Annotated in this window: 97 protein-coding genes and 1 tRNA gene (1 of these 98 running past the window's edge); 51 read left to right on the top strand and 47 right to left on the bottom strand. The window is 74.3% G+C overall.

Going from position 1 to position 103426, the window contains the following annotated elements:
• The coding region (locus BM093_RS02600; RefSeq protein WP_093336462.1) for an IS630 family transposase at positions 1-896 on the bottom strand (896 nt) is incomplete at its 3' end.
• 191 nt (positions 897-1087) lie between these two features.
• Between BM093_RS02600 and BM093_RS02595 the strand changes: the two genes are divergently transcribed.
• Entirely contained in the window at positions 1088-1822 is a 735-nt protein-coding gene (locus tag BM093_RS02595) for a GntR family transcriptional regulator (protein ID WP_218162625.1), read from the top strand.
• 36 nt (positions 1823-1858) lie between these two features.
• On the opposite strand, the gene BM093_RS02590 is transcribed toward BM093_RS02595, so the two are convergent.
• The 3 genes from BM093_RS02590 to BM093_RS02580 are packed head-to-tail and all read right to left on the bottom strand — an operon-like array spanning position 1859 to position 3343.
• Positions 1859-2704 (bottom strand): hypothetical protein, encoded by an 846-nt coding sequence (locus BM093_RS02590; protein ID WP_093336456.1) that lies wholly within the window; start codon positions 2702-2704, stop codon positions 1859-1861.
• A 43-nt stretch (positions 2705-2747) separates the two neighbouring features.
• On the bottom strand, positions 2748-2966 hold the full coding sequence (locus BM093_RS02585) for a hypothetical protein (protein WP_093336453.1): 219 nt from the start codon (positions 2964-2966) through the stop codon (positions 2748-2750).
• Between the two features lie 29 nt (positions 2967-2995).
• Positions 2996-3343, bottom strand: a complete 348-nt coding sequence (locus BM093_RS02580) for an ArsR/SmtB family transcription factor (protein ID WP_093336657.1) — start codon at positions 3341-3343, stop codon at positions 2996-2998.
• Between the two features lie 101 nt (positions 3344-3444).
• Here BM093_RS02580 and BM093_RS02575 point away from each other — a divergent pair, with 101 nt between their 5' ends.
• Complete coding sequence (locus BM093_RS02575) at positions 3445-5406, top strand: heavy metal translocating P-type ATPase (protein WP_093336450.1); 1962 nt, start codon at positions 3445-3447, stop codon at positions 5404-5406.
• 15 nt (positions 5407-5421) lie between these two features.
• Here the strand turns inward: BM093_RS02575 and BM093_RS02570 are convergent, their stop codons facing one another.
• Positions 5422-6030, bottom strand: coding sequence for an SACE_7040 family transcriptional regulator (locus BM093_RS02570; protein ID WP_093336447.1), 609 nt, complete (start codon positions 6028-6030; stop codon positions 5422-5424).
• A gap of 94 nt (positions 6031-6124) precedes the next feature.
• Between BM093_RS02570 and BM093_RS02565 the strand changes: the two genes are divergently transcribed.
• Complete coding sequence (locus tag BM093_RS02565) at positions 6125-8572, top strand: ATP-binding protein (protein ID WP_143105229.1); 2448 nt, start codon at positions 6125-6127, stop codon at positions 8570-8572.
• A 369-nt stretch (positions 8573-8941) separates the two neighbouring features.
• Here the strand turns inward: BM093_RS02565 and BM093_RS02560 are convergent, their stop codons facing one another.
• On the bottom strand, positions 8942-9631 hold the full coding sequence (locus tag BM093_RS02560) for a response regulator transcription factor (protein ID WP_093336441.1): 690 nt from the start codon (positions 9629-9631) through the stop codon (positions 8942-8944).
• Between the two features lie 108 nt (positions 9632-9739).
• Between BM093_RS02560 and BM093_RS02555 the strand changes: the two genes are divergently transcribed.
• The 6 genes from BM093_RS02555 (at position 9740) to BM093_RS02530 (ending at position 17878) form a co-directional block, all read left to right on the top strand.
• Positions 9740-11320 carry a carboxyl transferase domain-containing protein gene (locus BM093_RS02555; protein ID WP_093336438.1) on the top strand — a complete coding sequence of 527 codons (1581 nt, stop codon included), beginning with the start codon at positions 9740-9742 and terminating at the stop codon, positions 11318-11320.
• A 35-nt stretch (positions 11321-11355) separates the two neighbouring features.
• Positions 11356-13494, top strand: a complete 2139-nt coding sequence (locus tag BM093_RS02550; protein WP_093336435.1) for an acetyl/propionyl/methylcrotonyl-CoA carboxylase subunit alpha — start codon at positions 11356-11358, stop codon at positions 13492-13494.
• The gene (locus BM093_RS02545) at positions 13491-14651 is read left to right on the top strand and encodes an acyl-CoA dehydrogenase family protein (protein WP_093336433.1); all 1161 of its coding nucleotides are present in this window, start codon (positions 13491-13493) and stop codon (positions 14649-14651) included. Before BM093_RS02550 ends, BM093_RS02545 begins: the two co-directional genes overlap by 4 nt.
• Before the next feature lie 163 nt (positions 14652-14814).
• Positions 14815-15834 (top strand): NADP-dependent oxidoreductase, encoded by a 1020-nt coding sequence (locus tag BM093_RS02540; protein ID WP_093336430.1) that lies wholly within the window; start codon positions 14815-14817, stop codon positions 15832-15834.
• A 61-nt stretch (positions 15835-15895) separates the two neighbouring features.
• Entirely contained in the window at positions 15896-17359 is a 1464-nt protein-coding gene (locus BM093_RS02535; RefSeq protein ID WP_093336427.1) for a fused MFS/spermidine synthase, read from the top strand.
• 78 nt (positions 17360-17437) lie between these two features.
• Positions 17438-17878, top strand: coding sequence for a hypothetical protein (locus tag BM093_RS02530; protein ID WP_093336425.1), 441 nt, complete (start codon positions 17438-17440; stop codon positions 17876-17878).
• Positions 17879-17890: 12 nt separating this feature from the next.
• On the opposite strand, the gene surE is transcribed toward BM093_RS02530, so the two are convergent.
• Complete coding sequence (surE, locus tag BM093_RS02525) at positions 17891-18679, bottom strand: 5'/3'-nucleotidase SurE (RefSeq protein WP_093336422.1); 789 nt, start codon at positions 18677-18679, stop codon at positions 17891-17893.
• 89 nt (positions 18680-18768) lie between these two features.
• Here surE and BM093_RS02520 point away from each other — a divergent pair, with 89 nt between their 5' ends.
• Positions 18769-20145, top strand: coding sequence for an ATP-dependent 6-phosphofructokinase (locus tag BM093_RS02520; protein ID WP_093336419.1), 1377 nt, complete (start codon positions 18769-18771; stop codon positions 20143-20145).
• A 9-nt stretch (positions 20146-20154) separates the two neighbouring features.
• Here the strand turns inward: BM093_RS02520 and BM093_RS34965 are convergent, their stop codons facing one another.
• Entirely contained in the window at positions 20155-20985 is an 831-nt protein-coding gene (locus BM093_RS34965) for a SirB1 family protein (protein ID WP_143105228.1), read from the bottom strand.
• A 13-nt stretch (positions 20986-20998) separates the two neighbouring features.
• A complete protein-coding gene (locus tag BM093_RS02510) occupies positions 20999-21964 on the bottom strand; it encodes an ATP-binding protein (RefSeq protein ID WP_093336416.1) in 966 nt (321 codons plus the stop codon).
• A gap of 265 nt (positions 21965-22229) precedes the next feature.
• On the opposite strand from BM093_RS02510, the gene BM093_RS02505 reads away from it, so the two are divergent.
• Positions 22230-22682, top strand: coding sequence for a MaoC family dehydratase (locus BM093_RS02505; RefSeq protein WP_093336413.1), 453 nt, complete (start codon positions 22230-22232; stop codon positions 22680-22682).
• A 53-nt stretch (positions 22683-22735) separates the two neighbouring features.
• Here the strand turns inward: BM093_RS02505 and BM093_RS02500 are convergent, their stop codons facing one another.
• Positions 22736-23224 (bottom strand): inorganic diphosphatase, encoded by a 489-nt coding sequence (locus BM093_RS02500; RefSeq protein WP_010242619.1) that lies wholly within the window; start codon positions 23222-23224, stop codon positions 22736-22738.
• 240 nt (positions 23225-23464) lie between these two features.
• On the opposite strand from BM093_RS02500, the gene dacB reads away from it, so the two are divergent.
• Genes dacB through hpt form a run of 4 tightly spaced genes read left to right on the top strand, consistent with a single transcriptional unit; the run spans position 23465 to position 27799 of the window.
• Positions 23465-24874 carry a D-alanyl-D-alanine carboxypeptidase/D-alanyl-D-alanine endopeptidase gene (gene dacB / locus BM093_RS02495; protein WP_143105227.1) on the top strand — a complete coding sequence of 470 codons (1410 nt, stop codon included), beginning with the start codon at positions 23465-23467 and terminating at the stop codon, positions 24872-24874.
• A 56-nt stretch (positions 24875-24930) separates the two neighbouring features.
• A complete protein-coding gene (locus BM093_RS02490) occupies positions 24931-26037 on the top strand; it encodes a zinc-dependent metalloprotease (RefSeq protein ID WP_093336653.1) in 1107 nt (368 codons plus the stop codon).
• The gene (tilS, locus tag BM093_RS36950; RefSeq protein WP_245773245.1) at positions 26016-27179 is read left to right on the top strand and encodes a tRNA lysidine(34) synthetase TilS; all 1164 of its coding nucleotides are present in this window, start codon (positions 26016-26018) and stop codon (positions 27177-27179) included. Before BM093_RS02490 ends, tilS begins: the two co-directional genes overlap by 22 nt.
• A 59-nt stretch (positions 27180-27238) precedes the next feature.
• Positions 27239-27799, top strand: coding sequence for a hypoxanthine phosphoribosyltransferase (gene hpt / locus BM093_RS02480; protein WP_093336407.1), 561 nt, complete (start codon positions 27239-27241; stop codon positions 27797-27799).
• An 82-nt stretch (positions 27800-27881) separates the two neighbouring features.
• Here the strand turns inward: hpt and BM093_RS02475 are convergent, their stop codons facing one another.
• Complete coding sequence (locus BM093_RS02475) at positions 27882-28724, bottom strand: trypsin-like peptidase domain-containing protein (protein ID WP_177238222.1); 843 nt, start codon at positions 28722-28724, stop codon at positions 27882-27884.
• A gap of 479 nt (positions 28725-29203) precedes the next feature.
• Here BM093_RS02475 and ftsH point away from each other — a divergent pair, with 479 nt between their 5' ends.
• The 15 genes from ftsH to BM093_RS02400 all read left to right on the top strand — a co-directional run bounded on the left by ftsH (position 29204) and on the right by BM093_RS02400 (position 46965).
• Positions 29204-31747, top strand: coding sequence for an ATP-dependent zinc metalloprotease FtsH (gene ftsH, locus BM093_RS02470; RefSeq protein WP_093336402.1), 2544 nt, complete (start codon positions 29204-29206; stop codon positions 31745-31747).
• 47 nt (positions 31748-31794) lie between these two features.
• On the top strand, positions 31795-32394 hold the full coding sequence (folE, locus tag BM093_RS02465) for a GTP cyclohydrolase I FolE (protein ID WP_093336400.1): 600 nt from the start codon (positions 31795-31797) through the stop codon (positions 32392-32394).
• Between the two features lie 49 nt (positions 32395-32443).
• A complete protein-coding gene (gene folP, locus BM093_RS02460; protein ID WP_093336651.1) occupies positions 32444-33274 on the top strand; it encodes a dihydropteroate synthase in 831 nt (276 codons plus the stop codon).
• Positions 33271-33639: a dihydroneopterin aldolase gene (gene folB, locus BM093_RS02455; protein ID WP_093336397.1), complete on the top strand. Its 369-nt coding sequence runs from the start codon at positions 33271-33273 to the stop codon at positions 33637-33639. Before folP ends, folB begins: the two co-directional genes overlap by 4 nt.
• Positions 33636-34148: a 2-amino-4-hydroxy-6-hydroxymethyldihydropteridine diphosphokinase gene (gene folK, locus BM093_RS02450; protein WP_093336395.1), complete on the top strand. Its 513-nt coding sequence runs from the start codon at positions 33636-33638 to the stop codon at positions 34146-34148. Before folB ends, folK begins: the two co-directional genes overlap by 4 nt.
• Complete coding sequence (locus BM093_RS02445) at positions 34145-34675, top strand: DUF3180 domain-containing protein (protein WP_093336392.1); 531 nt, start codon at positions 34145-34147, stop codon at positions 34673-34675. The genes folK and BM093_RS02445 overlap by 4 nt, the downstream gene beginning before the upstream one ends.
• Positions 34676-35869: 1194 nt before the next feature.
• A complete protein-coding gene (locus BM093_RS36505) occupies positions 35870-37756 on the top strand; it encodes a PrsW family intramembrane metalloprotease (protein WP_245773244.1) in 1887 nt (628 codons plus the stop codon).
• Positions 37757-38028: 272 nt separating this feature from the next.
• The gene (locus tag BM093_RS02435; RefSeq protein WP_093336649.1) at positions 38029-38952 is read left to right on the top strand and encodes a Rossmann-like and DUF2520 domain-containing protein; all 924 of its coding nucleotides are present in this window, start codon (positions 38029-38031) and stop codon (positions 38950-38952) included.
• A complete protein-coding gene (gene panC / locus BM093_RS02430; protein ID WP_245773243.1) occupies positions 38949-39860 on the top strand; it encodes a pantoate--beta-alanine ligase in 912 nt (303 codons plus the stop codon). Before BM093_RS02435 ends, panC begins: the two co-directional genes overlap by 4 nt.
• 12 nt (positions 39861-39872) lie before the next feature.
• Complete coding sequence (gene panD, locus BM093_RS02425; RefSeq protein WP_093336387.1) at positions 39873-40283, top strand: aspartate 1-decarboxylase; 411 nt, start codon at positions 39873-39875, stop codon at positions 40281-40283.
• Positions 40283-41092, top strand: a complete 810-nt coding sequence (locus tag BM093_RS02420) for a type III pantothenate kinase (RefSeq protein ID WP_093336385.1) — start codon at positions 40283-40285, stop codon at positions 41090-41092. The genes panD and BM093_RS02420 overlap by 1 nt, the downstream gene beginning before the upstream one ends.
• 112 nt (positions 41093-41204) lie before the next feature.
• A complete protein-coding gene (gene lysS, locus BM093_RS02415) occupies positions 41205-42662 on the top strand; it encodes a lysine--tRNA ligase (RefSeq protein WP_093336646.1) in 1458 nt (485 codons plus the stop codon).
• 226 nt (positions 42663-42888) lie between these two features.
• Positions 42889-43230, top strand: a complete 342-nt coding sequence (locus tag BM093_RS02410) for a histone-like nucleoid-structuring protein Lsr2 (protein WP_093336383.1) — start codon at positions 42889-42891, stop codon at positions 43228-43230.
• Positions 43231-43310: 80 nt separating this feature from the next.
• On the top strand, positions 43311-44138 hold the full coding sequence (locus BM093_RS02405) for a siderophore-interacting protein (protein WP_093336381.1): 828 nt from the start codon (positions 43311-43313) through the stop codon (positions 44136-44138).
• A 280-nt stretch (positions 44139-44418) separates the two neighbouring features.
• Entirely contained in the window at positions 44419-46965 is a 2547-nt protein-coding gene (locus BM093_RS02400) for an ATP-dependent Clp protease ATP-binding subunit (protein WP_093336379.1), read from the top strand.
• A gap of 101 nt (positions 46966-47066) precedes the next feature.
• On the opposite strand, the gene BM093_RS02395 is transcribed toward BM093_RS02400, so the two are convergent.
• On the bottom strand, positions 47067-47744 hold the full coding sequence (locus BM093_RS02395; protein WP_093336643.1) for a nucleoside/nucleotide kinase family protein: 678 nt from the start codon (positions 47742-47744) through the stop codon (positions 47067-47069).
• 85 nt (positions 47745-47829) lie between these two features.
• Here BM093_RS02395 and BM093_RS02390 point away from each other — a divergent pair, with 85 nt between their 5' ends.
• The 4 genes from BM093_RS02390 to BM093_RS02375 all read left to right on the top strand — a co-directional run bounded on the left by BM093_RS02390 (position 47830) and on the right by BM093_RS02375 (position 51644).
• The gene (locus tag BM093_RS02390) at positions 47830-48843 is read left to right on the top strand and encodes a YihY/virulence factor BrkB family protein (protein ID WP_093336377.1); all 1014 of its coding nucleotides are present in this window, start codon (positions 47830-47832) and stop codon (positions 48841-48843) included.
• Between the two features lie 200 nt (positions 48844-49043).
• The gene (gene exaC / locus BM093_RS02385) at positions 49044-50567 is read left to right on the top strand and encodes an acetaldehyde dehydrogenase ExaC (protein ID WP_093336374.1); all 1524 of its coding nucleotides are present in this window, start codon (positions 49044-49046) and stop codon (positions 50565-50567) included.
• Entirely contained in the window at positions 50567-50983 is a 417-nt protein-coding gene (locus BM093_RS02380) for a DUF779 domain-containing protein (protein WP_093336373.1), read from the top strand. Before exaC ends, BM093_RS02380 begins: the two co-directional genes overlap by 1 nt.
• 67 nt (positions 50984-51050) lie before the next feature.
• Positions 51051-51644 carry a cysteine hydrolase family protein gene (locus BM093_RS02375; RefSeq protein WP_093336371.1) on the top strand — a complete coding sequence of 198 codons (594 nt, stop codon included), beginning with the start codon at positions 51051-51053 and terminating at the stop codon, positions 51642-51644.
• 461 nt (positions 51645-52105) lie between these two features.
• On the opposite strand, the gene BM093_RS02370 is transcribed toward BM093_RS02375, so the two are convergent.
• The 3 genes from BM093_RS02370 to BM093_RS02360 all read right to left on the bottom strand — a co-directional run bounded on the left by BM093_RS02370 (position 52106) and on the right by BM093_RS02360 (position 53638).
• Entirely contained in the window at positions 52106-52855 is a 750-nt protein-coding gene (locus tag BM093_RS02370; protein WP_093336369.1) for an SIR2 family NAD-dependent protein deacylase, read from the bottom strand.
• Between the two features lie 101 nt (positions 52856-52956).
• Entirely contained in the window at positions 52957-53274 is a 318-nt protein-coding gene (locus tag BM093_RS02365) for an antibiotic biosynthesis monooxygenase family protein (protein WP_093336641.1), read from the bottom strand.
• A gap of 10 nt (positions 53275-53284) precedes the next feature.
• A complete protein-coding gene (locus BM093_RS02360; RefSeq protein WP_093336367.1) occupies positions 53285-53638 on the bottom strand; it encodes an MmcQ/YjbR family DNA-binding protein in 354 nt (117 codons plus the stop codon).
• Positions 53639-53660: 22 nt separating this feature from the next.
• Between BM093_RS02360 and BM093_RS02355 the strand changes: the two genes are divergently transcribed.
• Positions 53661-54470 carry an alpha/beta fold hydrolase gene (locus tag BM093_RS02355; protein ID WP_093336364.1) on the top strand — a complete coding sequence of 270 codons (810 nt, stop codon included), beginning with the start codon at positions 53661-53663 and terminating at the stop codon, positions 54468-54470.
• On the opposite strand, the gene BM093_RS02350 is transcribed toward BM093_RS02355, so the two are convergent.
• Together BM093_RS02350 and BM093_RS02345 are read right to left on the bottom strand one after the other, a co-directional pair.
• A complete protein-coding gene (locus tag BM093_RS02350) occupies positions 54467-54967 on the bottom strand; it encodes a DOMON domain-containing protein (protein ID WP_093336362.1) in 501 nt (166 codons plus the stop codon). The genes BM093_RS02355 and BM093_RS02350 overlap by 4 nt on opposite strands.
• Positions 54967-55830: an HhH-GPD family protein gene (locus BM093_RS02345; protein ID WP_093336638.1), complete on the bottom strand. Its 864-nt coding sequence runs from the start codon at positions 55828-55830 to the stop codon at positions 54967-54969. The genes BM093_RS02350 and BM093_RS02345 overlap by 1 nt, the downstream gene beginning before the upstream one ends.
• A gap of 333 nt (positions 55831-56163) precedes the next feature.
• Here BM093_RS02345 and BM093_RS02340 point away from each other — a divergent pair, with 333 nt between their 5' ends.
• A complete protein-coding gene (locus BM093_RS02340; protein WP_143105225.1) occupies positions 56164-56967 on the top strand; it encodes a hypothetical protein in 804 nt (267 codons plus the stop codon).
• An 11-nt stretch (positions 56968-56978) separates the two neighbouring features.
• Here the strand turns inward: BM093_RS02340 and radA are convergent, their stop codons facing one another.
• Positions 56979-58358: a DNA repair protein RadA gene (radA, locus tag BM093_RS02335; protein WP_093336359.1), complete on the bottom strand. Its 1380-nt coding sequence runs from the start codon at positions 58356-58358 to the stop codon at positions 56979-56981.
• Positions 58355-59086 (bottom strand): copper chaperone PCu(A)C domain-containing protein, encoded by a 732-nt coding sequence (locus tag BM093_RS02330; protein WP_143105224.1) that lies wholly within the window; start codon positions 59084-59086, stop codon positions 58355-58357. The genes radA and BM093_RS02330 overlap by 4 nt, the downstream gene beginning before the upstream one ends.
• A gap of 319 nt (positions 59087-59405) precedes the next feature.
• Between BM093_RS02330 and BM093_RS02325 the strand changes: the two genes are divergently transcribed.
• The 3 genes from BM093_RS02325 to ispF are packed head-to-tail and all read left to right on the top strand — an operon-like array spanning position 59406 to position 61086.
• Positions 59406-59897, top strand: coding sequence for a CarD family transcriptional regulator (locus tag BM093_RS02325; protein WP_093336355.1), 492 nt, complete (start codon positions 59406-59408; stop codon positions 59895-59897).
• Positions 59898-59905: 8 nt separating this feature from the next.
• Entirely contained in the window at positions 59906-60616 is a 711-nt protein-coding gene (gene ispD / locus BM093_RS02320; protein ID WP_245773242.1) for a 2-C-methyl-D-erythritol 4-phosphate cytidylyltransferase, read from the top strand.
• Complete coding sequence (gene ispF / locus BM093_RS02315) at positions 60616-61086, top strand: 2-C-methyl-D-erythritol 2,4-cyclodiphosphate synthase (protein WP_093336351.1); 471 nt, start codon at positions 60616-60618, stop codon at positions 61084-61086. Before ispD ends, ispF begins: the two co-directional genes overlap by 1 nt.
• On the opposite strand, the gene BM093_RS02310 is transcribed toward ispF, so the two are convergent.
• Positions 61077-61502, bottom strand: coding sequence for a VOC family protein (locus BM093_RS02310; protein WP_093336348.1), 426 nt, complete (start codon positions 61500-61502; stop codon positions 61077-61079). The two genes, ispF and BM093_RS02310, sit on opposite strands and share 10 nt — an antisense overlap.
• Before the next feature lie 67 nt (positions 61503-61569).
• Between BM093_RS02310 and cysS the strand changes: the two genes are divergently transcribed.
• Together cysS and rlmB are read left to right on the top strand one after the other, a co-directional pair.
• Positions 61570-62961, top strand: coding sequence for a cysteine--tRNA ligase (cysS, locus tag BM093_RS02305; protein WP_093336345.1), 1392 nt, complete (start codon positions 61570-61572; stop codon positions 62959-62961).
• Between the two features lie 14 nt (positions 62962-62975).
• The gene (rlmB, locus tag BM093_RS02300; protein ID WP_093336343.1) at positions 62976-63947 is read left to right on the top strand and encodes a 23S rRNA (guanosine(2251)-2'-O)-methyltransferase RlmB; all 972 of its coding nucleotides are present in this window, start codon (positions 62976-62978) and stop codon (positions 63945-63947) included.
• Between the two features lie 16 nt (positions 63948-63963).
• On the opposite strand, the gene BM093_RS02295 is transcribed toward rlmB, so the two are convergent.
• The 3 genes from BM093_RS02295 to BM093_RS02285 are packed head-to-tail and all read right to left on the bottom strand — an operon-like array spanning position 63964 to position 66714.
• Entirely contained in the window at positions 63964-64809 is an 846-nt protein-coding gene (locus tag BM093_RS02295; RefSeq protein WP_093336341.1) for a metal ABC transporter permease, read from the bottom strand.
• Positions 64809-65651: a metal ABC transporter ATP-binding protein gene (locus BM093_RS02290; protein ID WP_093336338.1), complete on the bottom strand. Its 843-nt coding sequence runs from the start codon at positions 65649-65651 to the stop codon at positions 64809-64811. Before BM093_RS02290 ends, BM093_RS02295 begins: the two co-directional genes overlap by 1 nt.
• A gap of 28 nt (positions 65652-65679) precedes the next feature.
• Positions 65680-66714 (bottom strand): metal ABC transporter solute-binding protein, Zn/Mn family, encoded by a 1035-nt coding sequence (locus BM093_RS02285; protein WP_177238221.1) that lies wholly within the window; start codon positions 66712-66714, stop codon positions 65680-65682.
• A 151-nt stretch (positions 66715-66865) separates the two neighbouring features.
• On the opposite strand from BM093_RS02285, the gene BM093_RS02280 reads away from it, so the two are divergent.
• Positions 66866-67969 (top strand): LacI family DNA-binding transcriptional regulator, encoded by a 1104-nt coding sequence (locus tag BM093_RS02280; RefSeq protein WP_093336331.1) that lies wholly within the window; start codon positions 66866-66868, stop codon positions 67967-67969.
• 18 nt (positions 67970-67987) lie between these two features.
• On the opposite strand, the gene otsB is transcribed toward BM093_RS02280, so the two are convergent.
• Genes otsB through BM093_RS02265 form a run of 3 tightly spaced genes read right to left on the bottom strand, consistent with a single transcriptional unit; the run spans position 67988 to position 71733 of the window.
• Entirely contained in the window at positions 67988-68761 is a 774-nt protein-coding gene (gene otsB / locus BM093_RS02275; protein ID WP_245773241.1) for a trehalose-phosphatase, read from the bottom strand.
• The gene (locus BM093_RS02270) at positions 68758-70176 is read right to left on the bottom strand and encodes an alpha,alpha-trehalose-phosphate synthase (UDP-forming) (protein WP_093336326.1); all 1419 of its coding nucleotides are present in this window, start codon (positions 70174-70176) and stop codon (positions 68758-68760) included. The genes otsB and BM093_RS02270 overlap by 4 nt, the downstream gene beginning before the upstream one ends.
• Positions 70177-70227: 51 nt before the next feature.
• Positions 70228-71733: a threonine/serine exporter family protein gene (locus tag BM093_RS02265; RefSeq protein WP_245773240.1), complete on the bottom strand. Its 1506-nt coding sequence runs from the start codon at positions 71731-71733 to the stop codon at positions 70228-70230.
• 158 nt (positions 71734-71891) lie between these two features.
• Here BM093_RS02265 and BM093_RS02260 point away from each other — a divergent pair.
• Positions 71892-71966: transfer RNA gene (locus BM093_RS02260), tRNA-Thr, on the top strand.
• A 55-nt stretch (positions 71967-72021) separates the two neighbouring features.
• Here BM093_RS02260 and BM093_RS02255 read toward each other — a convergent pair.
• The 4 genes from BM093_RS02255 to BM093_RS02240 are packed head-to-tail and all read right to left on the bottom strand — an operon-like array spanning position 72022 to position 75241.
• Positions 72022-72900 (bottom strand): hypothetical protein, encoded by an 879-nt coding sequence (locus BM093_RS02255; protein WP_093336324.1) that lies wholly within the window; start codon positions 72898-72900, stop codon positions 72022-72024.
• Positions 72897-74291, bottom strand: a complete 1395-nt coding sequence (locus tag BM093_RS02250) for a hypothetical protein (protein ID WP_218162624.1) — start codon at positions 74289-74291, stop codon at positions 72897-72899. The genes BM093_RS02255 and BM093_RS02250 overlap by 4 nt, the downstream gene beginning before the upstream one ends.
• Positions 74284-74595: a DUF6403 family protein gene (locus BM093_RS02245; RefSeq protein WP_093336321.1), complete on the bottom strand. Its 312-nt coding sequence runs from the start codon at positions 74593-74595 to the stop codon at positions 74284-74286. The genes BM093_RS02250 and BM093_RS02245 overlap by 8 nt, the downstream gene beginning before the upstream one ends.
• A gap of 43 nt (positions 74596-74638) precedes the next feature.
• Positions 74639-75241 carry an ABC transporter permease family protein gene (locus BM093_RS02240; RefSeq protein WP_093336318.1) on the bottom strand — a complete coding sequence of 201 codons (603 nt, stop codon included), beginning with the start codon at positions 75239-75241 and terminating at the stop codon, positions 74639-74641.
• A gap of 432 nt (positions 75242-75673) precedes the next feature.
• On the opposite strand from BM093_RS02240, the gene BM093_RS02235 reads away from it, so the two are divergent.
• Entirely contained in the window at positions 75674-76429 is a 756-nt protein-coding gene (locus BM093_RS02235; protein WP_093336630.1) for an SDR family oxidoreductase, read from the top strand.
• Positions 76430-76509: 80 nt separating this feature from the next.
• Positions 76510-77229 carry a TetR/AcrR family transcriptional regulator gene (locus BM093_RS02230; protein WP_093336316.1) on the top strand — a complete coding sequence of 240 codons (720 nt, stop codon included), beginning with the start codon at positions 76510-76512 and terminating at the stop codon, positions 77227-77229.
• 12 nt (positions 77230-77241) lie between these two features.
• On the opposite strand, the gene BM093_RS02225 is transcribed toward BM093_RS02230, so the two are convergent.
• The 12 genes from BM093_RS02225 to BM093_RS02170 form a co-directional block, all read right to left on the bottom strand.
• Positions 77242-78423 carry a low temperature requirement protein A gene (locus tag BM093_RS02225; protein WP_093336313.1) on the bottom strand — a complete coding sequence of 394 codons (1182 nt, stop codon included), beginning with the start codon at positions 78421-78423 and terminating at the stop codon, positions 77242-77244.
• 96 nt (positions 78424-78519) lie between these two features.
• Positions 78520-79269 carry an enoyl-CoA hydratase/isomerase family protein gene (locus tag BM093_RS02220; protein WP_093336311.1) on the bottom strand — a complete coding sequence of 250 codons (750 nt, stop codon included), beginning with the start codon at positions 79267-79269 and terminating at the stop codon, positions 78520-78522.
• Positions 79266-80810 (bottom strand): AMP-binding protein, encoded by a 1545-nt coding sequence (locus tag BM093_RS02215; RefSeq protein WP_093336309.1) that lies wholly within the window; start codon positions 80808-80810, stop codon positions 79266-79268. Before BM093_RS02215 ends, BM093_RS02220 begins: the two co-directional genes overlap by 4 nt.
• Complete coding sequence (locus tag BM093_RS02210) at positions 80807-82546, bottom strand: FAD-dependent oxidoreductase (protein ID WP_093336307.1); 1740 nt, start codon at positions 82544-82546, stop codon at positions 80807-80809. Before BM093_RS02210 ends, BM093_RS02215 begins: the two co-directional genes overlap by 4 nt.
• Before the next feature lie 106 nt (positions 82547-82652).
• Positions 82653-83294 (bottom strand): aspartate/glutamate racemase family protein, encoded by a 642-nt coding sequence (locus BM093_RS02205; RefSeq protein WP_093336305.1) that lies wholly within the window; start codon positions 83292-83294, stop codon positions 82653-82655.
• A gap of 11 nt (positions 83295-83305) precedes the next feature.
• A complete protein-coding gene (locus BM093_RS02200; RefSeq protein ID WP_093336303.1) occupies positions 83306-84724 on the bottom strand; it encodes an MmgE/PrpD family protein in 1419 nt (472 codons plus the stop codon).
• Entirely contained in the window at positions 84721-86007 is a 1287-nt protein-coding gene (locus tag BM093_RS02195; protein WP_093336300.1) for an MFS transporter, read from the bottom strand. Before BM093_RS02195 ends, BM093_RS02200 begins: the two co-directional genes overlap by 4 nt.
• 134 nt (positions 86008-86141) lie before the next feature.
• Positions 86142-87599 (bottom strand): MmgE/PrpD family protein, encoded by a 1458-nt coding sequence (locus BM093_RS02190; protein WP_093336297.1) that lies wholly within the window; start codon positions 87597-87599, stop codon positions 86142-86144.
• Positions 87596-88426 (bottom strand): cyclase family protein, encoded by an 831-nt coding sequence (locus BM093_RS02185; protein WP_093336294.1) that lies wholly within the window; start codon positions 88424-88426, stop codon positions 87596-87598. The genes BM093_RS02190 and BM093_RS02185 overlap by 4 nt, the downstream gene beginning before the upstream one ends.
• On the bottom strand, positions 88423-89298 hold the full coding sequence (locus BM093_RS02180) for an HpcH/HpaI aldolase/citrate lyase family protein (RefSeq protein ID WP_093336289.1): 876 nt from the start codon (positions 89296-89298) through the stop codon (positions 88423-88425). The genes BM093_RS02185 and BM093_RS02180 overlap by 4 nt, the downstream gene beginning before the upstream one ends.
• On the bottom strand, positions 89295-90491 hold the full coding sequence (locus tag BM093_RS02175; protein ID WP_093336286.1) for a CaiB/BaiF CoA transferase family protein: 1197 nt from the start codon (positions 90489-90491) through the stop codon (positions 89295-89297). The genes BM093_RS02180 and BM093_RS02175 overlap by 4 nt, the downstream gene beginning before the upstream one ends.
• Positions 90492-90517: 26 nt before the next feature.
• Positions 90518-91321 carry an IclR family transcriptional regulator gene (locus tag BM093_RS02170; protein ID WP_177238220.1) on the bottom strand — a complete coding sequence of 268 codons (804 nt, stop codon included), beginning with the start codon at positions 91319-91321 and terminating at the stop codon, positions 90518-90520.
• 202 nt (positions 91322-91523) lie between these two features.
• On the opposite strand from BM093_RS02170, the gene BM093_RS02165 reads away from it, so the two are divergent.
• Together BM093_RS02165 and BM093_RS02160 are read left to right on the top strand one after the other, a co-directional pair.
• Positions 91524-92918, top strand: coding sequence for an FAD-dependent oxidoreductase (locus BM093_RS02165; RefSeq protein WP_093336282.1), 1395 nt, complete (start codon positions 91524-91526; stop codon positions 92916-92918).
• Positions 92915-94381 carry a dihydroorotase gene (locus BM093_RS02160; RefSeq protein WP_093336279.1) on the top strand — a complete coding sequence of 489 codons (1467 nt, stop codon included), beginning with the start codon at positions 92915-92917 and terminating at the stop codon, positions 94379-94381. The genes BM093_RS02165 and BM093_RS02160 overlap by 4 nt, the downstream gene beginning before the upstream one ends.
• A gap of 79 nt (positions 94382-94460) precedes the next feature.
• On the opposite strand, the gene BM093_RS02155 is transcribed toward BM093_RS02160, so the two are convergent.
• The 3 genes from BM093_RS02155 to BM093_RS02145 form a co-directional block, all read right to left on the bottom strand.
• Entirely contained in the window at positions 94461-95120 is a 660-nt protein-coding gene (locus tag BM093_RS02155; protein WP_093336277.1) for an HAD family hydrolase, read from the bottom strand.
• Positions 95121-95148: 28 nt separating this feature from the next.
• Complete coding sequence (locus tag BM093_RS02150; protein WP_093336274.1) at positions 95149-96420, bottom strand: hypothetical protein; 1272 nt, start codon at positions 96418-96420, stop codon at positions 95149-95151.
• Positions 96421-96486: 66 nt separating this feature from the next.
• The gene (locus BM093_RS02145) at positions 96487-97842 is read right to left on the bottom strand and encodes an MFS transporter (protein ID WP_093336272.1); all 1356 of its coding nucleotides are present in this window, start codon (positions 97840-97842) and stop codon (positions 96487-96489) included.
• 175 nt (positions 97843-98017) lie between these two features.
• On the opposite strand from BM093_RS02145, the gene BM093_RS02140 reads away from it, so the two are divergent.
• A complete protein-coding gene (locus BM093_RS02140; RefSeq protein WP_093336269.1) occupies positions 98018-99256 on the top strand; it encodes a M20 family metallo-hydrolase in 1239 nt (412 codons plus the stop codon).
• A gap of 23 nt (positions 99257-99279) precedes the next feature.
• Positions 99280-100407 (top strand): helix-turn-helix domain-containing protein, encoded by a 1128-nt coding sequence (locus BM093_RS02135; RefSeq protein WP_143105223.1) that lies wholly within the window; start codon positions 99280-99282, stop codon positions 100405-100407.
• Here the strand turns inward: BM093_RS02135 and BM093_RS02130 are convergent.
• On the bottom strand, positions 100397-100963 hold the full coding sequence (locus BM093_RS02130) for a TetR/AcrR family transcriptional regulator (protein ID WP_093336262.1): 567 nt from the start codon (positions 100961-100963) through the stop codon (positions 100397-100399). The two genes, BM093_RS02135 and BM093_RS02130, sit on opposite strands and share 11 nt — an antisense overlap.
• A 103-nt stretch (positions 100964-101066) precedes the next feature.
• Here BM093_RS02130 and BM093_RS02125 point away from each other — a divergent pair, with 103 nt between their 5' ends.
• Positions 101067-102257 (top strand): acyl-CoA dehydrogenase family protein, encoded by a 1191-nt coding sequence (locus BM093_RS02125; RefSeq protein WP_093336259.1) that lies wholly within the window; start codon positions 101067-101069, stop codon positions 102255-102257.
• Positions 102254-103261: a phosphotransferase family protein gene (locus BM093_RS02120; RefSeq protein ID WP_093336256.1), complete on the top strand. Its 1008-nt coding sequence runs from the start codon at positions 102254-102256 to the stop codon at positions 103259-103261. Before BM093_RS02125 ends, BM093_RS02120 begins: the two co-directional genes overlap by 4 nt.
• 13 nt (positions 103262-103274) lie before the next feature.
• Here BM093_RS02120 and BM093_RS02115 read toward each other — a convergent pair whose 3' ends face one another.
• Positions 103275-103426 carry the end of an aldo/keto reductase gene (locus BM093_RS02115; RefSeq protein WP_093336254.1) on the bottom strand. 793 nt of this gene lie beyond the right edge of the window, so 152 of the gene's 945 nt are visible here — the last part of the coding sequence; its start codon lies beyond the right edge, outside the window; the stop codon is at positions 103275-103277.

Here is a 103426-nt window from a genome sequence, read left to right as displayed (position 1 = left end):
GTCGGAGTGAAGACCAACTCGACGTCGTGGGTCGCGCACCAGGCGGCGACCTCGGTCTTGAGGTGCGGGGAGAAGTTGTCACAGACGACGTATAGCCGCCCGGTGGGGAACCGACGCCGGAGCTGGCGCAGGAAGTCGAGGAACTCCTGCCAGCGTTTGCGGTCGCGGAGTCGATAGAACATCTGCCCAGAAGCCAGATCGAGCCCGGAGAGCATGTGCCGGACTCCGCCATAGCGGTTGTAGGTCGCCCGTAACCTGTTCGGACGACCTGAGGGGAACCAGCCCCGGCCCGGGCGGGGTTGGAGGTTCAGCGGCCCGAACTCGTCGACGCAGATCACGCGGCCACCGTCGGGGATCCGGCCGGCCGCGGAGCGGTCGTAGAGGTCGAGGATCCGATCCATCTTCTCGCGAAAGTGCGGGTCGCGGCTGGCCTTCCAGGTCTTGGTGGCCTGCCAGCGCACCCCCGCCGCGCGCAGGACCCGGCGGACAGTGTCGATGCTGATCGCGACCCGATGCACCGCAGCAAGATGCTCGACCAGCTTGGACAGGCTCCACGTGGTGAACGGAAGCCCAGCCTGCTGGGGCGGGGTCCGGGCGACCCGGCAGATCAACTCGCGGACGTGGGGACCGAACTTATGAGGTCGGCCCCCGCTCCATTTTGGGTCCAGAGCAGCGAACCCTTGCTGGTTGAACGCGTGGATCACCTCCCGCGCGTACTGCGCGGTCGCGGCGAACATCGCCGCGGCCTCGGCCGCGCTGCGGCCCTGGACCGAGGCCAGCACGATCCCCGCCCGGCGCAGCCGGACCCGGTCCCGCGCAGTGCGGGTGATCTTCACCAGACGCTGCGCCTCGGCCGGGTCCAGCTCCCGGACGAACACCTCGGGTTGCCGTGCCATCGCCCACCTCCAGCAACAGCTTCCCAGCCGATCACCACAGCCGGGTTACAACGTCAACGTTCTCGGACGCGGCACTAGCTGGTCTCTGGGGCGCCTGCGGGCGTGTTCGCCGCAGGGTGAACGAGAGTTTGAAGGATTGTTGAACGATCCGGCAATCGGAAACGCAGGATTTCTCCCGTAGGATCTCGACCGTGACCGATGCGAACGCCGCCGTGCAGGACGCCCTGGCGTCCCTCGCCGCGTCCCGCACGGTCGTCGTGCCCGCCGCCGAGCGGGTGGCCGACCGGATCCGGGCGGAGGTCGCGGAGGCCCGGCTGCGGGTCGGGGCCCGGCTGCCCGAGCAGGCGCTCGGCGCGGCGCTGCAGGTCTCCCGGAACACCGTGCGGGAGGCGCTGTCCCAGCTGGTCGCGGAGCGGGTCCTGATCCGGGTCCCGAACCGGGGCGTGTTCGTCGCGCAGCCGGAGGCCGACGACATCCGCGACGTCTACTCGGCCCGCCTGGTGATCGAGCCCGGCGCGATCCGCTACGGCGCGCGGGCCGCGGACCCCGCGGCGCTGAGCGCGGTGCGCGCGGCCTACCGGGAGGGGCGCGGTGCCGCGGAGGTCGGCGACTGGACCGGGGTCGCCGCGGCCAACCAGCACTTCCACCGCGACGTCGTGGCGCTGGCCGGCAGCCCGCGGCTGGAGCGCGAGATGGGCCGGCTGCTGGCCGAGATGCGCCTGGTCTTCCAGCGGATGCCGCAGGTGCGCGAGTTCCACGAGCCCTACCTGGACCGCAACGGCGAGATCGCCGCGATGCTCACCGACGGGCACGTCGAGAAGGCCGCCGACGAGCTCGCCCGCTACCTCGTCGCGGCCCGCGACCAGCTGCTCGACGCCTACGCCCGGCTCCCGGGCGGGACCGGCCCGGCGACGCCCGGCCGGTAGCCGCTCCGGCGGTGCCGCGCGTGATCCGGCGCCGGGTCAGCGCCCGGTCAGCGCGCCGGCCCGGACGAGCACGGCCGCCCGGTGCCCGACCCGCAGCTTCTCCAGCGCCCGCACCCCGGGCGGGAGCGGCACCGACCGGCCCCGGCCGACCGCGACCACGACCGCCTGCGGGGCGAGGACCCCGGCCACGGCGCGCAGGAACGCGATCTCGGGCGGGGGACCGGGCGCCGGGCCGTCGGTGCCGGAACCCCGCCCGCGGGCCGGGCTGCCGTGCGGTCCCGACCCGACGTCACCGCCGGCGTCACCGGGCGCCGCGGGTGTCGCGGGAGCCGCGGTGGCCCCGGCCCAGGACGTCTGTCGGCCGTGCGGCAGGTCGGCGAGCACCACGTCCGGTGCGATGCCGGCCAGCGCGGCCCGCGTCGCGGCGCGGTCGTGCGCGTCGGCCGGCGCGACCATCCACTGCGGACGGCTGCGCGGCACCAGCTCGCGGGCCGCGGCCGCGGCGTCGGCGTAGGACTCCTTGCCGTGCCGGGTGGCCAGATCATCCAGTTCGGACGCGCGGGCGGCGGGACCGCCGGGCGCGAGCAGCGCGAGGTTGCGCCGCGCCAGGTCGAGCGGGGCGGGGTCGGCATCGGTCCCGGCCAGCGTCGCGATCCCGGGGCAGAGCAGGCCGAGCACGGTCAGTGAGACGCCGGCCCCGCAGCACGGGTCCCACACGGTGACCGGCCCCGGGTTCCCGGCTCCCCGGGACGCGAGGTGCTCGCGGGCCCGGCCCAGCAGCTCGACGGTCAGCCGGACCGGCAGCGTCGGGCGTCCGGGCGCGGAGGCCAGGACCGCGTCGAGGGCGGAGCGGTCCGCGGCCGGCGCGTGGCGGTACTGCACCCGTCCAGTCTCCCGTGCGGCCCCCGCGCGCCCCAGCCGGTGATCACGGGCCGGTGCGCCGGTGCAACCAGAACGCCACGCCTCCGACGAGTGCCGCCACGACGACCAGGGCGACGACGATCTGCGAGCCGCCCGAGGTCTGCGCGCTCCCGATCAGGTAGCTGAGCGGGAAGGCCGAGACCAGCGCCAGGATCAGTACCCAGGCGACGATCCGCCGGGTCTCGGGGCGCTGCGGGCCGGGGGTGTTCCGGTCGGGCTCCATGTCCGGTTCGTACCCTTCGCGCTCCGCGGTCAACCGTCGGCCGACGGGCCCGGGGTCGCTCGGCTCCCGGCGGGTTCGCGGTGCAGCGCGCGTTCCAGCAGGGCTCCCACCTGCGGGTCCTCGACCGTGTAGTAGACGAACGTCCCCTCCCGCCGGTTTCCCACGACGCCGGCGAGGCGGAGCTTGGCCAGGTGCTGGCTGACCGCGGTGGGGGCGGCTCCGACCAGCTCGGCCAGGCAGGCCACGGAGGACTCGCCCTGCAGCAGCGCCCAGAGGATCTTGATCCGGGTCGGGTCGGACAGCATGCGCAGCGCGTCCGCCGCGTGGCGGACCTCCTCGTCGGTCGGCATCGCGAAGCCGGGGATCGACTCGTGCACGGCGACGAGGATACCTGCGGGGCTGCGCGGATGGGCGACCATCTCAGTACGTGGATGCGTCGTTGCGTACCTGCGTGACTGCGCAGGTAATGTGTCGCCGCATGCGCACCGCACTCGCCCTCTCCGAGGTCCGCCACGCCGGCGCCGCACTCCTGGCGTTCCTCGCCGCGACGGCGCTCGACCTCGCCGGTGCGCCCGCGCTGCCGGTGGTGGCGGCCTACCTCGCCTGCTACGTCCTCGGCGGGTGGGAGCCGGCGGTGGCCGGGCTGCGGGCGCTGGCGGAGCGACGCCTCGACGTCGATCTGCTGATGGTCGTCGCGGCGGGCGCGGCGGCGTCGATCGGGCACTGGTTCGACGGCGGGTTGCTGATCGTCATCTTCGCGACGTCCGGCGCGCTCGAGTCGGTGATGACGGCCCGGACCCGGGCGAGCATCGACGCGCTGCTCGACCTCGCGCCCGAGACGGCGACCGTCGTCCCGGACGGAGCGGAGGAGTCCCGGGAGCACGACGAGCGCCGGGTCCCGGCCGCCGAGCTGGTCGCCGGGCAGACCGTGCTCGTCCGGCCCGGGGAGCGGATCCCGGGCGACGGCCGCGTCCTCACCGGAGTGTCCGAGGTGGACACCGCAGGCCTGACCGGAGAACCGGTGCCGGTCCGGCGCGGACCCGGGGACGACGTCCTGGCCGGCACCGTGAACGGCACCGGCGTGCTGCGGGTGCGGGTGCTGCGGGACGCGGCGGACAGCGTCGTGGCCGGGGTCGCGGCGCAGGTCGAGCGGGCGGCCGGCACGAAGGCCCGCCGCCAGCTGTTCGTCGAACGGGTGGAGGCCCGCTACTCGGTGCTCGTCGTCGCGGCGACGGTCGGGTTGCTGACGGTGCCGCTGCTGTTCGGTGCGCCGTTCGAGGACACCCTGCTCCGCGCGATCGTGTTCATGATCGTCGCCTCGCCGTGCGCGATCGTGCTGGCGACGATGCCGCCGTTGCTCGCCGCGCTCGCGGTCGCCGGCCGCCGCGGGACGCTGGTCAAGGACGTCACCGTGCTGGAGGCGCTCGCCGAGGTCGACACCGTGGTGCTGGACAAGACCGGCACCCTCACCACCGGGCGACCCCGGGTGGTCGAGGTGCACCCGCTCGGCCGGTGGACCGCCGACGAGGTCCTGGTGACGGCCGCGGCGGCGGAGCAGGGCAGCGAGCACGTCCTCGGCCGCGCGGTGCGCGGGCACGCGCTCGAACGCGGGCTCGGGCTGCCCGCGGCGTCCGGGTTCGCGGCGGTCCCGGGCGAGGGCGTGCGGGCCGACGTCGCCGGCCGCGCCGTGCAGGTCGGGCGCCCCGATCCGGACGCCGCGCCCGGGGAACCGGCCACCGCCCTGGTCCGCGGGGTACAGGAGGGTGGACGGACGGCCGTGGTGGTCGTCGTCGACGGGGAGCCGGCCGGCGTCGTCGGGCTGTCCGACGAACCGCGCCCCGGCGCGGCCGAGGCCCTCGGCGGGCTCCGGCGGCTGCTCGGCGAGCCGGAGATCCTCACCGGGGACGCGCCGCGGCCGGCCCGCGTGCTGGGCGAGCGGCTCGGGCTGTCGACGGTGCGCGCCGGGTTGCTGCCCGCGGACAAGGTCGACGCCGTCCGGGCGCGGCAGGCGTCCGGGCACCGGGTGCTCGCCGCGGGCGACGGCATCAACGACGCCCCGCTGCTGGCCTCGGCGGACGTCGGGCTGGTCGTCGGCGAGGGGGCCGGCGCGCTCGCGCTGGAGGCCGCGGACGGCGTCCTCACCCGGGACCCCCTCGGGTCCATCGCCCCGCTGGTCGAGCTGGCCCGCCGCGCGCGCCGGATCGCCCGGGCGAACCTGGCCCTCGCCGCCGCGGTGATCGTCGTGCTGGTGACCTGGGACCTGGTCGGGACGCTGCCGCTGGTGGTCGGCGTGGCCGGCCACGAGCTGTCGACGGTGCTGGTCTGCCTGAACGGGCTGCGACTGCTGGTCGGCTCGGACCGGCGGGTCGCGGCCGGGCCCGGACGGGGCGCGTCGGCCGGCACCCGGGACGCCGGCCGCCCGGCGCGGGCCGGGGTGTGACGCGCTCGCGGAGACTCAGGCCGGGGCGGCGTCCAGTGCGGCCAGCGCCATCCGGCGCAGCACGGCGGCACGGGCGTCGGCCCCGCGGACCGGCGGCTGCTCGGCCCGCGAGGAGTACGGCGGTGTGTACGGGGTCGAGTTGAGCAGCCCGAACACGCCGTGGGCGACGGTCCGGGCGTCGGCCGGCGGGACGCCGGGGTGCACCCGCCGCAGGGTGTCGACCCACAGCTCGACGTAGGTGCGCTGCAGCCGCCGCACGGTCCGGCGCGGCTCCTCGGGCAGGTTGGCCAGGTCCCGGTCCTGGACGACGATCAGCTCGGGTTCGCGGGTGGTGAACTCGATGTGGAAGTCGACCAGGTCCGCGAGCGACTCGCGGGGGTCGGCGTGGTGCACCCGGGCCCGCCCGCCGCCGAGCAGCCGCTCGCTGATGTCGATCAGCATCTCGGCGAGCAGGGCCTCCTTGCCCGGGAAGTGCCGGTAGAGGGCGGGCCCGCTGACCCCGACGGCCGCGCCCAGGTCGGCGATGCTCACGCCGTGGAACCCGTGCCGGGCGAACAGCCGGGCGGCCTCGGCGAGGATCTGCTCACGCCGGGTGGGTCCGGCGGTGTCCGGGGCGACGGCCATCCGCCGATGGTACCGCCGGAGTTAACAACTGTTAACTCCGGCGGTGCTCGTCTCAGGGTGTGCACAGTTCGTCGGCGATACCCTCGTGGGTGTGATGAGCCTCCTGCGACGGCTGCGCGAGCGGACGGGTGTCCGCGCGGCGTCCGCGCTCGCCGCCGCGGCCGCGGTCGCGGTCGTGCTCGTCGTCGCCGGGATCTCGCTGGTGCTCGTGCTCGAGCAGACGCTGAAGAACAACTCCCGGGCGGCGCTCGAGGAGGCCGCCGGTCAGCTGGGCAACCGGATCGAGGCGAACTTCTCCGGCAGCGGTGACCCCAAGCGCAACGCGATCGACGCGACCGGCAAGCGGACCGACATCGTGCAGGTCGTCACGGCCTACAGCGACGAGACCAACGCCCCGGACTGGATGGTCGGGTCCAACGGCGAGCAGGAGGACGTCCAGGTCATCGGCTCCTCCGACCCGCTCAACGAGCAGGGGCCGGTCGCCGACTGGCTGCTGGCGCCGGGCGAGACCCGCTCCGAGGTCGACGTCCCGATCACCTTCCGCAACGGCGCCGGCGAGGACGGCGCCGACGAGATGGTCACCGAGAACATGATGGTCGTCGGGGTCGGCGACCGGGCCCAGGGCCGGCCGATCACGATCTACGCCGCGCAGGAGCTCAACCCGGTGCACGAGGCCGTCCGGACGGTCGCGTGGCTGGTCACCGGCGGCGTCCCGATCCTGGTGCTGGTCGCCGGGTTCTTCACCTACCTCTTCGCCGGGCGCGCGCTGCGCCCGGTCGAGGAGATGCGGTCCCAGGTCGCGGGCATGGACGAGAAGGACCTGACCCGGCGCGTGCCCGAACCGGTCGCCCGGGACGAGGTCGGCCGGCTGGCCCGCACGATGAACCAGATGCTGGGCCGGATCGAGTCCTCGCAGGCCACCCAGCGACGCTTCGTCGCGGACGCCAGCCACGAGCTGCGCAGCCCGCTCGCGACCGTGTCCACCGGGCTGGAGCTGCTCGGCAACGGGATGAGCGAGGGGTCCGCGGACCGCGCCACCGTCGAGACCCTGCGCGGCGAGACCAGCCGGCTGACCGGCCTGGTCGAGGGCCTGCTGTTCCTGGCCCGCGCCGACGAGCGCGGTCTCGTCCCGCGCCGCGAGGAGGTCGACCTCGACGAGATCGTCGACGCCGAGCGGGCCCGCCCCGCCGGTGGTTCGGACGTGACCGTGCGGGTCGGGACCGAACCGGTGCGGGTGGTCGGCGACCGCGGGCAGCTCGTCCGGGTGGTGCGCAACCTCGTGGACAACGCGAAGCGGCACGCCGCCTCGACGGTCGCGGTGTCGCTGCGGGTCGCGGATGGTTCCGCCGTGCTCGATGTGGACGACGACGGCAACGGCGTCCCCGACGCCGACCGGCAGCGGGTGTTCGAGCGGTTCGTGCGGCTCGACGAGGCCCGTGCGCGCGGGGACGGCGGCTCCGGGCTCGGGCTGTCGATCGTCGCCGAGCTGGTCGCCGCGCACGGCGGCACGGTGGAAGCGCTGGAGTCCCCGGAGCTGGGTGGCGCCCGGTTCCGGGTGACGCTCCCGGCCGACGCCGCGCCGGAGCCGGACGAGGACGACCGGCCCGATGACCCGGCGGCCGATGCGGATCCGGACGCGGGGGCGCCGGGCGGCACTCGCCCCGACGCTGCACCTGCGAACGAACTCGTGCCGAGCGCTGCGGGGCCGGGCGCTGCGGGACCGAGCGCTGCGGGACCGAGCGTTGTGGGACCGAGCGCTGCGGCGTCGGGCGTTGCGGGGCCGGGCGTTGCAGGACCGGGCGCTGCGGGACCGAACGCTGCGGGGTCCGAGGCCGTGCGAACGGACGGCGTGGGCCGGACCGCGGCAGCGCCCGACGGTCCGGCGTCGACTGCTGCGAGGCCGACTGCTGCGAGGCCGGCTGCTGCGGTGCCGGGCGGTGCGACGACGGACGGTGCGGTGCCGAACGGTGCGGCGACGGACGGTGCGGTGCCGAACGGTGCGGCGACGGACGGTGCGGCGACGGACGGTGCGGTGCAGAACGGTGCGGCTCAGCACGCTGCACCGCCGAACGGAGCAGGGTCGGATGGTGCCCGGCCCAGCGACGCAGCGCCGAACGGGGCGAAGCCGGGTTCCGGTGGCGCGTCGCCGGATCCGCGCGCGGACCGGGATGACACGATGCGCGGGCCCGGTGCCCCGGGCGTCACGGGTACGGACGGGTCTGCCCCGGACGGCGCGCCGCTGACGCCGCCCGCCGAGCCCGACCCGGAGGACGACGTGCCCGCACCCCAGCCGTACCGCCGTTTCGACCCGCCCACCGGGCCGGTGCCGATCCGCCCGGGCACGGTCGGCAGCCCGTACGACGAGAACGCCACCCGGCCGATCCCGGTGCACCGGGGGACCCCGGCGCGGCCCGGCGCCGCCGTGACGGCCCCGCAGCGCACCGGGCGGCCGGACGAGCCGCCCGCACGCCCGGCGCCCGGCCGGCAGGCGCCGAACGGGCACCCGCCCCGCCCGCGCCGCTCGGACGGGCGCCGGCGCTGAGCCGGACGGCCGGCATCGCGCCGGCCCCGGCGCTCCGGTGAGCCGCCCGGTGAGCGTTCCGCCCGGTGGCCCGGCGAGCACCCGGCCCGACGGAGCGGCACCGCGCCCGGCCCGGCAGCCGGCCGAGAGCGCCCGGCCCGGCAGTCGACCGAGAGCGCCCGGCCCGGCAGTCGACCGAGAGCGCCCGGCCCGGCAGCCGACCGAGAGCGCCCGGCCCGGCAGCCGGGCGAGTGCCCGGACCGGCAGCCGGTCGAGTAGCCCGGCCCGGCAGCGAGGTGCGCGAGCGCGCTGCGCGTCCGGCGCGGCCCGCTCAGCAGGCAACCGGCCCGCCGGCGTGGCGAGCCCTCGGCCCGGTAGCCCGGCGGGCGTTCAGCGCGGCGGTGCCGAGGCCGGCTCCGACATGCGATAGCCGACCCCGCGCAGGGTCTCGATGCTGTGCGTCCCGAACGGGGTGTCGATCTTGCGGCGCAGGTAGCCGACGTAGACCTCGACGACGTTGACCTCGCCGTCGTAGTGCGCGTCCCACACCGACCGCAGGATGTCGGTCTTGGTCACCACCTGGCCGGTGTGCTGCATGAGGTGTTCCAGCACCCCGAACTCCCGCGGGGTCAGCGAGATCTCGACCTCGCCGCGGTGCACCCGGTGCGTACCGGGGTCGAGCGTCAGGTCCCCGACCCGCATCACGGTCGGCGCGGTCTCCCCGGCCCGGCGCAGCAGCGCACGCAGCCGGGCCTGCAGCACGACGAACGAGAACGGCTTGGTCAGGTAGTCGTCGGCGCCGAGGTCGAACGCGTCGGCCTCGTCGTACTCCCCGTCCTTGGCCGTGAGCATCAGCACCGGCGTCCACACCCCGCGCTCGCGCAGGTGCTGCAGGATCCGGTAGCCGGACAGGCCGGGGAGCATGATGTCCAGCACGATCACGTCGTGCCGGCCGGACAGGGCGTGGCGCAGGCCGGTGTCCCCGTCGTGCGCGACCTCCACCTCGTGTCCCTCGGCGGCCAGGCCACGGCGGACGAGCTCGGCCAGTGGTTTCTCGTCCTCGACCAGTAGGAGACGCACGCTCCCACCGTAGAGAAGAACGCGGCAGGCGGGGCACGGTGGACCGGCACTGGACGGCAGACGTTAATGAGCGCTAACGTGTTAACGGTCGTTAACAGGAGGGGTGGGATGGTGATCTCCGAGGAGGCGCCGCGGCTGGCTACCGCGGTCGATCCGTCCGGTGAGCAGTTCGGCGCGAACGCCGCGGCGCACCGCGATCTGGTGGCGGATCTGAACGCGCAGCTCGCGACGGCGCGGCTGGGCGGCCCGGAGCGGTCGCGGGCCCGGCACGTGGAGCGGGGCAAGCTGCTGCCGCGCGACCGGGTGGACGCGCTGGTCGACCCGTCGTCGCCGTTCCTCGAGCTGTCGCCGATGGCCGCCCACGGCATGTACGACGACCAGGCGCCCGGTGCCGGGATGATCACCGGGGTCGGTCGGGTGGCCGGCCGGGAGTGCGTGATCGTCGCGAACGACGCGACCGTCAAGGGCGGCACCTACTTCCCCGTCACGGTCAAGAAGCACCTCCGTGCGCAGGAGGTGGCGCTGCAGAACCGCCTGCCCTGCGTCTACCTGGTCGACTCCGGCGGTGCCTACCTGCCCGAGCAGGACCAGGTGTTCCCGGACCGCGAGCACTTCGGCCGGATCTTCTACAACCAGGCGCAGATGTCCGGTCAGGGCATCCCGCAGATCGCCGCGGTGCTGGGTTCGTGCACCGCGGGCGGCGCCTACGTGCCGGCGATGAGCGACGAGGCGGTGATCGTCCGCAACCAGGGCACGATCTTCCTCGGCGGCCCGCCGCTGGTGAAGGCGGCGACCGGTGAGGTCGTGACCGCCGAGGAGCTGGGTGGCGGGGACCTGCACTCGAAGACCTCCGGGGTCACCGACCACCTCGCCGCCGACGACGCCGACGCGCTGGCCCGGGTCCGCGCGATCGTCGCCACCCTGGGCCCGCGCGCCGACCGGCCGTGGGACGTCGTGCCCACCGAGGCCCCGGCCGTCGACCCGGGCGAGCTCTACGGGGCGGTGCCCACGGACTCGCGGATCCCCTACGACGTCCGCGAGGTGATCTCCCGGGTCGTCGACGGTTCCCGTTTCCACGAGTTCAAGGCCGAGTACGGCACGACCCTGGTCACCGGCTTCGCCCGGATCCACGGCCACCCGGTCGGCATCGTCGCGAACAACGGGATCCTGTTCTCCGAGTCCGCGGTCAAGGGTGCGCACTTCGTCGAGCTCTGTGACCAGCGCGGGATCCCGCTGGTGTTCCTGCAGAACATCTCCGGGTTCATGGTCGGGCGCGAGTACGAGGCGGGGGGCATCGCCAAGAACGGCGCCAAGATGGTCACCGCCGTCGCCTCCACCCGGGTGCCGAAGCTGACCGTCGTCATCGGCGGCTCGTTCGGCGCGGGCAACTACTCGATGTGCGGGCGGGCGTACTCGCCGCGGTTCCTGTTCATGTGGCCGAACGCCCGGATCTCGGTGATGGGCGGGGAGCAGGCCGCGACCGTGCTGGGCACCGTGGGGTCCGGGGCGGATCCGGACACGATCCGCGCCCAGTACGAGACCCAGGGCCACCCGTACTACTCGACCGCGCGGCTGTGGGACGACGGCGTCATCGACCCCGCCGACACCCGCACCGTGCTGGGCCTGTCCCTGTCCGTCGCCGCCAACGCGCCCCTGGCCGACCCGGCCTTCGGCGTCTTCCGGATGTGAGCGCCCCCATGACCGCATCACGCACCGCAGCACGCATGTTCGACACCGTGCTCGTCGCGAACCGCGGCGAGATCGCCGTCCGGGTGATCCGGACCCTGCGCGCGCTCGGGGTGCGCAGTGTCGCCGTCTACTCCGACGCCGACGCGCACGCCCCGCACGTCCGCGCGGCCGACGAGGCCGTGCGGATCGGCCCGGCCGCGGCCGCCGAGTCCTACCTGTCGATCCCGAACGTGATCGCCGCCGCGCAGCGGACCGGTGCACAGGCGATCCACCCCGGCTACGGCTTCCTGTCCGAGAACACCGCGTTCGCCGCCGCCTGCGAGCAGGCGGGGATCGCGTTCGTCGGGCCGCCCTCGTCGGCGATCGACGCGATGGGCGACAAGATCCGGGCCAAGCAGACCGTCGCCAAGGCCGGAGTGCCGGTCGTGCCCGGCTCCGACGGCGCGGGTCTGTCCGACGACGACCTGGTCGAGGTCGTGTCCGAGGTCGGCTACCCGGTGCTGCTCAAGCCCTCCGCGGGCGGCGGCGGCAAGGGGATGCGGGAGGTGCACCGCCCCGAGGACCTCGCCGACGCCATCGCCGGGGCCCGCCGCGAGGCCCGCGGCTCGTTCGGCGACGACACGCTGCTGGTCGAGCGCCTGGTCACCACCCCGCGGCACATCGAGATCCAGGTGATGGCCGACGCCCACGGCGGCGTCGTGCACCTCGGCGAGCGCGAGTGCTCGCTGCAGCGACGGCACCAGAAGATCATCGAGGAGGCGCCCTCTGCTCTGCTCACGCCGGCACAGCGCGCCGAGATGGGGCGTGCGGCCTGCGAGGCCGCCCGCGCGGTCGGCTACACCGGCGCGGGAACCGTCGAGTTCATCGTGTCCTCCGACCGTCCGGACGAGTTCTTCTTCCTGGAGATGAACACCCGGCTGCAGGTCGAGCACCCGGTGACCGAGGAGGTCACCGGCCTGGACCTGGTCGAGCTGCAGCTGCGGGCCGCGGCCGGGGAGCCGCTGCCGATCACCCAGGACGACGTCGTGCTGCGCGGGCACGCGGTCGAGGCCCGGGTGTACGCCGAGGCCACGTCCGTCACCGGGGACACGCTCACCTTCCTGCCGTCCGGCGGGACGGTGCTCGACTGGACCCCGCCCGCCGGGGTGCGGGTGGACTCCGGCATCGAGACCGGCACGGTCGTCGGCTCCGACTACGACCCGATGCTGGCCAAGGTCATCGCCTCGGGCGCCACCCGGGACGAGGCGCTGCGCCGGCTCGACGCGGCGCTGGGCGGCACCACGCTGCTCGGGCTGGACACCAACATCGGGTTCCTACGTGCCCTGCTGGCCGACGACGACGTCCGCGCCGGCCGGCTCGACACCGGCCTGATCGCGCGACGCGGGACCGCGCTGGTGGAGACCGGGACGCCGGAGGACGTGCTGGGTGCCGTGGCCGGGCAGGCGCTGCTGCGCCTGGAACCGTCCGGGGACGTCGTCGACCCGTTCGACGTCCCCGGCGGCTGGCGGGTCGGCGAACCCGCCTGGACCGTGCGCCGGCTGGTCGCCGGTGGCGGCGAGGCCACCGAGGTCCGGATCCGCGGCCGGGCCGCCGGGTTCGACCTGGCCCTCCCGGACCGTGCGCAGGCGGGGGGCCGGGACGCCGGGGACCAGGGCGCCGGGGAACAGGACGCAGCGCAGCCTGCCGACACGGCCGGTGGGGCCGCAGCCGCGGGGGCCCGGCCCGCCTCGGCCACCGCTGCCGCACCGGCCGTCGGCTGCCGCACCGTCGCCGTCGCACCGGGGCGCATCGAGCACACCCACGACGGCCGCACCCGCCGCTACCGCGTCGCCCACGCCCCCGACGGCGTGGTCTGGATCGGCCGCGACGGCCGCACCTGGGGCGTGCGCGAGCAGGAGCCGCTGGAGGCCTCCCGCACCGCGTCCGACAGCGACGGCGGCCCCGTCCTGTCCCCGATGCCCGGCACCGTGACCGTCGTCGACGTCGCCGAGGGCGACACCGTCACCGCAGGCCAGAAGCTGGTCGTCGTCGAAGCCATGAAGATGGAACACGTGCTCACCGCCCCGGTCGACGGGACGGTGCGCGAGCTGAGGGCCCGTCCCGGAGCCACCGTCGCCAAGGACGCGGTGCTGCTGGTGGTCGCGGCCCCGACCCACCAGGAGGAGCCGGCATGACCGCCGCCACCGAGCAGACGTCCGCCGAGGAGTACGAGGCCCTGCGGGCCTCGGTCGAGGAGTTCGCCCGCAAGGAGGTCGCCCCGGTGATCGGGGACCTCTACATCCGCGAGGAGTTCCCCTACGACATCGTCGCGAAGATGGGGGCGATGGGCCTGTTCGGCCTGCCCGTCTCCGAGAACTACGGCGGGATGGGTGGCGACTACTACGCCCTCTGCCTGGCCCTGGAGGAGCTCGCCCGGGTCGACTCGTCGGTCGCGATCACCGTTGAGGCCGGTGTCGGCCTGGGCACGATGCCGATCTACCGGTTCGGCACCGAGGAGCAGAAGGTCCGCTGGCTGCCCGACCTGGCCGCCGGCCGCGCGCTCGGCGCGTTCGGGCTGACCGAACCGGGCGGGGGCTCCGACGCCGGCGCCACCCGGACCACCGCCCGCCTGGAGAACGGCGAGTGGGTGATCAACGGGTCGAAGTGCTTCATCACCAACTCCGGCACCGACATCACCTCGGTCGTCACCGTCACCGCCGTGACCGGGGAGAAGCCCGGCGGCGGCAAGGAGATCTCGGCGATCCTGGTCCCGGCCGGGACACCCGGGTTCACCGTGTCGGAGAAGTACTCCAAGGTCGGCTGGAACTGCTCGGACACCCGGGAGCTGTTCTTCGACGACGTCCGCGTGCCCGAGTCGAACCTGCTCGGCGAGCGCGGCCGCGGCTACGCCCAGTTCCTGTCCATCCTGGACGAGGGCCGGGTCGCGATCGCCGCGCTGTCGGTCGGGCTGGCCCAGGGCTGCGTCGACGAGTCGCTGCGTTACGCGCACGAGCGCGAGGCCTTCGGCAACACGATCGGCTCCTACCAGGCCATCCAGTTCAAGATCGCGGACATGGAGGTGCGGGCGCACACCGCGCGCCTGGCCTGGCAGCACGCGGCCCGGCTGCTGGTGGCGGGCGAGCCGTTCAAGCACGAGGCGGCGATCGCGAAGCTCGTCGCGTCGAACGCGGCGATGGACAACGCCCGCGACGCCACCCAGATCTTCGGCGGCTACGGCTTCATGAACGAGTACCCGGTCGGGCGCTTCTACCGGGACGCGAAGATCCTGGAGATCGGCGAGGGCACCTCGGAGGTCCAGAAGATGCTGATCGCCCGCCGCCTGGGCCTGTAGGAGGACGCTCACGGGTTCCGGCCGATGCTCACGCGATCCGGTGAGCATCGGCGGAACCCGTGAGCGGATCGCGGTGCTCATTCCCGATCGGGGCGGTGACGATCGTGATGCGGTGACGATCGTGATGCGGTAGCGAAGGGGCCGTGCGGGTAGACCGGTACCCATGGGTGACAACGTGAACCGTCAGGTCCGGCTCGCCGCGCGTCCGACCGGGACACCCGGGCCGGAGGTCTGGGACCACACCTCCGAGCCGGTGCCCGAGCCCGGCGAGGGCCGGCTCGTCGTCCGGATCAGCCACATCTCGCTGGACCCGGCGATGCGCGGCTGGATGAACGCGGGCCGCAGCTACATCCCGCCGGTGGAGATCGGCGCCGTCATGCGCGCGCTCGGCCTGGGCGAGGTCGTGGCCTCCCAGCACCCGGACTTCGCCGTCGGGGACCTGGTCACCGGCACGTTCGGGGTGCAGGAGTACGCCGAGTCCGACGGTGAGGGCCTGCAGAAGGTGCAACCGTCGGACGCCGTGCCGCCGGAGCGCTACCTCGCGCTGCTCGGCATGACCGGGATGACCGCCTACTTCGGGCTGTTCGACGTCGGTGCGTTGCGCGAGGGCGACACGGTGGTCGTCTCGGGTGCGGCCGGTGCCGTCGGCAGCGTCGTCGGGCAGCTCGCGAAGATCGCCGGTGCCCGGGTGGTCGGCATCGCGGGCGGCGCCGAGAAGTGTGCCTGGATCGTCGACGAGCTCGGCTTCGACGCCGCGATCGACTACCGCAGCCAGGACGTCGGGCGCGAGCTGCGCACCGCCGCGCCGGACGGTGTCGACGTCTACTTCGACAACGTCGGCGGGGAGATCCTCGACGCCGTCCTGACCCGGCTCTCGCTCGGCGCCCGGGTCGTCATCTGCGGCGCGATCAGCCAGTACAACGCCGAGTCCGCCCCCGCGGGCCCGGCCAACTACCTGAGCCTGCTGGTCAACCGGGCACGGATGCAGGGCTTCGTGGTCTTCGACTACGCCGATCGCTACGGCGACGCTGCGAAGGAGCTCGCCGGGTGGCTGGCCGAGGGCCGGATCCACAGCCGTGAGGACGTCGTGGAGGGCACGGTGGACGACTTCCCGGACGTGCTGCTGCGGCTGTTCCGCGGCGAGAACACCGGCAAGCTGGTGCTGCGCCTGCAGCAGGCCTGACAGCGGGGCGGCCGGTCGCCCGGTCGGCCGGTCGCCCGGTCGGACGGGCGACAATACGCCCGTGCGCCTCGCCCTCGCCCGGACCGCCGTCGTCGTCTCCGGGGCGGCGATCCTCGTCGTGGAGACCCTCGCGACCCGCCTGGTCGCCCCCTACGTGGGTCTCACCCTGGAGTCCACCACCGCCGTGATCGGGGTGGCGCTGGCCGGGATCGCGGCCGGGGCCGCGCTCGGCGGGAAGTGGGCCGACGAGCGCGACCCGGTGGCCGTCGCCGCGCTGATGCTGGTCGTCGGCGGGCTCGGGACCCTGGCGGTGCGCCCGGTCGTGCGGCTCGTCGGCCCGCTGCTCGGCGCCGGGCCGGTCGCCGCGGTCCTGCTCGTCGCGGCGTCCACACTGGTCTCGGTGACGGCGCTGGCCGCGGTCACGCCGGCCGTCACCCGGGCCCGGCTGACCGGCCTCGAGCACTCCGGCGAGGTCGTCGGCGGGCTCTCCGCGGCCGGGACGCTCGGCTCGCTGGCCGGCACCTTCCTCACCGGGTTCGTGCTGGTCGCGCTGCTCCCGGTGAGCGCGATCCTGCTGGTCACGGCGGCCGCGTGCCTGCTGCTCGGGGTGCTCGTCGCCCCGCGGCGCCGTCGCCGCGACGTGCTGCGGGGCGGGACGGCGGCCGTGCTGCTGGCCGTCGCGCTGGTCGCGGTCCCGGGGCGCTGCGACGCCGACACCACCTACTACTGCGCCTCGGTGCAGCCCGACCCGGAGGACCCGGCCGGGCGCTACCTGGTGCTCGACGACCTGCGCCACTCCTACGTCCGCTCCGGCGACCCCGCCCACCTGGAGTTCGCCTACACGAAGCGGTTCGCCGCCGCGATCGACACGGCGTATCCGCAGGGGGAGCCGCTCGACACCGTGCACGTCGGCGGTGGTGCGCTCACCATGCCGCGATGGCTGGCCGCGACCCGGCCCGGGAGCACGTCCACGGTGCTCGAGCTCGACCGGGGCGTGATCGAGCTGGGTGTGCGCGAGCTGGGGGCGGGCGGGATCCCCGGCACGACGGTGCGGACCGGCGACGCCCGGGTCAACCTGGCCGCACTGCCGGACGACTCGGCCGACGTCGTGCTCGGCGATGCCTTCGGGGCCCGCTCGGTGCCCTGGCACCTGTCGACGGCCGAGTTCCTCGACCAGGTGCAGCGGGTGCTGCGCCCCGGTGGCCTCTACGTGCTGAACGTGATCGACCGGGACCCGCTCGAGCTGGTCCGGGCGGCCACGGCCACCGTGGACTCACGGTTCGGCACCACGATGCTCGTGGCCCGGCCGGAGGAGTTCGCCCCGGGCGGCGGCGGGAACGTCGTGGTCGTCGGCTCCGACCGGCCGCTCGACCCGAGGGCACTGGAGGCGGCCGTGGCGCGCAGCGGCGAGCCCGGTGCGGTGCTCGACCCGGCGCGGACGGCCGCGTTCACCGGCGACGCCGCCGTGCTGACCGACGACCACGCCCCGGTCGACCAGCTGATCACCACCGGGCTGGAGGGCTGAGGTGCCGGACCACGGACCCGATAGGGTCGCCCCGTACGAGCTCGACACCAGATGCGATCCCTGAGGGGCGGAGGCGGCGTGGCGACCTGGGAGGACCTGAAGTCCTACGTGGTGGTGCGGTACGAGATCGTCCGGCAGAACGCGGACGAGCTCCGCTTCCGGCTGCCGACGACCGGGGACCGCACCCAGCTGGTCGTCGTGAAGCGGGTGAGCGAGGACGCCGCGCAGCCGGGGGCCACGGTCACCGACGCGGCCGCCGCCGTCGCGGACCCGGACCAGGACTGGGTGCAGATCGAGTCCCCGGTCGCCCGGCTCGGCGACGTCGACCTGGTGAAGGCGCTCGAGCTGGCCGGGCCGTCGGTGGTCGGCGGGCTCGCCGCCGAGGAGGGGGTGCTCGTCTACCGGCACTCGATCCCGCTGCGCCCGGCCGCGCTCGACGGCTTCGAGTTCCCGTTCCGGCAGGTCGTGCACCTCGCCGACGAGCTGGAGCACGAGTTGACCGGCCGCGACGAGCACTGAGACGCGGCTCGCTCAGCCGCCGTAGCCGGTCGCCCCGGGCCGGGAGCCGAGGGTCGTCAGCTCGGTCACGGTCGGGTACCCCGCGGCGAGCAGCGCGACGTCGGTCCCCGGCACGGCCTCGGAGTGGTCCTCGGAGACGAGCGTGCGCAGTCCGCCCGGGCGCACCCCGTCCGGGCCGCGCTCGGGTGCGCGGTGCACCACCCGGACCCGCACCGCTCCGGTCGCGCACAGCGCGGCCTCCCGGATCGGGGGCAGGTCCGCCGCCGCGACGTCGGGGACGTTCACCGTCCACGGCGTCCCGGCGGGCCGGGAGCGGAGCCGCTCCAGCAACTCCGGGAGCAGCCCGGTCGCCGTCGCCCAGTGCGGGGCGGCCGGTGCCGCCAGCCCGCAGGACAGCGAGAGCGCGATCCCCGACCAGCCGTGCAGGGCACCGGCCAGGACGGCGCCGACCGTGCCCGAGTGCAGCACCTGGCCGCCGGTGTTGGCACCGATGTTGATCCCGGACAGCACGACGTCCGGCTCGCGGGTGAACCAGCCCTGCCCGGCCGCGTGCACGATGTAGGCGGGGTCGGCGGCGACCGCGAAGGCCTCGATCCCGTCCAGCTCGCCGATGTCGTCGCGGGCGTGCACGGCCGTGTGCCCGTCGTCCACGACGGACCGGACCGAGGCCCCCGCGCCGCTGGAGTCGCCGGCCGGGGCGGCGACGACGACGTCGTAGCCGGCGTCGCGGGCTCCCCGCGCCAGGGCGTACAGCCCGGGTGAGTCGATGCCGTCGTCGTTCGTGATCAGGGCGAGGGGCACGGGGTCGAGCCTAGGGGGCCCGATCGACTCCCCGTCCGCGGTAGGCCACCATGAGCCGAGCTACGGGATCGATACACACGAGGAGTGCCGTGACGACGGGGGAGTACAGCAACATCACGCCGGACGACCTCGCGATCGACACCCTCGGGCCGGCCCGGATCACGTCCCCGCTGGCCCCGCTGCTGGACGCGCGCAGCACCACCGAGCACTACGTCGACGCCGGGGACCGGGTGCTGCTCGACGACACCTCCACCCGGATCAAGTCCCGCGGGGTCGACGTCGAGGAGCTGCCCGGTTTCGAGCCCTGCGGGCCGCGCCGGCAGATCTACTTCGACCCGTCGAAGACCCGCGCCGGCATCGTCACCTGCGGCGGGCTGTGCCCGGGCCTCAACGACGTCGTCGCCGGCCTGGTCCGGACGCTGACCTACCACTACGGCGTCCGCCGGGTCGTCGGGTTCCGCAACGGCTACCGCGGTTTCGTCTCCGCCTACGGCCACGACGTCGTCGAGCTCACCCCGGAGTCGGTCCGCGACACCGCCGTCGACGGCGGCACCTTCCTCGGCACCTCGCGCGGCCCGCAGGACCCCGAGGAGATCGTCGACTGCCTCGAGCAGATGCACCTGAACGTGCTGTTCGTGATCGGTGGCGACGGGACGCTGCGCGGCGCGATGGAGATCGCCCGCGTGGTGTCCGAGCGCGGCCTGCGGATCGCCGTGGTCGGCATCCCGAAGACGATCGACAACGACATCCCGCTGATCGACCAGAGCTTCGGGTTCCAGACGGCGTTCTCCGAGGCCAGCGAGGCCATCCGGTCGGTGACGGTGGAGGCGAAGTCCACCCCGGGCGGGGTCGGGCTGGTCAAGCTCATGGGCCGGCACTCCGGCTTCATCGCGTGCTACGCCTCGCTGGTCCGGTCCGACGCCGACGCCGTCCTCATCCCCGAGGTGCCGTTCGAGCTCGACGGCGAGACCGGCCTGCTGAACCACCTGCGCCGCCGGGTGGCGCAGCGGGGGCACGCGGTCGTCGTCGTCGCGGAGGGGGCGGGCCAGGAGATGCTGCCCCCGGTCGGGCGCACCGACGCCTCCGGCAACGCCAAGCTCGCCGACATCGGGCCGTGGCTGCGGGAGCGGATCGGCGAGTCGTTCGCCGGCGCCGGGATGGAGACGACGGTGCGCTACGTCGACCCCAGCTACCTCATCCGCAGCGTCCCGGCCAACCCCTACGACAGCGTCTACACCGTCCGGCTGTCCCAGGCCGCCGTGCACGCCGCGATGTCCGGGCGCACCGCGATGGTGGTCGGCCGGGTGCGGCGCCGGTTCGTGCACATCCCGATGAACCTGGCGGTCAGCCGGCGCAACCAGGTCGACCCGCACGGCGACCTGTGGATGGCGGTGCTGGAGTCGACCGGGCAGCCCTGGCGCTTCGGTGAGGACTCGGGCGCGCCGACCCGGGCCCCGCACACCTGAGCCCGCGCCTCAGTTGAGGTGCGCGCGGTGCCGGCGGGCCTCGATCCGGACCTGGTCGAGCACCTCGGTGCCGGAACGCGACCCGCGCCCCGGGCCCTCCACCCAGGACTCCATGAGCCGGGCGGCCTCGTCCCACCGGGCCTGCGCGGCCAGCACGTCGCCGAGCTCGCGGATCAGCTCCGGGCCCTGGTGGCGCAGCCCGAGCCGCATCCGCAGGACCCACTCCAGGCCGGCGTGGTCCTTCGACCGTCCGTAGCTCGCCCGCAGGTTCTCCAGCATCCGCGCGAGGATCTGGCGGGTCGAGGTCCGCGGCAGCATCCCGGCACCGAACTCGACGTCCGGGCCCGCGCCGGTGGTGGCGCGGAACAGCGCCTCGCAGCCCGCCAGGTCGAGCCGGCGCCCGCGGTCGAAGACGTCGAGGTGGCGCTGCGTGCCGGGGACGCGCACCAGGAAGTGCCCGGGCATCCCGACCCCCTCCAGGTCGACCCCGGCCCGGCGGCCGACCTCGATCGCCACCACCGACAGCGTGATCGGGATACCGGTCCGGCGTTCCAGCACGTCGGGGAGCAACGAGTTCCGGGGGTCGCCGTAGGTGCGGGCGTTGCCGGTGAACCCGGCCTCGGTGAACAGCCGGTGCAGCAGCGACTCCAGGCCGGTCACCCCCTCGGCCAGCTCGTCGAGCGTGGCCCGGGCCCGCCGCGCGGACTCGGCGGCGACCTCCGGGTCCGGCTCGGCGCCCGCTGCGATGGCGAGCGCGCCCTCGTCGAGTGCCGGCTCGGGGCCGGTGACCAGGCGCAGGAAGCGGGTCACCGGGTCGGCGGCACGGTCGGGCCGGCTCACGGCGCCGGTGCGGTCACGGGGACCCCATCGTGACCCGCACGACGGTGCCCTGCACCCGCCCCGGGTCGTCCTCGGCGGTCCAGACCTGCAGCACGTCGGTCAGCTCGGAGGCCAGCCACATGCCGCGTCCGCGGACCCCGGACAGCGGTGGTGCCGCGAGACCGGGGAACGCCAGGTGGCAGGCGGCCGAGTCGGTCATCTCGGCGACCAGCCCGGCGGGGGTGCGCCACAACCGCAGCACCGGGGCGCCGGAGCCGTGCTCGATACCGTTGCTGACCAGCTCGTTCACCGCGAGGACCAGGTCCTCGACCCGCTCCGGCCCCAAACCGCTGAGCACGGCGTGGCGCTGCACGACGCGGCGCATCGCGGCGAGCCCGGACAGCTGGACCGGCAGCGTCACCAGCGGGAACCCCAGCTCCGACGGCGGGGGCTGCGGGTACTCCCGCAGCAGCTCGTGGTCACCGCGGCGGTGCCCGCTCGGGATCGTGCCGCCGTCGACCAGGAACTCGTCGTGCAGCGCACCGACCGCCTCCCGGGCGTCGTCGCCGTCGGGGAAGCAGCACAGCATCTCGACGGGCAGGTCGCCCAGTGCGTGGTCGAGCGCCAGATCCAGCCGCGTCCAGTAGGCCGGGTCGGTGCCCGGCAGATCCACCGGCTGGCTCACCGTGCACACCCCGGTGGCGCCGTCGGCGAGCGCGCCACGGACCGCGCGGCTCCACCGGCCGGCGACGGTGAACGGCGGAGCGGAGTGCATCCGCTCGGGCCGGCAGAACTCGACCCCCGCGTCCGTACCCAGCGAACGCTCCAGTTCGGACCGGCACTCGGGTTCGACGACGACCAGTGCCCGCCGGTTGTCCTCGAGGGCTCCCGCGACCGGGCCGGCCAGGACCTCTGCCTGGTGCTCGGGATCCCGGTAGGGCACCGCGCGGTGGACCAGTTCGCGTCCCGGTTCCGTGCCGGGCGTACTCGGACCGGTCATCGGCGGTCGCGGGCGTTCGGGGTCATCGGTCGTCGGCCTTCCAACGTCGAAGCTTGGTCCGGCCTGCTGCAGACGGCTCCTCGCGATCCGACCATAACCAAGACGAGCGGATCATGGGGGATGGGGCGTGCGCGTGCGCGTGTGTGGGTTTCCCGACGTTGCACCGGCGCGCTCCGGACGGGTGCGGTAAGCAAGGGTCCGGCGTCGGCGCTCCGGCCGCCGGCTGCCGTCGAGCGACGAACCGAGGAACGGGAGTGGATTGCGGATGCGCGTCTTCAACGGGGTCGACGAGCTGCGGGCGGCGAAGGGGACCGAGATCGGGACCTCGGAGTGGTTCGTGGTGGGGCAGGAGCGGATCGACGGGTTCGCCGATGCGACCGAGGACCACCAGTGGATCCACGTGGACGCCGAGAAGGCGAAGTCGGGGCCGTTCGGCACGACGATCGCGCACGGCTTCCTCACCCTGTCGCTGCTGCCGAAGCTGGTGCAGGGCGTCTACCGGGTCGACGGCGTGAAGATGGGCGTGAACTACGGCATGAACAAGGTCCGGTTCACCAACCCGGTGCCGGTCGGCGGCCGGGTCCGCGCGAAGGTCGAGCTCACCGACGTGACCGACGTCAGCGGGGGCGTGCAGCTGGCCCTCGGCGTGACGGTCGAGCTCGAGGGCTCCGACCGGCCCGCGCTGGTCGCCGAGTGGCTGACCCGCCAGTACGTGTAGTGGCTCGTGAGTGGTTATCGCGGCCCCGACCGCGATAACCACTCACGGCCACCTCAGTGCCCCTCGGTCTTCGCCCGCTCGTAGGACGCCTTGATCTCGCGCTCGGCGTCGGCGCGGCCGACCCAGGCGGCGCCCTCGACGCTCTTGCCCGGCTCGAGCGTCTTGTAGATCTCGAAGAAGTGCTGGATCTCCGCCCGGTCGAACTCGGCCAGGTGGTGGATGTCGCGCAGGTGCTCCTGGCGCGGGTCGTCGCTGGGGACGCAGAGGACCTTGTCGTCGCCGCCCTTCTCGTCCTTCATGCGGAACATGCCGATCGCGCGGGAGCGGATGATGCAGCCCGGGAACGTGGGCTCCTGCACCAGGACCAGGGCGTCCAGCGGGTCCCCGTCCTCGCCGAGGGTGTCCTCGATGAACCCGTAGTCGGCGGGGTACTGCGTGGCGGTGAACAGGGTCCGGTCGAGCCGGATCCGGCCGGTCTCGTGATCCACCTCGTACTTGTTCCGGCCGCCCTTGGGGATCTCGATGGTGACGTCGAAGTCCACTGTTCGTTGCTCCTTGAAGAGGGTCCTTGGCGGGTGTTGCCACCCACCGGAGCGCCGGGCCGGCCGGGACGGCCGCCCACTCCGGTGGCGTCGGTGCTGCCCCCTAGTGTGAGGGACCGGGAGTGTGCCGGTGCACGCCGGTGACCCTCTCCGGCCGGGATGTGGCAGGTGTCGCATCACCGTCCGGGCAGGTCGGCCGGTACCGGAGCGCCCGGATGCGGGCAGCGAGCAGGAGGCGGAGTGGGACGCAGGCATCGCCGCACGGACCGCGCCACGCGGCGGTTCGCGGTCGTCGCCGTGGCGGTCGTGGCACTGGCCTCGCTGTTCGGTGCCGTGGCTCTGGCCGGGCCGGACACCCGGGACCGGCTCGGGATGGGGGCCGCGAGCGCGCAGTACCCGCCGGTGCCGATGCCCGCGCTGAAGCCGCTCACCCCGACCGCGCCGGTCCCGACCGCCGCCGGGATCACCGAGGCCCTCGCCGGGCAGCTGGACTCGCCCGCGCTCGGCGAGGTCACCGGCGTCGTGATGGACTCCGCCGCGCCGCGCGGGGTGGCCCCGCTGTGGGAGCGCTCCGGGGAGAGGGCGATGGTCCCGGGCTCGACCATGAAACTGCTCACGGCGGCCTCGGCGCTGCTGTCGATGAACCCCACCGACCGGCTCGCGACCCGGGTGGTGCCCGGCCCGACCGAGGACTCGGTGGTCCTGGTCGGCGGCGGCGACCCCTCGCTCACCGACCTGCCCGCCGGGCAGGACGGTCTCTACCCCGAGCCCGCCCGCATCGACGACCTCGCCGCCGAGGTGAAGCAGGCGCACGGGCGGCCGGTGAACACCGTCTACGTCGACACCAGCCTGTGGAGCGGCCCGGAGCAGGCGCCGGGCTGGGGGCCGACCGACGTCGCCGACGGGTACGTCGCCCCGGTGTCCCCGCTGATGCTCGACGGCGGCCGCACCGACCCGTCCCAGCAGGACGGGCCGCGCTCGGACGATCCCGCGCAGGCCGCAGGCCGGGCGCTGGCGGATGCGCTGGGGGCCTCCGAGGTGCGCGACGGTGCCGCCGCCGCGAACGCCCCGGTGCTCGGCAGCGTCTCCTCCCCGCCGATCGCCAGCCTGGTCGAGTACATGCTCACCGCATCGGACAACGTGGCGGCCGAGGCACTCGCCCGGCAGGTCGCCGTCAGCCGCGACACCGAGGCGTCGTTCGACGGTGCCGCCCGTGCCGTCACCGAGTCCCTGGTGCAGGCCGGGTACGACGTGCGCGGCCTGCAGATCGCCGACGGCAGCGGCCTGTCCCGGGACAACCGGGTCCCGGCCCGGCTGCTCGGGTCGGTGCTGGCCTCGGCCGCGGCCCAGTCCGACAGCCCCAGCGACGTCCAGTTCCTGCGGCCGATCCTGACCGGGCTGCCGGTCGCCGGTGGCGCCGGGACCCTGACCGACCGGTTCGGTGACGGTTCCTCGGTCGCCGGACGGGGCGTGGTCCGCGCGAAGACCGGGACGCTGAGCGGGGCGTCGAGCCTCGCCGGGGTCGTCACCGACGTCGACGGCCGCCTGCTCGTGTTCGCCCTGCTGTCCAACGGCACCTCGCCCGCCGACGCCCGCCCCGCCCTCGACCGGGTCGCCGCCACGCTCAGCCGCTGCGGCTGCCGGGGCTGACCGGCGCGGATCGCGGCGGCCACGAGCGGCCCGGCACCGCGGGTAGCGTGGGCCGCATGCAGCCCGACGCGACCGGTCCGGCCACCGTGACCGACCCCGCCCCCGCGGCCCCGCGGCGGGACGGGGGCGGTCTGCCCGTCAACTGGTCGCTCGCCGCGACCACGGCGACCCGGCTGATGCCCGCGGGGCCGCGCACCTCCCCCGCCGCGGCCCGCGAGCTGGTGGAGCGCCTGCGGGGCGACTCCGCCCGCGCCGAGGGGCACGTCCGCGAGGTCACCGGCCTCGGTGCCGGGCTGCCGCTGCTGCCCGCCGACGTGCTGGACCGGGCCGCGTGGGCCCGGGCCGCGGTCGAGGGGATGGACGCGCTGACCTCCGGAGCCGAGCTGCCCGCGTCGCCGTGGCCGGTGCGCACCGTCACCGCCGCCGGCTCCGGTGCCCAGCTCGGCGCCCTGCTCGCCTACATGGGTGCCCGGGTGCTGGGCCAGTACGACCCGTTCGGTGGGCCGGGCGGCGGCGGGCGGTTGATGGTCGTCGCACCGAACGTGCACGCCGCGACGACCGCGCTCGACGTCGACGGTGAGCAGTTCGGCCTCTGGGTGTGCCTGCACGAGGCGACGCACCGCCTGCAGTTCACGGCGGTGCCGTGGCTGCGCGACCACTTCGCCGGCCTGGTCTCGGACCTGCTGACACTGCAGGAGCCGGATACCGACAAGCTCGCCCGGCTGCCCGACGCGATCCGGGCCCTGCGCGGCGAGGACGGGCGCAAGGGCCGCAAGGGTGATGTCCTCGCGCTGGTCGAGCTGCTGCAGGGCCCCGAGCAACGCGCGGTGCTCGACAAGCTGCTCGCCCTGTCAACGCTGCTGGAGGGGCACGCCGACCACGTGATGGACGCCGTCGGCCCGGAGGTCGTGCCCGACGTCGCCGTGATCCGCCGGCGGTTCACCGAGCGCCGCCGGGGCGGCGGCATCGTCGACCGGCTGCTGCGCGCACTGCTCGGGGTCGAGGCGAAGATGCGCCAGTACGCCGTCGGCGCCGCGTTCTGCCGGGCGGTCGAGCGCGAGGCCGGGATGGACGGGCTCAACCGCGTCTGGGAGTCCCCCGAGACCCTCCCGACCCGCGACGAGCTGACCGACCCGCCGGCGTGGCTGCGCCGCGTCGGCTGAACCGCCCCGGGACCGCCGTGCCGGCCGGGGCGGCGGCGCAGCGCGTCCGGGCCGCGGTGCGCGACGCGCTCGCCGCACTGCCTGCGCCGGTGCGCACGGCCCCGCCGCTCGTGGGATGTTCCGGCGGGGCCGACTCGACCGCGCTCGTGCTCGCCGTGCGCGCCGTCGTCGACGGCCCGGTGCACGCCGCCGTGGTCGACCACGGCCTGCAGGACGGTTCCGCGCAGCGCTCCGCCGCGCTCGCCGACCGGCTCCGCGAGTCCGGTGTGGACGCCGCGGTGCACGCCGTCGAGGTGGGGGTGGCCGGCGGGATGGAGGCCGCCGCCCGCCGGGCCCGCCGGGCCGCGCTGCTGGCGGCCCGGCCGGACCCCCGCTCCCCGGTGCTGCTCGGCCACACCCTCGACGACCAGGCCGAGACCGTGCTGCTCGGCCTCGCCCGCGGCTCCGGGGCACGCTCGCTCGCCGGGATGCGGGAGTGGTCCGACCCGTGGCTGCGCCCGCTGCTGGGCCTGCGCCGGGCCGACACCGCCCGGTTCTGCGCCCGGGCCGGCGTCGAGGTCTGGGACGACCCGCACAACGCCGACCCCCGCTTCACCCGCTCCCGGCTGCGGCACGAGGTGCTGCCGCTGCTGGAGGACGTCCTGGGCGGCGGGGTCGCCGGCGCGCTCGCCCGCAGCGCCGGCCAGCTCCGCGACGACGACGACGCCCTCGCCGAGCGCGCTGGCCTGCTCCGCGCGGCCGCCGAACGGGCCCCGGGTGCGGAACCGGACACGGAACGTGACCGGGCCGGACCGTGGACCACCGGTGCTCCGGGTGATTCCGCTGACAGCTCCCCGGCCGCGCCGCACCCGGGCACCGGCGACGGGTGGTCCCCGGACACCGGTACCGGCGCCGTCGCCGTACCGCTCGACGCCGCGGCGCTCGCCACGGCACCGGCCGCCGTCCGGCGCCGGGTCCTGCGGGAATGGCTCACCGGCGCGGGGGTGCGTGCGCTCACCGAGCCGCAGCTGCGCGCTGCCGACGATCTCGTGGGCCGGTGGCGCGGGCAGGGCGGGCCCACCCTCGGAGGCGGCTTGGAGCTGACCCGCGCGCGTGGCAGGCTCGTCCTGCGCCACCAGCGGTGGGGGCGTGACCGGGCGTGACGACACCGTCCGGTCCCGGAGTCGACCGGGCCGCGGTGCGGCCCGCGCGAGGGGGTCGGGTGTACGGCGAGGACATCTCGTCGGTGCTGGTCACCGAGGAGCAGGTGCGGGAGAAGACCGCGGAGCTGGCCCAGCGGGTCGCCGAGGACTACTCCGATGTCGTACAGGGCGGCCGGGAGACCGATCTGCTGCTGATCGGCGTGCTCAAGGGCGCGGTCATGTTCATGACCGACTTCGCCCGCGCGTTGTCGGTCCCGACCCAGCTCGAGTTCATGGCGGTGAGCTCCTACGGCTCGTCCACGTCGTCGTCCGGGGTGGTGCGCATCCTCAAGGACCTCGACCGCGACATCGCCGGCCGGCACGTCCTGATCGTCGAGGACATCATCGACTCGGGCCTGACCCTGAACTGGCTGCGGGGCAACCTGCAGAGCCGGAACCCGGCGTCGCTGGAGGTCGCCACCCTGCTCCGCAAGCCGGACGCGGTGAAGGTCGACGTCCCGGTCCGCTACGTCGGCTTCGACATCCCGAACGAGTTCGTCGTCGGCTACGGACTGGACTACGGCGAGCGCTACCGGGACCTGCCCTACATCGGCACCCTCGACCCGAAGGTCTACGCCTGATCCGCGAGCTCCGCTCGGGCCTGATGCGGGCTCCGCTCGGTGCTGGATGCTCGCTCCGCAAGCTCCGCTCGGTGCCCGGGGCTCAGCCCGCCACGCCGGGGCCCGCGGGGGTCGTGAGCTCCCGCGGGTCCACCCCGGCCGGGGTCGCGGTGAAGGCCGGGCCCGGGACCGGTGCCAGGCCGGCCGGCCCGTCGGTGCGGGCGGCGTAGTCCAGCGCGCGGCCCAGGTTCGTGTACTCGATGCTCGGGCGGTCCGCCGTCGTCGACAGGCTGGACAGGACGCCGACGGCGCGGCCCTGCTCGTCGAGCAGCGGGCTGCCGGACTCACCGGCGACGCCCGGCTCGAGGGTGTACACCGCGTGCCCCCAGCCGCCGCCGACGTCGCCCGCGACCGCTCCCGCGCGGGCCGCGACGGTCCGTTCCCCGTCGGAGCCGGGCGGGTTGGCCAGCCCGTACACCGGGGACCCGGCCGGCAGCGGGGTGGTGCGGACCTCGGTCGGGCCGCCGAAGAAGGGCACCGCGGCGCCGACCGACGGCTCGGCGCCGGCGGGCAGCTCGACCAGCGCCAGGTCGTTGTACGCGCAGGTGTCCGGGGCGGTCTCGCCGCGGGCCTGCATGGTGTTCCAGGAGCTCCACGCGAGGGTGCCGGTGACCGCACCCCGGTCGCCGCGCACGGTCACCGGGGTGCCGAGCGGGACGGTGGCCGAGGTGCAGCCGTCGGTCTCGGTCTCGTCGCCGGTCCCGCCGCAGTGCGCGGCCTGGGCCAGGAACGTACGGTCCCCGGCGGTGAGGACGAATCCGGCGGTGCACAGGCCCGCGCCCGCGGTCTCGGTCACGGTCCCCGGCCCGATCGACGACGGTCCGGGTGCGACCGCGGGGGCGGTGGGGGAGCCGGTGCCGGGAGCCGCGCTCGCGGTCGTCGTCACGCCCGGGCCGTCCTCCGGCGCCGTGGGTGACGGACCGGCGGGTGCCGCGTACAGGGTCAGGACGGCCGAGGCGGCCAGCCCGACGGCGCACGCCGACACGGTCCGACGAGGCCCGGTTCCCGTGCGCAACGCCATCCGACCCGCCCCTCCCGACATGCAGACCACCGCGACTCGGCCGGACGGAGGAGTAGCGTGTGCGTATCGGTTCCGGCCCGCCACCGAGCGTGCAGCACAGTTGTCCCACACCCGCCCCCGGCGGTGTGCGGCGGGACACCCCTGTGAGGGAACCGGGCAGGTCGGTCGCACGTTGAACCGGAGGACGGTCGCGCACGACCGTCCGGCCACGGTCCGCCCGGCGCGCCCGCTCAGGCGGGAAGCTATCCTGGCGGGTCAGGGCCGTCGGGCGGGGCGGTGTTCCGTCCGCCGCTGCTGCCGCGAACCACTCTCGGGAAGGTGAAGGCCACCCAGGCCGACGTTGCATGGACCGCAAGCGCCTGCTCCGCAACCCGCTGATCTGGATCCTCGTCGCGCTCCTGATCTATCTCGGGTTCAGCTCGCTGTTCGACGACACCCGCGGGTACACCGAGGTGCCGACGTCCGTCGCGCTCTCCCAGATCCAGTCGGGCAACGTCCAGGGCGCCCTGATCGAGGACCGGGAACAGCAGCTCCGGCTGACCCTGAACACCCCGGTCGACGGCGAGACCCAGATCATCACGCAGTACCCGGCCCAGCTCTCGGGGCAGATCTTCGACTCGCTGAGCGAGGTCCGGGGGATCGGCGAGTACGACACGGTCGTCCGGCAGGACTCGTTCCTGTCGTCGCTGCTGATCATGATGATCCCGCTCGCCCTGGTCCTGCTCATCCTGTTCTGGTTCCTGAACAACTCCCAGGGCGGCGGGAACCGGGTGATGAGCTTCGGCAAGTCCAAGGCCAAGCAGCTGAACAAGGACATGCCGCAGAACACGTTCACCGACGTGGCGGGCGCCGACGAGGCGGTCGAGGAACTCCACGAGATCAAGGACTTCCTGCAGAACCCGGGCCGCTACAAGGCGCTGGGCGCGAAGATCCCGAAGGGCGTGCTGCTCTACGGCCCGCCCGGCACCGGTAAGACGCTGCTGGCCCGTGCCGTGGCCGGCGAGGCCGGGGTGCCCTTCTACACGATCTCCGGTTCCGACTTCGTGGAGATGTTCGTCGGTGTCGGCGCCTCCCGGGTGCGGGACCTGTTCGAGCAGGCGAAGCAGAACGCGCCCTGCATCATCTTCGTCGACGAGATCGACGCCGTCGGGCGCCAGCGCGGCGCCGGGCTGGGCGGCGGCCACGACGAGCGCGAGCAGACGCTGAACCAGCTCCTGGTCGAGATGGACGGCTTCGACGCCCGCGGCGGGATCATCCTGATCGCGGCCACCAACCGGCCCGACATCCTGGACCCGGCGCTGCTGCGCCCCGGCCGGTTCGACCGCCAGATCCCGGTGGCGGCCCCCGACCTGGCCGGGCGGCGCGCGATCCTCACCGTGCACTCCAAGGGCAAGCCGTTCGCCGACGACGTCGACTTCGAGTCGCTGGCCAAGCGCACCGTCGGGATGTCCGGCGCGGACCTCGCCAACGTCATCAACGAGGCGGCGCTGCTGACCGCCCGCGAGAACGAGGCCCTGATCAACGGCGCGGCGCTGGAGGAGTCGGTCGACCGCGTCGTCGGCGGACCGAGGCGCAAGTCGAAGATCGTCTCCGAGCAGGAGAAGAAGCTCACCGCCTACCACGAGGGCGGGCACGCCCTGGCCGCGTGGGCGATGCCGGACCTCGAGCCGGTCTACAAGCTGACGATCCTGCCGCGCGGTCGGACCGGCGGTCACGCGCTCGTCGTCCCCGAGGACGACAAGGGCCTGATGACCCGTGCCGAGATGATCGCCCGGCTGGTCTTCGCAATGGGTGGGCGCTCGGCCGAGGAGCTGGTGTTCCACGAGCCGACCACCGGCGCGTCCTCCGACATCGACCAGGCCACCAAGATCGCCCGCGCGATGGTCACCGAGTACGGGATGAGCGCCAAGCTCGGCGCCGTGCGCTACGGCCGCGAGCAGGGTGACCCCTTCCTCGGACGCTCGATGGGCAACCAGGCGGACTACTCGCTCGAGGTCGCCCACGAGATCGACGAGGAGGTGCGCAAGCTCATCGAGGCCGCGCACACCGAGGCGTGGGAGATCCTCAACACCTACCGCGACGTCCTCGACGACCTGGTGCTGGAGCTCCTGGAGAAGGAGACGCTCAACCGCAAGGACCTGGAGCGGATCTTCGGGTCGGTGGAGAAGCGGCCGCGGATCACCGCGTTCAACGACTTCGGCGAGCGCACGCCGTCGGAGAAGCCGCCGATCAAGACCCCGCGCGAGGCGGCCCACGAGCGTGGCGAGCCGTGGCCCGCCGACGAGCAGCGGACCCCGGAGCCGGTCGGCTCCGGCGCCGCCAACGGCCACGGGGACAACCCCGGGCTGCCGGGCGCCTCGCCGTTCCCGACCGGCGGCGGCACCCCGGCCCGCCCGGACGCCCCGAACGAGGGCGGGTACGGCTCCGTGCCGGGTCCGGCTCCGGCCGGTAACGGGCACGGCCCGAACGGTGAGGCCGGCAACGGAACCCCGGGCAACGGAACCCCGGGCAACGGAACCCCGGGCAACGGGCAGCCGGGCGGCAACGGCCGCCCCGGCGCCCCCGCGGGCCGGCCCCAGGGCGGCTATCCGCCACCGTCCGCGGTCGCGCCGAACTACGGAGCCCCGCCGGACTGGCGGCCCGCGACCACCCCGCACGGCCAGACCTGGCCGCCTCCCGGCTGGGCCGGGCAGCAGGGCCAGGGCCGGCAGGCTTCGGGGCAGGCACCCGCGCAGGAGCAGGCCCGCCAGCCGGACCCGCAACAGGGACCCAGCCGCAACGGACCCTGGACCGGTGGGTCCGGGGAGACCGGGCCCGGCGCGACCGGCAGTGGGCCCGAGGAGCGGCAGGACGACCGCCGTGGCGGCGACCCGGAGGCAGGACACTGAGCACGTCGACGACGGACGAAGAACTGCGCACGCTGCGATCGGCCGCGGTGTCGGCCGGGGTCACCCAGGCCGTACCCGAGGGGGTCGACCTGGAGCGCGCCGAGCGGGCGGTCCGCGAGCTGCTGATCGCGGTCGGGGAGAACCCGGACCGCGAAGGACTCAAGGAGACGCCCGCCCGGGTCGCACGGGCCTACGGCGAGATCTTCTCCGGGTTGTTCGTGGACCCGGACCAGGTGCTGGAGAAGACCTTCGACGAGGGGCACGGTGAGCTCGTGCTGGTCAAGGACATCCCGATGTTCTCGACCTGCGAGCACCACCTGGTGCCGTTCCACGGGGTCGCGCACGTGGGCTACATCCCCGCGGTCGACGGCCAGGTCACCGGCCTGTCCAAGATCGCCCGCGTGGTCGACCTCTACGCCAAGCGTCCGCAGGTGCAGGAGCGGCTCACCGCACAGGTCGCCGACGCGCTGGTGCGCAAGCTGGACCCGCGCGCGGTGATCGTGGTGATGGAGGCCGAGCACCTGTGCATGGCCATGCGCGGTATCCGCAAGCCGGGTTCGCGCACCACCACGTCGGCGGTGCGCGGGCTGTTCAAGAGCTCCGCCTCCTCGCGTGCGGAGGCGCTGTCGCTGATCAGGGGGGCCTGACGTGGTCGCCCCGGATGGCGCCCTGCCCGAGCTGGGCCGCTGCGCAGTCATGGGCATCCTGAACGTCACCCCCGACTCGTTCTCCGACGGCGGCCGCTACCTGGACCGCTCGCACGCGATCGCGCACGGCGTCGCCATGCGCGATGCGGGTGCCGACCTGGTCGACGTCGGCGGCGAGTCGACCCGGCCCGGCGCGCAGCGGATCGACGCCGAGACCGAGCGCGACCGGGTCCTGCCGGTCGTGCAGGAGCTCGTCGAGGCCGGTATCCGGGTCAGCGTCGACACCACCCGCTCGACGGTGGCGCTGGCGTGCGTCGAGGCGGGGGCCGTCATGATCAACGACGTCTCCGGCGGGCTCGCCGACCCGCGGATGGCCGCGGTGGCCGCCGAGACCCGGGTGCCGTGGGTGCTCATGCACTGGCGCGGGCACAGCGACACGATGCAGCAGCTGGCCGCCTACTCCGACGTCGTCGGCGAGGTCCGCGCGGAGCTCGTCGCCCGGGCCGACCAGGCGGTCATGGCCGGGGTCGACCCGGGCCGGATCGTGCTGGACCCCGGGCTGGGCTTCGCGAAGACGGCCGCGCACAACTGGGCCCTGCTGCGCCGGCTCGACGTGCTGATCGCGCTGGGCTTCCCGGTTCTGGTCGGGGCGTCGCGCAAGCGGTTCCTCGGTGACCTGCTGGCGTCCGCGGACGGCACGCTGCGCCGGCCGGCCGGTCGCGACGCCGCCACCGCCGCGGTCAGCGCGATCTCCGCGAACGCCGGCGCGTGGGGCGTGCGGGTGCACGACGTCGAGTCGACGGTCGACGCCGTCGCGGTGAGCGCGGCGTGCCGGCTCGGGGCGTCCCCGGCCCGGTCCTCCCCGGAGGGCGACCGGTGAGCACGGACCGGATCGAGCTGCGCGGGCTGCGGGTCCGTGGCCGGCACGGCGTGTTCGAGCACGAGAAGCGCGACGGCCAGGAGTTCGTGCTCGACCTGGTGGTGCACACCGACCTGTCGGCCGCGGCGGCGTCGGACGACCTGGCCGACACCCTCGACTACGGCGGGCTGGCACAGCGGGCCGCGGCGATCCTCGGCGGCCCGCCGCACGATCTGATCGAGTCGGTCGCCGGTGCGGTCGCCGACGACGTCCTCGCCTCCGACACCCGGATCCGGCACGTCGAGGTGACGCTGCACAAGCCGTCCGCACCGATCCCGCTGAGCTTCGACGACGTCGCCGTAGTCCTGCACCGGAGCCGGTCGTGACCCGCGCGGTGCTGTCCCTGGGTTCGAACCTGGGCGACCGGATCGGGCACCTGCGCACGGTCGTCGCGGACCTCGGGGCCGGGCTCGTCGCCGCCTCGCCGGTGTTCGAGACCGCGCCGTGGGGCGTCACCGACCAGCCCGACTTCCTCAACGCGGTCGTGATCGCCGACGACCCGGCACTCGACGCCTGGGGCTGGCTGCGCCGCGGCCAGGCCCTGGAGAGCGCCTCCGGCCGGGTGCGTGAGCAGCGCTGGGGCCCGCGCACGCTCGACGTCGATGTCGTCCAGGTCGACGGGGAGAACGGGCCGGTCCTGTCCGACGATCCCGACCTGCTGCTGCCGCACCCCGGCACACCCGAGCGGGCGACCGTGCTGCTGCCCTGGCTGATCGCGGACCCGGACGCGGTCCTGCACGGGCACGGGCCGGTCGCCGGGCTTCTGGAACAGCTGGGACCGGATGGGCGCGAGGGGGTCCGGCGGCGCGACGACCTGTCGCTGGTGATCCCGTGAGCACCCCGGACCCCGGTGGCCACCGACCCGGATCGGGCGAGGACCCGCGGCCGACCGTCACCCCGACCCGCTACCGGGACCTGGCCGGGATCGCCGTGGTCACGGCCCTGCTCGGCAACATTCTCGTCCAGCTGACGTATTCGACGATGCCGCCGTTGCCGGTCGTTGCCGGCGTGACGACCGGGGTGCTCGGCGCCGCGGAGCTCGCCGGCGGGGTCGTGCTGCGGCGCCGGATCGAGCGCCGCGGCGGAGCGCTGCCGGTACCGGCGCTGGTCGCCGCGCGGGCGGTCCTGCTCGCGAAGGCCTCCTCGGTCGGTGGGGCGGTGATCGCCGGTCTGTGGATCGCGGTGCTGCTGCACACGCTGCCCCGGGCGTCGGTGGTGGTCGCGGCGTTCTCCGACAGCATCGCCGCCGGCGTCGGCCTGGCCTGCGCCCTGCTGCTGGTCGGTGGTGCGCTGTGGCTGGAGTACTGCTGCCGCGCGCCGGACGACCCGGACGACACCGACGGCGGCGTCCGGTCCACCTGACAGAACCCGGAACCCTGAACCCGGGCCCCCGGGTCGTGGGCCGCGACGGATAACCGTTCTACGGACCAGCCGGAACATCCGACCGGCGGCCCCACAGATCGACGGTGCACCTGGTCCGCTGTTCCGCGGAACGCGCTCGACCCGCCGGTCGCCTGTTCCGCGGAACGTTGTCGATCGCGCCCACCGGTAACGCGGCGCGGTGCCTCGCCGGTCGTCGGTTCCGCGGAACGCAACGGTCCAGCACTTCTCGGCGACGAGCGACGACGGTCCCCGAACCCGTTGATGTCCAGGTGTCGCCGGTGCAGGCGGCCGAGGTCGTGATCGTGCGGAACGCCGGATACACCGGTCAGCCGCTCCGCGGAACGGTCGGCCGAGCGTTCCGCGGAACGTGAGAAGCCCGGCCCCCCGGGGAAATCGGCCTCGTGGCCGACGCTGCACGTCGGGAGGTGTCGATCGAGCGTCCGACGGACGGATCGGGGCCGGTGACTGTTCCGCGGGACGCTGCGAGTGCGGGCCCGTGCCGGAGCGTCACTCCTCGCCCCGACGGTCCGTGCAGAGGCGCGTTCCGGTGAGCGGCGAAGGGGATCGGGACCGCCGGCTCGTCGGGTTCCGCGGAGCACAGCGCGTTTCGTGTTCAGCGTTCCGCGGAACGCACCGGAACAGTCGAGCGAGCGTCCGCGGAACGCGAGAAGCCCGGATCCCCGGCAGTCGGCCACGTGGCCGAAGCAGCAGACCGAGAGGTGCCCGACGAGCGTCCGCCGGAACGGATCGGGCGCCGGGCGAGCGTTCCGCGGAACGCGCACCGGTCGTCGGACCGTCGGCCTGCCGAACGCGCGGGCCGCCCTCCGCGGAAGGTGCTCCGTGGGACCACCGGTCTGCGGAACGCGCGGGCTGCCTTCCGCGGGAAGGCGCTCCGTGGGCGGCCCGCCGAAGGCGGGGGCTGCGTTCCGCGGAACGCGCTCCGTCGGACCGTCGGCCCGGGAAACGCGTGGGGTGCGTTCCGCGGAACGCGCCCCTTCGGACTATCGGCCTGCCGAAACCGCGGCCACCTTCCGGCGGGACGCAGTTGCGCGTCCGACCGTCTGCGGCAGTCGTTCGGAGCGCCACGATCGGCCGCCCGCACGGGTGTGGTTCCCGCCTCCCGTGGCGCGGGCGCTCTGTGCACGAACCGATAGTTCTCTACGCTGCCGGGCCATGTCCTTCACCGCCGCCATGACCGGCCGCTACCCGTCCGGCCCGGTCCCGGCCCCGTCGGCGAAGCGGCGCGGCGTCCTGCTGCCGGTCGTGGGACTCGTCGTCCTCGGCCTGCTTGCCGTGATCACGGTCGGGATCCTGCAGCAGGCGGTCGGGACCGGTGGCGTCGTGGTCGGGACGCTCGCGGCCCTGCTGCCGGTCGTGCCGGTGGTGAGCGCGTTCCTGTGGGTCGACCGCTGGGAACCCGAGCCGCCGGGAATGCTCATGGGCGCGTTCCTCTGGGGGGCCGGCTTCGCCGCACTGGTGTCCTTGCTGATCAACAGCAGCGCGTCCGCGGTGCTCGACGCGGCGGCCGGGCGCGGCGCGGGGGACCTGTTCGGCCCCGTCGTCGTCGCACCGGTCGTCGAGGAGTTCGCCAAGGGACTGTTCCTGGTCGGGCTGCTGGTCCTGCGGCGGCGCGAGTTCGACGGGATCGTCGACGGCATCGTCTACGCGGGCATCGTCGCCGCGGGCTTCGCGTTCAGCGAGAACATCCTCTACATCGGGCGGGCCGTCTCCGATCCCGAGACGGCCGGGGTGGTCGCGACGCTGTTCGTGCGCGGCATCGCCTCGCCGTTCGCGCACCCGCTGTTCACCTGCATGATCGGCATCGCCGCGGGGGTGGCGGTGGCCAGCCGCAGCATCGGTGTGCGCGTGCTGGCGCTGATCGGTGGGTACGTCGCGGCGGTGGTGCTGCACGCGTTGTGGAACGGCGCGTCGGTGCTGGCCGCCTCGCCGGGCGCCTTCTACCAGATCTACCTGTTCGTCATGGTCCCGATCTTCGGCGGCATGATCTTCCTGGTGGTGTTCGCCCGCCGCCGCGAGGCGCGGATCGTCGCCGCGGAGCTGCCCGCGTTCGCTTCCGCCGGCTGGATCGCGCCGAGCGAGGTGCCGCTGCTGGCCCGGCTCTCCCGGCGCCGTGGCTGGCGGACGCTGGTCCGCCGTCGCTCGGGCAAGGCCGCGGCGAAGGCGGTGGCCGACTACCAGGCGGCTGTCACCGAGCTGGCGTTCATGCGGAACCGGATCGCCCGTGGCGCGGTGCAGGACAGCGCGCACGTGCTGCACGACGAGAAGCTGGCCGCCGTGCTGCGGACCCGGGCGATCGCGGTGGGCGTGCCGGAAGCGCTGGTGGCGGCCTGGGCACAGCAGCGCCCGTCGGGCTGGGAGCCTCCGCCCCCGCCGGCACCGGACGGCAGCTTCTCCGGCGCGTTCAAGATCCCGACCTTCCCGGAGGGCCAGGTGCCGGGTACGGAACAGCCCGCTCCGGCCCCGGGCGCCGGCGCGGGGGCGACCGCGGGTCCCGGAGCGGCCGGTACGCGGCCCGGCGCGCCCGCCACGCCGGGACCTGCCGGGCCGGGGCCGGTCCCGCAGGGCCCGCCCCCGCAGACACCCGGCGGCCCGCACCGATGGCCGAGGGAGGCCGCACCGGCCCCGGACCCCCGGCGACCCGGTGGCCCGCCGCGCGGACCGGGCGCGGCGCCTCCCGGTCCCGGGGGCGCGGTGCCGCGGCCGGACCCCGGGGGCGCGCCCCGGCGACCGGGATCCGAGGCGCCGCGGTCCGGCCCGCCGGCCGCGGTCACGGGGAACGCGGACGGCGCCGCGAGCGGGCAGCCCGCAGGCCCGGACCCCGCGGCGGGCCCGACCCGCCCGGTGATGCGCGGCGCCCCGGCGCCCCGGCAGGGCGGATGCGGGGCCGGCGCGGACCCCTCTGCCCGCGGCCGGCACCACGACGATCCGGGCAACCCCGGCCCGACCCGGCCGATGCGCCGTCCGGACGACCCCGCCGGCCCGGACCCGCAGGACCCCGCACACGGTCGGCACGAGCAGGACGACCGGCCACCCCGGTGATCGCCGAACGAGGGCGGAGGGCCCGCCGGACATCCGCCGCACTGCACACCCCGTGAGCGCGCGACGCGGTGCGCGGGTGTCCCCGCACCGGCGCCGGTGCGACCGGGGCGTGCGTCGCGACACCGGGTGAAGCCGGTCATACGACGGTCACGGCGGCCCGGCGCCCGTCTACCCTCGCGTCCGGCGCACGGCCGACGCAGGCCGCGCGCGACCGCGGATTGCCCGACCGGTACCGAGCAGGACCGGAGCGGGAGGAAACGGAACTGACTGTGATCGATGCCGGCCGCCCAGCGCGGCTCGCCGTCGGCGTGGTCTCGGCCGGACGTGTCGGTTCGGTCCTGGGGGCCGCGCTCGCACGCGCGGGCCACCACGTCGTCGCCGCCTCCGGGGTCTCGAAGGCCTCGGTGAAGCGGGCCGCCGAGCTGCTCCCCGAGACGCCGCTGCTGTCCCCGGACGAGGTCTGCACCCGGGCCGACCTGGTGCTGCTCGCGGTGCCCGACGACGTCCTGCCGGGCCTGGTCCGCGGCCTCGCCGCCGCGGGTTGCTTCCGGACCGGCCAGATCGTCGTCCACACCGCGGGGTCGCTCGGGACCTCCGTGCTCGAGCCCGCCGCCGCGCACGGGGTCCTGCCGCTCGGGCTGCACCCGGCGATGACCTTCACCGGCCGCGCCGAGGACGTCGAGCGGCTCGCCTCCTGCTGTATCGGTGTGACCGCCCCCGGCCGGCCGGAGGAGGACGACGCCGACGCCGACCCGCGCGACGCCGTCGGCTGGAGCGTGGCCGAGGCGCTGGTCCTGGAGATGTCCGCCGAGCCGGTGCGCGTGCCCGAGGCGGTGCGCCCGCTCTACCACGCGGCGCTCGCGCACGGGGCCAACCACCTGATGACGCTGGTCGGCGACTGCGTCGAGCTGCTGGAGACGGCCGGTATCCGCCCCGCCGACCGGCTGATCGCGCCGCTGCTGTCCGCCGCGCTGGACAACGCGCTGCGGCACGGTGACCGGGCCCTGACCGGGCCGGTGGCCCGCGGCGACTCGGGCACCGTGCGCACCCACCTGGACCGCATCACCGCCGCCGATCCGGACCTGGCCGGCGCCTACCGCGCGCTGGCCGGGCGCACCGCCCGCCGCGCCGCGGCCGCGGGCCTGCTCGACCGGGCCGCGCTGGACGACGTCGAGAAGACCCTGGAGGAGAAGTGAGCGGTCGTACGAATCCCCCCGGCTCCGCCGCCCCGGTGGGCTCCACCCGGAACGGCTACGCGGCCGGCCGGCTCACCGTCCACTCCGACCCTGCGACGCTCACCCCGGTGACCCGCGCGCTGCGCGGGGCCGGCCGCCGGGTCGTCCTGATCCCGACGATGGGCGCGCTGCACGAGGGCCACCGGGAGCTGATCCGGCACGCCCGGCGGATCCCGGGGTCGGTCGTCCCCGTCGTGTCGATCTTCGTGAACCCGCTGCAGTTCGGGGCGGGCGAGGACCTCGACCGCTACCCGCGCCCGCTCGAAGCCGACCTGGAGGCCTGCCGGGAGGAGGGCGTCGACCTCGTGTTCACCCCGCAGGCCGAGCACATGTACCCGCCGGGGTCCGAGACCCGGATCGGCGCCGGCACGCTGGGCGACGAGCTGGAGGGGGCGACCCGCAAGGGGCACTTCGACGGCGTGCTGACCGTCGTCGCCAAGCTGTTCCACATCGTCGGCCCGGACGTCGCGATGTTCGGCGAGAAGGACTACCAGCAGCTCACGCTGGTCCGCCGGATGGTCCGCGACCTGAACTTCCCGCTCGACGTCGTGGGTGTCCCGACGGTCCGGGAGGACGACGGCGTGGCCCTGTCCTCCCGCAACGCCTACCTCGACCCGGAGCAGCGCCGGGCCGCCGGGGTGCTGGCGAGGGCGCTGGCCGCGGGGGCGTCGGTGTCCGTCCGCGGTCACGACGCGGTCGTCGCCGCGGCCCGCGCCGAGCTGGCGACCGAGCCGGACGTCGACGTCGACTACCTCGAGCTGCGCGACGCCGACCTGGGTCCGGCCCCGGACTCCGGTACCGGACGGCTGCTCGTCGCCGCCCGGGTCGGTACCACCCGCCTCATCGACAACGTGCCCGTCGCGTTCTGACAGGGAGTCCCCGTGAACCGCACGATGATGAAGTCCAAGATCCACCGCGCGACCGTCACCCAGGCCGACCTGCACTACGTCGGGTCCGTGACGATCGACGCCGACCTGATGGCGGCCGCCGATCTGCTCGAGGGCGAGCAGGTCACGATCGTCGACATCACCAACGGCGCCCGCCTGGAGACCTACGCGATCACCGGCGAGGCCGGCTCCGGAGTCATCGGGATCAACGGTGCCGCCGCCCACCTCGTGCACCCGGGCGACCTGGTCATCCTGATCTCCTACGGGTCCTACGACGAGGCCGAGCTGCGCGACTACACCCCGCGCGTGGTGTTCGTCGACGCCGACAACCGGGTCGCCGATCTCGGCGCCGATCCGGGCCACGCGCCGGAGGGGTCGGGGCTGCTGACGAGCGCGGCCCGGTAGTGCTGCTCTGCATCGACGTCGGCAACACCCACGTCTCGCTCGGCCTCTACCCCGAGCCGGAGCCGGGCGTCGACCCGTCCAGGCTGACACCCGAGCCGGAGCGCCGCTGGCGGCTGCGCACCGACACCCGCGCCACCGCCGACGAGCTCGATCTCGCGATCACCGGCCTGCTCGGCAAGCACGTCACCGAGCTGGGGTCGGTCGCCGCGCTGTCGACCGTCCCCGGCCCGTCCCGGGAGCTGCGCACGCTGCTGTCGCGGTGGTCGGACCGGATGCGCACGCTCGTCGTCGGGCCGGGTGTCCGCACCGGCGTGCCGCTGCTGGTCGACCACCCGCGCGAGGTCGGCGCCGACCGGGTGGTGAACTGCCTGGCCGCGTACCACCTGTTCGGCACCGCCTGCGTCTGCGTCGACCTGGGGACCTGCACGAACATCGACGTCGTCTCGGCGCGGGGCGAGTTCCTCGGTGGCGCGCTCGCGCCGGGGATCGACATCGCGATGCAGGCGCTGGCCGAGCAGGCGGCGTCGCTGCGCCCGGTGGACCTGGTGGAGCCGCGTTCGGTGATCGGCCGGACGACCGTGGAGGCGCTGCAGGCAGGGGTGCTCTACGGCGCCGCGGGTCAGGTCGACGGCCTCGTGCGGCGGATCCTCGCCGAGCTGGGGCCGGACGCGACGCCGGCCACGGTCGTCGTCACCGGTGGTCTCGCCGAGCTGGTCCACGGCCGGGCCGACACGATCACCCACCACGTCCCCGACCTCACGCTGCACGGGTTGCGGCTGACCCACCTGCGTCATCACCGGCCGCGCTGACCCACCCCGACCCACCGGCGTCCCGGCCGGGGCGGCGCCGATAGCCTGACCTGCCGTGAACACTCCCGGCACCCCGACCGACCCCGGACCCGAGGCAGACCTGCCCGAGCAGATGCGGGTGCGCCGGGCCAAGCGCGCGGAGCTGCTGGCCGCCGGCACCGAGGCCTACCCGGTCGAGGTCCCCCGCACGCACACGCTGCGCCAGGTCCGTGACGCCCACCCGGACCTCCCGCCGGACACCGCCACCGGCGAGAAGGTCGCCGTCGCCGGCCGCGTCCTGTTCGTGCGCAACACCGGCAAGCTCTGCTTCGCGACGCTGCGCGAGGGCGACGGCACCGAGCTGCAGGCGATGCTGTCCCTGGACCGGGTCGGCGCCGACGAGCTGGCCCGCTGGAAGGCGGTCGTCGACCTCGGCGACTTCGTGCTGGTCCGCGGCGAGGTGATCACCTCCCGGCGCGGTGAGCTCTCCGTGCAGGCCGACGAGTGGTCGATCGCCGCCAAGGCGGTCCGCCCGCTGCCCACCGCGCACAAGGAGCTCTCCGAGGAGGTCCGGGTCCGGCAGCGCTACGTCGACCTGATCATGCGACCGCAGGCGCGGGAGACGGTGCGGTCCCGCTCGACCGTGCTGCGCACGGTGCGCGACGTGCTCTCCGACCGCGGCTACATCGAGGTCGAGACGCCGATGCTGCAGCTGCTGCACGGGGGTGCGACGGCGCGTCCGTTCGTCACGAACGCGAACGCACTCGACTCGGATCTGTACCTGCGTATCGCTCCGGAGCTGTTCCTCAAGCGGTGTGTCGTCGGCGGTATCGAGAAGGTCTTCGAGCTGAACCGGGTGTTCCGGAACGAGGGGATCGACTCCACGCATTCGCCGGAGTTCGCCATGCTGGAGGCGTACCAGGCGTACGCCACCTACGACGACATGGCGGTGCTGACGCGTGAGCTGATCCAGGCCTCGGCGCGGGCTCTGTTCGGCTCCACGGTGGTGCGTCACCACGACGGCTCCGAACACGATCTGGGCGGCGAGTGGCGTTCGGTGACGCTCTACGGTTCGGTCTCCGAGGCCGTCGGCCGCGATGTGACCCCGGACACGGAACTGTCGGTTCTGCAGGAGATCGCGGCCCGGCACGACGTCGACGTCACCGATTACCCGACTCCGGCGCAGATCGTGCTCGAGCTGTTCGAGAAGCTCGTCGAGCACACGCTGATCGAGCCGACGTTCGTGCGGGACTTCCCGGTCGAGGTCCGCCCGTTGACCCGCGCGCACCGGGACGACCCGCGGCTGTCCGAGTCCTGGGACCTGATCGTGTTCGGGGTGGAGCTGGGTACCGCGTACTCCGAGCTCGTCGACCCGGTGGAGCAGCGCGAACGCCTGCACGCCCAGTCGCTCAAGGCGGCCGCGGGTGATCCGGAGGCCATGCAGCTCGACGAGGACTTCCTGCGGGCCATGGAGTACGGGATGCCGCCGACGGGCGGGATGGGCATGGGGATCGACCGGTTGCTGATGACCCTGACCGGTCTCGGCATCCGCGAGACGATCCTGTTCCCGCTCGTGCGTGGGGAATCCTAGGCGTCCGGTATCCGGGCCCGAACGAGTGGCATTCAGCTCGTTTTCTCCATTGTCACCGGCCCTCGGTCGACGCGGAGAACATTTCTCGGTTACGCTCGAAACGAGTCGGCACCGGTCATCCGCGTGGCCTCACCATTGCGTCCAGGTATTGCGCTAATCCGCACCACCTGCCGGGCCGGTTCGACTATCTGACGAACGCGCACGGTCATTCAGGGAGGCTGCGACGATGGCGCAGATCAAGGAGGTCCGGCTCGTCGACGATCTGTCCGGCGACGCCGCGGACGAAACGATCGAGTTCGGTCTCGACGGCCGCAACTACGAGATCGACCTGTCGGACGACAACGCGAAGAAGCTGCGCGACGTGCTGGCGGACTACGTCGCCGCGGCCCGCCGGGCGGCTGCCCCGGCCCGGCGCCGGGCGACGTCGAACGCGGCCGCCCGCCGTCCGTCGGTGGACCGCGAGCAGAACCAGGCGATCCGCGAGTGGGCCCGCAAGCGCGGCATGAAGGTCTCCGACCGGGGCCGCATCCCGGCCGAGGTCCTCGAGGCCTACCACCAGGAGAACTAAGGGTGACCTCACCCCGGGTGGCGGGTGAGGGGTAGCGTGGCGGAGGCCCCTTCCCCACCCGCTCCCGGGAGGTCGCCCTCATGGCACGCCGTGTCACCGAACTCCAGGTGCTGCGCACCGAACGTCTGAGCCCGCACATGGTGCGGGTGGTCGCTGGCGGTGACGGCCTGGCCGCCTTCCCGCGGACCGAGCACACCGACCGCTACGTCAAGATCCTCTTCCCGCTGCCGGGCGTCGAGTACCCCGAGCCGCTGGACATGGACGTCGTGCACGCCGAGTACCCGCGCGAGCAGTGGCCCGCCCAGCGGACCTACACCGTGCGTTCGCTCGACGACGAGGCCGGCGAACTGGTCATCGACTTCGTCCACCACGGCGACACCGGCCTGGCCGGGCCGTGGGCGGCGGCCGCGCGCCCCGGCGACCGGCTGCGCCTGCTCGGCCCCGGCGGCGCCTACGCGCCCGACCCCTCGGCGGACTGGCACCTGCTCGTCGGTGACGAGGCCGCCCTGCCCGCGATCGGCGCGGCGCTCGAGCGCATCCCGGCCGACCACCGCGCGCACGTGCTGGTGCAGGTCGACGGCCCGCAGGACGAGCTGGCGCTCCCCGGTCCCGCGGCAGCGGCCGTGCAGTGGCTGCACCGCTCCGCGGCCGGCGGGGACCCGGAGAGCACACAGCTCCTCGACGCGGTGCGTGCCCTGACCTTTCCGACGGGTCGGGTGCACGCGTTCGTGCACGGCGAGGCGATCGCGGTCCGCGAGCTGCGCCGCCACCTGACCCGCGAGCGCGGGGTCGCCAAGGACGACCTGTCGATCTCGGGGTACTGGCGCCGTGGCCGGGACGAGGAGGGGTTCCGCGAGTTCAAGGCCGCCGAGCGCGCCCGCGAGGAGGAGGCCCGGCCGGTCGGGTGAACCCGGTTCTCCGGCACCGGCGGGAACACGGTCGGTGGAGTGCGTGTTACGCCCGGCACGCGGTCCGGTGCACGTCAGGTGGAGGCGCCGGACCCCCTCGGACCGATACAGTGGTATGAGGTCTGCCCGTGAGGGCGGGCCTGGCGCGGTGTCACGCGAGGGCGCAGTGGTTCGAAGGCACAGTGTCCGACGAGGGCACGGTGCCGGACCCGGCACTGTCGGGGACGGACGGAGATGCTGGTCGCGCCGTACGTGAGGCGCAGCAGGCAAGGAGTGCGAATTGTTCGAGAGGTTCACCGACCGAGCACGACGTGTTGTCGTCCTGGCCCAGGAAGAGGCCCGGATGCTCAACCACAACTACATCGGGACCGAGCACATCCTCCTTGGCCTGATCCACGAGGGCGAGGGGGTGGCCGCGAAGGCTCTCGAGTCGCTGGGCATCGCCCTGGAGGGTGTGCGGCAGCAGGTCGAGGAGATCATCGGTCAGGGGCAGCAGGCCCCCTCCGGTCACATCCCCTTCACGCCCCGGGCGAAGAAGGTGCTGGAGCTGTCGCTGCGTGAGGCGCTGCAGCTCGGGCACAACTACATCGGGACCGAGCACATCCTGCTCGGCCTGATCCGCGAGGGTGAGGGCGTCGCGGCCCAGGTGCTGGTCAAGCTGGGCGCCGACCTCAACCGCGTCCGCCAGCAGGTGCTGCAGCTGCTGTCCGGCTACCAGGGCAAGGAGCCGGCGGAGAGCGGCACCGGCGCCCGTGGCGAGGGCACGCCGTCGTCGTCGCTGGTGCTGGACCAGTTCGGTCGCAACCTCACCCAGCAGGCCCGTGAGGGCAAGCTGGACCCGGTCGTCGGCCGGGAGAAGGAGATCGAGCGGATCATGCAGGTCCTCTCCCGGAGGACCAAGAACAACCCGGTCCTGATCGGCGAGGCCGGCGTCGGCAAGACCGCCGCCGTCGAGGGCCTGGGCCAGGCGATCGTCAAGGGCGAGGTCCCGGAGACGCTCAAGGACAAGCAGCTCTACACGCTCGACCTGGGCTCGCTGGTCGCCGGTTCCCGCTACCGCGGTGACTTCGAGGAGCGCCTCAAGAAGGTGCTCAAGGAGATCCGCACCCGCGGCGACATCATCCTGTTCATCGACGAGATCCACACCCTGGTCGGTGCGGGTGCCGCCGAGGGCGCGATCGACGCCGCGTCGATCCTCAAGCCGATGCTGGCCCGTGGCGAGCTGCAGACCATCGGCGCGACCACGCTCGACGAGTACCGCAAGTACGTCGAGAAGGACCCGGCCCTGGAGCGCCGCTTCCAGCCGATCCAGGTGTCCGAGCCGTCGGTCACGCACACCATCGAGATCCTCAAGGGTCTGCGCGACCGGTACGAGGCGCACCACCGCGTCACGATCACCGACGACGCGCTGTCCTCGGCCGCGACGCTGGCCGACCGCTACATCAACGACCGCTACCTGCCGGACAAGGCGATCGACCTGGTCGACGAGGCCGGCGCCCGGATGCGGATCCGCCGGATGACCGCTCCGCCGGACCTGCGGGAGTTCGACGAGAAGATCGCGAACGTCCGCCGGGACAAGGAGTCGGCGATCGACGCGCAGGACTTCGAGCGGGCCGCGCACCTGCGCGACCAGGAGAAGACCCTGCTCGGCGAGAAGGCCGAGCGCGAGAAGCAGTGGAAGTCCGGTGACCTCGACGTGGTCGCCGAGGTCGACGCCGAGCAGATCGCCGAGGTGCTCGGCAACTGGACCGGCATCCCGGTGTTCAAGCTGACCGAGGAGGAGACCACCCGGCTGCTGCGCATGGAGGACGAGGTCCACAAGCGCATCATCGGCCAGGAGGACGCGGTCAAGTCGGTCTCGCAGGCCATCCGGCGTACCCGGGCCGGCCTGAAGGACCCGAAGCGCCCGTCCGGCTCGTTCATCTTCGCCGGCCCGTCCGGTGTCGGTAAGACCGAGCTGTCCAAGGCGCTGGCCAACTTCCTGTTCGGCGAGGACGACGCGCTCATCCAGATCGACATGGGTGAGTTCCACGACCGGTACACGGCCTCGCGGCTGTTCGGTGCCCCTCCCGGCTACGTCGGCTACGAGGAGGGCGGCCAGCTCACCGAGAAGGTGCGGCGCAAGCCGTTCTCGGTCGTGCTGTTCGACGAGATCGAGAAGGCGCACCAGGAGATCTACAACACGCTCCTGCAGGTGCTCGAGGACGGCCGTCTCACCGACGGCCAGGGTCGCGTGGTCGACTTCAAGAACACCGTGCTGATCTTCACCTCGAACCTGGGCACCCAGGACATCTCGAAGGCCGTGGGGCTGGGCTTCTCGTCGGGCAACGACGAGGCGTCGAACTACGAGCGGATGAAGACCAAGGTCAACGACGAGCTGAAGAAGCACTTCCGCCCGGAGTTCCTCAACCGTATCGACGACATCATCGTCTTCCACCAGCTCAACCAGGACCAGATCATCGAGATGGTCGACCTGATGATCGGGCGGGTGGAGCAGCAGCTGGCCAACAAGGACATGGCCATCGAGCTCACCGAGCGCGCCAAGAAGCTGCTGGCGCGCCGCGGGTTCGACCCGGTCCTCGGTGCCCGCCCGCTGCGCCGGACGATCCAGCGCGAGATCGAGGACCAGCTGTCGGAGAAGATCCTCTTCGGCGAGCTGGAGGCCGGTCAGATCGTGCTGGTCGACGTCGAGGGGATCGACGAGGACGCTCCGGAGGACTCGAAGGCCCACGACGACAAGGCGCACTTCACGTTCCGTGGTGAGCGCAAGCCGTCGGAGCCGGTGCCCGACACCCCGCCGACCGCGCTCGCGGGTGGCGAGGAGTGAGCTGACCGTTCGCACCTGACGCAGGGCCCGTCCCGGGACTCCCGGGACGGGCCCTGCGTCGTGTTCGGGGCCGTCGTGTGCAGGGCCGTCGTGTGCGGGCCTCAGGCCGGGAGATCGGCGCAGGCGGCGACGAGGTCCGCGTGCGGCCGGGTGCCCGCGACGAGACGGGCGTTCGGCTCGTCGGTGTGCTGTACCCAGGCCCGGGCCGCGTCCGGGGTCTTGCCGAAGCGGATGTGCCGGGCCACCAGCCGTTCCACGCGGAGCGCCTCGTCGGTCTCGTGGAACCAGACCTCGTCGAACGCGGCCCGCACGGCCCGCCACCCCGGGGTGTCGACGAGCAGGTAGTTCCCCTCGCTGACGACCAGCCGGCAACCCGGGTGCACCGGGATGGAGCCGGCGACGGGCTGCTCGATCTCCCGGTCGAAGGCGGGCGCGTAGACCGGTCCGGCCTCGCGGCCCGGCGCGGCGCGCAGCCGTCGCAGCAGCGCCGCGTAGCCGGCGGGATCGAACGTGTCCGGGGCGCCCTTGCGGTCGCGGCGGCCGAGCCGGTCCAGCTCGACGTCGGCGAGGTGGAACCCGTCCATCGGGACGTGCACCGCGGTGCCGGGCCGCTCCGCCTCCAGTGCCGCGACGACGGCGCGGGCCAGGGTCGTCTTCCCCGCGCCGGGGGCGCCGGCGATGCCGAGCACGGCGCGTCCGTCCCGGTGCGCCAGCCGCCGGGCGCGGTCGACCAGCGCGTCGAGGTGCGTGATCCGCTCCGGTCCGTCCCGCTCCGTCATCGCCCCCCGCTCCGCCATCGCCGCCCGCTCCGCTCGCGGTCGTCCACATCGTGGCAGCCCGTGATCGGCAGTAGGTTCGGCCGGTATGAGCTCGGTGCGGCCGGTCCCGGAGACCAGCCTGATGTCCGGCGACCGGCTGTCCGTCGACGATGCCGCCCACACGCTGCGTCGGTACGGCCTCGTGCACCTGCTGCGCGCCGGAGCCCTGCGGTTCCGCTACGGCGACGGCTTCTCGCACGCCCGCGCGTTCGCCCTGCAGCTGGCGCTGGCCGCGGTGCCGTTGCTCATCGCGGGCGTCGGGCTGGCGGCGTCGGCCGGGGCGGAGGGTGTCTCGGAGGTCGTCGCACGGACCGTGCTGGCGCTCTCGCCGGGGACCAGCGACGAACTGGTCGAACAGGCCGTTCGTGGTGACGCCCCGTCCCGGGCCGGGGACGACGACTCCCCGGTCGCCGAGCGCGGCGAGCTCGTCCTCGGGCTCGGGTTGCTCACCGCGTTCGGGGCGGCCACCTCGGCCTTCGCCCAGCTGGAGCGGGGCGCGAACCGGATCTACGGCACCGAGCGGGACCGCCGGTTCGTGGCGAAGTACGCCCGGGCCGCCCTGCTCACCGGCACGGCCGGTGCCGCGATGGCGGCCGGACTGCTGCTGATCGTCGCGGGCGAGCCCTTCGGGGACGCCGTCCGCGAGGTGTACCGCTGGGGGCCGGTGGCGGAGACGGTGTGGGACGTCGTGCGCTGGCCGGTCGGCCTGGTACTGCTCGTCGTCGCGGTGACGGCGCTGCTGCGGTTCGCACCGCGCCGCCGTCAGCCCGGACCCTCCTGGCTCGCCGCGGGTGCGGCGGTGACCGTGCTGGCCTGGCTCGCGGGCTCCGGGCTTCTGGCAGTCTACGTCGTCGTCGCCGAGGGTTTCGGCGAGACCTACGGCCCGCTGACGGCGGTGATGGCCCTGCTGATCTGGGCGAACGTCACCGGCGTCGCGCTGCTCGCCGGGATCGCGCTGGCCGCGCAGCTGGAGGCGGTGCGTGCGGGGGAGGACGATCCCCGACTGCCCGACTCGGACGACGACGGCATTCCCGACCACACCGATCCGGGGCGTCGGTGAGCGATCGCTGAGCACAGACTTACTAAGCAGAGCCTTGCCTGAACCGAAACCGTGGAATCGGTACTGTCCCCAGGGTGAGGTTCCGCAGCTGCGTGCAACTTCCGTGCAACCTTGGTCTTCGTAGTGTCCGGCGTCACCCCGCAGCCGCGCGTCACGCGTGCGCTCGGTCCGACGAAGCACCCCTACGGGAAGGACCAACGATGGCCGTCTACGCCAACCCGGGTCAGCCGGGCAGTGTCGTCTCGTTCAAGCCGCGCTACGACCACTTCATCGGGGGCGAGTACGTCGCGCCGGCGAAGGGTCAGTACTTCGAGAACCCGACCCCGATCACCGGGCAGAACTTCACCGAGGTCGCCCGCGGCACCGCCGACGACGTCGAGAAGGCCCTCGACGCCGCGCACGCCGCCGCACCCGCCTGGGGGAAGAGGCCGCCGGCCGAGCGGGCCGACATCCTCAACAAGATGGCCGACCGGATCGAGGCCAACCTCGAGCTCGTCGCCGTCGCCGAGTCCTGGGAGAACGGCAAGGCCTGCCGCGAGACCCTCGCCGCCGACATCCCGCTGGCCATCGATCACCTGCGCTACTTCGCCGGCGCGATCCGGGCCCAGGAGGGCAGCCTCTCCCAGGTCGACGAGGACACCGTCGCGTACCACTTCCACGAGCCGCTGGGCGTCGTCGGTCAGATCATCCCGTGGAACTTCCCGATCCTGATGGCGATCTGGAAGCTGGCCCCCGCGCTGGCCGCCGGCAACGCGGTCGTGCTCAAGCCGGCCGAGCAGACCCCGGTCTCGATCCACGTCCTGATGGACCTGGTCGCCGACCTGCTCCCGCCCGGTGTGGTCAACATCGTCAACGGCTTCGGGGTCGAGGCCGGCAAGCCGCTGGCGTCGAACAAGCGCATCTCGAAGATCGCCTTCACCGGGGAGACCACGACCGGCCGGCTGATCATGCAGTACGCGTCGGAGAACCTGATCCCGGTCACCCTGGAGCTGGGTGGCAAGAGCCCGAACATCTTCTTCGACGACGTCGCGGCCCAGCAGGACGCCTTCTACGACAAGGCGCTGGAGGGCTTCGCGATGTTCGCCCTGAACCAGGGCGAGGTCTGCACCTGCCCGTCGCGTGCCCTGATCCAGGGCGGCATGTACCGGGAGTTCCTGGAGCAGGCGGTCAAGCGCACCGAGCAGATCAAGCAGGGCAACCCGCTCGACACCGACACCCAGATCGGCGCGCAGGCCTCGAACGACCAGTTCGAGAAGATCCTCTCCTACATCGACATCGGCCGGCAGGAGGGCGCGAAGGTGCTCACCGGCGGGGAGCGGGCGGACCTCGGTGGTGAGCTCGCCGGCGGCTACTACATCCGGCCGACGGTCTTCGAGGGCAACAACTCGATGCGGATCTTCCAGGAGGAGATCTTCGGGCCGGTCCTCTCGGTGGCCCGGTTCGACGACTACGCCGACGCCATGAAGATCGCCAACGACACGCTGTACGGCCTCGGCGCCGGGGTGTGGAGCCGGGACGCCACCACCGCCTACCGCGCGGGCCGCGAGATCCAGGCCGGCCGGGTGTGGGTGAACAACTACCACGCCTACCCGGCGCACGCGGCCTTCGGCGGCTACAAGCAGTCCGGCATCGGCCGCGAGAACCACAAGATGATGCTGGACCACTACCAGCAGACCAAGAACATCCTGCAGAGCTACTCGCCGAACGCGCTGGGCTTCTTCTGATGCCCTCGGCGGGCGGCGCCACCGCTCCGGACACCGTTCCGGAGCGGGTGGCGCTGACGCCGGCCGCCGCCGACCTGCTGGTCGGGCTGACCGACCTGCACGGCCCGCTGATGTTCCACCAGTCCGGCGGGTGCTGCGACGGCAGCGCGCCGATGTGCTTCCCCGACGGGGAGTTCACCACCGGCGACTCGGACGTCCACCTGGAAGACCTCCGGGTGGACGGGCTGGAGCGGCCGATCGGCTTCTGGATGTCGGCGTCGCAGTACGAATACTGGAAGCACACCCATCTGACCGTCGATGTGGTGCGGGGCCGCGGCAGCGGGTTCTCGGTCGAGGCGCCCGAGGGCGTCCGGTTCCTGATCCGCTCCCGGCTCCTCACCGACGACGAGCTGCGGGCACTGCAGAAGCACCACTGACCCGCCGCGGGCCCGGGACCGTGTTCCCGGGCCCGCGGTACTTCCCACCTGCACCAGGAGGACGACGGTGTCCGAACCACACACCCTGCGCGGGCTGATGGGGCTGCCGGCCGAGCCCGCTCCGCTGTCCCGCTCCGCACTGATCATGATCGACCTGCAGAACACCTACACCAGGGGTGTGATGCGCCTGGAGAACGTCGAGCCGGCGCTGGAGGAGGCCGCCAGCCTGCTCGACCGGGCCCGCTCGGCGGGGGCGCGGGTCGTCCACGTCCGGCACGACGCCGGTGCGGGCACGCCGTACGACGTCAACGCCCCGATCGGCGCGATCCACCGCTCCGTCGCGCCGCGCGACGGGGAGCCGGTGGTCACGAAGAACTTCCCGAGCTCGTTCGTGCAGACCGGACTGGCCGACCTGCTCGACGGCTACCAGGACCTGGTGCTCGCCGGGTTCATGACGCACATGTGCGTGAACTCCACCGCGCGCAGTGCGTTCTCGGGCGGCTACGCGCCCACCGTCGTCGCGGCGGCGACCGCGACCCGTGACCTGCCGAACGTCGACGGGACCACGGTCCCGGCCGCCCAGGTGCACGCCGCCGCCCTCGCCGGGCTGTCGGACCTGCCGGGCATCGTGGTGCCCGACCACACCTCCGTGCCGGACTGAGGGGCGGACCGGCCCCGGGCTCCGATCCAGCCCTCGCCCCAGCCTGGCCCTCGGCTCCGGGCTGCGCCTCTTGGCGCTCCGTCCCGGCCCGTGCGCCGCGTGCTTGTGTAGCCGCGTGCTCGTGCGCCGTTGCCCCGTGCCCCGTGCGCAGAGCCCGGCGCCCGTGCCCGGCGCCCGTGTGGCCCCGAGGGGCACCCTCGTAGCGCCATGTGCCGCCAGGGTGCCCCTCGGGGCGTTCCGGGGCGGCAGGGGACGGCACTCGGTGCCCGGAACCCGGTGCGCGGTGCCTGGTGCTCGGTGCCCGGTGCGCCGTGCTCCGAGGGGCACCCTCGTGGCGTCACGTGCCGCCAGGGTGCCCCTCGGGGCGTCCCCGGGTTCCCGCGGAGTGGCCGGACTGCCCGGCGCCGCCGGAGCTGGGTGGGCGGTTCCGGGCCGGGGTGGGTCGGTCGGCACGCTGCGGCTCAGGAGCGCTGCAGGGCCTCGTCGATCGCGGCGAGTGTGGCAGCGGCCGGTGCGGGGATGCCGGTTCCGCGGCCGTGCCGCACCTGCGGCTCCCGGACGTTGATCCGCACCAGCGCCCCGGTCGCGGCGGAGGCGAGCTCGGAGCGCCGCCGCACCGTGGGCAGGGCCGTCCCCGCCCCGAGCTCGACGACGGCGACCCCGGACCGGTGCTCGGCCAGCCAGTCCACGTGCCGCTGCAGCGCCGGTGCCGCCTGCGCGTCGTCCCACCCGCCGTCACCGAACATCAGGATCGACGGCCGCGCCAGCCCGCCGCACCCGGGACAGCGCGGCAGCGGACCCACTGCACGCATGGTGTCCTCGTCGATTGTCACCTCGACGTCGTCGGCCGGCCACACCCCGTACCCGCACAGCCGCAGGCACTGCAGGTGGTGGATCGAACCGTGCACCTCGGCGACGTCCTCCGGGGCGAAGCCGGCCCGCTGGAACTGGCCGTCCACGTTGGAGGTGAACACGTTCGCGGGGAGCCGTCGGGCCCAGCGCTGCAGGACCGCGAAACCCGGGTGCGGGTCGGTCCGCCGGTACAGGTGCAGGCGATGGCCGTAGAAACCCCAGGCGAGCCCGGGGTCGTCGGCGAAGTGCTCCGGGTCGGCGAGCTCGGAGAAGTTCAGGCCCAGCCGCGCGTACGGCGGGTAGGCCCGCCAGAACCCCTCGCCGCCGCGGAAGTCGGGCAGCCCGGAGTCGACGCCCATCCCGGCGCCCGCGGTGATCAGCAGCGCTCCGGCGGACCGGATCAGCCCGGCCGCCGCGGCGATCTCGTCGGGAAACGCCGCAGCGACCTCGCGGGCCTCGATCAGGACTCCGCCGCGATCTTCTCGAGGTCGACGACCTCGAACTCCAGGAGCGACGCGCCCGACGCCACCGGCTTCGGCGAGCGCCGGCCGGCGTGCGCCTCTCCCGCCGACCCGTCCCGCCAGGCCTGGTACGCCTCCTCGGTCTCCCAGTGGGTCATCACGAAGTACCGGTCGTCCCCGGCGACCGGACGCAGCAGCTGGAACGAGATGAACCCCGGCTGCCCGTCGACGGCGCCGAGGCGGTGCGCGAACCGCTTCTCCAGCTCCGGCCCGGCGTTCTCGGGCACCTCGATCGCATTGATCTTCACAACGGCCATGACGTCCACGTTAGCCGTCGCCGGCCGCCTCGACCCGCATGCGCCAGGCGTCCCCGACCAGCTCCGCCAACCGATCGGCGCCGACCTGCTCCAGTCGGACCAGGACCAGCGGCCACCGCTCGTAGCCGGGCGCGGTGAAGAACAGCTCGGGCTCGCCGAGCAGCAGCGCCTGCCGCTCCGCCTCGTCGCCGACGAAGAGCACGGCCACGTCGGTGCGGATCACCCGCCGGCTGCCGGGCACCCGCTCCGGGTACGACCAGACGAACCCCTTGCCCCGCACCCGGAAGTCGAACCCGTCACTGGGGATCTCCACGACGTCGTCCAGCGCGAGTGCGATCCGGCGGAGGTCGTCGGCGTCGGCCATGGGGGCAGCCTAGGGTCGGCGCATGCTCGCGTCGGACGGAGTGGAGCTCGCCGTCACCTCGTTCGGCGGGACCGGGCGGCCGATCGTGCTGCTGCACGGGTTGATGAGCTGTGCCGAGAGCTGGCGTCCGCGGGCGGCGGCGCTGTCCGGCCATGGCCGCGTGCTGGCCCCGGACGCCCGCGGTCACGGCCGCTCCGGGCGCCCCGACGGTGCGGCCCCGGCCCCGCATGGCTGGTCGCCGCACCGCCTGGCGGCCGACGTCGTCGAGCTGCTGGAACGCACCGGCCCGGCGACCCTGGTCGGCCACTCGATGGGCGGGATCTCGGCGCTGCTGGCCGCGGTCCGGTGCCCGGAGCTGGTGCGGGCCCTGGTCGTCGAGGACTCGCCGCTGGATCTGACCGGCGTCCCGCCGGGCCTGCTCGACGACATGCGTGCGTGGTTCACCGCGGTCGCCGGGCCGCACCCGTCCCGCGCGGAGCTGGAGCGGGTGTTCGGCCGTCCACGGCCCGAGGTGGGTGTCCACATGGGATCCTGTGCGGTCCGCCGGGCGGACGGCTGGTGGCTGGCCTGCGACGTCGGTGACGCCCTGGAGATCGCCGCGCACTGGACGCGGGAGTCGCTGCTCGACGAGGCCTCCCGGGTCCGGGCACCGCTGCTGGTGATCGAGGCGGAGGAGTCGGTCGTCCCGCCGGGGCAGCTGGAGCTGCTGGCCGCGCGGGTACCCGGTGCGCGGCACGTCCGGCTGCCCGGGACCGGGCACCTGGTGCACGACGCCGACCCGCAGGCCTGGACGGCCGAGGTCACCGCGCTGCTCGAGCCGCGTCGTACCTAACCGGCGGTGGCCAGCACCTCGGTCTCCCCGGTGCGCGAGTCGTGCAGCTCGACCGCGGTGATCCGCGCCCGCACCGGCTCGGGCGGGTGCAGCAGGGTGAACGCCTCGGCCGGGCGCCCGGTCGCGAGCACCACGTGCGGCAGCCACGAGCCGGGCAGGTGTGCCGCGTGCGCGCCCCGCACCCGCCCGGCCAGCGCGTCGTGCACCGCGGTGTGCACGGCGAGCACCTCCGGGTCGGTCACGGCGGCGAGGACGAGCGCGTCGTCGTCCCAGGTGACGGAGCCGAGCGTGGCCAGCCACAGCGCGGGCAGCGCCACCAGCCGCAGCTCGGCGGCCAGCGCGTCCCGGGCCGGGCGGCCGACGGTGCCCGCGGCGGCCACCGTGACGTGCGGGGTGCCGGCGGCCGCCGGGAGCCCGGCCGCGCCGAGCCGGTGGCGCAGCGCGGTCAGCGCGGCGACGGCGGCGCCGTCGAGCCGGAACCGTACGGTGCTGGGCATCAGACCGGCAGGGCGAATCGGCCGTCGTCGGTCTGCTCGGCCAGCCCGTCCACCAGCAGCGAGTGCAGGCAGCGGTCGCGCTGGCCCGCGTCGGACCACACGGCGTCGAGCGCGGCGCGCTCCACCGGGCCGGGTGCGGTGCGCAGCACGTCCATGAGCTTGCCGCGGACCTGCCGGTCGGTGCCCGCGAAGCCCTGCACCGGCTTGCGCGGGCCGTCGTAGGCCGGTTTCCCGGCGGCGAGCCAGGCGCACGCACCCGCGGCCGGGCACAAGCCGCAGCGCGGTGCCCGGGCGGTGCACACGACCGCGCCCAGCTCCATCAGCCCCGCCGAGACGACGGCGGCGCCGGCGTCGTCGTCGGGCAGCAGTGCGTCGACGTCGGCGAGATCGGCCCTGGTCCGGGCCGGTCCGGCGTCCCCCTGCCCGTGCACGGCCCGGGCCACCACCCGGCGCACGTTGGTGTCGACGACGGGCGCGCGCAGCCCGTACCCGAACGCGGCCACCGCCCGTGCGGTGTAGGAGCCGACGCCGGGCAGCGCCTCGAGCGTCTCGACGTCGGAGGGGACGGCGTCGCCGTGCTGTCCGGCGATCGCGGCCGCGGCGTCGTGCAGCCGGATCGCGCGGCGCGGGTACCCGAGCTTCCCCCAGGCCCGCAGTACGTCCGAGCGCGGTGCCGCGGCGAGTGCCGACGGCGCCGGCCAGCGTGCCATCCAGTCGTTCCAGACCGGCTCGACCCGGGCCACCGGGGTCTGCTGGAGCATGAACTCGCTCACGAGCACGCCCCACGGCGTGGTCCCGGGGCGCCGCCAGGGCAGGTCCCGGGCCTCGGCCCGGAACCACGGGGAGATCAGCTCGGCCAGCACCCGCCCAGTGTCGCCCGGGCCGCCGATGATCACGGAACCGGTACCGGACGGGGGGTGGCCGTCGCCGGGACGGTGGCCCGCAGCACCGTGACGCGCCGGTCCGGGCGGGGCTGTCCGGTCACCCACGGTCGCGTGACCACCTCTCCGGGTGGCGGCGGGCGCCGTGCCGTCCGACGTGGACCGGACCGCGGGCCCCGACCGGCCACGCGTCCGTGGTCACCGTCCCCCGGACGGGGCCGCCGTGCTCCCTCACAGGGGTCGACCTGTGCCGGACGGGTCGGTCCCGGCGCGGCGATGACGACATCGGGTAACGACGGATCTACCGTCGGTGACGTGTTGGACCCGGTGGGACCCCTGCCGGCGTCGGTCTACTGGCGTCGGCGTGCAGTCGCGGTCGGCGGCGCGCTGCTGGCGCTGCTGGCGGTGCTCGGGCTGACCACCTGGCTGCTCGTCCCCGGCGGATCCGACCTGCCCGCCGACCGCGCGGCACACTCCACACCGGACGACCGGGCGGCGGCTCCCCCGAAGCCGAAGCCGAAGCCGGAGCAGGACCCGGCCAGGCTCGCCGCACAGACCCCGCTCCCCACACCCACCGGACCCGGGGCTCCCCCCGGGACGGCGGGATCGTCCCCCGGGCCCGCGACCCCGAACGCGGGCCCGGGGGACGAGACGGTCCGTCCGGACGACACGCCCCGGCCCTCGGTGCCGGTGCCCGACGCCGTGGCCTCGCCGCCCACCGGGCCCGTCCCGTGCGGTGACGGGATGATCGAGGTGCGTGCGGAGACCGGCCGCCCGACGTACGCGGCGGGGGCGCGCCCGGAGCTGCGCCTGGTCGTCACCAACACCTCCGGCCAGCCCTGCGTGCGCGACCTGGACGGCGCGGAGCAGGAGATCGCGGTCTGGAGCGGCGACGGGGAACGGAAGCTCTGGTCGTCCAACGACTGCGTCAACCCGGCCACCGAGGACCTGCGGACCCTGGTGCCGGGGCAGCCGGTGGCGTTCGCGGTGACCTGGAGCGGACTCGGCTCCGAGCCCGGCTGCGCCGCCGGGCGCGAGCGGGTCGGGCCTGGCGGGTACCGGGTGCTCGCCCGGCTGGGCGCGGTCGTCGGCGAGCCGGTGCCGCTGCTGCTGACCTGACGGGGTGACGGTCAGCGCAACCGGGACATGATCTCGGTCAGCGTCGACGCCTCGGTGATCTTCATGCCGGCCGAGCCGACCTCGGCGCCCGCCGGGACGATCGCCCGGGTGAAGCCCAGCCGGGCCGCCTCGGCCAGCCGTCGTCCGACGCCGTGCACCCGGCGCAGCTCCCCGGCGAGACCCAGCTCGCCGAGGACGATCAGGTCGGCGGGCAGCCGGACGTCACGCTTCGCCGAGACGACCGCGAGCGCGATCGCCAGGTCGGCGGCCGGTTCGGCGATCCGCATGCCGCCGACGGTCGCGGTGTAGACCTCGGCGTCGTGCAGCTTGAGCCCGCCGCGGCGCTCGATCACGGCGAGCAGCATCGGCACCCGGGACGCGTCCAGCCCGGTGACCGCCCGCCGCGGGCTGGGGATGTTCGCCCCGGCCACCAGCGCCTGCACCTCGGCCAGCAGCGGACGGCGGCCGTCCATCACGACGGTGACCGCGGTCCCCGGCTGCACGCCGTCGGCGCCCTGCCCGAAGCGGCCGACGAACAGCCCGGACGGGTCGGGCAGCCCGACGATGCCGGAGTCGCGCAGCTCGAAGCAGCCGACCTCGTCGGCCGGGCCGAACCGGTTCTTCACCCCGCGCACCATCCGCAGCGCGGAGTGCTTGTCGCCCTCGAAGTGCAGCACCACGTCGACCAGGTGCTCGAGCACCCGTGGACCGGCGATGCCGCCGTCCTTGGTGACGTGGCCGACCAGCAGCACGGCCAGGCCGCGCTCCTTGGCCAACGCGGTCAGCCCGACGGTGACCGCGCGGGTCTGGGTGACCCCGCCCGGGCTCCCGTCCACCGTGGCGGTGGACATGGTCTGGATCGAGTCGACGACCAGCAGCGACGGCCGGAGCGCCTCGACGTGCCCGAGCACCGACTCCAGGTCGGACTCGGCGGCGAGGTAGAGCTCGTCGTGCACGCCGCCGGTGCGTTCGGCACGCAACCGGACCTGCCCCGCGGACTCCTCGCCGGAGACGTAGAGGACCCGCGAGCGGGCCGCGGCACGCGCGGCGACCTCCAGCAGCAGCGTGGACTTGCCGACGCCGGGCTCGCCGGCGAGCAGCACGACCGCACCCGGGACGAGCCCCCCGCCGAGCACCCGGTCGAGCTCGTCGACCCCGGTCGCGCGGGCCCGCGCCGAGTCCAGCTCGACCTCGGCGATCCGCCGGGCCGGGGTGCTCGGGGCGCCGGCGACGACCGTCCGGCCGCCCGCCGCCCGCGGCGCCTCGGCCAGCTGCTCGAGCGAACCCCACGCCTGGCAGCCGGGGCAGCGCCCGACCCACTGGGCGCTGCGGTGGTCGCACTCGGTGCAGCGGTAGCCGCCCGAGCGGGTGGTGCGGCTGCGCGGCGTCAGTTGCCGGCGGCGCCGCCCGAGCCGCTGCCCTCGTTGCCCGGGGCCGACTCGACACCGGACGGCTCCTGGCCGGGCTGCTCGACCGGCGGCGTCTCGGCCTCGCCACCGCCGTCGCCACCCACGCCGGTCTCCGCGCTGTTGGCACCGGCGTGCTCACCCGGCGCGCCGGGGATGCGCTCGGGCTCGGCCCCGGGGGCGCCCTCGGCCGGGATCGCGGTCGGCACGTCGGTGGTGACCGAGCCGGCCCGCTCGAACACGAAGGTCATCGGGACGCTGGTCCCGGCTGCGATGGGCTGGGTCAGTCCCTCGGCGACGAGCTGGAACGAGCGGGCGTTCGTCGGGGTGAGCGAGGAGTTGCCGGCCGAGACCAGCGCGACGTCCTGCGGCAGGGTCGCGTCGCCCTGGATCCGGACGTTCGAGGCGGCCGGGCTGCTCACCGAGACCAGCCGGTCCGCGGTCGCGCCCGAGTTGACCAGGGTGGCGCGGATCGGTGCGCTGGTGCCGCGGGCGTACAGCGCGGCCGGTCCGGCGGGGGAAGCGGGGTAGGCGATCTGCACGTCGCGCAGGTCGACCTGGCCGACCGACGCGTTCAGGCCGTTGGTCGCGGCGACCTGCTGGGCGGTCTGGGAGAGCTGGCCGGCCCCGCAGCCGCTCAGCAGCAGACCGGAAAGGGCGACGGCTCCGGCGACCCCGGCCAGGGTCCGGAGTGGACGGCGGTTGCGGCTCACGGTCGGCGTGTCCTTCCTGCCGGCCGGGAACTGCTCCCGGCTCGTCCGACGGAACTGTGCGGAAGGCGCGGGGAGCGCGCATTCCGCCCCGGAGCCTAGTCTCGTGCGGTCGGCGAGTGCGCGGTCGGTCGCCCACCTCACGACCGCCCGTCGTGTGACGACCCGGCGGCGCGCGGGTGTCCGTCCGCGCGCCGCACCTGCGGGGAACACGTTTTTTCGGCATTGTCAACCCCCTGACCTGCGACGACGGTGAAAGCCGGTCTCCGGCCCACGCGGACGGCGTGATAATCTGGAGCCAGCGAAAGGGGCCAGAGGACACATGGTTTTCAAGGTCGGAGAGACCGTCGTCTACCCGCACCACGGTGCCGCACTCATCGAGGCGATCGAGACTCGGACGATCAAGGGTGAGGAAGTTCAGTACCTCGTCCTGAAGGTCCAGCAGGGAGATCTGACGGTCCGCATTCCCGCTGACAACGTCGAGGTCGTCGGCGTCCGGGACGTCGTGGGCCAGGAGGGCCTGGATCGGGTCTTCGAGGTGTTGCGCGCGCCGCACACCGAGGAGCCGACCAACTGGTCCCGCCGGTACAAGGCCAACTGGGAGAAGTTGACCTCCGGTGACGTGAACAAGGTGGCCGAGGTCGTGCGTGACCTCTGGCGCCGTGAGAAGGACCGGGGGCTGTCCGCGGGCGAGAAGCGGATGCTCGCCAAGGCGCGGCAGATCCTGGTCAGCGAGCTGGCGCTGGCCGAGGGCACCGACGAGGAGCGGGCCGAGGTCCTGCTCGACGAGGTGCTCGCCACCGCGACCGCCTGAGCCCGCCGGTGGAACGACCGGCCGTGGGGCCGGCCGTCGTCGCGGTACTGCCCGCGGCCGGGTCGGGCCTGCGCCTGGGTGCCGGTGTGCCCAAGGCGTTCGTGGAGCTGGCCGGGGTGCCGATGCTGGTACGGGCCGTCGACGGACTGCTGGCCTCCGGCGTGGTCGACCACGCCGTCGTCGTCGTGCCCGGTGACCAGGTCGCCGCCGCGGACGCGCTGTTGCCCGGACGGCCGGTGACGGTCGTCGCGGGCGGTGCCGACCGGACCGCGTCGGTCGCCGCCGGGCTGTCGGCCATCGGGCCGGACGCCGAGGTGGTGCTGGTGCACGACGCCGCACGCCCGCTGACCCCGGGCCCCGTGGTGGCCCGGGTGGTGGAGGCGGTGCGGGCCGGAGCACCGGCCGTCGTGCCGGTGCTCCCCGTCCCGGACACGATCAAACAGGTGGACGACGCCGGTGTGGTGATGTCCACAGTGGACCGTTCGGCACTGCGGGCGGTGCAGACCCCGCAGGGTTTCCGCCCGGCGGACCTGCGCCGCGCCTACGCCGGCACCCCCGACCCGCGTACCGACGACGCCGGGCTGGTCGAGGCGATCGGGGACCCGGTCACGACCGTGCCGGGCGACCCGCTGGCGTTCAAGGTGACCACGGCGTGGGACCTGCGGATCGCGCAGCTGCTGCTCGCCGGGGCCGCGGCCGGACCGGTGGAGAGGATCTGATGAGGGTCGGGATCGGCACCGACGTGCACCCGGTCGAGACGGGCCGGGACTGCTGGGTCGCCGGGCTGCTGTGGGACGGTGCCGACGGCTGCGCCGGGCACTCCGACGGCGACGTCGCGGCCCACGCCCTGTGCGACGCATTGCTCTCCGCCGCCGGGCTCGGCGATCTCGGCGCGGTGTTCGGCACCGGACGCCCCGAGTGGTCGGGGGCGTCCGGCGCCGCGTTGCTGGCCGAGGTCCGCCGGCTGCTCGAGCGGGACGGCTGGACCGTCGGGAACGCCGCCGTCCAGGTGATCGGGAACGACCCGAAGATCGGCACCCGCCGGGCCGAGGCGGAGCAGGTGCTCGCCGGGGCCGTCGGCGGCCCGGTCTCGGTCTCCGGGACGACCACCGACGGCCTGGGCCTGACCGGGCGGGGCGAGGGTCGGGCCGCCGTCGCCACCGCCCTGCTGCTCCCCGCTCAGGGATAGGCCTCGGCGGTCCGCTGCTGGATCTCCGCCGGCGACAGGCCGCCGGTGCGGGCGCTGATCATCCAGGCGTGCCCGAACGGGTCCGCGAGCCGGCCGCCCCGCTCGCCGTAGGGGTGGTCGGACACCTCGAAGATCACGCTGCCGCCACCGGCGAGCACGGCCGCGGCGACCGCGTCCGGGTCGTCCACGTAGAGCGCGAGGATCACCGCCCCCGGGCCCTGCGGCGGCGGGTCCACGGCATCCCCGTCCTTCACCGCCCAGACCGCGCTCCCGGCGCGGAGCAGGGCGTGCACGACGTTGCCGGAGCCGTCGGTGTAGCGCTCGACGAGCTCGGCGCCGAAGGCCGTGGCGTAGAAGTCGATCGCGGCGTCGGCGTCTGCGACGACCAGCCTCGGGTACAGCTGCTGAACGGTCATGGCGTCGAGCTTGCCGCGGGGGCCCCGCCCGTGTAGTGGAAGAATCGGAGCGCCGTACCCTGGTGATGTGAGCCTCAGACTTCTCGACTCAGCGACCAGGGAGCAGCGCGACTTCACGCCGCTGCGGGCCGGAGCCGTGTCGATGTACGTCTGTGGTGCGACGGTGCAGGGCCTGCCGCACATCGGGCACGTCCGCTCCGGCCTGAACTACGACGTGCTCCGCCGCTGGCTCGCGTACAGCGGGTACGACGTCCTGCTGGTCCGCAACGTCACCGACATCGACGACAAGATCCTGCGCAAGTCGGAGGCCGCCGGGCGGCCCTGGTGGGAGTGGGCGGCCACGCACGAGCGGGCGTTCTCCGCCGCGTACGACGCGCTGGGCTGCCTGCCGCCGTCGATCGAGCCGCGCGCCACCGGCCACATCACCCAGATGGTCGATCTCATCGAGCGGCTGATCGAGCGCGGGCACGCCTACGCCGCCGGCGGGGACGTCTACTTCGCGGTCCGCACCCTGCCCGAGTACGGGACGCTGTCCGGGCAGAAGGTCGACGACGTCCACCAGGGCGAGGGCGAGGCCGGGGGCAAGCGCGACCCGCTGGACTTCACGCTGTGGAAGGCGGCCAAGGCCGGCGAGCCGAGCTGGCCCACCCCGTGGGGTCACGGGCGCCCGGGCTGGCACCTGGAGTGCTCGGCGATGGCGACCGCGTACCTCGGTCCGGAGTTCGACATCCACGGTGGCGGCCTGGACCTGGTGTTCCCGCACCACGAGAACGAGCGGGCCCAGTCGCACGCGGCCGGTGACCCGTTCGCCCGGTTCTGGCTGCACAACGCCTGGGTGACCATGGGCGGCGAGAAGATGTCCAAGTCGCTGGGCAACACGCTGCAGATCGAGGCGCTGCTGCAGCGGGTCCGCCCCGCCGAGCTGCGGTACTACCTGGTCGGGCCGCACTACCGGTCGGCGATCGAGTACTCCGACGCCGCGCTGGACGAGGCGGTGGCCGCCTACCGCCGGGTCGAGTCGTTCGTGAACCGGGTGCGGGAGCGGCACGGGCTGCCCGACCCCTCGCCCCGGGTCCCGGCGGAGTTCGCCGCCGCGCTGGACGACGACCTCGGCACCCCGGTCGCGCTCGGTGTCGTGCACAAGCTGGTGCGGGAGGGCAACACCGCCCTCGACGCCGGCGACGCACGTGCCGCGTCGGAGGCCGCCTCGTGCGTGCGTGCGACGACGGGCGTGCTCGGCCTGGACCCGCTGGCCGCCGGCGGTGCCGCGGACCAGTCGGCCGACGTCGCCCGGCAGGCGCTGGGCACGCTGGTCGAGTCGATGCTCGAGCGCCGCCAGGCAGCGCGTGCCGAGCGCGACTTCGCCACCGCGGACCGGCTCCGGGACGAGCTGCTGGCCGCAGGGGTCGCCGTCGAGGACGGCGCCGGCGGTTCCACCTGGACTCTCAAAGACGCATAGGACGCTCGATAACGATGGCTGGTAATTCCAAGCGGCGCGGCGCGATCCGCAAGGAGGGCACGAAGAAGGGCATGGTCGTCGGCTCCGGCGGCCAGTCCCGTCGTGCGCTGCGCGGCAAGGGCCCGACCCCGCCCGGGGAGATGCGCCCGGGGCACCCGAAGCAGAAGGCCGCCAACCGGCGCGCGGCCCAGCAGGACCAGCAGCGCCGCCGCCCGGTCGCGGGCCGGCGTGGGGACGGCGAGGGCCCGGAGACGGTGCTCGGCCGCAACCCGGTCGTGGAGTGCCTGCGGGCGGGCGTGCCGGCGACGGCTCTGCACGTCGCCACCGGGATGTCCGCCGACGAGCGGGTCGCGGAGGCGGTGGCGCTGGCCGCGGAGTCCGGGATCTCCATCCTGGAGGTACCGCGCAACGACCTGGACCGGATCACCGGCGGGGCGCTGCACCAGGGGCTCGCCCTGCAGGTGCCGCCGTACGAGTACGCCCACCCGGACGACCTGCTCGAGGCCGCCGCCGACTCCGGGCGGCCGGCGCTGGCCGTCGCACTGGACGGCGTGACCGACCCGCGGAACCTGGGCGCGATCGTCCGGTCGGTCGGGGCGTTCGGCGGGCACGGCGTCGTCGTCCCGCAGCGGCGCGCGGCCGGGATGACGGCGGTGGCGTGGCGGACCTCCGCCGGCACCGCGGCGCGCGTCCCGGTGGCCCGGGCGACGAACCTGACCCGGACGCTGCGGGAGTACGCCTCGGCCGGGCTGATGGTCGCCGGGCTCGCCGCGGACGGCGACGTCTCGCTCGACGAGCTCGACCTGGCGACCGGGCCGCTGGTGGTCGTCACCGGGTCCGAGGGCAAGGGCCTGTCCCGTCTGGTGCGCGAGACCTGCGACGTGACCGTGTCGATCCCGCTGGCCGGCGACGTCGAGTCGCTCAACGCCTCGGTCGCGACCGGTGTCGTGCTGGCCGAGGTCGCGCGGCGGCGCCGGCTGGGCTGACGCCTCGGCGGGTCCCTCAGGCGCGCACCGGCGCCCGGCCGCGGAGCCGGGCGACCAGCCGGCACAGCAGGTAGGCGATGAACCCGATCGTCGCCACGAACGCCGACACCGGCAGCCCCGGTGCCAGCGACAGGATCGTCCCGCCGACCAGCGAGACCTCGGCGATGGCGATCGCGAGGAGGGTCGCGAGCACGGGGCTGGCCGTGACCCGGTTGGCCGCGGCACCCGGCACGATCATCACCGAGAGCACCAGGATCGCCCCGACGATCGGCACCGCCAGCGCCGTGACCAGCCCGACCAGCACCGCGAACACCAGCGACAGCGCCCGCACCGGCACCCCGCGGGCGAGCGCGACGTCCGGGTCGGTGCTGGCGAACAGCAGCGGCCGGTGCACCACGAGCAGCGTGGCCAGCACCAGCACCGTGACGGCGCCGAGCACCCACAGGTTCGTGCCGTCGACGGAGACGATCGAGCCGGTGAGCAGGCCGAACCGGTTGGCGGAACGGCCGTCGTACAGCGACAGGAACAGCACGCCCAGGCCGAGCCCGAACGCCATCACGACACCGATCACCGAGTCCCGCTCGCGGCGCCGCAGCCCGAGCACCCCGAAGATCGTCGCCGCGACCACCGCGCCGATCACCGAGCCCAGCCCGATCTCCAGGCCGACCAGCAGCGCGGCGGCGCCACCGGTGAAGGCGAGCTCCGCGGTGCCGTGCACGGCGAACGACATGCCGCGGCTGACGACCAGCGGCGCGAGCAGGCCCGCGACCACGCCGAGCACCGCACACGCGATCAACGCGTTCTGCACGAACGGCTCGCCGAGCAGCTCCAGGGTGTCGTCGAAGGAGAGCAGCTCGTCCATCAGGCGCCACCTCCGACCGCGAGCACGTCCCGCGGCCCGGGGGCCTCGTGGTGGTCGTGCTCCTCGGCGCCGACGACGACCAGCCGGTCGCGCACCCGCAGCACGTCCACCTCGGTGCGGTACAGCTCGGAGAGCACCTCGGAGGTCATGACCTCCGAGGTGGGGCCGATCCGGAACCGGCCGTCGACCAGGTAGAGGACCCGGTCGACCAGCGGGAGCACCGGGTTGATCTCGTGGGTCACGAACAGCACGGCGGAGTCCGCCGCCCGGCGACGCTCGTCGATCAACCGCGTGACGGTGCGCTGATGGGACAGGTCGAGCGAGAGCAACGGTTCGTCGCACAGCAGCACGGCCGGGTCCCCGACGAGCGCCTGGGCGATCCGCAGCCGCTGCTGCTCGCCACCGGAGAGGCGCCCGACGGGTGCGCCGGCGTAGCGGGTGCCGCCCACCTGTTCCAGGGCGCGGTCGACCCGCTCGCGGCGGGTGCGGCGCTCGCGCAGCCATCCGGGACCGAACCGGTGCCCGTCCAGGCCGAGCCCGACGAGGTCGCGCCCGCGCAGCGGCAGATCGGGGTCGAGCGGCTGCTGCTGGGGCACGTAACCGATCTCCGGGCTCCCGCGCCGCGGTACGTGGCCGGCCACCCTGACCTCGCCCTCGGAGAGCGGCAGCAGGCCGAGCAGCACCCGGATCAGCGTCGTCTTGCCGGAGCCGTTGGGGCCGAGCACGGCGACGAACTCGCCGGGTGACACGTCGAGGTCGAGGCCGGACCACAGGGTCCGGTCACCGAAGCGCAGTCCCGCCCCGCGCAGCGAGAGCGCGGGGGGTGCGGCGGTCTGGCTCATCCGGTCCGTCTCCTCCCTCCGTGGTTCCCTACCGGTCGAGCGCGGCACGGAGCTGGTCGAGATTGGCGTTCATCCACAGCACGTAGTCGTCGACCCCTTCGGGCAGGGTCTCGGACATCTCGACCACCGGGACCCCGGCCTCCTCGGCCGCCGTCCGGACCTGGTCGGTGCTCGTGGAACCCGTCTGGCTGTTGACCACCAGTGCGTCGACCGGCGGCTGGGCGCGGAACAGGTCGAGCGTCCGGGCGACGACGGCGGCCGGCGGGTCGTTCCCCTCCTCGACCGCCGACGTGAACTCCGGCGGCGTCACGTTCTCCACGCCCGCGGTGTGGAGCAGGTGCTCCGGTACGGGCTCGGTGACCGCGACCCGGGCGCCCGGGTGCGTGCGCCCGATGTCGGTGGCCTTGGACGTCAGCTGCTGCAGGCCGCCGCGCAGTGCCTCGGCGTTGGTGTCGTAGTAGTCGGTGTGCGCCGGGTCGATCGTCGTCAGCTGCTGGGCGAGCGCGTCGGCGACCTGCTGCACGGCCGTCAGGTTGTACCAGACGTGCTCGTTGCCGGCGCCGTGCTCGTGCTCGTGCCCGGCGGCGGCCTCGCCCTCGTGCTCGTGCCCGGCCTCGCCCTCGTGCCCGGCGGCGGCCTCGCCCCCGTGCTCGCCCTCGTGCTCGTGCTCGTGGCCGCCTTCGCCGCCCGAGACCTCCACGGCGTCGATCACCGGGGCGTTGCCGGTCGAGGCGCCGACGAGGTCGGTCATGAACGCGTCGTACCCCCCGCCGTTGCGCACGATCAGCTGTGCGTCGCCGACCGTGGTCGCGTCGGCCGGGGTGGCCTCGTAGCCGTGCGGGTCGACGCCGGGTGAATCGATGATCGACTCCACCTGGACGAGGTTGCCGCCGACGGCACGTGCCACGGCCCCCCAGGCATCGGTCGAGGCGACCACGGAGACCTGCGGGGTGTCGGGGGTGCTCGGGGTGTCGGTCTGGCTCGACCCGCACGCGGTCAGGGCCAGGGTCAGTGCGACCGGCCCGGCCACGAGCGCGGCCGTACGGAGCGGGTGTCGGGACACGAACGGACCTCTCATCAACATATCGACATGTCACTATCGAAAATCGTTCTCAATTCACTCTACAGGCGGAGGTGCCCGCTGCCGATGTGATCCGCGTGGCGGGCCCGGGGTGGCCTTCCACGTGCGTGACCGCGCGGCTACCGTTCGGAGGATGACCGGTCCCCCGCATCCGCGGCGTCCGGCGACGCTGGCGTCGCTGGCCGCCGAGCTCGGCGTGTCCCGGACGACCGTGTCGAACGCCTACAACCGGCCCGACCAGCTGTCGGCGCCGCTGCGCGAGCGTGTCCTGGAGGCGGCCCGCCGCCTCGGCTACCCCGGCCCGGACCCGGTCGCCCGGTCGCTGCGCACCCGTCGGGCCGGCGCGGTGGGGCTGCTGCTCACCGAGGCGCTCAGCTACGCGTTCCGCGACCCCGGCGCGACCGGGTTCCTGGAGGGCCTGGCGCTGGCCTGCGAGAAGGCCGGGACCGGCCTGCTGCTGGTGCCGGTCAGCCCCGAGCACTCCGACGTCGACGCCGTGTACAAGGCGGGCGTCGACGGGTTCGTCGTCTACTCGGTCAGCGAGGACGACCCGCACTTCCGCGCCGTGCTGCAGCGGCCGGTCCCGACCGTGGTGTGCGACCAGCCGGCCGCCGTCGAGGGCGTCGACCGGGTCGGGGTGGACGACCGTGCGGGCACGCTCGCGCTCGGCAGGCACCTGGTGGAGCTGGGGCACCGGCGGATCGGCGTGCTGTGCATGCGGCTCGGCTCCCGCCGCCACGACGGGCCCGCCGACCTCGCCCGGCAGGAGGGCGGTTCCTACAGCGTGCAGCGGGAGCGGCTCGCCGGGCTGCGCGAGGCGTTCACCGAGGCCGGCGTCGACTGGTCGTCGGTCCCGGTGATCGAGCGGTTCGAACACACCGCGGAGGCCGGTGCGGACGGCGCGGCCGCGCTGCTGGAGGCACACCCGCGGATCACCGCGCTCGTCTGCACCTCCGACATCCTCGCCCTCGGCGCGCTCGGGGAGGCCCGTGAGCGTGGCCTCCGGGTGCCCGAGGACCTGTCGGTCGCCGGGTTCGACGGCGTGCCCGAGGCCGACCGGGTCGGGTTGACCACGGTCCGGCAGCCGTTCCGGGAGAAGGGCCGCGAGGCCGGCCGGCTGCTGCTCGAGCGCGGCGACCGGAACATCTCCGAGCAGGTCACCCTCCCGACCGAGCTGGTCACGGGGACGACGACGCGGGCGCTGCGCCAGTCCGGGGAGTTCTTCTCCGGCTGGTGAGGACGCCGGCGGGGCCGGTCAGCCCCGCCGGGCCACGAGGTCGTCGAGCACGCCGGTCAGCTCGTGCGGATCCGCCACCCGGTGCCCGGCCGCCGTGTCGCCGTCGCCGACCTTGATCCCGACGTCGCCGGCGCGCAGCATCCGGAAGACGGACTCGTCGGTGACGTCGTCCCCGGCGAACAGCACCGCGTCGGCTCCGAGCACGTCGCGCAGCGCGGCGACCGCCGACCCCTTGGTGGTCCGCAGCACCGCCAGGTCCAGGACGTCCTTGCCCTCGGTCGCGTCGACGCCGTCGCGCACCCACTCGGCCGCGACCCGCTCCAGCAGTGCCGTCCCGGCAGCCGGGGCCATCCCGCGCACGTGCACCGCCGCACCGGCAGGCTTGGTCTCGAGCCGGGCGCCGGGCGTCCCGTCGACCACCTCCCGCAGGCCCGCCAGCAGCTCGGTGCGGCGCCGGGCCTGGGCCTCGGTCAGCACCCCGTCCTTGCCGAGCCGGGCGGCGAGCTCCGGATCGAACTCGGCGCCGTGGCTGCCGACCAGCCCGACCGGCGGGCCGAACCCGGACACGGTCGCGAGGTCGTCGAGGCCGCGCCCGGAGACCATGACCACGGTCGTCGTGTCGTGCCCGGCGAGCCGGCGGACCGCCCGCGCGGACCCCGGCAGCGGGCGGGAGTCCGACGGGTCGTCCACCAGCGGGGCGAGCACCCCGTCGAAGTCGAGCGCGACCAGCAGCCGGCCCACCCGGGCGACCCGGTCGAGCGCCTCGTCCAGCGTCACGGGGCCTGCCCTCACGCGTCCACCTGCACACCCAGCGCGGTCAGGAAGGAGCGGGCCCAGCGGTCGACGTCGTGGTCGAGGACCTGACGGCGCAGCGTCCGCATCCGCTTGGCGGCCTCCTCCGGCGGCATCGTCAGCGCCGTGTACAGGGCCTCCTTGACGCCGTCGGTGTCGTGCGGGTTCACCAGCAGCGCGCTGGTGAGCTCGATCGCGGCGCCGGTGAACTCGGAGAGCAGCAGGACGCCGCCGTCGTCGTGCCGGCAGGCGACGTACTCCTTGGCGACGAGGTTCATGCCGTCCCGCAGCGGTGTCACGAGCATGACGTCCGCGGCGAGGAAGAACGCGGCCAGCTCCTCGCGGGGCAGCGACCGGTGCAGGTAGTGCACCGCCGGGTGACCGACCCGGGCGTACTCGCCGTTGATCCGCCCGACCGAGAGCTCGATCTCGTCGCGCATCTGCCGGTAGTGCTCGACCCGTTCCCGGGACGGCGTCGCGAGCTGGATCATCACGGCATCGTCGACCGTGACGCGCTCCTCCTCGAGGAGCTCGTGGAAGGCGCGCAGCCGGACGTCGATGCCCTTGGTGTAGTCCAGCCGGTCCACCCCGAGGATGATCTTGGTCGGGTTCCCGAGCTCCCGGCGGACCTGGGCGGCGCGCTCGACGACCTCGCTCGCCCGGGACACCTCGTCGAGGTGCTTCGAGTCGATCGAGATCGGGAAGGCGCCGAGCCGGATCCGCCGGTCGCCGTAGTGGACGGACTCCGGGTCGTCGTCCGGGGAGGCCCCGGCGAGCTCCTGGGCGAGCCAGTGGAAGTTGCGGACGCCGCCGTCGGTGTGGAAGCCGATGACGTCCGCGCCGAGCAGCCCCTCCATGATCCGGGTCCGCCAGGGGAGCTGGCGGAACAGCTCGACCGGCGGGAACGGGATGTGCAGGAAGAAGCCGATGCGCAGGTCCGGGCGCAGCTCGCGCAGCCGGCCGGGCACCAGCTGGAGCTGGTAGTCCTGCACCCAGACCGTCGCACCGTGCGCGGCGACCCGGGCGACCTCCTCGGCGAATCGCTGGTTGACCGCGGTGTAGGCGCGCCACCAGTGCCGGTGGAACTGCGGCTGGGCGACGACGTCGTGGTAGAGCGGCCACAGCGTGGCGTTGGAGAAGCCCTCGTAGTACTCCTGCACCTCCTGTGCGGACAGCCGCACGGGGAACAGCGACAGGCCGTCCTGGGCGAACGGCTCGACGTCGACGTCCGGGACGCCGGGCCAGCCGACCCAGGCGCCCTCCCGTGCCCGCAACGTCGGTTCCAGCGCCGTGACCAGGCCACCCGGGCTGCGCTTCCAGCCGACGCTCCCGTCCGGGCGCTCCTCGTAGTCCACGGGCAGCCGGTTGGCCACCACCACCAGATCCGCCGCGGTCACCGGTTCGCCGCTGGTCACATACCCTCCTCGACGCGCGGGCCCGGGCTCGTCCCCGGCCCGCCGCCGAGCCTACTTCGGTTCCGCGGGTACCGGCGCGGTGTCGGCGGCCTCCGGCCGCTCCGGGGTGGGGGTCGGGGCCTGCATGAAGCCCGAACCGGTCGACGAGACCGACGACGGCGAGTCGTTGGACGGGGTCTCCTCCGGCGTGCGCTGCGGGCGGGTGATGAAGATGCCCAGCGCCACGCCCGCGGCCAGCGCGAGCCCGCGCGCCAGCGCGACGGTCACCGTGACCAGTCCTTCGGAGACGCCCTCGACGGCCAGCTGGTAGAAGCCCTGGTAGGCGGCGAGACCGGGCAGCAGCGGGGTGACGCCGGCCAGCGTGATGACCATCGACGGGGTGTCGGTGCCCCGGCGCAGCAGCCCGGCGACCAGGCCGACGACCAGCGCCGCGGCGCCGGTGGAGGGCACCGGTCCGACGCCGATCACCTGGGTCATCAACCCGTAGACCGCCCAGCTGGCCCCGCCGACGGCGCCCGCGATCGGCAGCGACTTCAGCGGCGAGTACCCGGCGAGCGCGTAGAACGCCGCCGCCGTCGCACCGGACATCATCGACAGTCCGAACTGCCCGACGCTGGAGGGCAGATCCCCGGACACCTCGATCGTCACGTCGAACTGGAAGCCCAGTTGCAGGCCGAGGACGACCCCGGTCAGCAGCCCGGCCGAGAGCAGTGAGATCTCCACGATCCGCGCGGCCGAGGTCAGGTAGTAGCCGGTCAGGGCGTCCTGCACGGTGCTGACCACGCTCAGCCCGGACAGCAGCACCGTGATGCCCGCCGCGACGATGAACGATGGTCGGGTCCCGGCGGGGAACAGGCCGACCGCGATCAGCAGGATCGTCGAGGCGGTGACGAGGAACCCGCCGAGCGCCTGCTGGAAGAACGCCGCGACGCCCAGCCGGGACAGGAAGCGCCCGATCCGGTCGATGATCGCGGTCGTGACGAAGGCGGCGGTCGCGGTGACCGGCCCGCCACCGAGCAGCAGGGCGATCGAGGCGGCCAGGCCGGCCCAGCCGACCGTCGCGATCCAGCGCGGGTAGGGGTGCGGGCTGCGCATGACCTCGGAGACCCGGGAGGAGGCCGCGCGCACGTCGAGCCGGCCCGCCTCGATGTCCCGGACGACCTGCTCGGTCTCGGCGAGCCGGGAGAGGTCGAGGGTGCGGTAGCGGACCAGGCGCATGGTGGTGACCGGCTGGGCCGCGTTCCCGCGGTGGCAGCACATCGTGATCGAGGTGAACGTGATGTCGACGTCGACGGCGGGCAGGCCGGCCGCGTTGGCCAGGCGCAGCATCGTGGCCGTCACCTCGTCGACCGACTCCCCGGACGACAGCTCGATCTCGCCGATCCGCATGCACAGGTCGAGGACCTGCTGGACCTGGGCGTCGTCGGGCACCTGGGGGCCGAGCATGAGCATCGGCACCGTCGACGGGCCGGGGGTCAGCAGCCGCTTGGCGTCGCGGCGCAGCGCGCCTCGCAGCCGCCGCGCGAACCGGTCGGCTGTCGGCCTGTCCTCGGCCACGATCCCCGTCACCTCCGTCTGGATGTCTGCTCGGCTCCCCACCAGGCTAGAGCCGGGGCCCGCGCCGCCTGCGGCGGCACGGCCGGGCCCACACCGTGCGACGGATGGGCAGGCCAGGAGGTTGCGACGACGGCAGAGCCGTTACGCTGGGATCACCCGCCGGTGTAGCTCAGTGGTAGAGCAACTGTCTTGTAAACAGTAGGTCGTCGGTTCGATCCCGACCTCCGGCTCCACGCGTGACCATCCCGGCCGAGGGTCTCGCAGGGCGCGCTGGACGGTCGACCGGCTCTACTCCAGTCCGCGCAGATCCCCGGACAGCGCCTTGGCACGGCTGATGAACTGTTCGTAGTCGGGCCGGCCGTCGCGGTCGGCGGCCGTGATGTCGTCGAGCAGGGTGGAGTAGGCGACGGCGAGGCGGGTGTGGCGGGCGGCGCGCTTGTGTCCGGGCCGCCCGTCGAGGTCGATGATCTGTCGCGCGACGAGTGCCATCTCGGCGCTCAGCACGGCGCGGGTGTCGTCGGACTCCTCGCGGCGGACGCTGCTCGCCGCCGCCTGGGCGCCTGCCCGGTGCGCCGCGAGGTACAACACGAGCGCGCCGCCGACGACCGCGGTGATCGCGGCGGCGGCGATGAGGTAGCGCGGCAGGGACGGGCTGAACGTGCGGGCGTCGTCGGGCAGGACCTCGAGGTCGACCAGCTGGTCGTAGTTGAGGACGACGACCTTCAGCGCGTCCAGCGGCCGGTCGACGAACCCGTCGATCCCGGCGCCGATCCTGGATTCCGCGACCGCCCGTTCGCCGAAGCCGCCGTCGTCGACCTCCCCGCCCGCGAGGAAGCCGCAACCGTAGGTGTCGAACTCGTCGCCGTCGCGGGCCATCGCCAGCACCAGGGTGCCCGCGGCCGCGTTGCCCAGCGCGTCGCACTCCGCGCTCAGGTCGGCACCGGGCTCGGGCATCACGACGACGAGCCGCCGGTTGCCGATGATCCGCTCGGCGGCCGCGGTGTCGAGCTCGATCCCGGGCGCGGAGTAGACCGACGTCGTGCGCACCGTCCGGGCAGCGGGACCCTCGAACAGACCTGCGGTCCACAGTGCCCAGATCGCCAGCAGCAGGCAGGCCACGGTGCCGAGGCCGAACCACGTCCACAGCTGCCGCATGATCGGTTTCATGCCCGCTGCCTCCGGAGGTAGTCGGCGGGCCGATAGCCGTCGAAGGGGACGGCCCGGCCGATCCGGTCGAGTTCGGCGGCGGCGTCGTCGAGCAGCGTGTTGATGTGCTTGTCGGGCAGAGACTTCGCGACGGCGTCGCGGGCGGCCTGCAGGTGCACGACCGCGCGGGCGAGCGCAGGGTCCTCGGCCCGATCGGTGAGCCCGGAGACCTCGACGGCCAGCGCACTCAGCCCGCCCAGCCGGGCGGCCGTGCCCAGCGGTCTGCTCGCGTTGCGGCGCAGCAGGGGCCGCGCAGACAGTGCGAGCAGGAGCGCCGCGGAGCCCGCGAAGATCCAGGGGAGGGCGGGCAGCGTGACGGTGAGCGGGTCGAACGGCGTGTACGGCAGCGGCCGGTCGAACAGCCCCGCGTAGCGGACGTCGGCGATCCGGCCCAGGAACAGGCGCAGTGAGTTGCTCTGGGGGTACTGGCCTCGGCCGAGCACGCTCCCGAACTGCGAGTAGTACCCGGCCGAGACGACGTCGGCGAAGTCGGCCGCGTGCGGGCCGTGGTACTCGATCCACGAGCCGTACAGGACGACGATCGGCGTCTCCGGGAACTGCCGGGTGAGCGCGGGGCCGTAGTCGGGTGCCGGTTCCTCGAGCGGCTGGACGGGGAACGCGGCGTACAGCGCCGGCACGTCCCCGAACGCCTCGGCCGATGCCTCGGCCGGCACGTCGGTCAGCGACGCGCCGGGCGCGACGAACCGGCCGGTGGCGCGCAGCTGCGTCGTGACGACCTCGAGTTCGTCGGCGGTCGGTTCCCGCCGCTCGTCCGCGGGACCTTCGACCGGCGCGTCGCCCGCCCCGGTCAGCTGATTGATCAGCGTGACCAGGGACACGGTCACGTCGTGGCGGCCGAACTGTGCCCGCCACTCGTCGAGGGTGCTCGGGGCGACCTCGTAGATACCGCCGGACACCCGCGTTCCGTCGATCGTGAGGACGGTCGTGTTCTCGTCGTCCTCGAGTTCGCGGCGGACTTCGGAGTCGACGTCCCCGAGCGCCGACCGCTGCTCCTTGGTGAGCCCGGGCGGTGTGGCGATGATCCGGACGTCGCGGCCACCGCCGGCCTGCCGCACCCGCTCCGCGTCCCACGAGGCGATGGAGCCGGGCAGCCGGACGACCGGCTCCGCGGACAGCATCGCCGCCATCTCCCCGGCCGAGGGCAGGCTGACCGTCGGCAGTTCGGCCGGCTCGGCCTCGGGCTGCTCGCGCCCGCCGGGGGATCCGTAGGTGACCTCCGCACCCCGGCCCTGGTCCTGCACGAAGAAGACGACGCAGCCGATCGCGACGGCGGCGAGCACGACGCGTACGAACTGGGTGATCAGCGATCTGCGGAACGTGCGGTCATTCACCGGCGGCCGCCCGCCACAGCCGGTCGGCCCGCCGGGCCTGTTCGGTCGCAGTGCGCGCCGCACGGGCGCCGCCACCGTGGGCGAGGATCGCCTCCGCCCTGGCCAGCGCCTGCGCGGCCGCATCCGGCCGATCGACGCATGCGTCGCGGCTCACCGTCGCACTCTCGATCGCCGCCCGCGCGGTCGACCACGCGACCTCCCGGCCGGACGCGCGGGCCCGCAGCCTCGGCACCAGCGCGACGCCGAAGCCGGCGACGAGGATCAGGCCGCCCGCGAACACCCAGATCAGCCAGGACGACGACACGGCGGCTCCATGATCACGCGGCCGAATCGTAGACAGGCTGTGATCACCTGCCGGCGGCGGGCAGCGTGTCTCTGCTCTCCCCACGTCTGGCGAGAGCTCCCGGGGAGCGGGAGTTGCAGCCGGGCTCCGACATGGACCGACGGTCAGCGCCGGGGTCTCCCGTGCCCGTGTCCGGTGGCATCTGATCGCGTGCGACCAGCAGGAGGCCGAACACGAACACCGGGACGGCCTCGCGCAGCAGCGCCAGCGTCAGGATCGCGCTGCGCAGCCGCTCGGAGCGGGTCAGCTCCACGACCAGGCCGAGGCCCAGCGCCAGGACGGGCGAGACGAACAGGGAGATCCCGGCCAGCGAGAGCGTCGCGGGGATCCGGTCCATGACCACGTCGAACGCGGACCCGCCGCCGCGTAGCGACTCCCCGAAGTCCAGCCGGAACATGTCCCCGAGGTAGCTCAGGAACTGCACGATGATCGGCTGGTCCAGGCCCAGCGCCCGGCGGAACTCGGCGGCGTCGGCCTCGGTTGCGGTGGCGGGGAGCAGCAGTGCGGTGGGGTCGCCCGCGATCCGGGCGAGGACGAACGTCAGGGCGACGACCAGGAAGATCGTCAAGGCGGCCTGTGTGGACCGGCCTGCGAGGTAGCGCGCCATGGGGGACCTCCTCAGCGGGGCCGGGCCCGGGTGCTCCCCGGGCCCGGCCGTCGGGCCTATCCCGCCTCGCCCGGCACCGATCCCGCCTCGCCCGGCACCGATCCCGCCGAGATGCAGCTCAGCGTCGTGTCGAGATCGACAATTCGCGCTGAGCTGCAACTCGGTGCGGGTGTTCCGGGCACGGACGATCCTCTGGCCGGGTCCGCGTGTGTCTGCGTGTGTCTGTGCGTGTCCGTGCGTGGCCGCGTGTGTCTGCGCGTGTCCGCCGTCGAGGCCGCCGCGCAGGCGCACGACCGTGCCGAACGCGGCACATCCGGGGCACGGTGGTGCTCACGGTCGGCTGATCGCCCGCTCGGCAGCGTCCGGCGGCCCGGTCGACGGCATCCTGTATCAATGTTACGTTCATGCTGACAATCGATACAGGAGGTGCCGATGACCGCGCACACGCTGCAGGGCAAGAACGTGCTCGTCGCCGGGGGCGGCAAGAACCTGGGCGGGCTGATCAGCCGCCAGGCCGCCGAGGCCGGGGCGAACGTGGCGATCCACTACAACTCCGAGTCCTCCCGGCCGGAGGCCGAGGAGACGCTGAAGGCGGTCGAGGCGGCGGGTCGTGAGGGTGTGCTCCTGCGCGGGGACCTGACCGTCCCGGCGGCGGTGGAGCAGGTCTTCGCCGACGCGGCCGGATCGCTCGGGCCGATCGACGTCGCCGTCAACACCGTCGGCAAGGTCCTCCGCAAGCCGATCGTGGAGACCACCGAGGACGAGTACGACGCGATGTTCGACATCAACTCCAAGGCCGCCTACTTCTTCATCAAGGAGGCGGGCCGCACCGTCGCCGACAACGGCAAGGTGATCACCATCGTCACCTCGCTGCTCGCGGCGTTCACCGACGGCTACTCGACCTACGCCGGTGGCAAGTCGCCGGTGGAGCACTTCACCCGGGCGGCGGCCAAGGAGTTCGGCGAGCGCGGCATCTCGGTGAACAGCGTGGGCCCGGGCCCGATGGACACCCCGTTCTTCTACCCGCAGGAGACCCCGGAGCGGGTCGAGTTCCACAAGTCGATGGCGATGGGCAACCAGCTCACGAAGATCGAGGACATCGCGCCGATCGTGCGGTTCCTGGCGACCGAGGGCTGGTGGATCACCGGTCAGACGATCTTCGCCAACGGCGGCTACACGACCCGCTGACGCCTGCGGCGACGGCACTGCCCTGCGTCGGCCCTGCCCTGCGGCGGCGCCGCCCGCAGTCGTCGTCATACAGTCGTGCCATGGGTGAGCAGCAGTCCGGCGGCACCCGCGACCGGCTCCTCCGGGCCGCCGCGGACCTCATCGCCGCCGCACCGGGTGAGGCGGTGCCGCTGCGCGCGATCTGCGACGCGGCCGGTGTCCGGCTGCCCACCCTCTACCACTTCTTCGGCAGCAAGGAGGGGCTGCTCGACGCCGTCGTCGAGCACGGCTTCGAGCAGTACCTCGCCCAGAAGGAGGCGCAGGAGCCCAGCGGGGACCCGATCCGCGACATCCGGGACGGCTGGGACGCGCACGTGGCGTTCGGCCTGGCCAACCCCGGGTTCTACGCGCTCATGTACGGGCAGGTGACGCCCGGGCGCCGGCCGGTCGCCCAGGACCGTCCCGCGAAGGCGCTGCTGGGGCTGGTCCGGGAGGCCGACCGGCGGGGCCGGCTCGTCGTCCCCCCGGAGCAGGCCGCCGACCACGTCCTGACCGCGAACGTCGGCGTGACCCTGCGCCTGATCGTCGCGGGACGGCCCGACCCGGAGCTGTCGGCCGCCGTGCGGGAGGCGACCCTCGCCGCGATCACCGGTGGTGACGGCCGGGGGCCGGGGGCGGCCGTCGGCATCGGGGAGGCCGCCGCCACGATCCTGCGCGAGCTGCCCGACGACAACGCGGTCGTCGGGCACCCGGAGACCGTGCTGCTCAAGAAGTGGCTGGCCGCCGTCGCCCGGGACGGCGATCCCGCCGGGCGCTCGTGACCGTCCCGGGGCTCAGGCCGCGGCCGCCGCGCGGTCGGTCCGCAGCTGGCTGACCACGGCCAGTGTCGCCGTCACCGCCAGCACGGCCAGCCCGACCAGCAGCGGCGGCAGCGTGTGCCCGAGCGCGAGCGCCACCACCCCGATCACGAGCAGCGCGCCCACGGCGACGAAGCGGTCCCGGGCGACCGCCCCGGTGCGCGAGCGCAGGAACAGGATGTTGCCCGCGAGGTAGATCAGCGGGCCGCCGACGGTGGTGAGCACCAGCGCCGGGCCGGTCTCGGCGTGGGTGATCCGCAGCTCGATCGACACGGCGACGACGATGGCCCCGGCCACCATGAGCGCGTGCGCGTAGGCGAACGCCGACCGCAGCGCCGCGGTGCTGCCGTCGCCCCGCTCGCTGGCGACCGTGTCGTGGCCGGCGAGGGCGAAGTAGGCCCACCACAGCACGAACAGCCCGGCGAAGCCGAGTACGGTCGTGAGCAGCGCCGGGCCCGTCACCTCCGCCAGGTCGGACAGCGTGAATCCCATGATCAGGATGGACTCGCCGAGCGCGATGATGAACACCAGCCGGTTCCGCTCGGCCAGGTGCGCCGGATCGGTCGGCCAGGTGTGCATCGGCGCCGAGCCGAGCCCGGGCACCCGGAAGTCGGCCATCGGAGCGGCGACGTCGACCGCCAGCGCGACGATCCACACGACCAGCCGCAGCTCGGCCGGCAGGAACGCGCCCACCAGGAACAGGACCGCGGCCACGATGCTCCACACGCAGAGGTTGCGGTAGTTGCGTGCCAGTACGTGGCCGCGCATGGCGACCCACATGAACGCCGCCCGGCCGACCTGGGCCGCGGCGTAGCAGGCGGCGAACAGCAGGCCGTCCTCGGCGAAGGCGTGCGGCAGGCCCAGCGCCATGCCGAGCGCGGCCAGCATGAGCAGCGCGTTCAGTACCCGGACCACGCCGCTGCGCGGGTCGAGCCAGTTCATCGCCCACGCCGAGTAGTTCCACACCCACCACACCGCACCGAACAGCAGCGCGGTCTCGAGCACGCCGAGCGGGCTCAGGTGCGCCAGCAGCGTGTGGGAGACCTGGATGATCGCGAAGACGTAGACGAGGTCGAAGAACAGCTCGATCGGGGCGACCTCGGAGCGGTCCGCGTCGTCCGGCCGCATCAGTCGCGGCCGCGTCCCCGGTGTGGTCATCGGTCCCTCCTCGTCCGTGTCGCGGCAGCGTCCGGACCGCCGCAGCCCGTGTCGCCGCACAACGTAGAGGGTGTATCGCCGATATAGGAACCGGGGTCAGCGGGCGCGGAACGCCGCGACCCGCTCGGCGTGCTCCGGGGTGGTGAACAGCAGCACCGTGGCCTCCAGGGCCTCCGCGAAGCCCTCGCCGGTGCCGCGGTTGGCGAAGACCTTCCCGACCTCGACGGCCAGCGGCGGCAGCTCGGCCATCTCGGTGGCGAGGGCGACGGCGGCGTCGAGGAGCTCGCCGTCCCGGTGCACCTCCTGGACCAGCCCGGCCCGCTCGGCGGTGGCCGCGTCGATCGTGCGTCCGGTGAGGGCGAGCATCCGGGTCCAGTGCCTGCCCATCACGTCCGGTCCGCGGACGATGCCCCAGCCGGGGGTCAGGCCGACCGTGGGCTCCTTGAAGGCGAAGGCCGCGGACTCGCCGGCCAGCACGACGTCGCAGGCGAGGGTCAGCTCGGTGCCCCCGCCGTAGGCGATGCCGTTGATCGCGCCGATCACCGGGACCGGGCAGCGTTCGACGGCGCTGAAGGCGTCGAAGACGAGGCGGGTGTGGGTGCGCAGCCGCGCGGTGTCGCCGGCCATGTCGTGGAAGCCGTCGATGTCCCCGCCCGCGGAGAACGCCCGGCCGGCCCCGGTGAGCACCGCGGCCCGCACGTCGGGGTCGCGGCCCAGCTCCTCGGTGACGGCGATGAGCTCCTCGAAGAACAGCGGGTCCATCGCGTTCAGCTTGTCCGCCCGGTCGATGGTCACCAGGGCCACGCCCGGACCGGGCCGGGTCAGGGCGAACCGCTCGTAGCTCATCGGGCCTCCCGGTCCCAGGTGTCGGCCGTGACACCGGCGTCGCGCAGCACGTACTTCTCGGTCCGCTGGCTCGGGGTGAGCGGCAGGGCGTCGACGAACCGCACGTACCGGGGTACCGCGAACTCGGTGACCCGCCCCGCGCAGTGTGCCGCGATGCCGGCGGCGTCGACCCGCTGCCCGGGCGCGAGCACGACGGCGACCATCACGTCCTCCTCGGACAGTGCCGATGCGACGCCGTAGGCCGCCACGGCCTCGACGGCGGGGTGGGTCAGGACGGCCCGCTCGATCTCCCACGACGAGATGTTCTCCCCGCGCCTGCGGATCGAGTCCGAGAGCCGGTCGACGAAGTACAGGTAGCCGTCGGCGTCGATCCGGCCGCGGTCGCCGGTGTGGAACCACAGGCCCCGCCAGGCGTGCACGGTCTCCTCGGCCATGTCGTGGTAGCCGCTGAACAGCGCCCCCGGCACCCGCGGCCGGCACACGATCTCGCCGACCTCGCCGGCCGGCACCTCCTCGCCCGCGGGGTCGACCACCCGGACCTCGTGCCCGGCGGCGGGCCTGCCCGCCGCGCCGAGCCGGCGGGTCCCGGGCGGTCCCTCCACGATCAGCGGGGCCTCGGTGCTGCCGTAGATCTCGGTGAGCCGGATCCCGAACCGGCGCTCGACGTCGTCGACGATCTCGGGCGGGCAGGGCGCCCCGAACCCGGCGCGGACGGGGTTGTCCGCGTCGTCGGGGAGTTCCGGCCTGCCGTGCAGCAGCGACAGCATCGCGCCCTGGAAGTTGAACACGGTGATGCCGTGCTCGCGGCAGGTGCCCCAGAACCGGCTCGCCGAGAAGTGGCGGTCCAGCACCAGGCCGCCGCCGACCAGCAGCGCCGGGAGCACCGAGGTGAACCGGGCGTTCGAGTGGAACAGCGGGAACACCGAGTAGAGCCGGTCGGCGGCGGTGTAGTCCATCAGCGACACGACGCGCCGGGCCAGCCACACGCCGGTGCGGTGGCTGAGCCGCACGCCCTTCGGCGGGCCGGTCGTGCCGGAGGTGTAGAGGATCACCGCGGTGGCGTCCGGGTCCACCGTGGGCAGCCGCGCCGGGTCGCCGTCGAGGCCGGGCAGGTCGTCCTCGGTGACCAGCACGTGCCGCACCCGCGGCGGGCGGGCGGCCTCGATCAGCGGCAGGAACTCCCGGTCGGTGACGACGACCGTGGCGCGCGAGTGCGCGAGCAGGTGCTCCAGCAGGTGCCCACGGGTGGCGGTGTTGAGCGGGACCTCGACCAGCCCGGCCCGGGCGATCCCGAACCAGGCCGCGAGCGAGCCGATGCTCGCCCGCATCATCAGGCAGACGTGCGCCCCCGGCTCGAGCCCGAGCCCGAGCAGCCCCGCCGCCACGCGCCCGGCCCGCCGGTCGAGCTCGGCGGGGGTGGTCGGCTCACCCGCCACGACCCACGGGGTGTCGCCCGCGTGCGTGGCGAGCAGGTCCCCCGTCGCCACGGCATCCGTCACTGCGACGGCGTCCGGCGCCGGCCCGGCGGCCGCCTGCGTCATCCGGCGACCCCCGCGGCGAGCTCGCCCGCCACCAGGTAGGCCAGCGTGATCCCGCGCCCGAGCGCGAACCCGCTGTTGTAGCCGGTGCCGGTCGTGGTCAGCGCCGCGCACGAGCCGACCGCGTACAGGCCGGGCACGGTGCCGCCGCGCTCGTCGAGCACCCGGCCGTCGCCGTCGATGCGGACACCGCTGGACCCGATCCCGGTCCCGACGAACTTCAGCCGCAGCCCGTGGAACGGCGGTTGCTCGAGCGGTCCCAGCACGGGGCACGGCGTCTGCTCCGGGTCCCCCGCGAACCGGTTGACGTAGGTGACGGTGCCCCGGCCGAAGTCGGGGTCCTCGCCGCGGGCGGCGTTGCGGTTGAACGTGGCCGCGGTGTGTTCCAGCTGCGCTCCGTCGACCCCGAGCCGGTCACCGAGCTCGCGCAGCGACGGCGCGGAGGTCACCCGGCCCGCGGGGTACTCGCCCCCGGGCGGGGTGGTGGCCAGGCCGTACTTGATCCGGTGCCGGTCGTCCCAGACCAGGAAGAACGGCAGGTGCGGGTCGTCGGGGTCGAGCGTCCTGGCGACGATGTCGACCCAGTACGAGTCGTTGCAGTACCGCCGCCCGGCCCGGTCGACGATCATCGAGTGCGGCAGCGCGTACTCCGGCCCGTAGCCGTACCCGGTCCCGGCGTCGGACTCCCAGCCCGGCAGGATCGGCACGCTGGTGGCGGGGATCCGGGCGGTCGCCCCGCCCACCGAGCGGGCGAGCGTGATGCCGTCGCCCCGCAGGCTCTCCGGGGCGACGCTGCCGAAGTCCTCCGGTTCCAGGCCGAGCATCTCCCGCACGAGGTCGGGGTTCCAGTCGTAGGTGCTCGTGGCCAGCACGACCGGCCCGTGCAGCTCGACCGGCCCGCCGGGCCCGTCGGCGCGCACGCCGGTCACGCCGCCCGCGTCGCGCAGCAGCGCGGTGACCGGGTGCGCGGTACGGATCTCGATGCGGTCCTCGGCGAGTGCCCGGGCCAGGAAGGCGGCGACCACACCGGTGCCGAACGTCAGCGGGTCGGCACCGTCGTCGCGCCCGGGTGCGGCCCGCCCGTCGGCGATACCGAAGGCGGGGACCCCCGCGTGGTCGGGCACCGACCGTTCCCCGGCGCCGGCGTCCCCGGAACCGTTCTCGCCCGAACTCGTGTCCTCGGAGCCGGCGACGTGCGCGGCGCGCCGTCCGGTGCGGAACATCTCGGCGTAGGTGGTGCCGACCGGGAAGTACGGGCTCACCCGCAGGCGCTCCCGCCACGGGCCGAGCACGCTGCCGTCGACGACCTCGTTGGTGAGGTAGCGGCCGGCGTCGAGCGCGCCGTCGGCCTCGTCGTGGTAGTCGGCGAGGCCGGGGATCACCGTCCACCGGATCGCGCCCACGTCCTCCCAGTACCGCACGGCCTCCGGCGCGGTCCGGATCCAGCGCAGCATCGCCTGCTCGTCGAGCACCTCCGGGTGCGCGCGGGCGATGTCGCGGACGTAGCGCTCGGTCGCCGCCAGGTCGTCGGTGATGCCCTCGCGGGCGGCGACGTGGTTGGCGCCGCACCAGATCTGCCCGCCGGAGTAGGCGGCCGCGCCGCCCACCAGCTCGGCGGCCTCCAGCACGACGGCGCGGCGGCCGCGCAGCGCCACGCCGAGCGCCGTCGCGATCCCGGAGAGGCCCGCACCGACGACGATGACGGGGCGGTCGGACGTGTCAGTGGTCGGGTCGGTCACGAGGCCTCCTGGCTACCTACCATCCGTTTGGCAGTCAGTCAGCCTAGCGGTCCGACCGGCCCGGGCCAAGGTCGTCGTCGGAGGACGGGTCACCGGTGCGCGGGGCTCACCGGTTCGCGGCGAGCGCCCCGAGCACCCCCAGCCCGGTCCGGATCGGGTCCAGCACCAGCGGCATCCCCGGTTCGGGCGGGCCGGTGTCGACCGCCGAACACCCGTTGACGACGGCGGTCAGCCCGGCCTCGCGGGCGGCCAGCAGCGCGGGGCGCATCGCGGCGGCCCACCGGTCGGCGTCGTCGATGTCGGTCACGTCCAGGTCCAGCACCGCCACCTCGTGGAACGACCCGGACCAGCCGTAGGCGGCGATCCGGCGCTGCAGCTCGTCGGCGATCGTGCGGTTGCGGGTGACGGCGCCGATCCGGTGCCCGGCGGCGACCGCGGCCCCGACGGTCAGCCGCAGCAGGCCGAGCACCGGCGGCCCGGCCGGGTCGGCCGCGCCGGCCGGGACGGCGGGGTCGAGCACGCAGTCCGGGAGGACGGCGTCGCACGCCGGCGCGGCGGCCAGGGCCTCGGCGACGAGCGTCTCCGAGCGCCGCAGGTCGGCCTCGCCCTCCAGCGCGCGCGGCCCGTCGGGGCCGAGGTCGGTGAGCACCACGCGCACACCGGCCGGGGCGAGCGCGTCGTAGCGGGCCTGCCGGCGGGCGACCTCGGCCTGCCCGACCGTGATCGGGGTGACGGAGTGGACGAGCACGGGTGTTCCTCTCATCGCGGGTGGGCGAGCGCGCCGAGCGAGCGCAGCGCCTCGCCGGCGTCGGGCGCCGCGGGCAGCGCGGCGCAGCGGTCCCGGAGTCCGGCGAGCAGGCCGGGGTCGGCGAGCAGATCGGAGCCGGTCAGCAGGTCGCCGAGGACGCGCACCCGGTCCTCGGGGGTGAACGGGTGGTGGGCGACGTCGCCGACCGGGTTGGGTCGTTCCGCGACCAGCCGGTCGCCGCCGGTGGTGGTGACCGTGACCCGCGCGGGACGCTCGGCGGGCAGCCGTGCGTCGAGGTCCGCGGCGACCCGCACCGTGACCCGGCGGGCCAGGTCCGCGGTGACCGGGTCGGCCAGCGCCTCGGCGGACACGTCGGCGGGGACCATCCGGCCCCGGCGCAGCGCCGTGGCCACGGTGAACGGCAGCGAGAACATCGCGGCCAGCGGGGTCGGCCAGGACGTCCGGTCGAGCGCGGCGCCGAGCGAGTGGACCTCGACCAGCACCTGCTCGATCCCGCCGCACCCGTCCCCGGCCTGCTCGCGCAGGTCCAGGGCGGCGTCGACGGCGGCGTGGGTGAACGAGCACGACGAGTGCTGCTTGAAGTAGCCGCCGAGGATCTCCCACGACGCGGGGTCCGGCCCGGAACCGAGCCCCGAGGCCAGAACCGCGGGGTCGAGGCTCCCGAGCAGCTCGCCGAGCGAGTCGGCGGCCACCCCGGTCGGGTGCCCGGTCCCGGACGCGGCCAGCCGGGCCGCGGCGAGCCCGGACTGGTTCGCCGCGCCCATCCAGTGGTCGCGGACCGGGTTGCCGTCCAGCGCGGCGGCGAACGGCCCCGCGACCGGCAGGCCGCTGCCGGCGTCGATCGCGGTCGCGGTGTCCGCGGCGGACAGTCCCAGCACCCGGGCGCAGCCGGCCGCCGCCCCGGCGATGCCCCAGTTGCCGTGCGGGTGGGTGCCCGGCCGCAGCCGGGTGGCGCGCCCGAACCGGGCGGCCACCTCGTAGGCGGCGAGCAGTGCGCAGCACAGCTCCTCGCCCGGGACGCCGCGGCGTGCGGCCAGCGCGAGGACGGCCGGGAACCCGTGGGCCGCCGGGTGGCCTGCGGCGAGCCGGTGCCCGTCGTCGAGCTCGAGCCGCACCGAGGCGGTGGCGTTGAGCCACGCGGCGGCGTCGACCGCGACCTCGCGCCCGGTCCCGAACAGCGGGGCCGGTCCGGCGGGCGGGTCCCAGGCATCGACCAGGGCCCGCTGGGCGGGTTCGCGGGCACCGAGGGTGGTGACCGCGACGGCGTCGACGAGCACGGTCACCACCCGCTCGCGGACCTCGTCCGGCACGTCGGCCCAGCGCAGGCCAGACACCCACGCGCCGAGGCGGGTGACGGCCGACCGGACCGCCGGGCGGAGGGTGTCGCGGTCCGGTCCGCCGCCCGTCACGCCGGGTTGCCCGCGGCCTCGGTGGCGGAGGCCGCCGTGCGGGCGGGCTCGCGCGGGACCAGCAGCATCAGCAGCGCGCCGGCCACGGCCAGCCCGGCCATGACGACGAAGCCGCTGGTGAAGCTCCCGGTGCCGGCCACGATGAAGCCCATGACCGAGGGGGCCACGATCCCGGACGAGGCGAACGCGGCGTCGGCGAACCCGGCCGCGCTGCCCGGCTGGTCCGGGGCGGCGTCGATCGCCGCGACCCACCAGATCCCGCCGGTGACGAAGCCGAAGCCGACACCCAGCGAGATCGAGATCAGCGCGACGGTCAGCGTCGGCGAGATCGCCAGCGGCACCAGCGAGCACCCGGCCAGCAGCAGCGCCGCACCCATCACGGCGAACCGGCTGCGGATCCGCGGGCTGCGGCGGTAGACCCGGTCGACGATGACGCCGCCGGCCAGCGCGCCGACGATGCCGCAGGCCCACGGCGCGATCGAGAACGCGCCGGCCTCCTTGAGGCTGAGCCCGTAGCCCTCGGACAGGAACGACGGCAGCCAGTACATGAAGGCCCAGAACATGAAGCCCCACGCGAAGTAGCCGCCGGAGACGACCCAGAGGTTCCGGTTGGTCAGCAGCGGGCGCCAGCGCACCCGGGAGCGGCCCGCCCCGGCGTCGGCCTCCTGCCCCTCGGCAATCAGCGCCCGCTCGGCCTCGCTCACCCGGGACGACTCCTCGGGCAGGTCGCGCAGCAGGGTGAGGGCGAACAGCGCCCAGACCACGCCGAGGATCGCCAGGGTCCAGAACATCCCGCGCCAGCCGACGAGGTCGGTGAGCCAGGTCAGCAGCGGGCCGGAGATCAGCAGGCTGCCGGAGACCGCGACGCCGCCGCAGAGCGCCAGCGCGACCCCGCGCTCGCGGACCGGCAGCCAGCGGCTCACCGTGCGGGTGGCGGCCGGGAACGCCGGCGCCTCACCGATCCCCAGCAGCAACCGGATGACCAGCAGCCCGGCGAACGAACCGGCGATCGGGATCAGCGCCGTGGTCACCGAGAACAGTGCGACGGCGACCAGCAGCACCCGGCGGGTCCCGAACCGGTCGACCAGCGGCCCGGACAGGAATGCCGCGATCATGTATCCGAGCGAGAAGACGGAACTGATGATCCCGTACTGCGCGGTGGTGATCCCGAATTCCTGCTCGAGCGGTTCGACCGCGTAGGAGACCGCGCTGCGGTCGATGTAGTTGATGATGATGAGGCCGACGACCAGCCCCAACGTCACGAAGCGGAACCGGGTACTCATGATCGCTTCCCTTGAATCGGATCCGTTCGTCGACGGATTCGTCGTTCCGCTCGGCGGAACAATATGGACATCATTGTCATGCAATTCTCGGTGTGCTCAGCTGATCACGTCAATGAACTACATGTTGTTTCCGGTTACGGCGAGGAAACAATCTCAGAATTGTTTCCCTGGGCGGAACGAATGGTCGCGTCCTGGATTCCGGCCATCACCTCGGCGACCGGCCGGTCGGCCCGCAGGTCCCACAGCGTCCCGACGATCCCGGCCGCCTGCTCCGGGCCCACGACCCGCTCGGCGTTGCCGGTGAACTTCGCGGCGAGCTCGTCGGCCGACAGCGGCCGTGCCGGTCCGCCCCGGTTCGCGCTCACCCGCTCGGTCACCGAGCTGCCGTCGGTGAGCTCGGCGGTGAGCACGGCCGGGAACTGGCGCGGGAAGCCGGCCGTCGCCTCGTCGTCGGCGACGACCCGCACCCGTCCGGCGAGGTCGAGGCGCGCCGGGTCGGCGGCCACGGCGTCGGTGAAGTCCTCGTGGAACACGCCCAGCCCGCCACCGCCGACCAGTGCCGCGGCCACGGTGTAGGGGCCGGAGAACGCCGCGTGGTAGCCGGAGCGGGGGCGGGCCTTCTCCTCGGCGGGCTCGGCGATCGTCCGCAGCACCGGCGCGGGCACGCCCAGGACCAGCTCCCGCACGTCGCCCGCGGTCACGCCCCGGGCCCGCAGGGCCAGCGCCGCGTCGACCCCGGCGTGGGTGAAGTGGTTGCAGGGGTAGGGCTTGAAGAACACCCCGGGCGTCTCCCAGTGCTCCCCGAGCCCGTCGGTGACCCGCTCCGGGTGCACCCGCTCGCCGCAGAACGCGCGCAGGAAGCCGAACCGGCCCTCGATCACCGTCGGCGGGCCGGTCAGGCCGTGCCGGGCGAGGTCGGCCGCGACGACGCCGGCGTGCGCGGCCCAGCCGCAGTGCACCCGCTTGATCGTCCCGCCGGTGCGGTTGGCCTCGATCACCCCGGCACCCATGCTGGCCGCGATGCCGATGACAGAGGTGAGCCGGTCCGCGTCGAGCCCCTGCAGCATTCCCGAGGCGACGGCCGCGCCGACCGCCCCGCAGATCGCCGTCGCGTGCTGGCCGTGCTCGAAGAAGACCGAGTTGCCCAGCTCCTCGTCGTACCCGGCCATGCCGAGCCGGCAGGTCACCTCGATGCCCATCGCGGCCGCGGCGAGCAGCGCCCGCCCGCCCGCGCCGACCCGCTCGGCCGTGGCCAGCGCCGCCGGGACGACCGCCGCCGACGGGTGCAGCACCGAGGGGAGGTGGGTGTCGTCGAAGTCGAGGCTGTGCGCCAGCGTGCCGTTGACCAGCGCCGCGGACGGCGCCGGCAGCCGCTGCGGCTGCCCGATCGCGGTCGCCGCCGGGGTGCCGCCCCACTCGGCGGTCACCGCCCCGGCGATCCGGGCGGGTTCCTCGCGGGTGGCGGCCAGCGAGTTGCCGACCACGTCGACGATCCGGCGGACCAGGTCGTCGGCGAGGGCGTCGTCGACGCCGTCGGCCGCCAGCCGGGCGCCGACCTCGCCGATCCGCTGCGCGGGGGTGCTGCCGCTCATGCCGGCACCACCGCCAGCGGGCGCACCGGGGCGCCGGTGCCGCCGACGATCCGCAGCGGCGCGAAGATCGCCAGGAACTCCCCCAGCCCGGCCGCCGCCGCGTCCTCCAGCGCGAGGTGCTCGACGATGTGGATGCCGTGCTCGACCAGCAGCACCCGGTGCACCGGCAGCACCCGGTGCCCGGCCCCGGCCGGGATCTGCTCGTAGGCGGTGGTGTCGGATCCGGTCGCCACGATCCCGCGCTCGACCAGCCACTGCGCGCCCTCGACCGTCATCCCGGGTACGCCGGACTCCTTGCCGACGTAGGCGGGTGCATCGGCGAAGAGCCTGCCCCAGCCGGTGCGCACCACGGCCACGTCCCCCGGGCCCGGCTCGGCACCGGCGCGCTCGGCGGCGCGCTGCAGGTCGTCGACGGTCACGCCGTAGCCACCGTCCAGAACATCCACGCTGTGCACGGCCGCGACGTCGAGGAACACCCCGCGAGTGACCATCGGCGGGATGGTCTCGGCCCCGTGCACGGTGTGCTTGCCACCGCGCTGGGACTCGACGGCGTCGGCCCCGCCGTGCAGCAGCCCGTCGTGGCTGACGTGCGCGAGCGCGTCGACGTGGGTGCCGGTGTGCCCGCCGGTCACGATCACCTCGTTGGAGGCGGAGCCGCCGTCCGGGCGGACCGCGTCGCCGTGCCGGCGCTCCAGGGTCATCCGGAAGCCGGGGTGGTTCGGCGAGCCCGCCATCCCGGTGTAGAGCGGGTGGCCGAGCTCGATCACCCGGGTCCCGGCGCGGACGGCGTCGAGCAGGCCGGGGCCCGCGGTGGTGGAGGTGGTCACGAGGTCTCCTTCCCGGCCGTGGCGCGGGCCGGTTCGTGGTGGTCGGGCGGGGTGCCGTGAAGGGAGTCGGCGAGGTCGACGACCCAGCGGGCCCCGGCGACGACGGCGGGGTCGACGAAGCGCCCACGGTCGTCGACCCAGGCGGCGGAGCCCGCGGTGCCGACGGAGTCGAGCAGGGCGCGGGCCTGCGCGACCTCGGCGTCGTCGGGGGTGAAGGCGCGGTGCACCGGCTCGATCTGGCCGGGGTGGATCACCGAGCGGCCGAAGAACCCGGCGTCGCGCAGGGCCGCACTGTCGGCGGTGAGCCCGGCGCGGTCGGCGAGGTCGGTCCAGACGCTGGCGACCGGGCTGGGCAGCCCGGCGGCCCGGTTCGCGGTGACGATCCGGGAGCGGGCCCAGCCGAGCTCGCGGCGGTCCCGGATCCGCAGGTCGGCGGCCAGGTCGGTCTCACCGGGCGAGATGCCGGCCACCAGCGGGTGGCACTCGGCGAGCGCGAACACCCGGCGCAGCCCGCGGGCGCTCTCGATCAGCAGGTGCAGCGGGGCACCGGTGCGCTCGGCCAGCGCCGCGACGGCGGCGGGGTCCTCGGCCTTCGGCACGCGCAGCCCGGCGACGGTCCTACCGGCGAGCGCGGCGGCGTCGGCGTCGGCCCACGGGGTGCCGGCCCCGTTGACCCGCACCCAGACCCGGCCGGGCCGCCCGGCGCACGTCGTCACGGCCGTCGCGCGGGCCTCGTCCTTGTGCGCGGGCGGCACCGCGTCCTCGAGGTCCACGACGACCGCGTCCGCGGGCCCGGCGAGGGCCTTGCCGACCAGGTCGGCGCGGTGCCCGGGCACGTAGAGCCAGCTGCGGACCCGGCCGACGGCCGTCACACGACCCCCTGGGCCCGCAGCTGCTCGAGCTCGTCGGCGCCGACCCCGAGCCCACCCAGGATCTCGGCGGTGTGCGCGCCCAGGCGCGGGCCCGTGCTGCGGACCGAGCCGGGGGTGTCCGAGAGCCGGAACGGGGTGTTCTGGAAGCGCACCGGGCCCAGCTCGTCGTCGTCGATCGTCACGATGCTGCCGAGCGCGTTGAAGTGCGGGTCGGCGAGCACGTCGGCGGCGGTGTAGATCGGCGCGACGGCGGCCTCGGCCTTCTCGAAGGCCTCGACGACCTCGTCGCGGTTGCGGGCGGCGATCCAGGCACCGACGGCGGCGTCGAGCTCCTCGACGTGCTCGGCCCGGCTCGCGCCGCTGGCGAACCACGGCTCGTCGATCAGCTCGGGCGCCCCGACCAGGCGCATCACCCGCTCGGCGATGGACTGGGCGCTGGTGGACACCGCCACCCACTGCCCGTCGGCGCAGCGGTAGGTGTTGCGCGGGGCGTTGTTGGTGGACCGGTTGCCGGTGCGCGGCTGCAGCACGCCGAGCTGGTCGTAGGCGATCAGACCGGGGCCGAGCAGGTGCAGCAGCGGCTCGATGATCGCGGTGTCGAGCACCTGGCCGCGCCCGGTGCTCTCCCGGGCACGCAGCGCGGTCATGATGCCGAAGGCGGTGGTCAGCGCGGCGACCCCGTCGGCCAGGCCGAACGGGGGCAGCGTGGGCGGGCCGTCCGGCTCCCCGGTCATCGCGGCGAACCCGCTCATCGCCTCGGCGAGCGTGCCGAAACCGGGCCGGGTCGCGTACGGGCCGGTCTGGCCGAAGCCGGTCACCCGGGCCAGCACCAGCCGCGGGTTGCGCGCCCGGAGCTCGTCCGGGCCCAGGCCCCAGCGCTCCAGGGTCCCCGGCCGGAAGTTCTCGATCACCACGTCGGCGTCCGCGGCGAGGTCGAGGAACAGCTCCCGCCCGCGCGGGGTCGACAGCACCAGCGTGATCGCCCGCTTGTTGCGGGACAGCATCTTCCACCAGAGCCCGACCCCGTCCTTCTGGGCTCCGTGGGTCCGGGCCGGGTCGCCCCGCGGGTGCTCGATCTTGATCACGTCGGCGCCGTGGTCGCCCAGCAGGGTGGCCGCCAGCGGACCGGCGAACAGGGTGGAGGCGTCGAGGACCTTCAGGCCCTCCAGCGCCGCCGGGTGGTCGTGGCTCATGGGGTCCTTACTCGCGGGGTCCTTACTCACGGGGTCCTTCCGAGGGGGGTGGGGACGGCGCGGGCGGGTGCGACGCCGCCCAGCCGAGCGGTGATCCGGTCGGCGGTCTCGATCAGCTCGGGAGCGGTCGCGGCGACGAACTCGTCGGTGACCCGGAACCGCGGGCCGCACACCGAGACCGCGCCGACCAGGCCGCCGGGGCCGAACACCGGCACGGCGACCGAACCGGCGTCGCCCTGCCGCTCGCCGGCCGAGGCGGCGTAACCGGCTTCCCGGATCCGGGCCAGCTCGGTCCGCAGGGCGTCGGGGTCGGTCGGGGTGGAGGGGGTGAGCGCGGCCAGCTCGCCGCCCAGGACCCGCTCCACCTCGCCGGGGTCGGAGTGGGCGAGCATGCACTTGCCCGACGAGCCGGCGTGCAGCGGGAACCGGCGCCCGAGCTCGACCGACATGGTGATCTCGTGGGTGCCGACGACCTGGTCGAGGTAGACGCGGCCGCCGTGCACCTTCGCGCTGATCGTGACCGTCTCGTGCAGCTGGTCGCGCAGCTCGGCCAGGAACGGCAGGGCCGCCGTCCGCAGGTCGGACTCGCGCAGCGCGCGGCTGCCCAGTGCGGCGGCCGCGGGACCGAGCCGGTACTCCCGGCAGGCCGGGTCGTAGGCGATCAGGCCGCGGCCGGTCAGCGACTGGAGGATGCGGTGGACCACGGCCTTGGACAGGCCGAGCTCGCGCGACACCCGGGTGACGCCGAGGGTGGTCGGACCGTCGGTGAACAGCAGCAACACGTCCGCCACCCGCTCGGTGGCCCCGGTGCCACCGCTCGTCTCCGTCACATCGCCTCCTGCGCCCGGTATGTACCGCCTGACGGAACGAGAATGTGGGTCACACGAGCGCCCGTGTCAAGAAGATGACCGACATCTCTTGCATAAGTGCTGGCAACACTGCTCTTATCGGGAAGCCGAGGGCTTGGCAGTATGTTCCGCCCAAGGGAACAGACTGCGAGAGTCGGGCCGGAAATCCGAACGGGGAGGGACGATGACGACCGATGTCGACCTGGTGGTCGCCGGGGCGGGCGGCGGGCTGACCGCCGCGATCCGGGCCGCCGAGCTCGGACTCGACGTGCTGGTGGTCGACGCCGACCCGAACTTCCGCCGGGGCAACAACACCTCGATGTCGACCGCGATGCTGCCCGGGCCGGGATCGCGCTTCCAGGCCGCCGCCGGCGTCGACGACTCCCCGCAGCGCTTCCTCGACGACATCGCCGCCAAGACCGGCGGGACCGCCGACCCGCGGATCGCCCCGGCACTGGCGCACACCGGAGCCGAGCTCGTCGAGTGGCTCGCCGACCACGTCGGCGTCCCGATCGAGCTGCCGACCGACTTCGGCTACCCCGGGCACTCCGCGCCGCGGGTGCACAGCCTGCCCGGCCGGCACGGCTCGTCGCTGCTGCGTCACCTGCTCGACGCCGTCGAGCGCAGCGACCGCATCGACCTGCTCGTGCCGGCCCGGCTCGTCGCGGTGCGCCCGGAGGCCGGCGGCAGCGTGCGCGCGGTCGTCGAGAACCCGGACGGGGAGCGCGAGGAGATCGCCACCCGGTCGGTGCTGCTGGCCACCAACGGCTACGGCGCCGACACCGGCCTCGTCGGCACCCACCTGCCCGAGATCGCCGGAGCGCACTACCACGGCGGCGAGCACTCCCGCGGCGACGCGCTGCGGATCGGCGCCGAGCTCGGCGCCGCCAGCGGCTACCTCGACGCCTACCAGGGTCACGCCGGCCTCTCGGCCGCCGCGCAGACCCTGGTGACCTGGGCCGCGGTGATGCACGGCGCCGTCGTCGTCGACACCGGCGGCCACCGCTTCGGCGACGAGACCTCCGGCTACTCCGAGTACGCGGCCGTGCTCGCGGCCCGCCCCGGCGGGCGCGGCTGGATGGTGTTCGACGAGCGCATCGACCGGCTCTGCCGGGCCTTCGGCGACTACCAGGACGTCCTCGACGCGGGCGCCGTGCGCACCGCGGACTCCGCCGCCGGGCTGGCCGCGGTCATCGGCGTCCCGGCCGCCGCGCTCGAGGCCGAGCTCGACGCGCTCGCCCGGGTCGCGTCCGGTGAGCGGACCGATCCGTACGGCCGCACCACCGCGACCCCGCTGCAGCCACCGCTGCGCGCCGTCGAGATCGTCCCGGCGCTGTTCCACACCCAGGGCGGCCTGCTCGTCGACGAGCACGCCCGCGTGCTCGACCCGGCCGGGCAGCCGATCCCCGGCCTGTACGCCGCCGGTGGTGCCGCTGCCGGCATCTCCGGCCACGGCGCGGCCGGCTACCTGGCGGGCAACGGCCTGCTGGCCGCGCTCGGCCTCGCCTACCTCGCCGCCGGGCACCTCGCCCGGTCGGCCTCCGCTGTCGACCCCCTCGCCCCGGAAGGTGCCCGATGACCCGACCCGACCTGATCATCCGCGACGTCCGCGTCGTCCGTCCCGGCGGCGGCGAGCCGGTCGCCGCCGACATCGCCGTCACCGACGGCGTCGTGTCCGAGGTCGGGCCCGGTCTGGCCGTCCCCGAGGGTGCCGAGGTGCACGAGGGCCGCGGGCTGCTCGCGTTCCCCGGCGTCGTCGACGCCCACCAGCACTGGGGCATCTACAACCCGCTCTCCGACGACACCGCCACCGAGAGCCGGGCGTGCGCGCAGGGCGGCGTGACGACCTCGCTGACCTACATGCGGACCGGGCAGTACTACCTCAACCGCGGTGGCCCCTACTCCGAGGTGTACCCGGAGGTGCTCGCCGCCGCCGACGGACGGTCCTACGTGGACTACGCCTTCCACCTCGCGCCGATGCAGGCGTCGCACATCGACGAGATCCCGGCGCTGGTCCGCGAGCACGGCGTCACGTCGTTCAAGATCTTCATGTTCTACGGCAGCCACGGCCTGCACGGTCGCTCCAGCGACCAGAACGACTTCCTGATGATCCCCGAGGGCGAGCGCTACGACATCGCCCACTTCGAGTTCGTCATGCGCGGCATCCAGGCCGCCCGTGAGGAGAACCCGGACATCGCCGACCAGATCTCGCTGTCGCTGCACTGCGAGACCGCCGAGATCATGACCGCCTACACCCGGCTGGTCGAGGAGGAGGGCTCGCTGTCGGGCCTGGAGGCCTACAGCGCCTCGCGCCCGCCGCACTCCGAGGGGCTCGCGGTCACCATCGCCTCCTACCTGGCCCACGAGACCGGGCTGCCGACGATCAACCTGCTGCACCTGACGTCGGGCAAGGCGATGGAGGCGGCCATGCTGATGGCGAAGACCTTCCCGCACGTCGACTTCCGCCGCGAGGTCACGATCGGGCACCTGCTCGCCGACGTCACCACCGCCGACGGGGTCGGCGGCAAGGTCAACCCGCCGCTGCGGCCGCGGGCCGACGTCGAGAAGCTCTGGGAGCACCTGCTCGCCGGCGACGTCAGCTGGGTCGTCTCCGACCACGCGTGCTGCCGCGAGGAGAAGAAGTTCGGCGAGCCGGCCGACGACGTGTTCGCCGCGAAGTCCGGGTTCGGCGGCACCGAGTACCTGCTGCCGGGGCTGGTCGGCGAGGGCCGCAAGCGGGGCCTGTCGATGTCGACCGTCGCCGAGCTGGTGTCGACGACCCCGGCCCGCCGCTTCGGGCTGCCGACCAAGGGCGACATCGCCCCCGGCTTCGACGCCGACATCGCGCTCGTCGACCCGGACCGCTCCTTCACCGTCGACCCGGCGCTGTCGGAGTCCACCCAGGAGTACACGCCGTTCCGCGGGATGGAGATCGGCGCGACGGTCGAGACCACGTTCCTGCGCGGGAAGCCGGTCTTCGACAAGGGCAAGGTCGTCGGCGAGCCGACCGGCCGCTACCTGCACCGGCCCACCGGCCGCTGATCCCGGGAGCCGGTTGCACGGGCCCGCCGGCGCAGGCCGGCGGGCCCGATCCACGCCCGGCCCGATGCCGCCGGAGAGCTCAGCCGCGCAGGATCCGCGGGATCGCCGGGCGCAGGTCGGCGGGGGCGTCGAACACCTCGCGGGCGCCGGCGTCGAGCAGCTCGGCGTCGCCGTACCCGCCGGTGCGCACGGCGTAGGCCGGGTGCCCGGCCGCGGCGGCGGCGCGGATGTCCCACACCGAGTCACCGACCACGAACCCCGCCGACCCCGCGGCCCGCGCCAGCGCGACCCGGATCAGCTCCGGGTCGGGTTTGGTGCGCCGGACGTCCTCGCGGGTCAGGCAGTGCGCGGCCAGCTCGCGGCCGCCGAACAGGTCCAGGTAGGCGTCGACGTGCTCGGGTGCCCCCGAGCTGGCCAGCACGACCGTCAGCCCGTAGCCCTCCGTGAGGTCGGTGAGGAACTCGCGGACCCCGGGCAACGGGCGGATCTCGGGCAGCAGCGCGTCGAACTCCTCCTTCCACGCCGCGCGGGCCGCGTCGCCGTGCTCGGCCTCGAACTCGTCACCGGCGACGGCGGGGACCAGCTGGTCCCCGCCCATGCCGACCGCGCGGTGCAGCCGGTGGACCGGGACCGTCCGGCCGAGCCCGTGCAGCGCCCGGGACCAGGCGAGGGCGTGGTGGTAGTTGGTGTCGACGAGCGTCCCGTCGACGTCGATCACCGCGGTGTCCGGTGTGGTCACCCGATCCAGGTACCCGGGTCCGCCCGGTTCATGCCTGCTCCCGGCTGCTCCCGGTGCTGTGTGTCTCCGAGCTGGGCGTCTCCGTGCTGTGTGTCTCCGTGCTGCGCGCGTCCTCCCGGTCCAGCCGGGCGCGGCGCTCCTGCTCACGACGGCTGTAGGCGGCCTGGCGGACGGCCGCGTCGTCGGCGAAGCCGGACCCGAGCGCGCCCGCGACGGTGCCCATCGACGTCGACAGCAGCGCGATCATCACGTAGTCGTCGACCCCGGCCTCGCGCATCAGGGTGGACCCGAGGTAGTGCGGCGGGATCACCAGCACGGCCGCGAAGCCGGCGAGCACGAGCAGGAGCGCGAACATGATCACCACGCCGCAGGCCACGGTGAGCACCGTCGACACGTTCGACAGGATCGTCTCCTCGCGCAGCGACCGGTTGCGACGGGTCTCCCAGAGGCTGTTGTCGATGATCAGCCAGGCGGTCATGCCCGCCAGCGCGATCAGGGCGACGACCACCTGGCGCCAGGTCCCGATGGCCGTCGCGAGCTGCCAGATGTTCGAGTAGAAGATGCCGAACGCCGCACCCGCCGCGGCGGCGGCGATCGCGGGGGACAGGCTCGGCACCAGCCGCCACGGCCGGTTCGCCCGCACCATCCCGGCCAGCAGGCGCAGCCGGCCGCGCATCCCGGTCAGCGCGAGCCGGACGTCCACCTCGTCCTCGACGCCGGCGGTGCCGGACTCGTCGCTGCCCTCGGCGCTCGCGCTGCCGGAGTCGCTGCCGGAGTCGTTACCGGCGTCGTCGTTCCCGGCGTCCTCGCTGCCCGGGTCGAGGCGGGTGAGCGAGCCGGCGCTGCCGGCGTCGGTGTCCTCGTGCGGCCGGGTGCCGTCGGCCGGGGCGAACAGGTCCCGGCTCAGGAGCCGGACGACCGTGTCGCGGCAGCGCCGGTACTGGTTCCACCCGCCGAGGGCGGGCAGCGACACCAGGCCGACCCCGTGCCCGGTCCCGGCGTCGGCGACGACCGGGTCGGCGCCGGCCCGCCGGGGCAGGTCGGTGATCAGCACGACGGCGTCGACCTCCTCCTTCTCCCGGATCCGGTCGCCGATCTCGAGCATCGGCAGCGCGCCCTGTGCGTCGAGCGAGATCGGCTCGTCGCAGATCCGCACCTCCCAGGAACCGGCCCCGCGGCGGGCCAGTTCGGACGGGAGGTCGCGGACGAGCCGGTGGGCCAGCTCGGTGGGCAGGCCGGGGTCGGCGACGAGGGCGAGGACGGTTCCGGTGGGGGAGCCGGCGTCGGACGAGTCGGTCACGGCGCGGGACGTTAGGTGCAGCCGAGGTGCCGGCGCATCTCGAAGGGGTGTGCGCGGCCCGCCCGGTCAGGTCCGCGCGGCGACCCGGTCCCCGGCGGCGAAGAACCGCGGCGCCACCGCCCCGCTCCCGGCCGTCACCAGTGCGATCCCGGCGAGCAGCAGGGCCGGCAGCACCGAGCTCCCGCCGCCCGCGGCGAGCAGCGCGGTCGCGACCAGCGGGACGAACCCGGAGACCACCCCGGCCAGGTTCGCCGACAGCGCGACCCCGGAGTAGCGCAGGTGCGGCGGGAACAGCTCGGACAGCAGCGCCCCGGACACGGCGTAGGGGACCGACAGCAGCGCGGTCGCCACCGTCACCCCGATGATCACTGCGGCCGCGGACCGGCTGTCGATCAGCCAGAACGCCGGGAACGCCACCAGCGCCGACGCGACACCACCGGCGACCGTCACCCGCCAGGCCCCGAAGCGCTCGGCGAGCCGGCCGCCGAGGATCAGCACGCCGATCTCGACGACCGCCGCGACCAGCGTGGCGCCCAGCATCAGCGAGCGGGGCAGGTCGAGCCGGCTGGTCCCGTAGCTGATGACGAACGTGGTGATCAGGTAGAACCCGCCGACGCCGAGCAGGGTCGTCCCGGCGCCGACCGCGAGCTGCGGCCACGCCCGCACCAGCACCTCGCGGACCGGGGACGACGCCCGCGCGTCCTCGGCCAGCAGCTGCTCGAACAGCGGGGACTCCTCGACCCGCCGGCGCAGCCACACCGCGACCGCCAGCAGCGGGAACGCGGCGAGGAACGGGATCCGCCAGCCCCAGGTGTCGAAGCTCGCCGGCGGGAGCTGGGCGACCGCGAGGAACGCGCCCGAGGACAGCAGTGTGCCGATCGGCGACCCGATCTGCGGCATCGCCGCGTACCGGCCGCGACGCTCCGGCGGCGCGTGCTCCACGGCGAGGGTGATCGCACCGCCCCACTCCCCGCCGACGGCGACCCCCTGCAGCAGCCGCAGCAGCGTGAGCAGCACCGGGGCCGCGATCCCGATCGTCAGGAAGTCCGGCAGCGCACCGATCAGGCCGGTCACGAGCCCGATCATCGTCACGGTGACGATGAGGCAGCGCTTGCGGCCGATCCGGTCGCCAAGATGGCCGAAGACGACCGCGCCCAGCGGGCGGGCCAGGAAGCCGACGGCGAACGAGGCGAAGGCGGCGAGGGTGGAGACGACCGCGTCGTCGGTGGCGAAGTAGAGCCGGTTGAACACCAGCGCGGCCGCGGTGCCGTAGAGGAAGAAGTCGTACCACTCCAGTGCGGTGCCGACGAACGCGCCGAACGCGACCGTGCGGGCGTCGGCGTCGCTCACCGCCACCGCCGACCCGGCTCCCGGGTCACCGGGGCCGCCGTCGACCCGCTCGTCCTTCCGGTCCTCGGCCATGCCGCCTCCCCGGATCGTCGTGTGGGTCGTGCCAGCATCCGGGTCGCGGGCGCCGAGCGGAACGCCCGATCGTCGCGTCCTTCCACGACGAGACTGTGCAGATGCACAGCCACGCTCGTGCAGGCCGTGACGCGTCGCCGATGACCGGCCGGAGCGGACGTGCTGCCATGGGCACATGACCTCCGGCGACTCCTTCCTCAGGGACTTCGCGACGCTGTCGGCGTTCGGGGCGACCGAGCGGGGCGGTGTGCACCGCGAGGCCGCATCGGAGGCGGACGAGGCCCAGCGCCGCTGGTTCGAGCAGCTGCTGGCCGGGCGCGGGTTCACCGTGCGCTACGACCGGATCGGCAACCAGTTCGGGCTCCGGGAGACCGTCCCGGGCGCCCCGTACGTCCTGGTCGGGTCGCATCTGGACAGCCAGCCGCGCGGCGGCCGGTACGACGGCGCCTACGGCGTGCTCGCCGCGGCCCACGCCGTGCACCGGGTGGCCGGCACCGGCGGGACTGCGCTCAACCTCGCCGTCGTCAACTGGTTCAACGAGGAGGGTTCGCGCTTCACGCCGAGCATGTTCGGCAGCGCCGTGTTCACCGGCGCGCTGGACCTGGACACGGCCCGCGACACCACCGACCCGGCGGGCGTACGGGTCGGCGACCGGCTGGCCGCGATGGGGCAGACCGGCACCGAGGCGCCGGTGCTCGCCGACGTCGCCGCGTACGCCGAGATCCACATCGAGCAGGGCCGGGTCCTGGAGGAGACCGGCACGACGATCGGCCTGGTCGCCGATACCTGGGCGGCCCGCAAGTACGACCTGCGGGTGCTGGGCGACCAGTCGCACACCGGCTCCACCCCGATGGCCGACCGGCAGGACGCGCTGCTGGGCGCCGCGCACCTGGTCGTGGCGGCCCGGGCGCTCGCCGACGAGCTGTCCACACCGGACGCGCCGCTGCACACGTCGGTGTCCCGGATGGCGGTCGAGCCGAACAGCCCGGTGACCGTTGCCCGCGAGGCCGTGCTCAACCTGGACCTGCGCAGCCCGGACGAGGACCTGCTCGCCCGGGCCGACGCCACGCTGCACGAGCGGATCCCGGCGATCGAGCGGACCGCCCGGGTCGGGATCGAGGTCGCCGGTGCGCAGCGCTGGGGTGTCCGGCCGTTCCCCGAGGCGGGCGTGGAGCTGGCCCGCCGGGCCGCCGACGAGCTGGGGCTGAGCCACCGGCGGATCTCCACGGTGGCCGGGCACGACTCGGTCCACCTCAACGCGCACGTCCCGACCGTGATGCTGTTCGTCCCGAGCGTCGACGGGATCAGCCACAACGAGGCCGAGCTGACCCGCGACGACGACGCCCTGGCCGGGGTCGAGCTGCTGACCGCGGTCGTGCGCCGGCTCGCGGCCGGTGAACCGGCCGGCGGGTGATCGGGACTGGCAGGCTGACCGCCGTGGACTCCGAGGCGGACCCCGGCGCGGCCTGGACGCGGACGGTCGCGCGGGTGCGGCGCCGGGTGCCGGAGCTGGCCTCGGCGTTCCTCGCCCGCCTCGACACCGACGGGCACTACGCCGTCCAGCCGGTGACCCGCGAGGACCTGCGCGCCACCGCCGAGGCCTCGCTGGCGTTGCTGGTCGACCAGCTCGACCGCACCGACGGGCGGATCGAGCTCGGTGACCTCCCGGACCGGCTCGGCAGGCACCGCGCGCGGCAGGGGGTCGACCTCGACGACCTGGTCCGGGCGGTGCGGCTGGACTTCCCGGTGCTCTGGTCGGCGCTGCTGGAGCACTCCGACGAGCCCGCCGTGCTCGCGCCGCGGGCGGACCGGTTGTGGGCGGTCGTCGACGCCTACGCGCACGAGGTGCACGTCGCGTTCCTCAGCGAGCAGGCGGTGCTCGCCGAGCAGCAGCGCGACGACGAGCGCCGGCTCCTGGACCTGCTGTTCCGGCCCGGCCCGGCGGACGAGCACCGCGAGGCCCGGCTCGCGGCCGGGCTCGGCGTGCGCGCGGACGGGACGTTCACGGTGTGCGCGGCGCTCGCCGACCACGCCGCGACGCTGCGCGGGCGGGCCGCGCGGACCGGCGGTGTCCACCTGCGCGACGTCGAGTTCGGGGTGGCCGCGTTCTGGCCGGCCGGTGCCCCCGGCGCCGCCCGGCTGCGCGAGCGGCTGACCGCGGGCGTCGCCTGCGTCGTCGACGACGACGTGGACGGTCTCGGTGCGGTCCCCGGTGCCGTGTCCGCGGTCGTGCGGATGGCGCACCTGCTCCCGCCGGACGCGGCGGGGCCACGGGAGCCGCGCGCGATGTGGCCGCTGGTGGCCCGCCGGGCGCTCGACGACCACGCCGGGCTGGCCGGCACGCTGCTGGGCGGGCTGGACGCGGCCCGTCCCGGCGAGGTGGCGCAGCTGCGCGCGACCGCACTGGCCTATCTGGACACGGGCAGCGTGTCTGAGGTGGCGGGCGCGCTGTACTGCCACCGCAACACGGTGCTCAACCGGCTGCGCCGGTTCGGCCGGCTCACCGGGCTGGACCTGACCCGCCCGCGGGACGCGGCACTCGCCGTCGTCCTGCTCACCGGATAGCGCCGACGAGGCGCAACGCGAACTCGACCTGCTGCCACGCGACCTGGTTCTCGCTCGGCCCCGAGTCCTCGCGGAACCACACCGCCACGCCCATGCCCAGGTCGAGCAGGGCGAACGAGGCCAGCTGCGGGTCCGTCACCGTGAACGCACCGGCCTCGACGCCGTCGGCGACCAGGGTCCGGAACCGCTGCTCGTACTCGGCCCGCAGGCCCAGGATCTGCGAGCGCCGGGGCTCGGTCAGGCTGCGCAGCTCCCGGGTCCCGACGAAGGCCTCCCGCCGGTGCCGGGCGTGGAACCTCACGTGCGCGTCGACGGCCCGGCGCAGCCGCTCGGTCAGCTCGTCCACACCGGACACCGCGGCGTCGTGCTCGGCCAGCAGCGTGGTCATCGTCGCCTCGATCACCGACGCCAGCAGGTCCTGTTTGGAGCTGACGTGCTTGTAGAGGCTGGGCCCGCGCATGCCGACGGCGGCGCCGATGTCGGCCATCGTCGTCGCCTCGTAGCCGCGCCGGGCGAACTGCTCCAGCGCGGCCGCCCGGATCTCGGCCTCCCGCACGGGGAGCAGTCTATAGCTGTGGGTGTGATCCCGTCGGCATCGGCTTGCACGGACCTGGGGCAATGGAGGCTAATGAGTATTAGCCAACGAGCAAGGGAGAGACATGGCCGTCGACTTCACACCCGCCCCGGAGGTGGCCGAGCTCGCCGAGCGCACGGCCCGCTTCGTCCGCGACACGGTGATCGGGGTGGAGGAGACCCACGACGGTGTCGTCCCGTCCGAGGACGTCCGCCGCGAGCTGCAGGCCGGTGCCCGCGCGGCCGGGGTGTTCGCCCCGCACGCGTCGCCCGAGTTCGGGGGGCACGGCCTGGACATGTGCGGGCGCGCGCCGGTGTTCGAGGAGGCCGGGTACTCGTTGCTCGGCCCGCTCGCGCTCAACATCGCCGCGCCCGACGAGGGCAACGTCCACATGCTCGAGCAGATCGCGACCGAGGAGCAGAAGGCGCGCTACCTGGCGCCGCTCGCGGCCGGGGACATCCGGTCCTGCTTCGCGATGACCGAGCCCGCCCCCGGGGCGGGCTCCGACCCGGACGCGCTGGCCACCACCGCGACCCGGGTGGACGGCGGCTGGCGGATCGACGGCCGCAAGTGGTTCATCACCGGCGCCGACGGTGCGGCGTTCTCGATCGTCATGGCCCGTACCACCGGGGTGCCCGGCGACCGCGGGGGCGCGACCATGTTCCTGGTCGACGCCGGCAACCCGGGCATGACGGTCGGCCGGCACATCCCGACGCTGGACGAGTCGCTCTACGGCGGCCACCTCGAGGTCGAGTTCTCCGACTGCCGGGTCGGCGACGACGCCGTGCTCGGCGAGGTGGACCAGGGCTACCGCTACGCCCAGGTCCGGCTCGGCCCGGCCCGGCTGACGCACTGCATGCGCTGGCTGGGCATCGCCCGCCGCGCCCAGGACATCGCCGTCGCCCGTGCCTCCGAGCGCGAGGTGTTCGGGTCGCGGCTGGCCGACCTGGGCATGGCGCAGGCGATGGTCGCCGACAACGAGATCGACATCCACGCCGCGCGCGGGCTGATCCTGCGTGCCTGCTGGGAGCTCGACCAGGGCCGGAACGGCGGGCTGGAGGTGTCGGTCGCGAAGACCTTCACCGCCGAGGCCGTCTGGCGGGTGGTGGACCGGTCGCTGCAGCTGTGCGGCTCGCTCGGGGTCTCCGGGGACGTGCTGCTGGGCCGGTTCCTGCGCGAGGTGCGCCCGTTCCGGATCTACGACGGGCCCTCCGAGACACACCGCTGGTCGATCGCCCGCCGCGTCGTGGGCCGGGCGGGGAAGGCGGGCCGATGAACCCGGACGGTCTCGACCTCATCGCACTCGACGCCTTCCTGGCCGAGCACGTCGCCGGCTACCGCGGGGGCGTCACCGCCCGGCTGCTCTCCGGCGGCCGCTCCAACCTGACCTACCGGGTCACCGACGGCGAGTCGGTCTGGGTCCTGCGCCGCCCGCCGCTGGGCACGCTGACCCCGAGCGCGCACGACATGGGCCGCGAGTACCGGTTCGTCAGCGCCCTGGCCGGTTCGGGGGTGCCGGTCGCGCCCGCGGTCGCGCTGGCCGACTCCTCGGTGATCGGGGTGCCGTTCGCGCTCACCGGGTTCGTCGACGGCGTGGTGCTGCGCAGCGAGGACGACCTGGCCGCCTACTCCGACGAGAAGGTCCGGGAGACGGCGTTCGCGCTGGTCGACACGCTGGCCGCGCTGCACGCGGTCGACGTCACCACCGGTGCCCTCGCCGGGTCCGGGAAGCCCGCCGGCTACCTGCGCCGCCAGGTCGACCGCTGGTACTCGCAGTGGGAGCGGGTGAAGACCCGCGAGCTCGCCGACATCGAGGCGCTGCACACCCTGCTCGACGCCGGCTGCCCGGCCGAGAGCGACGCGTCGGTCGTGCACGGCGACTTCCGGATCGACAACGCGATCACCGACCCGCAGGACCCGGCGCGGGTGCGCGCGCTCGTCGACTGGGAGATGGCCACGCTCGGCGACCCGCTCGCCGACCTCGCGCTGCACACCGCCTACGGCGACCCGGCCTTCGCGCCGGTCCTGGCCGGGTCGGCGGCGTCGACGAGCCCGCGGATGCCCGGCGCCGACGAGCTCGTCGAGCGCTACGTCGCGGCCTCCGGGCGGGAGCCGCGGGACCGGGCCTTCCACCGGGGGCTGGCCTACTTCAAGATCGCGGTGATCGCCGAGGGGATCCACGAGCGGCACGTCCGCGGCGACACCCGCGGCGAGGGCTTCGCGACCGTGGGGGAGGCGACCGCGCCGCTGGCCGCGGCGGGCCTGCGCGCCGCCCGCTGACCCGGGGCCGTCCTCAGGCGGCGATCCGGTCGACCCGGTCCGGCACCGGGCCGATCCGGCCGGCCCCGCCCGGCACGTCCAGCGCGGCGATCGCGCGGCGCTCGCCCTCGTCCAGGGTGAAGCCGGTCAGGTCCCGGTTCGCCGCGATCCGGGCGGGGTCGTCGG

The sequence above is a fragment of the Pseudonocardia ammonioxydans genome (assembly GCF_900115005.1).
Taxonomy (GTDB): domain Bacteria; phylum Actinomycetota; class Actinomycetes; order Mycobacteriales; family Pseudonocardiaceae; genus Pseudonocardia; species Pseudonocardia ammonioxydans.
Note: the sequence above shows the minus strand (reverse complement) of the source record. Positions and strands in the feature narration are given on the sequence as shown.

Coding starts and splice junctions, on each gene's coding strand:
- BM093_RS02585 (WP_093336453.1), bottom strand. CDS start 2,966: ATGGAGCCCGACCGGAACACCCCCGGCCCGCAGCGCCCCGAGACCCGG.
- BM093_RS02575 (WP_093336450.1), top strand. CDS start 3,445: ATGCGCACCGCACTCGCCCTCTCCGAGGTCCGCCACGCCGGCGCCGCA.
- BM093_RS02570 (WP_093336447.1), bottom strand. CDS start 6,030: ATGGCCGTCGCCCCGGACACCGCCGGACCCACCCGGCGTGAGCAGATC.
- BM093_RS02565 (WP_143105229.1), top strand. CDS start 6,125: ATGAGCCTCCTGCGACGGCTGCGCGAGCGGACGGGTGTCCGCGCGGCG.
- BM093_RS02555 (WP_093336438.1), top strand. CDS start 9,740: ATGGTGATCTCCGAGGAGGCGCCGCGGCTGGCTACCGCGGTCGATCCG.
- BM093_RS02550 (WP_093336435.1), top strand. CDS start 11,356: ATGTTCGACACCGTGCTCGTCGCGAACCGCGGCGAGATCGCCGTCCGG.
- BM093_RS02545 (WP_093336433.1), top strand. CDS start 13,491: ATGACCGCCGCCACCGAGCAGACGTCCGCCGAGGAGTACGAGGCCCTG.
- BM093_RS02540 (WP_093336430.1), top strand. CDS start 14,815: ATGGGTGACAACGTGAACCGTCAGGTCCGGCTCGCCGCGCGTCCGACC.
- BM093_RS02510 (WP_093336416.1), bottom strand. CDS start 21,964: ATGACCGGTCCGAGTACGCCCGGCACGGAACCGGGACGCGAACTGGTC.
- BM093_RS02505 (WP_093336413.1), top strand. CDS start 22,230: ATGCGCGTCTTCAACGGGGTCGACGAGCTGCGGGCGGCGAAGGGGACC.
- BM093_RS02490 (WP_093336653.1), top strand. CDS start 24,931: ATGCAGCCCGACGCGACCGGTCCGGCCACCGTGACCGACCCCGCCCCC.
- ftsH (WP_093336402.1), top strand. CDS start 29,204: ATGGACCGCAAGCGCCTGCTCCGCAACCCGCTGATCTGGATCCTCGTC.
- folP (WP_093336651.1), top strand. CDS start 32,444: ATGGGCATCCTGAACGTCACCCCCGACTCGTTCTCCGACGGCGGCCGC.
- BM093_RS36505 (WP_245773244.1), top strand. CDS start 35,870: ATGTCCTTCACCGCCGCCATGACCGGCCGCTACCCGTCCGGCCCGGTC.
- lysS (WP_093336646.1), top strand. CDS start 41,205: ATGCGGGTGCGCCGGGCCAAGCGCGCGGAGCTGCTGGCCGCCGGCACC.
- BM093_RS02410 (WP_093336383.1), top strand. CDS start 42,889: ATGGCGCAGATCAAGGAGGTCCGGCTCGTCGACGATCTGTCCGGCGAC.
- BM093_RS02405 (WP_093336381.1), top strand. CDS start 43,311: ATGGCACGCCGTGTCACCGAACTCCAGGTGCTGCGCACCGAACGTCTG.
- BM093_RS02395 (WP_093336643.1), bottom strand. CDS start 47,744: ATGACGGAGCGGGACGGACCGGAGCGGATCACGCACCTCGACGCGCTG.
- BM093_RS02390 (WP_093336377.1), top strand. CDS start 47,830: ATGAGCTCGGTGCGGCCGGTCCCGGAGACCAGCCTGATGTCCGGCGAC.
- exaC (WP_093336374.1), top strand. CDS start 49,044: ATGGCCGTCTACGCCAACCCGGGTCAGCCGGGCAGTGTCGTCTCGTTC.
- BM093_RS02380 (WP_093336373.1), top strand. CDS start 50,567: ATGCCCTCGGCGGGCGGCGCCACCGCTCCGGACACCGTTCCGGAGCGG.
- BM093_RS02370 (WP_093336369.1), bottom strand. CDS start 52,855: ATGGGCGTCGACTCCGGGCTGCCCGACTTCCGCGGCGGCGAGGGGTTC.
- BM093_RS02365 (WP_093336641.1), bottom strand. CDS start 53,274: ATGGCCGTTGTGAAGATCAATGCGATCGAGGTGCCCGAGAACGCCGGG.
- BM093_RS02360 (WP_093336367.1), bottom strand. CDS start 53,638: ATGGCCGACGCCGACGACCTCCGCCGGATCGCACTCGCGCTGGACGAC.
- BM093_RS02355 (WP_093336364.1), top strand. CDS start 53,661: ATGCTCGCGTCGGACGGAGTGGAGCTCGCCGTCACCTCGTTCGGCGGG.
- BM093_RS02350 (WP_093336362.1), bottom strand. CDS start 54,967: ATGCCCAGCACCGTACGGTTCCGGCTCGACGGCGCCGCCGTCGCCGCG.
- BM093_RS02325 (WP_093336355.1), top strand. CDS start 59,406: ATGGTTTTCAAGGTCGGAGAGACCGTCGTCTACCCGCACCACGGTGCC.
- ispF (WP_093336351.1), top strand. CDS start 60,616: ATGAGGGTCGGGATCGGCACCGACGTGCACCCGGTCGAGACGGGCCGG.
- BM093_RS02310 (WP_093336348.1), bottom strand. CDS start 61,502: ATGACCGTTCAGCAGCTGTACCCGAGGCTGGTCGTCGCAGACGCCGAC.
- rlmB (WP_093336343.1), top strand. CDS start 62,976: ATGGCTGGTAATTCCAAGCGGCGCGGCGCGATCCGCAAGGAGGGCACG.
- BM093_RS02295 (WP_093336341.1), bottom strand. CDS start 64,809: ATGGACGAGCTGCTCTCCTTCGACGACACCCTGGAGCTGCTCGGCGAG.
- BM093_RS02290 (WP_093336338.1), bottom strand. CDS start 65,651: ATGAGCCAGACCGCCGCACCCCCCGCGCTCTCGCTGCGCGGGGCGGGA.
- BM093_RS02280 (WP_093336331.1), top strand. CDS start 66,866: ATGACCGGTCCCCCGCATCCGCGGCGTCCGGCGACGCTGGCGTCGCTG.
- BM093_RS02255 (WP_093336324.1), bottom strand. CDS start 72,900: ATGAAACCGATCATGCGGCAGCTGTGGACGTGGTTCGGCCTCGGCACC.
- BM093_RS02240 (WP_093336318.1), bottom strand. CDS start 75,241: ATGGCGCGCTACCTCGCAGGCCGGTCCACACAGGCCGCCTTGACGATC.
- BM093_RS02235 (WP_093336630.1), top strand. CDS start 75,674: ATGACCGCGCACACGCTGCAGGGCAAGAACGTGCTCGTCGCCGGGGGC.
- BM093_RS02230 (WP_093336316.1), top strand. CDS start 76,510: ATGGGTGAGCAGCAGTCCGGCGGCACCCGCGACCGGCTCCTCCGGGCC.
- BM093_RS02225 (WP_093336313.1), bottom strand. CDS start 78,423: ATGACCACACCGGGGACGCGGCCGCGACTGATGCGGCCGGACGACGCG.
- BM093_RS02220 (WP_093336311.1), bottom strand. CDS start 79,269: ATGAGCTACGAGCGGTTCGCCCTGACCCGGCCCGGTCCGGGCGTGGCC.
- BM093_RS02215 (WP_093336309.1), bottom strand. CDS start 80,810: ATGACGCAGGCGGCCGCCGGGCCGGCGCCGGACGCCGTCGCAGTGACG.
- BM093_RS02195 (WP_093336300.1), bottom strand. CDS start 86,007: ATGAGTACCCGGTTCCGCTTCGTGACGTTGGGGCTGGTCGTCGGCCTC.
- BM093_RS02190 (WP_093336297.1), bottom strand. CDS start 87,599: ATGAGCGGCAGCACCCCCGCGCAGCGGATCGGCGAGGTCGGCGCCCGG.
- BM093_RS02175 (WP_093336286.1), bottom strand. CDS start 90,491: ATGAGCCACGACCACCCGGCGGCGCTGGAGGGCCTGAAGGTCCTCGAC.
- BM093_RS02165 (WP_093336282.1), top strand. CDS start 91,524: ATGACGACCGATGTCGACCTGGTGGTCGCCGGGGCGGGCGGCGGGCTG.
- BM093_RS02160 (WP_093336279.1), top strand. CDS start 92,915: ATGACCCGACCCGACCTGATCATCCGCGACGTCCGCGTCGTCCGTCCC.
- BM093_RS02145 (WP_093336272.1), bottom strand. CDS start 97,842: ATGGCCGAGGACCGGAAGGACGAGCGGGTCGACGGCGGCCCCGGTGAC.
- BM093_RS02140 (WP_093336269.1), top strand. CDS start 98,018: ATGACCTCCGGCGACTCCTTCCTCAGGGACTTCGCGACGCTGTCGGCG.
- BM093_RS02125 (WP_093336259.1), top strand. CDS start 101,067: ATGGCCGTCGACTTCACACCCGCCCCGGAGGTGGCCGAGCTCGCCGAG.
- BM093_RS02120 (WP_093336256.1), top strand. CDS start 102,254: ATGAACCCGGACGGTCTCGACCTCATCGCACTCGACGCCTTCCTGGCC.